The organism is Acinetobacter sp. YH12116, from assembly GCF_013418895.1.
GTDB classification, from domain to species: domain Bacteria; phylum Pseudomonadota; class Gammaproteobacteria; order Pseudomonadales; family Moraxellaceae; genus Acinetobacter; species Acinetobacter indicus.
The window spans coordinates 1-98,351 of sequence record NZ_VPBE01000010.1 but is presented as its reverse complement, the minus strand read 5'-3'; the positions used below and the strand labels follow the sequence as shown (position 1 = coordinate 98,351).

The 98,351-nt window shown below is 46.1% G+C and carries 88 protein-coding genes and 1 other RNA gene; 27 read left to right on the top strand and 62 right to left on the bottom strand.

What is annotated here, in order from left to right:
• Positions 1 to 215: 215 nt before the first annotated feature.
• From FTU54_RS08270 to FTU54_RS08250, 5 genes are all read right to left on the bottom strand, one after another.
• Positions 216 to 1,106: a LysR substrate-binding domain-containing protein gene (locus FTU54_RS08270; protein WP_368775952.1), complete on the bottom strand. Its 891-nt coding sequence runs from the start codon at positions 1,104 to 1,106 to the stop codon at positions 216 to 218.
• 53 nt (positions 1,107 to 1,159) lie between these two features.
• The gene (locus FTU54_RS08265; protein WP_180074635.1) at positions 1,160 to 2,512 is read right to left on the bottom strand and encodes an MFS transporter; all 1,353 of its coding nucleotides are present in this window, start codon (positions 2,510 to 2,512) and stop codon (positions 1,160 to 1,162) included.
• 54 nt (positions 2,513 to 2,566) lie between these two features.
• On the bottom strand, positions 2,567 to 3,856 hold the full coding sequence (gene salA / locus FTU54_RS08260) for a salicylate 1-monooxygenase (protein ID WP_180074634.1): 1,290 nt from the start codon (positions 3,854 to 3,856) through the stop codon (positions 2,567 to 2,569).
• Positions 3,857 to 4,101: 245 nt separating this feature from the next.
• The gene (locus FTU54_RS08255; RefSeq protein ID WP_104472742.1) at positions 4,102 to 5,109 is read right to left on the bottom strand and encodes a Fic family protein; all 1,008 of its coding nucleotides are present in this window, start codon (positions 5,107 to 5,109) and stop codon (positions 4,102 to 4,104) included.
• Between the two features lie 36 nt (positions 5,110 to 5,145).
• The gene (locus FTU54_RS08250; RefSeq protein ID WP_180074633.1) at positions 5,146 to 6,147 is read right to left on the bottom strand and encodes a hypothetical protein; all 1,002 of its coding nucleotides are present in this window, start codon (positions 6,145 to 6,147) and stop codon (positions 5,146 to 5,148) included.
• A gap of 103 nt (positions 6,148 to 6,250) precedes the next feature.
• Between FTU54_RS08250 and FTU54_RS08245 the strand changes: the two genes are divergently transcribed.
• Positions 6,251 to 7,135: a competence protein CoiA family protein gene (locus tag FTU54_RS08245; RefSeq protein ID WP_168399892.1), complete on the top strand. Its 885-nt coding sequence runs from the start codon at positions 6,251 to 6,253 to the stop codon at positions 7,133 to 7,135.
• Positions 7,136 to 7,307: 172 nt separating this feature from the next.
• Here the strand turns inward: FTU54_RS08245 and FTU54_RS08240 are convergent, their stop codons facing one another.
• The 5 genes from FTU54_RS08240 to FTU54_RS08220 all read right to left on the bottom strand — a co-directional run bounded on the left by FTU54_RS08240 (position 7,308) and on the right by FTU54_RS08220 (position 17,264).
• Positions 7,308 to 9,158, bottom strand: a complete 1,851-nt coding sequence (locus tag FTU54_RS08240) for a DUF262 domain-containing protein (protein WP_180074632.1) — start codon at positions 9,156 to 9,158, stop codon at positions 7,308 to 7,310.
• Between the two features lie 153 nt (positions 9,159 to 9,311).
• A complete protein-coding gene (locus FTU54_RS08235; RefSeq protein WP_180074637.1) occupies positions 9,312 to 12,557 on the bottom strand; it encodes a DEAD/DEAH box helicase family protein in 3,246 nt (1,081 codons plus the stop codon).
• Positions 12,554 to 13,603, bottom strand: coding sequence for a YhcG family protein (locus FTU54_RS08230; RefSeq protein ID WP_180074631.1), 1,050 nt, complete (start codon positions 13,601 to 13,603; stop codon positions 12,554 to 12,556). The genes FTU54_RS08235 and FTU54_RS08230 overlap by 4 nt, the downstream gene beginning before the upstream one ends.
• Positions 13,600 to 14,979 carry a restriction endonuclease subunit S gene (locus FTU54_RS08225; RefSeq protein ID WP_168414846.1) on the bottom strand — a complete coding sequence of 460 codons (1,380 nt, stop codon included), beginning with the start codon at positions 14,977 to 14,979 and terminating at the stop codon, positions 13,600 to 13,602. Before FTU54_RS08225 ends, FTU54_RS08230 begins: the two co-directional genes overlap by 4 nt.
• On the bottom strand, positions 14,979 to 17,264 hold the full coding sequence (locus FTU54_RS08220; protein WP_180074630.1) for a class I SAM-dependent DNA methyltransferase: 2,286 nt from the start codon (positions 17,262 to 17,264) through the stop codon (positions 14,979 to 14,981). The genes FTU54_RS08225 and FTU54_RS08220 overlap by 1 nt, the downstream gene beginning before the upstream one ends.
• Before the next feature lie 297 nt (positions 17,265 to 17,561).
• Between FTU54_RS08220 and FTU54_RS08215 the strand changes: the two genes are divergently transcribed.
• Both FTU54_RS08215 and FTU54_RS08210 read left to right on the top strand, forming a co-directional pair.
• Positions 17,562 to 17,732: a YhfG family protein gene (locus tag FTU54_RS08215; RefSeq protein ID WP_075168045.1), complete on the top strand. Its 171-nt coding sequence runs from the start codon at positions 17,562 to 17,564 to the stop codon at positions 17,730 to 17,732.
• A gap of 12 nt (positions 17,733 to 17,744) precedes the next feature.
• On the top strand, positions 17,745 to 18,341 hold the full coding sequence (locus FTU54_RS08210; protein ID WP_160241058.1) for a putative adenosine monophosphate-protein transferase Fic: 597 nt from the start codon (positions 17,745 to 17,747) through the stop codon (positions 18,339 to 18,341).
• A 33-nt stretch (positions 18,342 to 18,374) separates the two neighbouring features.
• Here the strand turns inward: FTU54_RS08210 and FTU54_RS08205 are convergent, their stop codons facing one another.
• The 8 genes from FTU54_RS08205 to ssrA all read right to left on the bottom strand — a co-directional run bounded on the left by FTU54_RS08205 (position 18,375) and on the right by ssrA (position 28,327).
• Positions 18,375 to 18,602 carry an AlpA family transcriptional regulator gene (locus FTU54_RS08205; RefSeq protein ID WP_075168047.1) on the bottom strand — a complete coding sequence of 76 codons (228 nt, stop codon included), beginning with the start codon at positions 18,600 to 18,602 and terminating at the stop codon, positions 18,375 to 18,377.
• Positions 18,603 to 18,696: 94 nt separating this feature from the next.
• Positions 18,697 to 19,593 (bottom strand): hydrolase or metal-binding protein, encoded by an 897-nt coding sequence (locus tag FTU54_RS08200; RefSeq protein WP_075168048.1) that lies wholly within the window; start codon positions 19,591 to 19,593, stop codon positions 18,697 to 18,699.
• A gap of 97 nt (positions 19,594 to 19,690) precedes the next feature.
• Positions 19,691 to 20,767 carry a YqaJ viral recombinase family protein gene (locus tag FTU54_RS08195; RefSeq protein ID WP_096902608.1) on the bottom strand — a complete coding sequence of 359 codons (1,077 nt, stop codon included), beginning with the start codon at positions 20,765 to 20,767 and terminating at the stop codon, positions 19,691 to 19,693.
• Positions 20,768 to 20,931: 164 nt separating this feature from the next.
• A complete protein-coding gene (locus FTU54_RS08190) occupies positions 20,932 to 21,972 on the bottom strand; it encodes a DUF932 domain-containing protein (RefSeq protein ID WP_180074629.1) in 1,041 nt (346 codons plus the stop codon).
• Positions 21,973 to 22,283: 311 nt separating this feature from the next.
• Positions 22,284 to 23,255 (bottom strand): inovirus-type Gp2 protein, encoded by a 972-nt coding sequence (locus FTU54_RS08185; RefSeq protein ID WP_096902610.1) that lies wholly within the window; start codon positions 23,253 to 23,255, stop codon positions 22,284 to 22,286.
• Between the two features lie 424 nt (positions 23,256 to 23,679).
• The gene (locus tag FTU54_RS08180) at positions 23,680 to 26,379 is read right to left on the bottom strand and encodes a hypothetical protein (RefSeq protein ID WP_180074628.1); all 2,700 of its coding nucleotides are present in this window, start codon (positions 26,377 to 26,379) and stop codon (positions 23,680 to 23,682) included.
• A gap of 265 nt (positions 26,380 to 26,644) precedes the next feature.
• The gene (locus tag FTU54_RS08175) at positions 26,645 to 27,784 is read right to left on the bottom strand and encodes a tyrosine-type recombinase/integrase (RefSeq protein ID WP_180074627.1); all 1,140 of its coding nucleotides are present in this window, start codon (positions 27,782 to 27,784) and stop codon (positions 26,645 to 26,647) included.
• Between the two features lie 183 nt (positions 27,785 to 27,967).
• Positions 27,968 to 28,327: a transfer-messenger RNA gene (gene ssrA, locus FTU54_RS08170) on the bottom strand.
• Positions 28,328 to 28,459: 132 nt separating this feature from the next.
• On the opposite strand from ssrA, the gene glpK reads away from it, so the two are divergent.
• Positions 28,460 to 29,944 carry a glycerol kinase GlpK gene (gene glpK, locus FTU54_RS08165; RefSeq protein WP_168399266.1) on the top strand — a complete coding sequence of 495 codons (1,485 nt, stop codon included), beginning with the start codon at positions 28,460 to 28,462 and terminating at the stop codon, positions 29,942 to 29,944.
• A gap of 119 nt (positions 29,945 to 30,063) precedes the next feature.
• On the opposite strand, the gene FTU54_RS08160 is transcribed toward glpK, so the two are convergent.
• Positions 30,064 to 30,561 (bottom strand): thioesterase family protein, encoded by a 498-nt coding sequence (locus FTU54_RS08160; RefSeq protein WP_034597877.1) that lies wholly within the window; start codon positions 30,559 to 30,561, stop codon positions 30,064 to 30,066.
• Positions 30,562 to 30,669: 108 nt separating this feature from the next.
• On the opposite strand from FTU54_RS08160, the gene hemB reads away from it, so the two are divergent.
• Together hemB and thiO are read left to right on the top strand one after the other, a co-directional pair.
• Positions 30,670 to 31,683: a porphobilinogen synthase gene (gene hemB, locus FTU54_RS08155; protein WP_005179750.1), complete on the top strand. Its 1,014-nt coding sequence runs from the start codon at positions 30,670 to 30,672 to the stop codon at positions 31,681 to 31,683.
• 16 nt (positions 31,684 to 31,699) lie between these two features.
• Entirely contained in the window at positions 31,700 to 32,824 is a 1,125-nt protein-coding gene (gene thiO, locus FTU54_RS08150; protein WP_180074626.1) for a glycine oxidase ThiO, read from the top strand.
• A gap of 54 nt (positions 32,825 to 32,878) precedes the next feature.
• On the opposite strand, the gene FTU54_RS08145 is transcribed toward thiO, so the two are convergent.
• A complete protein-coding gene (locus FTU54_RS08145; RefSeq protein ID WP_035363315.1) occupies positions 32,879 to 33,340 on the bottom strand; it encodes an ABZJ_00895 family protein in 462 nt (153 codons plus the stop codon).
• Between the two features lie 407 nt (positions 33,341 to 33,747).
• On the opposite strand from FTU54_RS08145, the gene FTU54_RS08140 reads away from it, so the two are divergent.
• From FTU54_RS08140 to FTU54_RS08130, 3 genes are read left to right on the top strand one after another with little or no spacing between them, the layout of a single operon-like run.
• The gene (locus FTU54_RS08140; protein WP_075175173.1) at positions 33,748 to 34,998 is read left to right on the top strand and encodes an exonuclease SbcCD subunit D C-terminal domain-containing protein; all 1,251 of its coding nucleotides are present in this window, start codon (positions 33,748 to 33,750) and stop codon (positions 34,996 to 34,998) included.
• 9 nt (positions 34,999 to 35,007) lie between these two features.
• Positions 35,008 to 38,613 (top strand): AAA family ATPase, encoded by a 3,606-nt coding sequence (locus FTU54_RS08135; protein ID WP_180074625.1) that lies wholly within the window; start codon positions 35,008 to 35,010, stop codon positions 38,611 to 38,613.
• A gap of 3 nt (positions 38,614 to 38,616) precedes the next feature.
• Positions 38,617 to 39,714 carry an acyltransferase gene (locus FTU54_RS08130; RefSeq protein ID WP_180074624.1) on the top strand — a complete coding sequence of 366 codons (1,098 nt, stop codon included), beginning with the start codon at positions 38,617 to 38,619 and terminating at the stop codon, positions 39,712 to 39,714.
• Positions 39,715 to 39,759: 45 nt separating this feature from the next.
• On the opposite strand, the gene FTU54_RS08125 is transcribed toward FTU54_RS08130, so the two are convergent.
• Positions 39,760 to 40,446, bottom strand: coding sequence for a YggS family pyridoxal phosphate-dependent enzyme (locus FTU54_RS08125; RefSeq protein WP_180074623.1), 687 nt, complete (start codon positions 40,444 to 40,446; stop codon positions 39,760 to 39,762).
• Positions 40,447 to 40,569: 123 nt separating this feature from the next.
• Here FTU54_RS08125 and FTU54_RS08120 point away from each other — a divergent pair, with 123 nt between their 5' ends.
• Together FTU54_RS08120 and FTU54_RS08115 are read left to right on the top strand one after the other, a co-directional pair.
• Positions 40,570 to 41,607, top strand: coding sequence for a type IV pilus twitching motility protein PilT (locus FTU54_RS08120; RefSeq protein ID WP_005179768.1), 1,038 nt, complete (start codon positions 40,570 to 40,572; stop codon positions 41,605 to 41,607).
• A gap of 27 nt (positions 41,608 to 41,634) precedes the next feature.
• Positions 41,635 to 42,753, top strand: coding sequence for a PilT/PilU family type 4a pilus ATPase (locus tag FTU54_RS08115; protein WP_005179770.1), 1,119 nt, complete (start codon positions 41,635 to 41,637; stop codon positions 42,751 to 42,753).
• Between the two features lie 72 nt (positions 42,754 to 42,825).
• On the opposite strand, the gene fur is transcribed toward FTU54_RS08115, so the two are convergent.
• Positions 42,826 to 43,263 carry a ferric iron uptake transcriptional regulator gene (gene fur, locus FTU54_RS08110; RefSeq protein WP_005179771.1) on the bottom strand — a complete coding sequence of 146 codons (438 nt, stop codon included), beginning with the start codon at positions 43,261 to 43,263 and terminating at the stop codon, positions 42,826 to 42,828.
• Positions 43,264 to 43,375: 112 nt separating this feature from the next.
• Between fur and FTU54_RS08105 the strand changes: the two genes are divergently transcribed.
• A complete protein-coding gene (locus FTU54_RS08105; protein ID WP_005179773.1) occupies positions 43,376 to 43,774 on the top strand; it encodes an outer membrane protein assembly factor BamE in 399 nt (132 codons plus the stop codon).
• 42 nt (positions 43,775 to 43,816) lie between these two features.
• Here the strand turns inward: FTU54_RS08105 and FTU54_RS08100 are convergent, their stop codons facing one another.
• From FTU54_RS08100 to FTU54_RS08055, 10 genes are all read right to left on the bottom strand, one after another.
• Complete coding sequence (locus FTU54_RS08100) at positions 43,817 to 44,140, bottom strand: RnfH family protein (RefSeq protein WP_005179774.1); 324 nt, start codon at positions 44,138 to 44,140, stop codon at positions 43,817 to 43,819.
• The gene (locus FTU54_RS08095) at positions 44,140 to 45,222 is read right to left on the bottom strand and encodes a hypothetical protein (RefSeq protein ID WP_127800517.1); all 1,083 of its coding nucleotides are present in this window, start codon (positions 45,220 to 45,222) and stop codon (positions 44,140 to 44,142) included. Before FTU54_RS08095 ends, FTU54_RS08100 begins: the two co-directional genes overlap by 1 nt.
• A gap of 166 nt (positions 45,223 to 45,388) precedes the next feature.
• The gene (locus FTU54_RS08090; RefSeq protein ID WP_005179777.1) at positions 45,389 to 45,844 is read right to left on the bottom strand and encodes a bacteriohemerythrin; all 456 of its coding nucleotides are present in this window, start codon (positions 45,842 to 45,844) and stop codon (positions 45,389 to 45,391) included.
• A gap of 256 nt (positions 45,845 to 46,100) precedes the next feature.
• Positions 46,101 to 46,949: a class II glutamine amidotransferase gene (locus FTU54_RS08085; RefSeq protein ID WP_075168090.1), complete on the bottom strand. Its 849-nt coding sequence runs from the start codon at positions 46,947 to 46,949 to the stop codon at positions 46,101 to 46,103.
• Between the two features lie 86 nt (positions 46,950 to 47,035).
• Positions 47,036 to 47,848: a GNAT family N-acetyltransferase gene (locus FTU54_RS08080; protein WP_180074622.1), complete on the bottom strand. Its 813-nt coding sequence runs from the start codon at positions 47,846 to 47,848 to the stop codon at positions 47,036 to 47,038.
• 114 nt (positions 47,849 to 47,962) lie between these two features.
• Positions 47,963 to 48,865, bottom strand: a complete 903-nt coding sequence (argB, locus tag FTU54_RS08075; RefSeq protein WP_016659457.1) for an acetylglutamate kinase — start codon at positions 48,863 to 48,865, stop codon at positions 47,963 to 47,965.
• Between the two features lie 10 nt (positions 48,866 to 48,875).
• Entirely contained in the window at positions 48,876 to 50,300 is a 1,425-nt protein-coding gene (locus tag FTU54_RS08070; RefSeq protein ID WP_180074621.1) for a phosphomannomutase/phosphoglucomutase, read from the bottom strand.
• 183 nt (positions 50,301 to 50,483) lie between these two features.
• Complete coding sequence (gene dut / locus FTU54_RS08065) at positions 50,484 to 50,936, bottom strand: dUTP diphosphatase (protein ID WP_104473366.1); 453 nt, start codon at positions 50,934 to 50,936, stop codon at positions 50,484 to 50,486.
• Between the two features lie 30 nt (positions 50,937 to 50,966).
• Positions 50,967 to 53,006: a UvrD-helicase domain-containing protein gene (locus FTU54_RS08060; RefSeq protein ID WP_180074620.1), complete on the bottom strand. Its 2,040-nt coding sequence runs from the start codon at positions 53,004 to 53,006 to the stop codon at positions 50,967 to 50,969.
• Between the two features lie 127 nt (positions 53,007 to 53,133).
• Positions 53,134 to 53,784 (bottom strand): OmpA family protein, encoded by a 651-nt coding sequence (locus FTU54_RS08055; protein WP_005179792.1) that lies wholly within the window; start codon positions 53,782 to 53,784, stop codon positions 53,134 to 53,136.
• 242 nt (positions 53,785 to 54,026) lie between these two features.
• Between FTU54_RS08055 and FTU54_RS08050 the strand changes: the two genes are divergently transcribed.
• The 6 genes from FTU54_RS08050 to FTU54_RS08025 all read left to right on the top strand — a co-directional run bounded on the left by FTU54_RS08050 (position 54,027) and on the right by FTU54_RS08025 (position 58,511).
• The gene (locus FTU54_RS08050) at positions 54,027 to 54,947 is read left to right on the top strand and encodes an acyltransferase (RefSeq protein WP_005179793.1); all 921 of its coding nucleotides are present in this window, start codon (positions 54,027 to 54,029) and stop codon (positions 54,945 to 54,947) included.
• A gap of 18 nt (positions 54,948 to 54,965) precedes the next feature.
• Positions 54,966 to 56,021 carry a preprotein translocase subunit SecA gene (locus FTU54_RS08045; RefSeq protein ID WP_168408722.1) on the top strand — a complete coding sequence of 352 codons (1,056 nt, stop codon included), beginning with the start codon at positions 54,966 to 54,968 and terminating at the stop codon, positions 56,019 to 56,021.
• A gap of 121 nt (positions 56,022 to 56,142) precedes the next feature.
• Positions 56,143 to 56,865: a septum site-determining protein MinC gene (gene minC / locus FTU54_RS08040; protein ID WP_005179806.1), complete on the top strand. Its 723-nt coding sequence runs from the start codon at positions 56,143 to 56,145 to the stop codon at positions 56,863 to 56,865.
• Between the two features lie 68 nt (positions 56,866 to 56,933).
• Complete coding sequence (gene minD / locus FTU54_RS08035) at positions 56,934 to 57,746, top strand: septum site-determining protein MinD (RefSeq protein ID WP_005179808.1); 813 nt, start codon at positions 56,934 to 56,936, stop codon at positions 57,744 to 57,746.
• A 2-nt stretch (positions 57,747 to 57,748) separates the two neighbouring features.
• Complete coding sequence (gene minE, locus FTU54_RS08030; RefSeq protein WP_005179812.1) at positions 57,749 to 58,021, top strand: cell division topological specificity factor MinE; 273 nt, start codon at positions 57,749 to 57,751, stop codon at positions 58,019 to 58,021.
• Between the two features lie 202 nt (positions 58,022 to 58,223).
• Positions 58,224 to 58,511 (top strand): PA4642 family protein, encoded by a 288-nt coding sequence (locus FTU54_RS08025; protein ID WP_180074619.1) that lies wholly within the window; start codon positions 58,224 to 58,226, stop codon positions 58,509 to 58,511.
• A gap of 63 nt (positions 58,512 to 58,574) precedes the next feature.
• On the opposite strand, the gene FTU54_RS08020 is transcribed toward FTU54_RS08025, so the two are convergent.
• Positions 58,575 to 61,634, bottom strand: coding sequence for a DNA translocase FtsK (locus FTU54_RS08020; RefSeq protein WP_180074618.1), 3,060 nt, complete (start codon positions 61,632 to 61,634; stop codon positions 58,575 to 58,577).
• A gap of 247 nt (positions 61,635 to 61,881) precedes the next feature.
• Here FTU54_RS08020 and trxB point away from each other — a divergent pair, with 247 nt between their 5' ends.
• From trxB to FTU54_RS08005, 3 genes are all read left to right on the top strand, one after another.
• Complete coding sequence (trxB, locus tag FTU54_RS08015) at positions 61,882 to 62,838, top strand: thioredoxin-disulfide reductase (protein ID WP_016659465.1); 957 nt, start codon at positions 61,882 to 61,884, stop codon at positions 62,836 to 62,838.
• 80 nt (positions 62,839 to 62,918) lie between these two features.
• Positions 62,919 to 63,650 carry a leucyl/phenylalanyl-tRNA--protein transferase gene (aat, locus tag FTU54_RS08010; protein WP_005179830.1) on the top strand — a complete coding sequence of 244 codons (732 nt, stop codon included), beginning with the start codon at positions 62,919 to 62,921 and terminating at the stop codon, positions 63,648 to 63,650.
• Positions 63,651 to 63,666: 16 nt separating this feature from the next.
• Positions 63,667 to 64,482, top strand: coding sequence for an arginyltransferase (locus FTU54_RS08005; protein ID WP_075168082.1), 816 nt, complete (start codon positions 63,667 to 63,669; stop codon positions 64,480 to 64,482).
• An 18-nt stretch (positions 64,483 to 64,500) separates the two neighbouring features.
• Here FTU54_RS08005 and rimI read toward each other — a convergent pair whose 3' ends face one another.
• The 7 genes from rimI to FTU54_RS07970 form a co-directional block, all read right to left on the bottom strand.
• Positions 64,501 to 64,965 (bottom strand): ribosomal protein S18-alanine N-acetyltransferase, encoded by a 465-nt coding sequence (gene rimI / locus FTU54_RS08000; protein ID WP_075168081.1) that lies wholly within the window; start codon positions 64,963 to 64,965, stop codon positions 64,501 to 64,503.
• Positions 64,966 to 65,068: 103 nt separating this feature from the next.
• Positions 65,069 to 65,950 carry a metal-dependent hydrolase gene (locus FTU54_RS07995; protein WP_180074617.1) on the bottom strand — a complete coding sequence of 294 codons (882 nt, stop codon included), beginning with the start codon at positions 65,948 to 65,950 and terminating at the stop codon, positions 65,069 to 65,071.
• A 211-nt stretch (positions 65,951 to 66,161) separates the two neighbouring features.
• The gene (gene tuf / locus FTU54_RS07990) at positions 66,162 to 67,352 is read right to left on the bottom strand and encodes an elongation factor Tu (RefSeq protein WP_160232602.1); all 1,191 of its coding nucleotides are present in this window, start codon (positions 67,350 to 67,352) and stop codon (positions 66,162 to 66,164) included.
• A 94-nt stretch (positions 67,353 to 67,446) separates the two neighbouring features.
• Positions 67,447 to 69,582 carry an elongation factor G gene (fusA, locus tag FTU54_RS07985; RefSeq protein ID WP_104470922.1) on the bottom strand — a complete coding sequence of 712 codons (2,136 nt, stop codon included), beginning with the start codon at positions 69,580 to 69,582 and terminating at the stop codon, positions 67,447 to 67,449.
• A 132-nt stretch (positions 69,583 to 69,714) separates the two neighbouring features.
• Positions 69,715 to 70,185 (bottom strand): 30S ribosomal protein S7, encoded by a 471-nt coding sequence (rpsG, locus tag FTU54_RS07980; protein WP_005179845.1) that lies wholly within the window; start codon positions 70,183 to 70,185, stop codon positions 69,715 to 69,717.
• A 179-nt stretch (positions 70,186 to 70,364) separates the two neighbouring features.
• Positions 70,365 to 70,739 carry a 30S ribosomal protein S12 gene (gene rpsL / locus FTU54_RS07975; RefSeq protein ID WP_002050319.1) on the bottom strand — a complete coding sequence of 125 codons (375 nt, stop codon included), beginning with the start codon at positions 70,737 to 70,739 and terminating at the stop codon, positions 70,365 to 70,367.
• 163 nt (positions 70,740 to 70,902) lie between these two features.
• Complete coding sequence (locus FTU54_RS07970) at positions 70,903 to 72,351, bottom strand: EcsC family protein (RefSeq protein ID WP_180074616.1); 1,449 nt, start codon at positions 72,349 to 72,351, stop codon at positions 70,903 to 70,905.
• 276 nt (positions 72,352 to 72,627) lie between these two features.
• Between FTU54_RS07970 and FTU54_RS07965 the strand changes: the two genes are divergently transcribed.
• Together FTU54_RS07965 and FTU54_RS07960 are read left to right on the top strand one after the other, a co-directional pair.
• Positions 72,628 to 73,857 (top strand): beta-ketoacyl synthase N-terminal-like domain-containing protein, encoded by a 1,230-nt coding sequence (locus FTU54_RS07965; RefSeq protein WP_005179853.1) that lies wholly within the window; start codon positions 72,628 to 72,630, stop codon positions 73,855 to 73,857.
• 19 nt (positions 73,858 to 73,876) lie between these two features.
• Positions 73,877 to 74,329, top strand: coding sequence for a CopD family protein (locus FTU54_RS07960; RefSeq protein ID WP_005179856.1), 453 nt, complete (start codon positions 73,877 to 73,879; stop codon positions 74,327 to 74,329).
• Positions 74,330 to 74,384: 55 nt separating this feature from the next.
• Here FTU54_RS07960 and FTU54_RS07955 read toward each other — a convergent pair whose 3' ends face one another.
• The 4 genes from FTU54_RS07955 to FTU54_RS07940 form a co-directional block, all read right to left on the bottom strand.
• The gene (locus FTU54_RS07955; protein ID WP_016659472.1) at positions 74,385 to 75,848 is read right to left on the bottom strand and encodes an amino acid permease; all 1,464 of its coding nucleotides are present in this window, start codon (positions 75,846 to 75,848) and stop codon (positions 74,385 to 74,387) included.
• Between the two features lie 148 nt (positions 75,849 to 75,996).
• The gene (locus tag FTU54_RS07950; protein ID WP_005179861.1) at positions 75,997 to 76,359 is read right to left on the bottom strand and encodes a RidA family protein; all 363 of its coding nucleotides are present in this window, start codon (positions 76,357 to 76,359) and stop codon (positions 75,997 to 75,999) included.
• A gap of 24 nt (positions 76,360 to 76,383) precedes the next feature.
• Positions 76,384 to 77,496, bottom strand: a complete 1,113-nt coding sequence (gene alr, locus FTU54_RS07945) for an alanine racemase (RefSeq protein WP_180074615.1) — start codon at positions 77,494 to 77,496, stop codon at positions 76,384 to 76,386.
• Positions 77,497 to 77,518: 22 nt separating this feature from the next.
• Positions 77,519 to 78,772: a D-amino acid dehydrogenase gene (locus FTU54_RS07940; RefSeq protein ID WP_075167990.1), complete on the bottom strand. Its 1,254-nt coding sequence runs from the start codon at positions 78,770 to 78,772 to the stop codon at positions 77,519 to 77,521.
• A gap of 139 nt (positions 78,773 to 78,911) precedes the next feature.
• Here FTU54_RS07940 and FTU54_RS07935 point away from each other — a divergent pair, with 139 nt between their 5' ends.
• Complete coding sequence (locus tag FTU54_RS07935; protein ID WP_005179867.1) at positions 78,912 to 79,379, top strand: Lrp/AsnC ligand binding domain-containing protein; 468 nt, start codon at positions 78,912 to 78,914, stop codon at positions 79,377 to 79,379.
• Positions 79,380 to 79,478: 99 nt separating this feature from the next.
• Here the strand turns inward: FTU54_RS07935 and FTU54_RS07930 are convergent, their stop codons facing one another.
• A complete protein-coding gene (locus tag FTU54_RS07930) occupies positions 79,479 to 80,159 on the bottom strand; it encodes an HAD-IA family hydrolase (RefSeq protein WP_045795528.1) in 681 nt (226 codons plus the stop codon).
• A gap of 92 nt (positions 80,160 to 80,251) precedes the next feature.
• On the opposite strand from FTU54_RS07930, the gene FTU54_RS07925 reads away from it, so the two are divergent.
• Complete coding sequence (locus tag FTU54_RS07925; protein ID WP_016659477.1) at positions 80,252 to 81,019, top strand: hydroxymethylpyrimidine/phosphomethylpyrimidine kinase; 768 nt, start codon at positions 80,252 to 80,254, stop codon at positions 81,017 to 81,019.
• Between the two features lie 62 nt (positions 81,020 to 81,081).
• Here FTU54_RS07925 and FTU54_RS07920 read toward each other — a convergent pair whose 3' ends face one another.
• The 8 genes from FTU54_RS07920 to rpe all read right to left on the bottom strand — a co-directional run bounded on the left by FTU54_RS07920 (position 81,082) and on the right by rpe (position 88,765).
• Complete coding sequence (locus FTU54_RS07920; protein ID WP_104989065.1) at positions 81,082 to 82,176, bottom strand: catalase family protein; 1,095 nt, start codon at positions 82,174 to 82,176, stop codon at positions 81,082 to 81,084.
• Positions 82,177 to 82,329: 153 nt separating this feature from the next.
• Complete coding sequence (locus FTU54_RS07915; protein ID WP_016659479.1) at positions 82,330 to 82,986, bottom strand: nuclease-related domain-containing protein; 657 nt, start codon at positions 82,984 to 82,986, stop codon at positions 82,330 to 82,332.
• 233 nt (positions 82,987 to 83,219) lie between these two features.
• On the bottom strand, positions 83,220 to 83,705 hold the full coding sequence (locus tag FTU54_RS07910; RefSeq protein ID WP_075175408.1) for a methylated-DNA--[protein]-cysteine S-methyltransferase: 486 nt from the start codon (positions 83,703 to 83,705) through the stop codon (positions 83,220 to 83,222).
• A gap of 33 nt (positions 83,706 to 83,738) precedes the next feature.
• A complete protein-coding gene (gene sugE, locus FTU54_RS07905; RefSeq protein ID WP_104472520.1) occupies positions 83,739 to 84,056 on the bottom strand; it encodes a quaternary ammonium compound efflux SMR transporter SugE in 318 nt (105 codons plus the stop codon).
• A 303-nt stretch (positions 84,057 to 84,359) separates the two neighbouring features.
• Positions 84,360 to 85,064 (bottom strand): copper resistance protein B, encoded by a 705-nt coding sequence (locus FTU54_RS07900; RefSeq protein ID WP_373685792.1) that lies wholly within the window; start codon positions 85,062 to 85,064, stop codon positions 84,360 to 84,362.
• Between the two features lie 283 nt (positions 85,065 to 85,347).
• Complete coding sequence (locus FTU54_RS07895; protein WP_180074613.1) at positions 85,348 to 87,162, bottom strand: copper resistance system multicopper oxidase; 1,815 nt, start codon at positions 87,160 to 87,162, stop codon at positions 85,348 to 85,350.
• A gap of 41 nt (positions 87,163 to 87,203) precedes the next feature.
• The gene (locus tag FTU54_RS07890) at positions 87,204 to 87,599 is read right to left on the bottom strand and encodes a hypothetical protein (protein ID WP_180074612.1); all 396 of its coding nucleotides are present in this window, start codon (positions 87,597 to 87,599) and stop codon (positions 87,204 to 87,206) included.
• 479 nt (positions 87,600 to 88,078) lie between these two features.
• The gene (rpe, locus tag FTU54_RS07885; protein ID WP_180074611.1) at positions 88,079 to 88,765 is read right to left on the bottom strand and encodes a ribulose-phosphate 3-epimerase; all 687 of its coding nucleotides are present in this window, start codon (positions 88,763 to 88,765) and stop codon (positions 88,079 to 88,081) included.
• Positions 88,766 to 88,943: 178 nt separating this feature from the next.
• On the opposite strand from rpe, the gene FTU54_RS07880 reads away from it, so the two are divergent.
• A complete protein-coding gene (locus FTU54_RS07880) occupies positions 88,944 to 89,228 on the top strand; it encodes a DUF2218 domain-containing protein (protein ID WP_104472524.1) in 285 nt (94 codons plus the stop codon).
• Positions 89,229 to 89,244: 16 nt separating this feature from the next.
• Here FTU54_RS07880 and FTU54_RS07875 read toward each other — a convergent pair whose 3' ends face one another.
• The 9 genes from FTU54_RS07875 to FTU54_RS07835 form a co-directional block, all read right to left on the bottom strand.
• Positions 89,245 to 90,282 carry a M48 family metallopeptidase gene (locus FTU54_RS07875; protein ID WP_180074610.1) on the bottom strand — a complete coding sequence of 346 codons (1,038 nt, stop codon included), beginning with the start codon at positions 90,280 to 90,282 and terminating at the stop codon, positions 89,245 to 89,247.
• Positions 90,283 to 90,293: 11 nt separating this feature from the next.
• Positions 90,294 to 91,397, bottom strand: a complete 1,104-nt coding sequence (locus FTU54_RS07870; RefSeq protein ID WP_180074609.1) for a YjgN family protein — start codon at positions 91,395 to 91,397, stop codon at positions 90,294 to 90,296.
• A gap of 120 nt (positions 91,398 to 91,517) precedes the next feature.
• Positions 91,518 to 92,354 (bottom strand): S-formylglutathione hydrolase, encoded by an 837-nt coding sequence (fghA, locus tag FTU54_RS07865; protein WP_180074608.1) that lies wholly within the window; start codon positions 92,352 to 92,354, stop codon positions 91,518 to 91,520.
• Positions 92,355 to 92,368: 14 nt separating this feature from the next.
• Positions 92,369 to 93,775, bottom strand: coding sequence for a C13 family peptidase (locus tag FTU54_RS07860; RefSeq protein ID WP_180074607.1), 1,407 nt, complete (start codon positions 93,773 to 93,775; stop codon positions 92,369 to 92,371).
• 113 nt (positions 93,776 to 93,888) lie between these two features.
• Complete coding sequence (locus tag FTU54_RS07855; RefSeq protein WP_180074606.1) at positions 93,889 to 94,716, bottom strand: class I SAM-dependent methyltransferase; 828 nt, start codon at positions 94,714 to 94,716, stop codon at positions 93,889 to 93,891.
• A complete protein-coding gene (locus FTU54_RS07850; RefSeq protein ID WP_180074605.1) occupies positions 94,710 to 95,534 on the bottom strand; it encodes an undecaprenyl-diphosphate phosphatase in 825 nt (274 codons plus the stop codon). The genes FTU54_RS07855 and FTU54_RS07850 overlap by 7 nt, the downstream gene beginning before the upstream one ends.
• Before the next feature lie 12 nt (positions 95,535 to 95,546).
• The gene (gene tsaB / locus FTU54_RS07845; protein ID WP_005179899.1) at positions 95,547 to 96,212 is read right to left on the bottom strand and encodes a tRNA (adenosine(37)-N6)-threonylcarbamoyltransferase complex dimerization subunit type 1 TsaB; all 666 of its coding nucleotides are present in this window, start codon (positions 96,210 to 96,212) and stop codon (positions 95,547 to 95,549) included.
• A gap of 123 nt (positions 96,213 to 96,335) precedes the next feature.
• Positions 96,336 to 96,863: a gamma carbonic anhydrase family protein gene (locus tag FTU54_RS07840; protein ID WP_168370235.1), complete on the bottom strand. Its 528-nt coding sequence runs from the start codon at positions 96,861 to 96,863 to the stop codon at positions 96,336 to 96,338.
• Between the two features lie 12 nt (positions 96,864 to 96,875).
• On the bottom strand, positions 96,876 to 97,484 hold the full coding sequence (locus tag FTU54_RS07835) for a CoA pyrophosphatase (protein WP_005179902.1): 609 nt from the start codon (positions 97,482 to 97,484) through the stop codon (positions 96,876 to 96,878).
• A gap of 122 nt (positions 97,485 to 97,606) precedes the next feature.
• Here FTU54_RS07835 and FTU54_RS07830 point away from each other — a divergent pair, with 122 nt between their 5' ends.
• Positions 97,607 to 98,155, top strand: coding sequence for an NUDIX hydrolase (locus FTU54_RS07830; protein ID WP_104470910.1), 549 nt, complete (start codon positions 97,607 to 97,609; stop codon positions 98,153 to 98,155).
• Positions 98,156 to 98,351 lie beyond the last annotated feature (196 nt).

Sequence of the window (98,351 nt, the reverse complement as noted above, 5' to 3'; positions counted from 1 at the left end):
TGTTCCATTTTAGAGATTTGTTTAAGATAAGATATAACTCATTGAGATGTGTCATAGTATTCGTCGTTAGAAAACAATTATTGTGACATTATTTCAATGAGTTATCTATTTTTGTCGTGTACAGAGAATATTTTTATATATTTATGATATCAATTTGAGTTTTATATTGATAGCTAATCTATATCATCTAACCGTAAAGTGAAAAGCTGCCCAAACTATAAAAACTGAAAAATTTTTCTTAAAGTTTGAATAAACCAGGTACGGGCTTCTAAATCATCATGATGGTTGTACCAGTTGGCACTGACATTAAAGGTTTTAACCGCAAAAGGTAATTCAAAAATATTGACGTCACTATTACGTTCATAGACGCGTGCTGCACGTGAAGGTAAGGTCACCAGTAATTCTGAATTAGTCACAACATCCTGTAATACACTGAAATGTGGCACTTCCAGCATGATATTCCGTTTCAACCCAAGTTCTTTCAGCCTTTGATCAATTTCAATATGGCCTGTAGAAGATTTAATCGCAGCATGTTTCTCGTGTAAATACTGTTCTAAACTCAATTGATCCTGAATACGTGGATGCTGTTTATGAGCAATACACATATATCGTTCTTCAAATAAATTGCGTGATTCAATCTTGGGCATCACGGTATAGCTGCTATTAAACACAGCAACATCCAAGAAACCTTCAATCAGCCATGCTTCCACTTGATTTGAATGAATTTCTTCAATTTCAACTTTTATAAAAGGTGCTTCTTTAGATAGATATTGAATCAGTGAAGGTAATAAACAGATCTCACCTAAATCGGACAGACCAAGACGGAAGGTCCGAGTTGAAGTTTTGGGATCAAACTGTTGTGTTGCTGCAATGGCAGTTTCAATTTCAGCAACTGACTGACTAAAACTCGGATATAAAATCTGGGCCAACTTGGTGGGTTTGACGCCAAATTTGTCGCGTTCAAAGAGTGGATCATTAAGAAACTTACGTAAGCGATTGAGATTGTAGGTCACAGAAGGCTGACTTAAATTAAGCCTTTCGGCTGCATGACTAATATTTTTTGTTTCGTAGATGACAATAAAAACTTTAATAAGACTCAGATCAATCAATTTTAATATTCCAATATCAATCAGGGAGGTTACCCTCCCTAAATCAATCTTTAAGCTTGTACAACCACAGGTTTTAATTTTTTCTGTTTCAGACGATAGTGAATCATTGAAACGCTAATCACTGCAATCATACATGGGATAGCCATAGCAATAAAATTATAAGTGAGCGGTAAACTCAAACTCAGCAACCAACCACATAAAATTGGACCTAAAATTGCACCTAGACGTCCTACACCCAATGCCATACCTAAACCAGTCGCGCGGATATTGGATGAGTAAAATTGTGACATATAGGCCAATAATAAAATCTGCCCGCCAATAGAAGCTGCCCCGGCAACTGCGATACAGATATAAAGAACAAAAGTCGGTAGACTGTAGCTGAGCAAGAACAAGGCAATCGCACCACTAGCAAATAAAGTGCATAGTACTTTAGCCAAATTAAAACGATCTGCGAGATATCCACCAAAAATTGCGCCTAGCATACCACCAATATTGAGTGCAAAAAGGAAGACTAAACTGGTGGATAAATCATATCCCGCCTCAACCATCAGTTTTGGTAACCAGTTGCCTAAGGCATAGACCAAAATTAAAGCCATAAATACACTGGTCCAGAACAGTAAAGTCACAGGACCACGATTCTCTGCAAATAGATCTTTCACTGGTGACTTAGATACAGCTTGATTCTCATGATGCAGGCTAATCTGTGTCTGGTTGTTATACGTGATACTGCTATCAATTTGTTTAAGGATCTGAAAAGCTTGTTCGGTTTTTTTGCGTCGTACTAAATAATCAATAGATTCAGGTAGCAAATACCAGATCACCGGTAACAGCAATAGCGGTAAACCTCCGATGATAAACATGATTTTCCAGCCAAATTGCGGCACTAACCACATTCCTAATAGTGCTGAACACATCCCACCCACTGCATAGCCACTAAACATCAGTGAAACGAGCGTGGCACGTAATTTTTTCGGTGCATATTCAGTCATCAGAGCGATCACATTCGGCATGACCCCGCCTAGACCGAGACCCGCCAGAAAGCGAAAGATACCAAAGCTCTGTGGATTAGTCGCATAGCCACATAACAAGGTAAAACCACTGAACAAGAAGATACAAAGCGCGATGAGTTTTTTACGGCTAAACCCATAGCTTTCTAACTTGTCACTCAGACTGCCAAAAATAATCGCACCAAACATCATGCCGAATAAGGCAACACTACCAAGAAAACCGGCGGTGATGGTATCTATTTGCCATTCCTTCATGAGTTTTGGCAAGGCGACACCATAAATTACCAGATCGTAGCCATCAAAAATAATAATCAGGGCACTCAGTAAAATCACACGCCAGTGAATCGCTTTCAATCGGGCATGATCTATAATCTCATTGGCATTAATACTTTGCATAACTGACCTCCCTGGTCGAAACATTGTGCAATTTTTTTATTTTAATTTATGAACTTAACCAGCCATTCTGATTTTCTGCTGTAGTTCTTTCTGCAACGATGTTGTAGCTGTTTCAATATCTTGTTCAAGTGAATGCTGCCATAACCAATCAAAGCGATGAGCTAAATGAGCGCCAATCTCCTCAAAACTCGGATATAGTGGTGAATAAAGTTCATAAATCTCACCCGATTCATGCGAGGTATGCTGAACTTTTACAGCACGCTCTAGACGTACTTCTTCATAAATTCCAGATACTAATTTGATGGTTTCACGCGTCAGCTGTGGATTAGCCAACAAATTAGCCAAGATTAATGCATCTTCCAGGCCTTGTCCGGCACCGGCACCTTGATGCGGTAACATGGCATGCGCAGCATCACCAATCACAATCACATTGTTTGTCTTATTTTTATAGGTTTCTAATGGCTGAATTTCATGCAGTGCCCACAGCGTTGGAGCTTCAATTAAATTCAATAATGCCTGACAGCTATCACTCCAGTCTGAAAAATCTTCGAGCATTTCCTGTTTGGAAACAGATTTTGTCCAAGGGGTATTTTCTGGCAAGACGGTTTGCGTACGGTCAGATTTAAATGCCACAATATTGATTTCTTCTCCCTGGCGAATTGGGAAAGTTAAGATGTGTTTGTCCTTACCCAAGAACATTTGCGGAACGTCAAATAACTCTGGATCATTAGCGAGTTCCTTGATAGCCTGCTGAAAATCCTTAAACTTAATAATGCCGCGATATGCCCATGTACCAGAAAATTGAGGTGTCACGCGTGGAAGTTGATGCGAATCTAAAACATGATTGCGTACTACTGAATGAATGCCGTCACAGCCGATCACATAATCGTATTCAACCTCTTGTCCATCCATAAAAGTAATTTTTGCCTGATCGGCAGTCGCATCAATGTGCTGTACGCGCTTATTAAAATGTACATTGGATAAAGGGACGAGAGGAATTAAAGTATCCAAAAAATCGGCACGATGTACAGAAGATTGACCTACTTTCGGTGCGACAGAAGCAGATAGATATTCATCTGTATAGCCATTCCGCCATTGGAACCAGATATCGGTATACGGTGCTTTTACTTTATCAGCAATACTTTCATATTCTTTGCCTAGACCCAATAGATGGATGGCTTTGACAGCATTTGCACCGAAAGAAATTCCTGCGCCAATTTCTGAAAATTGGGCAGCAGATTCATAAAGATGGACATCCAAGTGTTGAGCTTTTACCAATTGGGTTGTGAGTGCTAATCCTGCAATACCACCACCAATCACAGCAACTTTAATTTTTTTATTCATTTTAGTATTCCTTACTAATTTCCTTTGAATTCTTATCATTCCCCATTTTTTACTTTTAATCCAATTTATATTTTTCAACTTATACTATTTAATAATTTGATATTAATAATCAAGGCTACCAACACAAAAAATGAGCAAAATAGAAGAATTGCTGCCGTATAAGTGGGAGCTTGCCTGAGTCAAGTAGGCTTCACCGGATGCCTCCCCTTATCAGATAGTTTTGGGAATTTAGAGTTACTCCAATTTTACATTTTCTTTAATCTGTACTTTTGCTTAGGACTTTTTGGTTTATCAGGGATAGTACGCTCAATCAGCCCAGCTTCAATTGCTGGATTCAGATAGTTCTTTTGAAATGTAGCCCGATGAGACAACCCTAATAATGACATCAATTCAGCTAGCGTGTATTCATGTTTATCCATCAAAGCAACCAGGCGCTTAACTTGATCGCTGTCTTGTACGCCAACTTGATCGCTATCATGTTCGCTAGCTTGATCGGTGACTGTAGAACTTAGAATCGCATCCAAAATCATCTGCAATATAAACTCTATAAATGACGCTGAATCCGTCTGATCAGTACTGGCTTGCAAAGCATCGTAATAGGCTTTTTGATTTTGATAAATTAGGCTTTCAACAGGTATATTGGCAAAAATAGGATTCCACTGACTCAATATCAGTGTCTGCCAAAGCCTGCCCATACGGCCATTACCATCAGCAAAGGGATGAATAAATTCAAATTCATAATGAAAAACTGAGCTTTTAATCAATGGATGCTCTGGGCTTTCATCCAGCCACTGCAATAGCTCCCCGATTAAACGATTCACTTGGTTAGCTGGTGGAGCCATATGTACCACTCGATCGCCAGACATTACACCAACCCCACCATGACGGAATTGTCCAACTTCATCAATTAACCCCGTCATTAATATTTGATGGGCTTGCAATAAGTCCTGCTCACTGCTGGGTTTCCATTGTTGAAATGCCTCATAGGCTTTTATTGCATTACGGACTTCCTGAACTTCTTTGGGTGGAGCAATCACAGGTTTGCCGTTTAAGATCGCAGTAATCTGTTCTTCGCTTAATGTATTGCCTTCTATCGCAAGTGAGCCCTGAATGGTTCTAATTCGATTGGCTTTTCTTAGTTTTAATCCATCCTGAATTTGAGTCAGTACCGTCAAACGCCCTATAGACTCACTAATCTGAGCGACCAAGTGAATAATTTTTGAAGTAATCGTATAAGGCGGTTGATATTTCATGCTGTTTTCCATGCACTTACTACTGGCTGTTTGGTATTAAACCCCAAGATACTTCCCTTTCATAGCCACCCGATCAAAACTATACACATGGGCAAATGGACTCTCGACACAACGTCCAACCAATGGTGCATTTTGATATGGCTTCCCGTCTCTTAAAACAATATCTGCCGTACAAATCGGGCAAGTGGCTGTAAAGCGGGTAAATCGCGTGATTTGATTCCTCTCCTTATCTCTATACATCTCAATTTCAGCATCAAGTTCATTTAAAGATAAAAAGATCATCGGTGCTTTAATGACACGATGCTCTGGTAGGTTCCAAATCGGAATAAATTCATACTTCCACAGCAACCACGTAAAAAAAACGACTCCAAATAAAATCAGTAAATTAAATGAGGTAAAGCTTTGTCCTTCTCGAACCAGTACAAAAGCAACGACAATCAAATACAACAACCAGAAAATAACCGATGAAAAAATTACCGATATAAGAAATAGCCCTCGCAGACTTCTATTCTTCATTTCCCCATTTTTGAAAAAGACTCTATAAAACCATGAAATTTTAATAGCAGATGGCTCACTACGATGATACTCCACGAATTCAATATGACTAAATTCATCTGGCGCATCCGCTTGTTGATCTACTATTTCAAATCGTTTTTTTTCAATATCTAGCCAATACAATTTTTCGTTGCCTTTCCCACCTTTAGTTTCATTAGTTTTAACTACAGGGAAATAACCTAACTCCTGAAAAGGTTGATGCTCAGCCTGAATGATATTAGTGAGAACGATATTCAATTTTTTATCATCAATCCACTTTTGCAATTCCTTAGGGTCAATTTCATCTGCGGCTTGGGTGCTTCCTTCATATCGGGCTTTTAGCTTCCAACGGGTAAAGGTGACTTTTTCATCATGACCATTTTGCAGTGCATCTATTGAATCTGCACACATGACTTTCAAACATTCGTATGCCTTACCTGTTTGCAGAAAATCAGAGAGTTCATTTTGTAATTTTTTAAGAACTTGTAATTTATTATCAGTCACTTATACCCCCACATACCCGTATTCCACCCCTAAATACGGTGTTGGACAGATTAAAACACAAGCATAGTGAATGAGTAAATTAACTTCCTGAAGGAATTATAAAATGACCATGCTTATTGCTTTAGATGAAAATAAAAATTTGATCCATATTACTGATGCAGTTCGTGGACTTGCCTGTAACTGCACATGCTTTGAATGTGGTGAAATAGTTTTAGCCCGTAAAGGTGAAATCAAAGAACATCATTTTGCCCATGCCAGTAATAAAGATAGCTGTGCTATTCAACCTGAAAGCGTACTACATAAATATGCCAAACAAGTCATTATTGAATCTATGGGAGTACTGCTGCCTGAGGTTCCCAATTTAGACATTGAGGCAACCTGGTGGACATTCGATAAAATTATCCCTGAATTTCATCTAGGATTAATTCGCCCGGATTTGGCCTGTTATATTGATGAAGAACCGATTTTTATAGAAATTGCAGTGACCCATTTCATTGATGAAGATAAACTGAAAATCATTAAATCCATGAATGTTAAAACTGTTGAAATAGATTTGTCCGGGCTGCTCAATTCCGATTTGGTGATCCCCAGTAATGAGGCTAAAAAGCTAATTCTTGAGAGCTTGGAACATAAAACTTGGTTATTTCCAGCACTTCCAAAGCCGTGCCTAGTCGATTTAATGGGCAATAAAAATCAATCAGTTGAAGAAAAATCTGATAGCTCTACGGATTCAACTCAATTTCCCACGGCATCCACTTGGGAAGACTACCAATTCACCATTAATGGGATTTGGGTACATGCCCGTAAATTTTCTGGTGGAATGCTTTCAGTGAATTGCACTTATAACCCTGAAATTATTGCGATGTTAAAACAATGGCGTAATGAAGGTGGCGGTCGATATAATAACAAATACAAATCCTGGAATTATTGGCAGCCATTTTCAGAAACGGTATTGGAGCGATTATATCAACTGCATTCTATTGAATGAATAAAGAGCCATCTGCATTTTGATGGCTATTCAGAAGGGATCCACAGACATTTGAGGCAGCTTCACAATGAGGCTACCTCATGTCTAGGATCAGTTAAGTCAGCTGATCTTATTTGATTCTTGCAAACTGCCTGCTGCGACTCATCTCATATACCCTGACGTTAATTTTGAATTAAACTTCAACTAAGTTTTGCACTTGCGAGAAAAACTTATACTCATCTAGTCTTTGATCATTAATACGCCAAGCATCCAAAGCCAGATCTAGCAAAATTTTTTGACGTTCTACAATACTAATTTTATTCCAAGTTTCAAAAATATATTGCTTTGTATCTTTAAATTTATTGATCGCAGTATTTTTTCCAATCTCATATCGATGATCAAGCATATTGACCGTAATCAAATTCGATTTAGCATACTCATTCTGCTTTTGTTCAAACCAGTTTGTACTTAAGTCATTCATTTTACTAATAGCTTGATTTATCACACTTTCTAATAAAGTCACATTTCCCAGTTTATAAATTGTATTGTTATAATCAGCTTTATCTAGAAACTCTACGGGCAGAATATTGTCCTTAGGTGTTTGTGGAAAAATATGCTCGATTTCTAGTTTTTCAATTTGCTGTACGTTCAGTGGCATCCAATTCACCTGGGCACGCGCCTGATTTTCAATTTTTCCTAGGATAAAACGCTGACGATATTGCGGATTATAGGCATCATGACGGATATTTAAGAATCTAAACTTAAGATCATCTAATCGCTCTAAGAGGTAAGGCAACAGGGTCTTTTCTACAACTTCTTGGATTTCCTCAATCGTAGACTTCTCTCTAAAAGAGACGACCCAATTTGCAAATGAGTGTTCATTATTTTTACCCTGAATGCCTACAGTATTAGTCACAAAGTAATAACTCTCAATTTGCATTGCCAAATAGTTAATTGAATCTTTGCTCGCATTTTTTGCCAACGCCAACAATAGAACCAAATGCTGTCTAGATTTGTATTTATTTAAGAAACCAATATTGGTTACATTAGGATATTCACTACCGTCTCTTAACAGTTTGGTCGCATTCACTAAATCTGCATAGCGCTGTGCCATAAATTCAATTTCTTGTACCAATGCCACAGGGTGAGTTTCATATTTTAGTAATGCTTTACCTGCATTAGAAATAATCCATTTATAGATATCATCCTCACGCAGAATACCATCATGATAGCGTGCCATCATAAAGTAACGCAGGAATCGAAGCGGGTTTTCATCTTCTCCGCAGCGTTGTAAGGCTGCATTGATTTTTTTCCACGTTTCTTTAATCGTGACAAATTGATTTGGATTGGCTTTGCTGAACAATAGATTTTTTACCAAGTCCATAGCATTAAGTCCAACACCACGTTGGTTAATGGTTTCAAAGATTTTTAGCGCACTACTAATATCTTCAGACTCAATAATCACCAAGTCGATGTTATTAATAAAGTAACGTGTAAATTTGATTAAAGCTGCGACGCCGCGCTGTAATATACTCTCTAAATATTGATAAATTGCAGCATATGCAGCCTGCATTTTTTGAATGGATGCAGTGACCTCACCATCATATTTTTCAGCAACGATCAGCTTATTCAGGTAGTCTTTACTTTCCTCATACTGTAACTCTAAGCGTAATTCAGTTTCTTCTGTATCAGGTTCAAAGCTATAAAGGAGTTCTTCTACAATACCTAAATAGTTTTTCTGTTTTGCATCTAATTCTTGACGGGCTAATAAATCACGAATTGCACACAAGGTTAATGTGATTGTAGTCAGACGTTGCTGACCATCAATCACATCATATTTGTTCTTGTTTTTTACTACGATAATTGAGCCAATGAAGTAACTTTCTTGGTCATCAGCTTGTTCATCGTACTCATTATCGATATCTATTAGAAATTGTTCGACCTGATCATCTGCTTTCCAGACATACTCACGCTGATAATCAGGTACAAGAAAAAAATAGTCCTTTAATTTTTTAATAGATTTTACTTGTGCTTCGATTTTCATATTACCCCCGAAATTTGTTTTTAACCTTGAATTTAAATAGCTTTGTTGCAAAAACATTATGCAATATACTAATTTTAAAATTTTTCCATAAATCTCAAACAGAAAATAAATTTATCATTTTCCACCATTTTTATTAACGTAAGAAAATAAGTATCACCCGCTCAACATATCAAAAATCACCCGTGCAAATATGCTGGCCTTCGCCGGATCAGACAGTAACTGCATCATCTGTTCCTGATGTGCTGCACTGCTGCCCAGAATGGCATCATCCATAGCTTTCGGGAAATCACCCAGCATGGCCTGTTCACGGGTATTGTTGGCAATCTGCTTCATCACAATCTCATTCTCCGCCAGCTTGTCCCGTACCGTATAGGCATAGTTCAGCATGTCTTTATCAGTCAGGTTATCGGTGATAAACACATCATTCAGGCGTTCGATGATCTGTGACAGGAACTCTTCTTTCTTGTCACGTGGTTTGGCTGCACCCAGGTCATTGCCCGGCTCAAGCTGATTGTCTTCGGCATCTTCTTTCAGCTTGATGTCCTGCTGACGGATCTTGGACAGGCGGTAATGGCTCATGCTGACATTACTCAGATCCACCTCATCGTCTTTCGTTGCAGTTTCACGCAGCAATGGACGCAGGTTACGCGCATACAGGCTGAGCTTTTCCAGTTCTTTGTCATCGTAGTCCACGATTTGTGACATAAACTCGTAGAAACGGGTAAAACTGCCCAAGTCCTTTTTAAAGATTTCCAGCTTGTCTTTTTCCAGCTTGGCCTCTTTAAAGGCATTGTCGGCATTGGCAATCAGCACCGCATCATTGGTTTTCTTGCAGCGTTCCAGCATATCTCGGGTGGTGTTATAGGCTTCGATGGCTTGGCTATAGCGTTTCTGCCAACGTTCAACCGCAGGCTTGCAAATGTTACTAATCGCGGCATTGGATTTGTTCTTGGTAAAGAACGCATCGACAAACTGCTCGACTTCCGTCCACAAGAAAATCTTGCTGGCTTTCAACTTTTCAAACAAGTCAAAGATCTGATCCGGATTAGAGACATCGGCCAGTTCTGCGGTTTGATAATATGGCTGGAAGGCCGCCAGGATATCTTCAGGCTCGTTAAAGAAGTCCAAGACAAAGGTGCCAGACTCTGCCTTGCCCGGATAGGTCCGGTTCAGACGTGACAAGGTTTGTACACACTCCACCCCACCGAGTTTTTTGTCCACGTACATGGCACACAGTTTCGGCTGGTCAAAGCCGGTCTGGAACTTGTTGGCCACCAGCATCACTTGATAGTCATCGCTATCAAAGGCTTTACGCATTTCCCGTCCTTTTAGACCCGGGTTCATGTTGCGTTCGTTAAAGGTCTGCCCGACTAAGCCACTGCTGTCGGTATCCTTGTCATTAAACTCAACCTCACCGGAGAAGGCGACCATGGCCTGAATGGACTTGTAGCCTTGCTCAGACACGTATTTATCAAAGGCCAGCTTGTAACGTACTGCTTCCTTACGCGAGCTGGTCACTACCATGGCTTTGGCCTGTCCACCCAATAAGCCCATCACGTTATTTTTAAAATGCTCGACAATCACTTTCACTTTCTGGGAAATGTTGTGGTCATGCAGGCGTACCCATTGATTCAGCCTGATCTTGGCTTTCTTGGCATCGACCTGTTTATCGGCTTCTTCAATTTTTTGTTTCAGCTTATACACCACCTTATAGTTGGTGTAGTTTTTCAGCACATCCAGGATAAAGCCTTCTTCAATCGCCTGGCGCATGGAATAGACATGGAAGGCTTCCGGCTTGTTCTGCTTGGAGGGCGGTAGCTCAGGATTCGGCACGCGGCCAAACAGTTGCAGGGTTTTGTCTTTCGGCGTGGCGGTAAAGGCATAATAACTCAGATTGTTACTGCCCTTACGTGCGGCCACCACCGCATCCAGAATGTCTTCCGAAGACAGTTCGGCATCCTCTTCACGCTCTTCCAGCATCAACACTTCTTTCAGTTGTCGTGCCGTAGAGCCGCTTTGTGAAGAATGCGCTTCATCGGCAATCACCGCATAGCGTCGCTGTTTTAGGTTGGTGCTGTTTTCAATGGCACGCAACACAAACGGGAAGGTCTGAATCGTCACAATAATGATCGGCTGTGACGTTTCCAGTGCCTTGGCCAGTTTTTCTGATTTGGAGCCATCGCCTTCTTTGTTGTTGATACGTCCGACCACGCCATCGGCATGTTCAAACTGGTAGATAGTGTCCTGTAGCTGGGCATCCAGAATGGTTCGGTCAGTGACCACAATCACCGAATCAAACAGTTTCTGATTGTGCTGATCATACAAGGTAGAGAGCTGATGCGCGGTCCAGGCAATCGAGTTGGACTTGCCTGAGCCTGCACTGTGCTGAATCAGATATTTGTGTCCAGTACCTTCCTCTAAGGCGGCATTGATCAGTTTAGTCACCACATTCCACTGATGGTAACGTGGGAAGATCAGCAGTTCTTTTTTGTACTTGCGCCCTTCCCAGTCTTCTTTTTCTTCAATTTGCAGATGGACAAAACGTCCAATGATATTCAGCAAGTTGTCTGGGGTGAGCACTTCATTCCACAGATAGGCCGTAGCGTACTGATTCTGGTCTTCTGGCACATCATTGCCTGCGCCACCGTCATGCGTGCCTTTATTGAATGGCAGGAAGAAGGTATCTTCTCCGGCCAATTGGGTCGCCATATAGACTTCGTATTGACTCACGGCAAAGTGTACCAATGCGCCACGCTTAAACATTAGCAAGGGTTCAGGCTTGTTGGTTTCTGGATCTTTGGGCAAGCGGGTGCGTTTGTACTGCAACATGGCATTCTGCACCGCCTGTTTAAACTCGGACTTGAGTTCCAGAGTAGCAACAGGAAAGCCGTTAATAAACAATACCAAGTCAATACGCCATTTCTTGGCCTGTTTGCCCATGTCCTGTAACTCGGCAGCCGTAGCATACGGGCTATAGACCAACTCTGGCACAATGCGGCAGATGTTCTTTTTGTAATTGGCTAAGGTATCGGGATTTAGCGCATGTTCTGGTTTAAACTGACAGAGGAAAAAACGTGCGCTGCGGGTTTTCACTCCGTGACGCAGCACACCTAAAGTGCCATAGCTACGTGACTGTTCATCAGTGGCATTGATGTCGGCTTTCTTCAGCTGGGCAACCACGGCTTCTAGAAAATGCCGTTCGGTATCCTGTGGAAAGATGCGCTGAAACTTCTGCCAGTCTTGTGCTTGGGTATGTTGCACAAAATCCAGTACGTCCTGCTCATACAAGGCGGTTTCACGGTTGTAGCCTTGTGGCGTACCAAGTTGCCAGCCTTGAGCCAGCATCTGTTGAATAATATCGTTCTGGAAAATGCTTTCGCGGGTAGCATCCATGTTTATGATTCTCCATCGGCAAGCAAGCGTTGTTTAGCACGTTCCATAGCAAGTTGTAAGCGTTGTTCCAGGACTTCTTTGGGTGGCAAAACCGTCATGTATTCAGCCACATGAATATCCGAGCTTTCCAAGTCCAGCAATTCAATTTGCTCATGTTTTTTAGAAGTACAGAAAATAATGCCCAGCGGTGGGTTTTCACCTTCTTCCTGTTCGTATTTAGCCAGCCAGCGTAAATACAGTTCCATCTGGCTTTTATGCGAATGCCGGAATTTTTCAGTTTTCAGGTCAATCGCGACCAGTCGTTTGAGTTTGCGGTTATAAAACAACAGGTCAATGTAGAAATCATCTTCATCAATCTGAATACGCTTCTGGCGGGCAATAAAGGTAAAGCCTGAACCCAGCTCTAAAAGAAACTGCTCAATATCGCGCAAAATGGCATCTTCTAAATCTTTTTCCAAATAGCGGTCATTCAGATCGAGAAAGTCCAGAATATAAGGATCTTTGAGCAAGAGCTGCTGATGTACAACCCCTTGTTCCTTGAGCTGTTGCAATTCATGCAGAATGGTTTCGTCCGGTTTTTTGGAAATGGCGGTGCGTTCAAACAGCATTGAACCGATGCGTTCATCCAGCGTTCGTGTAGACCAGCGTTCCTGCACGGCCATGCTGAGATAAAACTCTCGTTTGATGTGGTCATCTATATACATCAGGGTTTTAAGATGCGTCCAGCTTAATTGTCCACGCACTGCATGGACAATGTTAATATCATCAAAAACTTCTGCAAATTTAACATAGTAGTTGAGCTGTGACTTTCCCCAGCCTCGGCCTAATTGCGCTGTCAGGGCTTTGGATAAATTGCCAATGATGTGTTGCCCATATTCTGCCCGCTCCCCTTTTAATATTGCCTGTCGGATACGTTGTCCCACCGACCAATACAGCAAGGTCAGTTCGGCATTGACGGCAATCGCGGCACGTTGCTTGGCAGCATGGACAAGTGAAACAATTTCTTGGGTCAGCTGTGGCAAAGCTAAGCTCGTTAAAGAATGATCACTCATGCGCTTAACTCCGTGTCTGCCTCAGCAACAATTGGCGATTGCCAGTGACGAACATCAATCTTTCCGGTGACTGCGGCTGAGATTAAGGCGGTTCGGCGTTCTTGCATGAGTTGAATTGCTGATTGCGCCTTATTTATCAAGTATTGATTTTTTATCAAGTATTGATTTAAGTATTTTGTGATAGCTATCTGTTCTGACAAAGGCGGTAAAGCAAATTCAAAATTATTCAAAAATTCTGATGGTACTCGTTTTAGTCCGCCTGCTCCTGTCATTGCACCTGTTCCCAATTCCATAAATTGGTCTTCTTGCAAACGATAGTATAAGAATTGAGTATTAACCTTATGATTCGTTCTCAACACATAAATTTCAGAAGAACCAAAACCAATTCCATTTTTTAAATCACTTGCAACGACCATATTTTTGTTCTCAAAACATGGTGTTACCTTAGCTAAAAGTAAATCACCATTTTTGAAATATGTATAACCGCCAATAACTTCAGAAATAGGTTTTTCTTCATCCTTAATTAGACTACCTAGTTTTAATTTCTCCATTGGGACGAAAGTACACAGTCGATTATCATTGCTTGATACTTCACTTTTCTTCGGTGTTAGTTCCGCAACATATTTAATTTTGGTTGTGTCCCAATGCTCCGGTACTTCCCCTAACCATGCCACACCCGAATCTTTCATCGGGACATTTGGATCAAGTCCTTTAGTCACGGCATGGCTAATCACCGCCTGACGTTTTTCTTTCAGCAGTTCAATCAGTTGTTGTTGTTTTTCAATCAGGTGATCGATTTTGGCGGTTTCATGGTCGAGGAAGTTAGCTATATTCTTTTGTTCATCACTAGATGGTAGAAAGATAGGAGAACCTTCCAACTTTTCAGCCGTATAATGAGCAATGGTCGCCTTATTACAAATGATATTAATAAAATCAGTAGATTTTAAGAATTTCATCCAATACAAAAAGTATTTTGAATTATTTACATACTTAGGACGAACACGGTTAATTGCATTCTGAATATAGCATTCTTCTAATTCACAATTCCAAATAGCTGATCTTCCTGCATCACCACCTTCACTTACTAATACGTCACTTTTTTGCAAAAGAAGTTTTTTACATTCATCAGGTGAAAACCACATTGATTCAACTTGATCAATATTTATTCCGTTAGGCTGAATATTCTGTGCTTTTAAATATAATTTAAGTTCATCTAAACTCGACTTCGGAGTGCTTTGCAGCATTTTCCCTAAAGTAACTAAATAACCATATTTAACTTGAGTAGCTAACCAATGACTTGGAATTTTCCCCAACCACTCAACCCCTGAATTCTTATATTCCGCATAGGCCTGATACTTTGCCGTTGTCTTAACCATTAAGAATGCACCTCTTGCAGAAGTGCCATAATTTCACGGCTGACCGCATCCAGATCGGCATCAATCTCGCTTAGGTCACGCGGTGGCTGGTACACGTAGAAATGACGGTTAAACGGAATTTCATAACCGACAATGCCAATCTCACCATCTTTCTCATCGCGCTTGTCAGCATTAATCCACGCATCAGGCACATGGGGCTGTACTTCACGTTTAAAGTAATCTTCAATCAGCTCTGTAGTGCTGACTTTTGGATTCAGTGCAATGTTCTCCGCATCACGCAAATCCCCATCCTGCACAAACTCCACCACTTTGCCTTTATAACTAAACTGGCCATATAATGGGTTTTCCGCCTGTTTCACGACCTTGTTAATCACTGGTTCTGCTTCAGGATTCTTCCAGGTAATGGCATCTAACAGCTGTTTCTTCTCTTTGGCATCCAGCTTGATGTCGGTTTGCTTGAGGGCTTTTTTCAGCACTTCATCAAACTGGTTAAAGTCATCAAACTGCTCAGTGCCAATCACCTCCTGTAACGCTTGCGCTTTTTCCATAAGGGCTTTCTGGAATAGCCAGATTTTGCTGTCCAGTACCTCTTTAATGTCTTTTTCTTTCAGCTCAGGGAACTCGGCTTTAATCAGGGCACGCACCTCAAGCGCCACGTCCTGCAACTGACCATAAGTTTCAGCTGTCCATGCTGTACCAAAGGCTGTGCCCAATTGCGCATCGATACTTTGCATCACGGCATTAAACGGTTTCGGGGCAAAGCGTAATGCAGCAATCGCGCTATCCGTGATCTGTGCCGATAAACGCAATGGACGTTCAATAGTCACGCGACGGTAGCCAAATTCATGGCTGTCAAAGATTTTGCTGGCAAATGGTTTTTGCTGTTCGGTTTCGCCATCCTGCGCCAAGGTATCTACCGCCACAAAGTCACCGTAATTTTGGGTAATGGTGGCAATTTCAGCTTCAGTCAGATAGTTACGTTTTGAACCCAGCGACTTACGCATTTTGGTACTGAGGTTTGAGGCATTGATCAGCTGTACCTTGCCTTTACGTTCAACGGCTTTTTTATTGCTGAGTACCCAGATATAGGTGGCAATCCCGGTGTTGTAGAACATATCGTTCGGTAAGGCAATAATGGCTTCCAGCAAGTCGGCTTCTAAAATATAGCGACGGATCTCGCTTTCACCACTGCCTGCACTACCGGTAAATAAAGGTGAACCATTCAGGATAATCCCGATGCGGCTGCCACTCTCGCTACTACTGGCATCACGCATCTTGCTGATCAGGTGCATCAGGAATAATAATGAACCATCCGATACCCGTGGCAAGCCTGCACCGAAACGGCCATTAAAGCCTTTGTGCTCATGCTCATCTTTAATGTCTTGTTCGATCTTTTTCCAGTCCACACCAAAAGGTGGGTTAGATAACATATAGTCAAATTTATCCAATGCGAGCTGGTCATTCGACAAGGTATTGCCCAGTTTGATTCGGCTTACATCCTGACCTTTAATGAGCATGTCGGCTTTACAGATGGCGTAGGATTCCGGATTGAGTTCCTGACCAAAGGCACGCATCACCGCATTCGGGTTCAGCTCATGCAGATATTCCATACCGGAAGAGAGGAAGCCACCCGTCCCCGCTGTAGGATCGTAAATGGTACGGATAATGCCATCTTTGGTCAGTACATCATCATCTTCCATAAAGACCAATGCTGTAGTCAAACGTACAATGTCACGCGGGGTAAAGTGTTCCCCGGCCGTTTCATTGGAACCTTCAGCAAAACGACGGATCAGTTCTTCAAACACCAAACCCATGTCATGGTTGGATACGCTCTTTGGACTCAGATCCGTGGTGGCAAACTTTTGCACGACTTTATACAAAAGGTTGGCATCATCGAGGAGGCCCACAAATTCGATGAAGTTAAAGTATTCAAAAATCTCACGGGCATCTTTAGAGAAACTTTGCACATAAGTGCTCAAGTTGGCCTTGATATCACTCTGCCCCATTTTGCTGAGATCCATTGGGGAGGTGTTAAAGAAGGCTAGACCATTGGTGGCACGCAGCAATAACTTTTCTTGAGCTTCTTCTGGCAGATTCAGCTTGGAGACTTTTTCATGTTCTGCCAGTACCGCAGCCTTGCTTTCTTCCAGTACACATTCCAAACGACGTAACAAGGTAAATGGCAGAATGATGCGACCGTATTGCGATTGTTTGAAGTCACCACGCAGCAGGTCGGCAACCGACCAGATGAAAGAAGCGATTTGTGAAAAGTTATTGTTGGTCATAGTGTTCTGAAAAATCCTGGTTCTTATTTGACGCAGTAGCATCAACTGAAAACTTGCTTACCTTTATCTTACTGAAATTTTGTTGAACTTTTGGAAAAAAATAGTGATTAATCACTCAATTGATTTAACTAGGCGACAAGCCTTGTCGCTATAGGCCACGTGACTTTAGTTGTATAAGCGATAGCCCTGCGACTTCTTCATTCCAGCAGCTAGGATGCCGACACGACTCCATGTGCCTTTTATAGACTCGATCTGCTAAACTCAATTTATACTCCCTTGTTTAAAGGAACTTGAACTATGCTCCTTACCCTCGAACAGAAAAAAAAATATATCCAAGCAACGCGCTTGCAAAACTATCAGGCCAGTTTAAAGCTGGAAGGCATTAACCCGTCCTCAACTGCACCGGCATTAAGTAAAGCTCAGATCCTGCAGAAATATAAGAAATTCTCACAGACCTCGGAATCGTGATCAGGTTTCCTTATGGATAAATATGGTGAAATGGGTGACAGCATTTACTGTTACCCCGACTCGGACGTACTCAAAAACAAGCTGAACATTCAGGATGCAGAAATTCTGCAACAGGCAGAACTGGAGTTGACTGAGTATGCCAGCACACGAATTGAGTATGCGGAGCCACCTTACGATCTCAAATACCTGCAATCCATTCACTTTCAGCTCTTTTCAGACCTGTATGCCTGGGCAGGTGAACTAAGACAAGTGGATATTGCCAAAGGTGATACCCGCTTTTGTACCTTCTCGCGTATTGAGATTGAAGCCAATAAGCTCTTCAAGCAACTTGAGCATCAGCACTATTTTCAAGGTTTAGCAAAACCAGTGCTTATCCAAAAAATTGCCGATTTTTATTGTGAACTCAACGTGATTCACCCATTTCGTGAAGGCAATGGACGCACCCAGCGTATCTTCTTTGAACACCTACTTGCTCACTGCGGCTATGGGGTACAGTGGAGTAAAATTAACAATAAGGAAGTCTGGATTCAGGCCAATATTGATGGATTCAACTGCCGGTTAGATGGACTGATCGCTATTTTTGAAGCCTGCATAATCACTCCTGAATAACAAAAAAATTAAGGGAGCCGAAGCTCCCATCCATTACCGGCTTTCCAACTTGGCTTCAATCCACTGATTGATTTCCCAAGCTGACCAACCAATACGGTTTTTTGTGATTTTCACTTTCTTGGGGAAAGTTTCATCGTAATAAGGTGAATTTTCATCCATCATCTCATAAATAGTTGATCGACAAACGCCAGTAAACTCTATGACTTGTTTGATATTAATGAGTTGATTCATTTGAAAAGTTTGACCGACAAATGTATTCATGACGAGTTCTCCTAAGATCATTTAAGCGAGCTGTCTTCTGCTCAAATGATCAGGACGTTCTGTAGAAATTTATTCCAAATTGATCCAAGCCAATCTAATTTACCGCACTGACACTTTGTTGCAGCCCCTGCTGAATCTCCTGTATGTAATCCATCACATCCGTCTGACCAGATTCAGGCTTAGTTTCTGTGCTGGCATAAAACTCTTCCAGCACATCTACTCCTTCCTCACTATTGACCTCAAACTTCGCATTCGCAAAACCCTGTCGTGCGATATGATCCAAAGCCTCCTGATAAAAACCTGCCTGTTTACTTTGTTCATCAATCTGTGTCGCTGTACGAATGGCTTCATGTAACTGAATCCCTTCCCTTAACGTCAGATCCACGTAATACACGGGTTGGCGATAGCTTTGCGTAGTACTCTTTCCCCTTAAAGTCAGCTGTAGGGGCAGACATGACAACAACCCTCCCGATGCCGCATGGTAGTAAGCTAAACGTGCAGCCAAGGTTCGGATGCTGTTAAAGCCAGTGGTTCTAAAGATGAAAGTGCCCAGTTCATCCGATTCATCCAAATTGACATGCAAACGCCCATAAGGCTTGCAGTGTCCACCTTGTGCCAACGAACAGAGATCTGGCGATGGACACGGATGCTGTTCGACGCCTTGACTGGTCAACCGCTGGCAGGTCTGTCCGTTACCTACACAAATCGGTCGTCCCGTCTGTCGGTCAAACATGCTGTACTCTGCTCTCAGATTCAGATCAGGGTCATTGAAGATCATTCTGACTGGAATGGAGCGCAGCTTTTGATTGGGAGCTTTGGCCCGTAGCTGCTCATCCAGTGGATGCTTGATCCAGCCGTCTTTACTCTGAATCTGACTGGTGATGGTGAACTGGTCATCTTTTTCTGGTAGGCGTTTACCATTCTTTTCGACCACCTTGCCAATACTGATACGACCAAGTACAGGCGGGGTAATTGCTAGACCTTTAATCATGTTGAATCTCCTAGAAATATTGAATAAAGAAATAAAAAATCCCATGCGCTGGGGCATGGGATCGGTATAGGCTTAGGTTAAGTTTGGTTGTTGTTGATTAACGATTGCTATAGATCTGGAAACGTCGTGTACCTGCACGGGTGAGGGGAAATTGTTCCAGCATTTCTGGGTGTAGTTTCAGCAAGGCCTTACTGTCCAAACTGACAGAGTCCTTACTTTTCTTCCAGGTCACTGAACCGTTTGCAAACGTAGCGCGTTCTGCATCTTTCATTAAGGCCTGTATTTGATGCTTTAGTTCATCAAACTGAGTTTGGTGTTGCTCAATCTGGTTCTTCTCCTCAATCAATTGATCGAATAACTGATTAGCAAATTCCAGCTGACTGAGATCTTCTACCGTTAAAGGCTGATGCTCAGGATAGAGTTGCTGTAAGGCTTGTGCTGCCGACTCACTGGCATCTGCTGCCGGTGGCATATCACGCTGTACACATTCCCAGAAGTAGCGTTCCGCATGGATGATCTGTTGGATCAACGCTTCGTTGCGGGTGACTTTAAAAATCCGGGTTTCATGTCCACACAGCAAGACGCAGATATGCGCAGCCTGTTTACCGGTTACGGCCAGTTGATGCTGTACCTGACACAGAACATAGAGTGGAACACCGTCCCGCCATAGTTTACTGCCATACTCTCCTGCGGTTTTACATTCAAGGATCTGTACCTCATCGCTACCGACCACAGCATAGTCCAGATTGGCCAGCATAAAGGCTTTATCCGGATCAGGGTGCTGCAACACAGCATTGACCCGACGCACCTTATTGTTGGTCTGCATGCTGTAGTATTCGGCGACTAAAGGTTCAAGCTGCTTGCCCCAATATAGCGGTGCATGGCCTGAGCTTTCATCTTGAATGTTTTGCTGTACCCGACCCGTCTTGATCATCCACAGTTCCAGCATCGACATATGCGGATTGAGTCCGCATGCAGTGGCTGCATCACTACTGCCAATACCCTGTTTACGTACTTCTAACCACTGTTGATGATTGAGATCTTTGGTGTTGGCTAATCGTTTGGCTGCCATACTACGGTTGTTTTTATTTGATGCTGCTGGCTGCTGTGCCAATGGTTGTAATGGCAACAGGGATGGGTGAGATAGATTTGATAATTGAGCGACGTTGTTCATGATTTATCTCCTGATCATTGAATCTACAAATTTGCGGCATAAAAAAAGCCACATCCGGGGAGATGTGGCCAAAGGGTAGTTTTGAGGTTCATGGAGAATTTAACCTTGATAGTAGATTAAGTTCTCGATCTTAAATAAAACTTAAGCCAGTAAATAAAACTGTATTAAGCAACCAATCTCAAGGCCTGTTCCAGTCCACGCTGTTTGAGTGCTGCGCCTGCACCAAACCATGCGGAATCAAGTCGGTGATCGGTAGTCATGGCTCGACGCTCATGGTCTGCAAATTCAGTGATCGAACACAGCAAACCATAGGCGGTATCTTTGGCAGAGGAAAGTTCTGCCCCTCGTCCCTGTCCGTTAAACATCTCCATGACTTTACTCATGGCCCGTCCATTTGGCTCAGTTTTATTACTTGTGGAGTTACTGGCTTGTGCTGCCACATTCCGGTAGAACTGGATAATGTTATCCTCCTGGTCTTGTACGCTCATGGTTGTGTTATTGAACACAGCATCAAAGAAGGCAGCGGCTTCACCCTGAGTGACTTTACGCTGACTGAGCTGTTTCATTTCATACATGTGCTCATCCCAGGCACGCACGGAAATACCCAATTGCTGTTTGACTTTCTCGGCATCGAACTTGGTGCTATGTGGAACTTTGACTACACCAGCACTGCTACTCTGCCCACGTAAGGCAATTGCCAAAGTGTTGTTACACACCACACGAATCGAAGTGAACTGTGCCGTGGTTGCCAAGGTGCCATCACAAGCGGTTGCCAACAGGATGTAGCCATTGCTGACATCCTTACCTTTGAGTGCAGTAGATTGCCCTGTACGTGCCAATGCCCAGAATTTCTTACCACCTTTGAGTACTCCGACGGTTTCCAGCTCAAAGCCGGATTGCTCAGTGAGATCCCGATAGAACTCCAGAATCTCTCTAGGTTGTACTTCCTGATAACGCTGGCTAACGACTGATAAGGGGGCATGGGTATCAGAACGGTAGAGTACCCGTTGTTCTTCATAAGGCAGGATGATGCTCTGTCCACGTTCATTCTGTGCCATGTAGCTGACATTAGAGGATTCAATGCGCCAGTCCATCCCTGCCTGTTGTGCCCAGATTTCAATCGGTTGATTAGGGGTCAGTTGATTACCCAAGCCATGCCAAGGGGTATCACCGACATAAGCCATTTGTTCAATTTGATGTGCCATAGTTTTAGTCCTTATAAACAAAAAAGACTGCTCAATCTCACTCCCTTTATCAGGAATGAAATCGAGCAGTCTTCTATTTGATCGATGTAATTAGAACGGACTTATCACTTGATAAATCCAATTCCTGATTGATTCATATTGATGTTATATAACTGAAATATGTTTCAATCAGTCTTAGGAAACTTAGATCTTATGATGCTAGTAGCATAGCTTTCATCTCGCGGTAGTCGCATGATGCGTTTAAAACCACTTTTGCGGTTTATTCAAGATGGCTTTTTTGAGTAATAATGTATAAATCAAAAGTGCTGTGTTCAGCCTTTTTTGATCCCTCGTCTGCTGTCTATTTCAAATTTTCCATGCCCAAAAGTTTGCATACCCTTAGTAGTCTTTACCCTCAACCTTTGGCTTTCTTTGGTTTCCTTTGTGAGATACAAGCCAACTGTGAGTAATTTCTCCAAATCGCCTTCCACCTCCCGTGACAGTGTGCCAATGCCTATCTCATTACCCTGCATTATCAATTGGTTGATATATGCTCTATTATGCAGATTGTAATAAGTCCCTTGTTGGTTAGTCAGTTCAATCCACTTCTCACCAACTTGCTGTGCCAGATATGAACCTTTACGATGTTTATCCGCACTATAGATCAATAGCAAATGTACGTGATAACCACCATTTTCTGTTCCTTGCTCCATTGCCCAAGCGTAACCATGTAGATTTTCAAAACAGGTATCTTGATTTGATATGCGATTTCGCATCTTCTCAAAATGCTGATAAAACTGTTTAATATTGATGTCTGTCTGAGCTTCTTTTGTATATTTCAAATCCACCCGTACCACTAGTATCCGTGAATAATGCTTAAAAAGCTTCGTGAGATATTCCGCAAGACTTTTTGCATTATCAACTTCCTGTAAATGAAACTGCTGAATATCTGTATAGATACTGCTCTTACAAAGCTGAGCCTGTTGCAGTAGTTCCTGTAATTGTTCAGGTGTCAGTGAAAGTACAAAGTCATAGTTATCAGCTGTTTGATCATCTGATCCTATAGGTTGAAAAGGACTATAGCGTATCCCATCTAGTATTAATTTCAGCTTGATGAATGCTTGTAGGTAATCGCAGTAAAACAAATCTATATCATAGATAAGATCAAATTGCTCCAAAAGGTATTTGAAGTACGTCAATTGTTCAGAATAAAGTCCACAACTAATAATTTCTTGTGTGAATTTTTCAATATCCAATAGAATTTGGCTTTCTGAAAGTGGTTGATTTTGTCGTTGAGATGTCATTGTGTGAATTTCCTTTAGTTGGTTCATCTCATCAGTCACTTATGTATTTTTTTATTTTGAAAGCTATCTTATCTTGTTGTACCAATATTCAGTCAGGTATTGAATTCACTTACTTTTATGAGTTTGGGTTGAAGGCTTGAATAAATCTATGATTGCTCCGATTACGTATAGATGAATATGTGTTCACTATCATTAGTTGATGCAATTGAAATCGTATAGTTTATTGAAATCACGGTATCATCAGATAAATGTGTTTTATTCTTTCTGTGAGTTATTGATAATCCTAAGCTTTATTTGTTTATATTATAAACTACCGAATAAGACATACTAGAAAGACACCTCAATAGTTCCTAGTGGCAAGGGCGGTGTTTCTTAAATACCCCCATATTACGGGCTATATGGGGGTGGTTGAGTTAAGCTAAAGTTAAGTCACTGATTCGTCAATTGTTAAGCTTAGTTTTGTTGTATGTTCTTCCAGTTTCAATGGCATTTTTTTAACTGTGGATCTTAAAGCTTTCTTACTCACAGACTCTTTTTTAACAAACAAGTTTGTTAAATATTGACTCATGCTGAGTTTGTATCTTTGATTGGACGAGACATCCTGTAAAAAAATAGCCTGCGAAATAAAAAATGGAATAAGATCAGAAATGACTAATTTGTCATTAGCCATCTTACTATTTTTGATAAATAGATATTTCACTGCCAATTGTTCATGTTTTGGAATCAAGCTAATACTATGTGCTAAATCTTCAAGCTGACCAAAATTCATTTGGTTTCCTCGCTTTTTCATTTCAGCTTCTACAGTTTTTGTCCATAATTCTACAACATGCTCACTGAGCTTATTTTGATTTTCCGCTAATTCAGCACTATCAAAAATCAATACAACATCCAAAGAAACACTTTGATGCTTCTTACATTCCAATAGAATATGTTGAACATCCTTAAAGTGACGTTCTTTACCTGATAACCTCGTTTTAAATTTATTAAAAAGTGACATTAATCCTTCTTTTACATTGGAGTCACTTGGCAGATTAAATTGCCAACGCATAAGAATGCGTTCTTGATCAAAAGCCTTTTGCCACAACTTTGCATTTGCATACTTTAGATATGTTAAAGGTTGCTTCATTTTCTTTTGATACTCTGCGACCAATACTCGCGCCTTTTTCATCAAGTCATTAAGCTTTTGAACTTGCTGGTGATGCATCTTCAATTGTGAAAGATCGGACTGATATTCTTCATTAGGACGAGATTCAAACATCTTAGTAACCAAAATCCAATAACCTGATTGAATACTCAGCTCATTTAACTTATTTTCAATATCTTGTGTATGAAAGTCATAAAGTAAAGAAAGATACTGCCCCCCAACAACAGACATTTCTTCAGGATTACATTCTCGTTTTGGTACTACTGCAAAATAGGGATTTGAAGCACTTAGTAAATTATCGATAAAATGTTCAAACCTGACCAGAAAACTTAGAAGTTCTGCATCAAGAATCTCATTTTTAAATAATATTTCAGCCCAAGTGACACGTTGCTTATTTTTAATTTCAGTTTTCCATATGCCATTTTTCTCATCCAAGACGTAATCAATAAAGTCTTTCAAAATGGGGATTTTTGATGGATTTATTAGATCTTCATCTTTAGGTGCACCAACATGAAGCTTTTCTATTTTGAAAATAGGTTTACTTTGAAATTTTGGTCTAGGTTTTGATTCAACAATGTCAGCCAAAGGTAAATTATTGGTAATATCAAATTTTTCACTGTAGAAAGAAGTTTGGTTAACCTCAGTCCTTCTTTGATATGTTACAGGCCCTTCATTCACTTGAGATTTTTTTCTTCCTGACTGATTTGAATTTTCTGTCTTCTGTTCACCCCTACAGCGACTATATTTTTCCTGTTTTTCAGGTGTTGCTAATTTAGTCTGAATTTTTTTAGGGTAGGTTGATGATCGATAAACAAAGCTTACTATAGATGGATGTAAATCCTCATGATGTTTCTGGAAATATAGATACTTACTAGAAATAAATAAGTATTTAATCCCCCAATACTCTAATTTTTGCCTGTCTTCATTACTAAAAGAATCATCTATTCCAAACTTTAATTCAGGTTGAAGCTTTCTTAATTGCTCATTCCAATTGATAATTTTAAAAATAATATCGTGCTGATAGTCTTGAAAAGTGGAATGGATACTTTGCTCAATCTTATCCAAATCTTCTTTGGAATAACATAATTCATTTAAATCCCTATGATTACGCCATTCGTTTATTTTTTTTGTGTAAAGTGGATTCAACCACTCATTTAACAACACTTTATCAGACAATCTATGTTGCAATTTTTCATTAAATTCTGCTAGCCACGATGATTCAGTCAAAGTCAAAGATTGCAAAAAAATGACTACATGGAATCGAAAGCCATATATCCCATCATCTTCAAACTTCACATAAAATCGTAAAGTATCCGACTGTTGTTTCAGAATATCATTCAGCGCATTCTCTAATAGAGGTTTTAACAAAACAGCATTTTCTCGCCAATTTTCAATCGCATCCCCTTTGAACTGATCCGCTTCAATTTCAATATCAAATGCTAAAAAGTATGCACTCTGGGTATTTTTTAAAAATAGCTGTACGTCTTCAAATTGATATTGATATTCTAAATCTACATCAAATCGCGCTTCATTTTTGGCTAATAATTTTAGCTGTTCTCGTACGGGGTACACTTCCTTTAACCAATGGGTCAGTTCATTGTCATCATATTTTTTTAGTACCAAATTTCGATATTCACGTAACCTCAAATCAGAGTATAGCTTCCTACAATCTTGTGAGTATTCTGTTATTCCAAAATTTCCAAGCACTTCATCTTTGACTATTAACTTATCTGATTCTGTTTGAAAGGACGCAAAATCATTTACAGAAGGAGGCGTAGCTTCGACGGACAATTGGTAAAAATAATCTTCACAATTACGATACCATCGAATCAACTCTAAGGAATTTGAAACTGGTGATGAGATGATATTAAAACAACCATCCTTATCAAAAATAGAATGTGAATAGCGGAGTTCCATAATCTTAAATAAATCACTGCTCCGCACGAAGGAAGAATTGCTCAAATAAGTAGTATTAGACACGCTGAAATACCCTAAGTTATTGTTTTATTATTCTATAATGAATCATTTACTCTTTTTTTACTACAGCAAACTCAGGTTTTTATCGCAGCAATTTTTTACAGATACAACAGCAAATTTTATAACTTACAATAATCATTGCACTCAATTACAACATGCTAGACAAGTATTTCCACCAACCAATATTTCTATCAGACATAAAAAATCCCCCTTGAACCAATATGCTTCAAGGGGGATTTCAGTTTATTTAGTCTTGTATAAATTAATATCAATATTCTATCCATATTTTAACCTGCTCTCCATACCACTCCATCAATCTCACCCGCTCATCCCAATATTGCGCTCGGTTATATGCCGAGCGAATTCTATTCTGGGGCACATGTGCAAGCTGGCGTTCAATGGCATCTGGATTAAACAGATTCGATTCGTTTATAACTGTACTGAATAGCGATCTAAAACCATGTGTGGTCATTCGTCCCGCATAGCCTGAACGTTTGATCACAGCCAAAATAGACTCGCTACGCATAGGTTCTTTGTTATTTAAACGATGTGGAAATAGCAGTTCCTGATTATGGGTAAGCCTCAAAGCCTTTAGCTCAGCAATCATCATGTCCGTCAACGGTACACGATGCGGAAGACGGTTCTTCATCCGCTCTTCAGGGATATCCCACTTACGCCCTTCCAGATCAAATTCTTCCCAGCATGCTTGTAGCAATTCACTAACCCGAACACCTGTCAGCATAATCAGAATAATCGCATGATGTGTCTGAGCATCACTTGGGTATGCTCTTATCTTTCTTAAAAATTCAGGCATTTCAGAGGCAGTAAGCGAAGCCAGGTTTTTGACTCTTTTATTCTTGAGAGCATAAACCAGATCACCTGCCGGATTATCATAACGATAGCCATGCGCAATTGCATATTTCATGACCATACCGCAACGAGATAAAGTACGTTTTGCAATTTCAAGCGAGCCTCTTGCCTCAATCTTCTTAATGATTTGCAAAATCTCCGGAGCCTGAATCTGATTAATACGCTTATTAGCAAGAGTAATATAAAGCTCATCCAAGGAAGCTCGAACATTACTAATATGTTTGGATGACCAAGTTTCTTTTTGATTATTAAACCAATCCTCTGCGACTTCCTTAAAATAAGGCTGCTCCTGCTCAACCTCAGTTGTATTTTTGAGTTTATATCTCAGATCAAGCGCGATCTCCCTTGCACGCTTTAAACTTAGCTCAGGATAGATACCTAATGCTTTAGACTTCCTTTGTCCATTTTCCGTGTATCTGATAGACCAATATTTTTTGCCATTCGGATCGATTCGTAAAGACAGACCATTAATATCAGAAAGGCGGTACTGTTTTTCCTGCGGTAGTGCTTTTTTACATTGCACATCAGTAAGTGACATATCTTTGTCCCACATAATTAAACTTATTTAGTGGGTCAAATTGTCCCAATTTTGACCCCCATAAAGCAAAAATAGGGTCAAACAGCTTAGGATAGGGTCGGACAATACAGCCAATAAAAAAGCCTTTAAACACTGAGTTTAAAGGCTTTTTTAGATTCCGATGGATTACTTCGGAAAGAATTTTGGTGGAGGTGGCGGGAGTTGAACCCGCGTCCGCCAACACTACGCTCGAGAATACTACATGCTTAGATATCGTCTATTGTTTTAACACTTTAAGACCCGACGAACAGGGTTCAAAGTGCGATCCTCTAAGTTTGGTATAAAGCCCCGAGGCTTGGCTCTATACGGACTTGTGTGCGTTCGCTTCGGTCGGGTTCACTGACCACAAGTATTCAGTGAAGCGGACAAGCGGCCCTTAGGCAGCTAGAGCGTAAGTTTCGTCGTTTGCGACTATTTAAATGCAAATTTGATTTACGAGAGAAAATGCGCTCTCGGCATGCATCTATGAGTTTCATCATCAGCGTCGAAGCCAATAACACCCCCAGACTACAGCGCCATCATAGCATAAAAGTTGAAAATTACGAGATCATTTCACAACTATTCACCGCAAGATCTGCGCTTAATAACATAATTGCGCTAATATTTTAAATTTCAAGTCAGATAACAGTATAAATTATGACTTATTTACTCGCCCTGGATCAGGGCACGACCTCAAGTCGCGCGATTATTTTTAATGAACATGGGCAGGTTCAGGCCAGCGCGCAACGCGAAACCCAAATCAACACCCCGCAATCCGGCTGGGTGGAACAGGATGCCCAGGAAATCTGGAGCAGCCAGATGGCTGTGGTGCAACAGGCGCTGGCGTCCGCACGGATTCTGGCCAAAGATATTCAGGCCATTGGCCTCACCAACCAGCGGGAAACCACTATCGTCTGGGACAAACGCAATGGTCAGCCCTTGGCGCCGGCCATCATCTGGCAAGACCGGCGCGCAGCCGACTGGTGTAATCAGCTGCTGCAACAGGGACTGCAACAAAAAATACAGCAGACCACCGGATTATTAATTGACCCTTATTTTAGTGCCGGCAAGCTGGTCTGGTTGCTTAAGCATATTCCCGGTCTGGCCGAACTGGCAGCGCAAGGTCATGTTGCCTTTGGTACCGTCGATAGCTGGCTAATCTGGAATCTGACCCAAGGCGCCGAGCATGTAATTGAAGTCAGCAATGCCTCACGCACCATGCTCATGAATTTACAGACCCAAAGCTGGGATGAAGAATTGCTGCAACTTTTTCAGATTCCCGCTTCGGTCTTACCAAAAATCATCAGTTCCGACCATTATGTGGCCGATACCGCTGCCGGCTTACTCGGCGCCCGACTTCCAATCAGCGGCATTCTGGGCGATCAGCAATCTGCCCTGTTCGGCCAGTCCTGCTTTGAGCCGGGCATGGCCAAAAACACCTATGGCACCGGTTGCTTTATGCTGTTTAATACCGGTTCGACACTGCAATACAGCCAGAATAAGCTGCTCAGTACCCTGGCCTGGCAATGCCAGAACCAGACCCATTATGCGCTTGAAGGCAGTGTGTTTATGGCTGGCGCGATTGTGCAATGGCTGCGCGATGGTTTGAGCATCATTCAACAGAGTGCCGAGGTCGAACAGCTGGCCAGTCAGGTCCGCGATACCGATGGCGTGGTGCTGGTGCCGGCTTTTACCGGTCTAGGTGCGCCGCATTGGGACAGTGATGCACGTGCCCTGCTCTGCGGTATGTCGCGTGGCACTCACAAAGCCCATATCGCCCGGGCAGCGCTTGAAGCAATTGCCTTTCAGGTGGCCGATGTTCTCAGCGCGATGCAGTCAGATATTCAGCAACCGCTCAAAGAATTACGGGTCGATGGCGGCGCCAGCTGTAATGATATGCTAATGCAGTTTCAGGCCGATCTGCTCAATGTGCCAGTGTTAAGGCCGCAAATGCGAGAATCCACCGCCTGGGGCGCAGCGGCAATGGCCGGGCTTAAATCCGGGGTGTTTAACAGCTTAAGTGATATTGCCGATAACTGGCAGCTGGAACGTGCATTTGAACCCGGTATGGGAGAAGATCAGCGTCAGGCACATTTGCAAAAATGGCAACAGGCGCTAAAACGTGCCCGTTCCGATCTTTAAACGGCGAATACCCGCGAAATCGCTCAAGCTTGATTTTTACGCTATTCACCGCGACTGATCCAAATAAAAAACAGGCCCGATTGAGCCTGTTTTTTTATCTGCCAATCAATCCATTTGGATTAATAAGCATAAGACGCAATTGCGGTGGCAATAGCTTTATGTTCATCATTGACCAGAGTCATGCGCATGGTACAGCCTTTACGGCCCAAACGCAGGGTTTCAGCACGGGCCGTAAAATATTTGCCTCGCCCCGGCGCCAGATAATCCACCCGCATATCCACCGTGGCCAATCGGGTCACTTTCTTGATGGTATCAGGTAACTGCTCCGGCTCGGTGCGCTTATACAGCTCGCCCATCGCCACAATCCCGCCCACACTGTCCAGAATTGTCGCAGCAACCCCGCCATGTAAAATCTGGAAAGCCACATTGCCAATCAGCTGCGGCTGCATCTCGATATAGGCTTCAATCTGCTGATCCACCACCCGCATCTGCATGCCGTTATGCTTGAAAAATGGTGAACTGTTAAAGGCCTGACACAATTGCTGTAAGACGACATCAATATCTACTTTCGAACCCAAATGAATGCCTCCGGTCCACTTTTTTGCCATATCGCTCATAAATTGGCCAATTACCTTAAATTGAGAAAAAACGCATGTATTTTGCCCCACAATCCTGTTTATGGGTCTACAATATTGCCTAGTTTAATACTGATCAGTGAGATTGTTATGACTTATACGTTCAATCGTCCCGCATTTCCTGCCACTCGTATGCGTCGTATCCGTAAAAATGACCAGCTACGTGCCATGGTGCGAGAAACCCAGCTCACGGTTGATCATCTCATTTATCCAGTATTTGTTTTACCCGGTCAAAACCAGACCCAAGATATTCCAAGCATGCCCAACATTCAGCGCCTGTCGGCCGATCTGCTGCTGAAAAAAGCCGAACGCCTGCTGGAACTGGGCGTGTCTAAACTGGCGCTGTTTCCGGTCACCCCACAAGAAGATAAAAGCCTGACCGCCGAAGCCGCCTGGCGCGAAGATGGCCTGGTACAAAGCACGGTCCGTTTACTGAAAAAAGAACTCCCGGAGATGGTGTTGATTACCGACGGCGCCCTCGATCCGTACACCACCCATGGTCAGGATGGCATTATTGATGACAGTGGTTATGTGCTGAATGATGAAACCGTAGCAGCCTTAATCAAGCAATGCTTAAGCCATGCCGAAGCCGGTGCCGATGTGGTTGCGCCAAGCGACATGATGGATGGCCGTATTGGTGCTATCCGTCAGGCACTGGAAGCACAAGGTCATATCTATACCAATATTATGGCTTACTCGGCCAAATATGCTTCCAGCTTTTATGGCCCGTTCCGTGACGCCGTCGGCTCGGCCAGCAATTTAAAAGGCGGCAATAAATACAATTACCAGATGGATATTGGCAACCGTGCAGAAGCGCTGCATGAAATCGCGCTGGATATTCAGGAAGGCGCCGACATGGTGATTGTCAAACCGGGTATGCCGTATCTGGATATTGTCCGTGAAGTCAAAGATACCTTCGCTGTGCCGACTTTTGTCTATCAGGTCAGTGGCGAATACGCGATGCTGGCTGCTGCCATTCAAAATGGCTGGTTATCCGACAGCGTGATCATTGAATCGCTGATGAGCTGCCGCCGTGCCGGTGCCGATGGCATTTGGACCTACTTTGCAGAAGAAGCCGCACTCAAACTCAAAGACATGAAATAAGGATATTGCCACTGCAATGAAGCACATTGCCATGATTGGCGCCGGCATTAGTGGACTGATGTCGGCGCTGGAGCTATTGGAACAGGGCTGCTCGGTCAGTATTTTTGATCAGCAGCAATCCGGTCAGGCAGCCTCCTGGGCCGGTGGTGGTATTCTCTCTCCAATGTATCCGTGGCGTTATCCGGCAGCGGTGAATGTGCTGGCGCAATCGGCCAAAACTGAATATCTGCGCTGGAATGCCAAACTTCAGCCTGACACCGGCATTGATTTTCAGATCCATGAAACCGGTATGCTGATTTTTGATGAAAGCGATTTTGATATCGGTCTGAATTTTGCCGAGCAGTTTCAGCAACCGATGCAGCAGGCAGAGCATCTGCACAGCACCAAACTGCATCAACTGAATCCACATATTTCCGCCCAGTTCCAGCAGGCCATCTATTTCCCGCAGCTGGCCAATGTGCGTAATCCGCGTTTATTACAGTCAATTCTGTGCTATTTAAAGCAGCATCCACGGGTGCAGCTGTTTGAACACTGCCCGATTGAACGCCTAGAACTGCACGGTCAGCAGGTATGCGCTATTGTCGATCAGGCCGGACAGCGTTATCAGGCCGATGACTATGTCTTGACCACCGGGGCCTGGTCAGCGCGCTGGGCTGAGCAGCTTGATGTACAGATTCCGGTACGTCCGGTGCATGGACAGATGGTGCTATTCAAAACTCCAGAAAACTGGCTGCCCACCATGTGCATGAATCAAGTCATGTATCTGATTCCGCGTCAGGACGGCCATATTGTCTGTGGTTCCAGTATGGCAGAACAGGGCTTTGATACCCGTTTGAATGCCGATACCACGGCCCATATTCTGGAGGCCAGTTATGCCATGGTGCCGGCCTTAAAAGACCTGCCTATTATCAAGCAATGGGCCGGTTTACGCCCGGGCTCACCAGACGGCGGTATTCCCTATATTGGCTTGATGCCAGCGTTTGACAATCTATGGGCCAATTTTGGCCATTTCCGTAATGGTCTATGTATGGCACCAGCCTCTGCGCGTTTGCTGCGTCAACTGCTATTGGGCCAGCCCCCAGATGTATCTCCGGAGGCTTATAGTCCGGCCCGTTTACAGCGCGCTGCCCTGGCCAGTTAAGATCGGATCGATTCCCCTACCCGAGATGAGGCGAAGGGAAATACACCAGATGATTTAGCCCTGATGCTGTGAACCAAACATTTTGGCCGCCATCCGCTGCGCCTGTTTACCATAAAACCAGTACGTCAGCAGATACAGCGGAATGGCAATTAATAACCACATAATCACCACCACGCTTAAAAATTGTGGCTGCTGTAAATACAGCAGAAAATCCTGCCAGATGGTTGGATTCTGACGGGAAAAAATCCAGATGCCGAGTAATAAAAAGGCCAGATTATAGCCCCAGAAAATCAGGCTAAAACCCAAGGTCAGCTTTTTACGCTCGGCCTGAGACGGTGCGCGCTGCTGCTGTTTTAAAAATTTAAACAGCACCCAGATCATGGCAACCAAGTAAGGCACTGCGGTTAAAATGCCGCCCACACCTGCCGGTAACAATGCAGCCAGTACCCCGCAGATACAGGTAAAGATCAGACAGAAAAATAAAAACCAGAGAAAATAACGTGTTAGAGAAATCATTAAACTGTCTACCTGAGCCATAAGCAACTAGTATAAAAAAAATTGATTTTTTTTGCATGATCCTGTCAACCGTTGTGCCCGAACAGGCGTTATATAGGGCACAAGCTTCATCTCCGGCGAATTTGTAACGGCATCCACAAATTTTTCGGGAAGCTTTGCTAAAGCAATAAGCGAATGTGAATCAAGTTTTTGTATAGCAGCCAAATGCTTTGTTCATCGCACTTTTTATTTGGCCGACGATTTATCATCACTCGAATCGTCGGCTTTTATTTGTCTGGCCTTTGCTGGTGAGCAGCACTCATCTTCAGGACAATAAAGATTAAACCTTAGCGTTTTATACCGGTACAGAATTTTAAATTTCGCCCTCAGCTATAGTATGCTTGCCTAAAGCAAAACAGGTTGATGACATGGCAGTGCATTTTTTTCATACGTCAGATTGGCATTTGGGGCAATTTTTCCATAACCACGATCGTGAATATGAACATGCACAGTTTTTAGACTGGTTATTAGAACAAATCCAGGAAAAACAGCCGAATGCCCTGTTTATTGCCGGGGATATTTTTGATGTGATTAACCCGGCCTCCAGCGCGCAGCGCCAGCTGTACCAGTTTCTGGCCGATGCTCATGCCATTGCACCGCACATGCAGACCCTGATGATTGCCGGCAACCATGACTCCGGCTACCGCATTGAACAGGTGGAACCGTTGCTGGCCAAGTTTAAGGCCAAGGCGGTTGGGGTGATTCAGCGCAATGCCGACAACCAGCTGGATCTCGACCGTTTACTGGTACCAATTTATGATGCCGAAAATACGATTATTGCCTGGTGTCTGACCCTGCCGTTTTTGCGCACTGCGGAAATTACCGGACTGAATGAGCAGACCCAGAACGCCCAGAATGCGATTGCCTATTTACATCAGCAGTTGATTGCCGAAGCCAAACGCCGTAAAACGGAAGATCAGGCACTAATCCTGATGTCACATGCGCATATGCAAGGTGGCGAAACCTCAGATTCAGAACGGCCGATCATTATTGGTCATGAAGAAGCACTTTCCACTGCCCTATTTGATGATGTGATTGACTATGTCGCGCTGGGGCATCTGCATAAACCGCAAAAAGTCCAGCATCCACATATCCGCTATAGCGGCTCTCCAATTCCGCTGTCTTTTAGTGAAATCCAGTACAAGCATCAGGTGCTCGAGGTCAAGATTGACCCGCAGGCTGCGCCCGAACAGCGCCTGCAACTGGGCTCACTGCTGATTCCGCGCAGTGTACAGCTGCACCGTATTCGCGGCAGTCTGGATGAAGTGTTTCAGCAACTGAAAGCCCTCCCGCAAGGTACGGTGGAACGCATCTGCCAGCGTGATTATCTGGAAATTGAATACAGCACCGATGTACCACCACCGGTCGATTTACGCCAGCAGATTGAACAGACCTTACCGGAACAGCGCTATCGCCTGTTACGCATTTGCCGGGTCTATAGCCCGCAGGAAGATCAGACCGCAGATCAGTCCAAAATTGATCTGGCACCGCCCACACCAGACAGCTTATTCAAACAGCTATGGAGCAAAATGGGCTATCAGCCGGATGCTTCGGTCGAGCGAGATTTTATGCAGCTGCTGATTGAAGCGCAGCACAGCCTTGAACAAGAACAGCCATAAGGATCAGACATGAAAATTTTACGTTTAAGTCTGAACAATCTGGCTTCTATTGCCGGCACCCAAGACATCAACTTTGAAAGCGCACCTTTGGCACATGCTGGCCTGATTGCGATTACCGGAAAAACCGGGGCCGGTAAATCGACCCTGCTCGATGCCATGTGTCTGGCGCTGTATGACCAGATTCCGCGCTTAAACGGCGCTGCCGGGGCGCTTAAAGATGCCAGCGGTCAGGGCATCTCGATTAAAGATTCTAAAAATATTCTGCGCCGCGGCTGTACCCAAGGCTTTGCCGAACTGGAATTTATTGCGCTGGATCAAAAGCGTTATCTGGCGCGCTGGGAAGTGCGCCGCGCCCGTAACAAGGTCGATGGCAATTTAAAAGTCGAACGCGCGATTACTGCTGTGGAAGATCAGCGCGTGCTGACCCAGAAAATTTCGGAATGCACCCCGACCGTTGAAAAGCTGATTGGCCTGAGTTTTGAGCAGTTTACCCGCGCCGTCTTGCTGGCCCAGTCTGAAGTGGGTGCGTTTTTAAAGGCTAAAGATCAGGACCGCGCCGACTTGCTGGAATATCTGACCAATTCCCATATTTTCAGTCTGGTCAGTCAGAAAGCCTTTGAAAAAATCCGCCAGATTCGCAGCGAAAAAGAACAGTTACAACAACTGATGGGGCATATTGAGTTGCTTAGTGATGAGCAGCTACAAGCCCTGCAACAGCAGCATGCCCAGAGCAAACTGAGTCTGCATGAGAAACTGCAAAGCGAAAAACTGCTGTTGAATGATTTAAGCTGGTACAAGCAGCAACATCGTCTGCACAGTGAAATTCAGGCCAAAAAAGAATTTTATCTGGTGCAGGTCGATGCCAACCAGAAAATGCAGCCGCAGCGTGACCTGCTGGCGCAGCTGGACCAATTTCAGGAAATCCGTGAACAGTATCTGCAGCAGCGCCAGCAACAGTTGCAACAGCAACAGCTGGCGCAGCAACTTGAGCAATTCCAGCCGGAATTTCAACACTGTGAACAGCAGCATCAGCAGGCACAGCAGCAGCTGGAACAATTGCAGCACAGCGCGCAACAACAGCAGAAAGAACAGCTACAGTTACAACCCGTGTTAGAACAGGCACTACAGCTGGATGGCCAGATTGAGCATCTGATTCAGCGCTATAAAGAAGCCGATGCCCAGCTGAAACAGATTCAACATGAAAAAATTACGCCACTAACCACCCAGCAGCACGGCCAGCAACAGCACTTACAGCAGTTGCATACGCATTTAGAACATCTGGAACAGCAATCGGCCCAGCATGCCTTTCTGGCAGTATTTGACCGTGAGCCACACAGTATTCTGCAACGCTTGCAGCAATTCCAGAAACTGCAACAACAGCTACAGCAGCAGGCGCCGGTACATGCACACAGTTCACTGGCTCAACTGCAACAGCAGCTAGATGATGTAAAACAGCAACAGGCCGATGCGCTCCAGCAGGCCGGCTCAATGGCTGAACTGGAACAGCAAGCAACAGAACTGGAACAGCAGCAGGTACAGCACCAGCAACACAGCCAGCAGCTGGAACAAGCCCTGTTCCTGTTACAACACATGCTGAACGAGCAGCAGGAACAGCAGCAATTACAGCAGCACATGACCCAGCTTCAGGCCGAGCTAAGCAGCTTGCAACAGGCGCAAACTGAAGCACAGCAGCACTACCAGAATGCCCAGACGGCACGTGAACAGCTGGAACAGATTTTTGCCCAGCAGCGTTTATTGCAGGCACAAAGTGTGCAGGAGTTGCGTCAGCAGCTGCAAGCAGAACAGCCGTGTATGGTCTGCGGTAGCACTGAGCATCCATTTGTCAGTCATCAGGATTTGCTGGAATCTGCACTGCAGTCGGTGCAGGACACCCAGTTACAACAGGCCCAGCAGCAGGAACAGCAGTGCCAGCAGCAGCTCCAGCAATTACAATTGCAACATTCCAAACAGCAAACCCTGCTGGAACAGAAACAGCTACGCTCTAGCCAGCTTCAAGACAGTGTGCAACAGAAACTGCAGCAGGTTCAAAAGCTCAGCCCAAGCACACAGCTGGATGATACAGCACACGATCTGACCGCCTTGCAGACCACACTGCAACACAAGCTAAATCAGCAGCAACAGCAGTTACAGCAGCTAAAAACTCGCCAGCAACAGCTGAAAAGCCAGACCCAGCAGCTGCAACATTTGCAGCAACAGATTCAGTCCCTGCAGTTACTCTGTCAGCAATTCCAGCAGCTGGAACAACTGATTGAACCGGTTACCCAGGCACTGGAACCGGCCCAGCAAGCGCAATGGGCGAACCAGGCCGAGATGTGTCAGACTCTTATTGCCCTGCTGAGCAGCCGGACTCAATACCTGCAACAGCGCGAGCAATGCCTGCAACAGCAGCAGGAATTACAGCGCCAGATCAAAGACGGCGAACAGCAACTACAGTTCTATCAGCAGCAACAGCAACAGCTGAGCAATGACCTTACCCATGCACAAACTCAAGGCAGCCAGTTGCGCCAGCAGGTACGTGATCTCAGCCAGCAACATGCTGGACAGGTGCTGGATACCGGCAAAGCCTGGCAGCAGCTGTTACGAGAGCAGCAGCAACAACTCCAGCAGCAGGTAGAACAGCAACACCTGCACTGCCGTCAGCTGGAACAGCAATTCCAGCAGGCGCAGCTGAAACAGCAAGACCTGCATACACGCCAGCAGCAGCTTCTGGAAAGTGTACAGCAGCTACAGCACAACATTCAGCAGTGGCAAAGCCAGCATCCACAGTTCACTGCCGAGAAGATTGAGCAGTGTCTGGGTATTGATCTGGCCAGCTGGCAGGCCATGCGTCAGGCCATCCAGCAACAGCAGCAAGCCATGCTCAGTGCACAAAGTGCGCTGGATGTATTGCAGGAGCAATTCCAGCAGCATCAGGCCCAGCAACCAACTGCCAGCTATGATGAGGTGACCACCCAACTGGAACAGCTGGAACAAGAAAAAAACAGCTTGCAGGAGCAGTTTAACCAGCTGGAAACCCAGTTACGCATGCAGCAACAGGCGCAGGCACAACTGTCCAAATTCCAGAGCCAGATTGAAAAAACTCAGGCTGAAGAATATCGCTGGGGCCGGATTGCCGATTTAATTGGCAGCAAGGAAGGCACCAAATTCCAGAAAATTGCCCAGGAACATCATCTGGATATTCTGGTGGAACATGCCAACCAGCAACTGCAGCCACTGGCGCCGCGTTATCAGCTACAACGTATTCCCAACAGTCTGGGCCTCGCGATTCTGGATCATGACATGAATGGCGAAATCCGGCCGGTACTGTCTTTATCGGGGGGTGAAACCTTCCTGGTATCACTGGCGCTGGCACTGGCCATTGCCAATATGGCCTCCGGCTCCATGAAACTGGAATCGCTGTTTATTGATGAAGGCTTTGGGACGCTCGATCCGGCCTCGCTACATATGGTCATGAATGCGCTCGACCGGCTGCAAAGCCAGGGCCGTAAAGTGGTGCTGATTTCCCATATTCAGGAAATTCACGAACGGATTCCGGTCCAAATTCAGGTCAAACCAATTGGTGCTGGGGCCAGTACCCTGCAGATCGTAGGCTAGACCATGTTCTGGCACTATCGTCCGCTCTCGCCGCAGCTCAGCCTGCAGCTGGAAAGCCTGCGCGGATGGAGTGCCATTCTGGTGCTGTTCAGCCACTGTTTTCAGGCCTTTATTGGTCCGCTGGATCAAACCCTCTATTCGGGTGTGCGTCTGCTCGGACAAGCCGCAGTGATGATGTTCTTTGTTCTAAGCGGCTATCTGATTGGACATTCCATCCGTCACAATATCCATCGCCATCGACAGTTTTCAGGCTTGGCCTATAGCCGGCAACGCTGCCAGCGTATTCTGGGACCATTTTTATTTGCCATGCTGCTGACCTTGTTATTGTATGCACTGGCGCCCTATTTCTTTGCATCCGGCTCCCATAACATTGAGGCGAGCCAAAGCTTTATGATCCGGCACAGCTATGACATTAGTGCAGCCAATTTTCTCGGTTCACTGTTTTTCGTCAATGGTTTTGTAACGCCGACCGTATCGGCCAATGCTGCCCTCTGGAGCCTGAGTTATGAAGTCTGGTTTTATGTTCTGGCCGGTTGTCTGGTGACATTCAGACCTGGGAGCATCCTGCTGTTTTTAACCCTGCTGCTTGGCTTAAGCCTGCTCAATATCCAGTTCCTGATTTATTTTCTGGTCTGGTTGTTGGCTTTTGCTTTTGCTAGTCCGGCATGGAGCAAACAGATTCCAGCCGCCCAACTGCACTATTTTAAATCCGGTTTTCTGCTCTTGGCGGTGCTGATTGCCCTGTTTGATGCCTACCAGTTTCACTCCATTTATCTGGCGCAGTACTATACTGGCGAAAATTTCAGGCTGTTTAACCTGTGTATCGGGATTGCAGCGGCCTGCTGGCTGCTACAACTGGCGCGTGGTGAACGGCAGATTCAGGTGATCTGGCCGGCTTCCGCGCAGTTTTCCTATACCCTGTATATCACCCATTTCCCGTTGCTGATTTTTATCCTGGGCTGTTTTCCGTTTACGCTGCAGCACGGTTTAGGAGTAGCTCTGCTCAGCCTGATTATCACAATGGCGGTGCTGATTGGTTTTGCCTGGCTGGTGGCGCAAAAACTGGAGCCACCACGCCGGATTGAACGACACTTGTCCTAAGCGGACTGTGATGTCAAACAATAAGCTGAATATTGTGATGCAGCGTTATTGCGAATAATCACGCGCACCAAATAATGCCGTACCAATCCGCACCATGGTCGAACCTGCGGCAATTGCTGCATTTAAATCACCGGACATGCCCATACTTAACGTATCCCAATCTGCAGGCTGTGCATGTTGCGCCTTGACCGTATCAAACAGTTGTTTGGCATCCTGAAAGGCGGCAGTGTTATTTGGTGCCGGAATCACCATCAGGCCACGTAAACGTAAATTCGGCAACCGACTGATCTGCTCGACCAGCGCCGGTACTTCGGCAGGGCTACAGCCATCTTTGCTATCCTGTCCATCAATATTGACCTGCAGGCAGATATTCAGTGGCGCCTGCTGATCGCTGCGCTGATTGGACAAGCGCTCAGCAATAATCAGCCGGTCTACCCCATGCACCCAGGCAAATTTTTCAGCCAGATGTTTGGTTTTGTTGCGCTGCACATGGCCAATAAAATGCCACTCAATCTCTAAATCCTGCAGCGCCTCAATTTTTTCCAGCGCTTCCTGTAAATAGTTTTCGCCAAAGGCTCGCTGTCCGGTCTGGTACATTTCCTGCAACACAGCACTCGGATGGGTTTTGGAAACCGCCAGCAGCTGGACCTCTGCCGGGTCACGCTGCGCCTGCTGACAGGCATGCTGAATTTGTTCTAACACATGTTGACGCGATTTTTGCAGGCTATTCATTGATGCGGTTCTCATTTTCATTCATCTTTTTTACTTTGCCCTCGTGCTAGGTGTTGGTTAAGCTGAGGGAAAGCCGTATTATTCTAACAAAATAATTAAGATTTATATGATCTCGGGGAACTTATGGATATTACAGAACTATTGGCCTTTTCGGCAAAAAATGGGGCATCGGATTTACACCTGTCGGCAGGCATGCCGCCACTGATTCGTGTGGATGGTGAAGTACGCCGCATCAATTTGCCCGCCTTGGAACATAAAGAAGTTCACAAGCTGGTCTATGACATCATGAACGACAAACAGCGCCGTGATTATGAAGATAACCTGGAAACCGACTTCTCGTTTGAAGTCCCGGGCGTGGCACGTTTCCGTGTTAACGCATTTAACCAGAACCGCGGTGCGGGCGCGGTGTTTCGTACCATTCCCTCTAAAGTGCTGACCATTGAAGATTTGGGAATGGGTCAAATCTTTAGAGATATCTGTGACTATCCACGTGGCCTGGTGCTGGTCACGGGGCCGACCGGTTCGGGTAAATCGACCACCCTGGCGGCGATGATTGACTATATCAATGACAATCGCTATGACCACATCCTGACCGTGGAAGACCCGATTGAATTTGTGCATCAGTCTAAAAAATGTCTGGTCAACCAGCGTGAAGTGCATCGTGATACTCATGGCTTTAACGAAGCGCTACGTTCAGCACTGCGTGAAGACCCGGATATTATTCTGGTCGGTGAGATGCGTGACCTGGAAACCATCCGTTTAGCACTTACTGCGGCAGAAACCGGTCACTTGGTCTTTGGTACCCTGCATACCACCTCGGCGGCAAAAACCATTGACCGTGTGATTGACGTCTTTCCGGCCGAAGAAAAAGATATGGTGCGTGCCATGCTGTCTGAATCGTTACAGGCGGTCATTTCCCAAACCCTGCTCAAGAAAAATGGCGGTGGCCGTGTGGCGGCGCATGAAATCATGATCGGGATTCCGGCCATCCGTAACCTGATTCGTGAAAACAAGGTTGCGCAGATGTACTCAGCCATTCAAACCGGTGCCAACTACGGTATGAGTACGCTGGACCAGAGCCTGAAAGCCCTGGTCAGCCGTGGCGTGATCAGTCCACAGACCGCGCGTACTGTGGCGAAACAGCCAGAATCGTTCCTCTAATCGTGTGCAGGAAGCCAGGACAGCGCTATGGACTTTAATGATTTATTGAATTTAATGATTCAGCAAAAAGCATCGGACCTGTTTATTACGGCCGATGTTGAGCCTTCCATGAAAATTAACGGCCAGATTGTGCCAGTGGCCAAATCCAAACTGACCGGGGAAATTGTCGGCCAGCTGCTCAACTCGATTATGACCGACAAGCAGCGCAAGGAATTTGCCGATACCCGTGAATGTAACTTTGCCATCACCAACCGTGATAAAAGCGCACGTTTCCGTGTCAGCGCTTTTCAGCAGCGTGATGAACCGGGCATGGTGCTGCGTCGGATTGAAACCAAAATTCCGACCATGGAAGAACTGAAACTGCCACCGATTTTAAAAGATCTGGCCATGACCAAACGTGGCATCATCATCTTTGTCGGGGCAACCGGTACCGGTAAATCGACCTCTTTGGCGTCAATTATTGGTTATCGTAACCAGAATTCCAAAGGTCATATCATCACCATTGAAGACCCGATTGAGTTTGTGCACGAACACGCCGGCTGTATTATTACCCAGCGTGAAGTAGGCATTGATACCGATTCGTTTGAAGTGGCACTGAAAAACACCTTGCGTCAGGCCCCAGATGTGATCCTGATTGGTGAGATCCGTTCACGTGAAACCATGGATTATGCAATTGCCTTTGCCGAAACCGGTCACCTGGTATTTGCCACCCTGCACGCCAACAACGCCAACCAAGCCATTGACCGGATTATCCACTTCTTTGAGGCTGACCGTCATGGCCAGCTGTTTATGGATTTATCACTGAACCTGAAAGCCATTGTGGCACAGCAGCTGATTCCTACTATTGATGGCAACTCACGTCGTGCCGCGATTGAACTGCTGATTAACTCGCCACTGGTGTCCGATTTAATCCGTAAAGGCGATGTGCACGAAATTAAAGACCTGATGAAGCGTTCACGTGAGTTGGGTATGCAAACCTTTGACCAGGCCCTGTATGACCTGTATAAAGCCAAGCAGATCAGCTACAAAGATGCCCTGAAACATGCCGACTCGCCAAACGATTTGCGTCTGCAAATCAAGCTGTCGGAAGAAGGCGGCGAGCGTTTAATGCATGCCACTTCGAATATTACCTTCGACGGGCAATAATTTTAGGCAAAAAAAACAGGCTGATCTTCAGCCTGTTTTTATGGGTTGATTTATTGATGGGCAGTTTTGCGCTTATTTTTTACGGAACGCTTCGCGGCATTCAGGCGCATCGCAGTAGCCATATAAATTCAGTGAGTGACCGGTCAGTTCAAAACCAAACTTTTTCGCCACTTCATGCTGTTCGTGTTCAATCACGTCGTTGGTAAATTCCACCACTTTATTACAGTTCTGGCATACCAGGTGGTCGTGGTGATCTTCCTGCATAATTTCAAAAACCGAATGATTATTTTCAAAATTATGACGCTCGATAATCCCCGCGGCTTCAAACTGTGTTAACACGCGATACACAGTTGCTAAACCCACATCTTCACCCTGTTCGAGTAAAGTCTTGTAAATATCTTCCGCGCTTAAGTGATGTTGTCTTGAATTTTCTAATAATTCCAATATTTTAATTCGTGGAAGTGTAACTTTAAGGCCAGCTTTGCGTAGATCTTGATTTGAAATAGGCATGAAAAAAGGTCTCTCAACAAAATTAAAGTTGGAATATGCAACAAAGTTAAGATGCAGTATGATCTATGCTTGGATCGAATGCATCAATAATTAATTGGGATAGTGTAGCAAAATGCAAAAAGTCATGTTGACGTTATTCGTCACTTCATTGCTCATGGGTTGTTCGACCTTGGGCGTTTATAAAGTAGATATTCCTCAAGGCACCCCCTTAACCCAAGCACAAGCTGCAAAAATTCAGGTCGGCATGAGCCACCAACAGGTCCGCTTTTTGCTGGGTAGCCCAACCATTTCAGATCCAATGAATCCTTTACGTTGGGACTATATTTACCATTATATCCCAGGAACCTATGCTAAAAAAGCCAAGATTCCCGCTGCACAAGGTCAACACTTAAAAATCTACTTCGATCAAACCGGTATTGTGCAGAAAATTGAAGGTTTAGAAACCATTCCTGAACAGCAACCAGGCTTACCGGGTTCAAAAGAAGCAATTTTAACCGCGCCCCCACTATAGCCCCTTTCAGATAAAAAGAAACCCCTCAGTGAGGGGTTTTTCTTATGAACTCAATTGCTTAAAGCGATTGCCTTTGGCATAGCGGCCCACCGGGTTTTTCGCTGCTCGTTTGCGGCGGATATCTTTCGGATTAATGGTCAGCGGCCGGTAAATCTCGACCCGGTCACCCGGTTGCAGTGGCTGCTGCGCATCGGTTAAACGGCTACCAAAAATTCCCAGTTGCAGCGGTTCAGGCAAACTGACCTGTTCGCTAATCCCGCTCTGCTGAATCGCATCCAGCGCAGTCATGCCATTTTGATACGGCACTGCCAGATGAAACTGCTGTTCGGCTGAGGCAAAAGCCACCCAGACATACTGCGCAGTCATCAGAACATTTGTCCAATCACGGCCAGCAGCGCAGCAATAATTGCCAGTGGCAAGACAATACGGATGGCAATACGCCACAGGTTATAAAAGGCTTCACTGCTGAAGTTCATGGATTTACGCAAATGACTGATTTTCATGATCCAACCGGCGAAAATCGCATAAATCAGACAAATCACCAGGCCCCAGATCATCAGCAGCGGATTTAACACACTGGCCAGACCTGGAATGGCCCAGATCAACGTGGCTGCCAGCAGAATGATCCATTGAATTGCCACTGCAATCTGACGCTGTGCCAACTGTTCACGTGCCAGTTGCAGGATGAGCGCAGCAGCCATCACCACAGCAAAAGCCAGCGCAAAAGCGGGTAGCTGAGCAGTCGCGGCAAAGAAAGCAAAGGCAATCACGGCCAGTAATTGCGCCAGCCAGATCGGGAACACGGTTTTGGTCGCCACCTGTTGCTGTTGTACCGCCGGCAAACTGGTTTGCCAGTACAGACCCAGACCTAGGCCACTAGCCACCAACGCCAGTACTGTGGCATTGCCCCACTCGCCAAACTCAAGCGCGGTCATTTGCCATTCAGCAACCGGAGCACCCATCACTTGCGCCAGAATAAAGGCAGCAATCACACCGACCGCAGTCAGGCCAAGCAGCAGCAGACGCGAAATAAAAGACAATGCCAGGGCAACCAGTGCCAAGCCAATAAAAATCCACAACGGTAGAATCGTTGGCAGTGCCAGCTGGGTCAGCATTTGGCTGACATTAAACAGCATCGCGCCTGCTAAAAATGGAATAAACACCGCGGCCAGCCAGCCCACCAGACGCCACTGTGCAGAGGCATCGGCATCACGGGTCAAACTGGATAGAGCCTGCAAGGCTGTAGTTTTTGAGCGCTTGGCCAGCGCAATTTCCATATAGGTCAATGGCAAGGCCAGCACCAGCATGGTACCCAACCACAGCAGCCAGAAGTCCAGTTGACGTTCCAGCTGAATGCCAGTGACCGGTGCCAGTGTGGCAATCAGAATAAATGATAAACAAAATGCCATCAGCGGCGATAACCATCGTGACATAGCATTGTCCTGCATGATGCTTTCCTAATAAAAATCTATCGCTATTTTGCCCTTGTCACCCGGGAAAATCAAAAACTAAAAAAGAAAAAGCAAACCATTGCCATCAATGGTTTGCTGCGCTAGTTTTTAGTCCAATATTGTTGTTCTCTGGTTTTATTAATTGTGCAGTAATTTATTCTGTTTATGAGAAGAAACGGGCAAACCAGTTTTTACCTTTTTTCTTTTCTTTTTCCTGAATAATACCCATCATATTTTCTTTTACAGCGCCAACATAATCTGCATCATCATGCTGAATATGGTTAATTAACCATTTTGACAACACTTCGTGCAGTTCTCCTTCAATGGAATGCCCCATTTCAAAGCGTTCACGATACGACTCGATTTTTTTAATAAATAAGTCATGTACGCGTTTATGTGGTACGCGGTATTTATAACCGGCTTCTTCTTGTAAAGATTCTTCAAAGGTAAAATGAGACTGGGTATAGTCAATAATATTATCGAGAATCTGTTTAATACGGGCACGATCGGTATTTTCACCAATCTCGACAATTTCGTTAATATAATCAAGAATACGTTTATGTTGGTCATCAATCACATCGATGCCAGTATTATATTCTGGAATCCACTTCATTTTCATACGACCACCCCTGAATCAAATGATTTATAAGCTTTGAGCATAGTAGCCATATTTAATTTAAAATAAAAATGAAGTGATTTACTTGGGATTCCTGTTTCTGCCAACAAATTCACACAAACCCTTGTTTTATAATGTTTATATTATTTTAACCTGAGCAAAAGAGTCAGTTATTATTTAACCGTTTTATTATTTTCTGCCGTATTTTTAGACTTAAATAAAATACGGCACTATTTAAAATAAAATATACAACAGTAGATTAATATTGATCGGCGCGGGTAATCCGTTTTAATTCCGGATTCAGACGTTCTTTTTCCAAACGTTCAATATAAGTCAGCTGTTTTCTGATCGGCTGTCCCTGCTGGAATAAAATCATTTCGCCGGGGCTAAAAGCCTGCCAAGTTTCATTTTGAGTCAACGGTTCAGTGGTAATCACCGCCACCCGATCTTCCGGTGTGGTAACCTGGCTAAAATCGACCTCGACATCAATATCAATTAATTGTGCCGGTTTAAACGGGTATTCACGCACCAGCCAGTGCAGTTTGGTGGTGGCATAGCTAAACAGCGCCTGACCATTAGACAGACAGAAGTTAAAGGTGCCATGCTCGGCAATTTTCGGGGAAATTTCGGTCAGCAGTTCAAAGAGCTGCTCTAAAGACGGTTCCACAAAACCGAATTTCAGTACCATCTGATCGAGCAAATAACAGAATGCCCGCTCGCTATCGGTATTGCCCACCGGGGTAAAATGACCGCTTAAGGCCGGATCAAAATGGTGTAAATCGCCATTATGGGCAAAAATCCAGTGGCGTCCCCACAGCTCCCGAATAAAGGGATGGGAATTTTCCAGGGTAATTTTGCCTTGCGTGGCTTTGCGAATATGCGCAATCACATTGCGTGATTTAATCGGATAGTTGCGTACCAGCTCGGCAATGGGCGATTCCACTGCCGACTGGTTATCGACAAATAAGCGGCAGGCCTTGTCTTCAAAAAAGGCGATGCCAAAACCATCACTATGGTCGGAAGTTATGCCAGCACGTTGTGAAAAACCACGAAATGAAAAGGTAATATCAGTAGGTGTTGCACAATTCATTCCGAGTAACTGGCACATACAGGACTTCAACATCTGATTAAAACTGCATTTATTGTGCATGACTCTGTCAGGCCATGCAAATCACAATCACTGCAAAGTTTTATTTATTCCACAATGTGACGGGTATTTTTCTTGAGTACCATCTTTTTTAGCACCTGGTTCATTTCGACAAAGACAAAATAATCCAGACAGTTAAACTCCTGATCATAATAGGCTTCGGTGGACAGTTTGCCCTGCATTTTCAGGTAAATATCAAACAGCTTGGGAATCCGGCCCTGTTTCAGCGAAGTCATTTCAGAGGCCTGTGAAATATACACCTGTTTCGAGGCAATGTTACAGCGCTGCTGTTCGCTTAACTGCTGGATATACTGATGGGTATGATAGGCACGCGCTTCATTGCCTTCTAAACGCACACTGACACAGCCAATCAAATAACGGGCTTTCATGCTCCAGAGTACTTTCGGCACCAGATTCAGCCATAAAATGGATAGAGCTTTACCGGCCCGATGCCGTGGATGCACGCAGGTACGGCCAATTTCCACAATATTGTTGAGATGCTTTAATTGCTCTTCAATGGCAAATTCGCTGGCACTATAACTTTGCGCCAGCTCATGCCCCTGAAACAGTTTTAATCGGGTATAGGCCACAATTTCCCCACTGGCCTTATCCCTTAATACGGCATGTTCGCAGCCAAAATCGTAAACATCCTGATCCAGTCCATGCTCAAACTGCAAACCGAACTGGTTGGCAAACTGCTCGGCACGAAATTGCTGTACTTCTTTTAACTGTTTTAAATTTTCAACCCATTCAAAGCTGTATTCTGTTTTTGTTGTGGTTTTAAAATCATATTTGGTATGATTTTTTTTGCTTAAAGGAAAACTCAAATTTTGTCGATATTGATTGAGTTTGGCTAACATCGATCAGCACTCCTAATGTTCTGCCTATACACTAGGCGATGCAGATGACAATTCAATGACCAAAAATCAGCCATAAAAAAAGGCCTCCTTAGAGACCTTGAGTTGTTTTAACTCTTAGTGTTTGGCGGCACGGTTGGTAATTAAAGTGCCCACTCCATGGTCAGTAAAGACTTCCAGCAAAGAGGCATGTGGCACACGGCCATCGACAATATGCGCACTGACCACGCCATTTTTGACGGCATCCAGCGCACAGCCTACTTTCGGAATCATACCGCCATAAATTACGCCGGTTTCAATTAACTGATCGACTTCCTGAGTGGTTAAACCGGTCAGCAGATTCTTGTTGGCATCCAGTACACCCGTAATGTTGGTCAACAGAATCAGTTTTTCTGCGCCCAAAGCTTCAGCCACCTTACCAGCGACCAGATCGGCATTAATATTATAGGTATTACCGTCTTCGTCGACGCCTAACGGCGCAATCACCGGAATAAAATCGCTTTGGGTAAACATTTCCAGTACGTCGGTTTTCACGCCGACCACTTCGCCGACCAAGCCTAAGTCAATTTTCTGTACTGAACCATCTTCTGCGGTTTTTTCCATCAGCAGTTTTTTGGCCCGAATCAGGTTGCCATCTTTACCGGTCAAACCAATGGCACGGCCGCCATGCTGGTTAATTAAATTGACGATAGATTTATTCACGCTACCGCCAAGCACCATTTCTACCACTTCCATGGTCGCCGGATCAGTCACGCGCATGCCATCAATACGGTCAGATTCGCGGCCCAGCTGTTTCAGGAAGGAATCGACCTGTGGACCACCGCCATGCACCACAATCGGGTTTAAACCGACCGTTTTAAGCAGCACAATGTCACGTGCAAATGAACTTTCCAGCTCAGGATCGGTCATGGCATTGCCACCATATTTCACGACCAGCGTTTTACCCATAAAACGTTGAATATACGGCAAAGCTTCTGTCAGAATCTGTGCTTTGTCGATGCCAGTCTGTTGCTGTGGCATGCGCCTCTCCTTATTGAGCATCTAAAATGTCTTGAGCAATCTGCGGATAACGGTTGCTCAGCATGGAAACAAAGGTATGACGAATATCCGCTAATCGTGCCGGATTATCGGCATCAAAACGTACTGTAAAATATTCGCCCGTATTCGATGCTCGAATAATGCCAAAACCATCTTCAAAATCAAGTCGAACGCCATCAATTTTACTTAATTGTGCGGCCAATGGCTGACTTAAGGTTTCAAGCTCATGTAAAACATGCGCTGAAGCAATGTTGTGGGTGCTGATATAAGTATCTTCAGTACAGCAGCGTTCAGGATATTTGGCCAGCAGTTCAGACAGGCTTCGCTCCGGGCGCTGGCTTAAATATTCCATTACCCGCAGCGCGGCATACAGGCCATCATCATAGCCAAAGCCGCGCCCGTCATTAAAGACATAATGCCCGGCATATTCACCACCAAACACTGCGTGTCCCTTTGATTGCGCCAGATACTGACGCAGGAAGGTGCTGCCGGTACGAATCATTACCGGATGGCCACCCAGCGCGCGTACCGTGTTACGCACCATGGTCGAACACTTCACATCAAACACCACTTCATGCTGTGGATGTTGCTGTAAACACATTTCGGCAAACAATGCCAGCAAACGGTCTGCACCAATCACTTTGGCCTGTTCATCGACCAGAACCAGACGGTCGCCATCGCCATCCAGTGCAATGCCTAAATCTGCCTGATGCTGCTGTACCGCCTGTTTCAGCTTGCTTAAATGTTTTTCCTGAGAGGGATCTGGGGCATGATCGGGGAAATGCCCATTGGCCTCACAGCGGATTGTGATCAGCTCGCAGCCCAGTTTTTGCAAGACCAGCGCAGCGCAGCGACCCGCTGAACCATGCAGACCATCGAGCACCACCTTAAAACGGCGCTGTAATTGAATATCATCGAGTAGCGCCTGCTGATACTGCAGGCAAAATTCCGGATAAATCTGATGCGGCTGTTCAGCCACAGGCTGCTGTCGATGTGCCAGAAAATAGTTGCTGGCATGGGCCGCCACCTGCTGGATCTTGTCTGGCGTCGGGGGTTCTCCACCCAGAATCCATTTAATACCATTGTCAGATTTGGTATTGTGACTGGCCGTAACCATAATGCCATTGCCATCAAACTGGCGGGCAATGTAATACAGCATCGGACTGGAACAACAGCCTATTAAGGTCGGGCTTAAGCCCTGCTGCTGGAGCACCTGCATGATCAGATCGGCATAGGCCGGACTGCTGAGTCGAGCATCATAACCAATCACTACGCGTGTGCTGCCCGTGTTTTTAATTTGTACGGCCAAACCCAACGCCACCGCTTGCACCAGTTCAGGCGTCAGCAAAGTCACCTTGCCACGAATGTCGTAAGCACGGAAAACCTGAAAAGGGAAACTGGACTGTTGAATATCCATGGCAGAACTACTTTATATATGAATAGGGAGAATGATTGTTTTAGGCTTTTTAATATAAGAACTGATTCTATGCGGCCGAAAACAGAATTCACGCTACAAAATGTAATTTTAAGTGTTTGTTGCGTTACTTTCTAGCGTGTTGTGATAAAGCCTGATGTTTAGGCTTTATCATTCAAGCAGATTTTAAGCTTTACCGGTATGGCCAAAACCGCCAGCACCACGTTCGGTGGCTTCAAATTCATCGACCAGATCAAACTGGGCTTGTACCACCGGCACCAGCACATATTGCGCCAGACGCTCACCTGGTTCCAGGCTAAATGCAGTTTGACCACGGTTCCAGACCGACACCATCAGTTCGCCCTGATAGTCAGAATCAATCAGGCCAACCAGGTTGCCGAGCACAATACCATGTTTATGGCCCAGACCCGAACGTGGCAGGATTAAACCGGCAAAATGCGGATCTTCAATATAAATCGCCAGACCAGTTTTGACCAATACGGTTTGACCCGGCTCAATGACAGTGGTCTCATGCACGCAGGCACGCAAATCCAAACCTGCCGAACCAGAGGTAGCATAGGTTGGCATTGGCCATTCTTGGCCCAAACGTGCATCAAGCACTTTTACCTGAACTTTCATCAGTTATTCCTGTTTATATCAATGAATGGTTTAGCGTTTAATTAACGCACGTAAATTTTCCAGATAATGCTGGGCCTGCAGTTTCGGATCGATATCGCCAGCCAGCTTTTTCTTGCGACCCAGCCATTCCAGCTCATCTTGTGGCATTTCATCTAGGAAGCGGCTTGGGGTCATCTGTTTCATCTGCCCGCCAGCCTTACGCTGCTCGGCCAGGGTAATGGTGAGGCCTTGACGCGCACGGGTAATGCCCACGTACATCAAACGGCGTTCTTCTTCGACCGTTTCAGCCACAATCGAGTTTTTATGCGGCAGAATTTCCTCTTCCAGTCCAATTAAATAGACATACGGAAATTCCAGACCTTTGGAGGCATGCAAGGTTAATAAGTTGACCTTGTCAGTGTCTTCTTCCTCCTGTTGCTGCTCAAGCATATCCAGCAGCACCATTTTACGGATCACGCTTTCAATATTTTTTTCGTCCACATCTTCAGCGCGGTTAATCAGGCTTTGAATACTGCTGTACAGCACTTCAATATTGTCCAGCTTGGTTTTTTCCTGCGCAGGCGTGGCGGCGCTTTCTTTGACGTAGTCGATATAACCAGCTTCGTTCATCATCTGGCGGATGATTGGCACCGGTTCATCATCTTCCAGCAATTCACGGGTAAAGTTCTGGATAAAGTCGGCAAACTCGGCCAGCTGAGTCGTGGCTTTTTTCGGAATGGCCATGGTCAAACGCTGATCACCTGCTGCCGCCAGCAAGGACAGATGGTTTTCCTGTGCAAATAAGCCCAGTTTTTCTAAGGTCACCGGGCCGATGGCACGTTTTGGCGTGTTGATAATGCGCAGGAAAGCACTGTCATCTTCCGGGTTAATAATCAGCCGTAAATAGCTCATCACATCTTTAATTTCTGCCCGGGCGAAGAAAGACTGACCTCCTGACAGCTTGTACGGAATCTGCATCTGGCGCAGCTGGGTTTCCAGAATACGCGCCTGGAAGTTACCGCGATACAAAATCGCATAATCTTTCCAGTTTTTACCGTTCATCAGTTTATGCGTGATCAGGTCTTTGACCACGCGCTCTGCTTCATCATCATCATTGCGGCAGGTAATCACCCGGATGACTTCACCATGGCCTTTGTCCGACCAGAGTTTTTTGTCAAAAATATGCGGGTTATTGCCAATTACAGTATTGGCCGCTTTTAGAATCCGGCTGGTGGAGCGGTAGTTCTGCTCCAGCTTGATCACTTTTAAATTTGGGAAATCTTCTTTTAAGAGCGCCATATTTTCCGGTTTGGCGCCGCGCCAGGCGTAAATGGACTGGTCATCATCCCCTACGGCGGTGAACTGTCCCATTACCCCGACCAGAAGTTTGACCAGAATATACTGCGCGGTGTTGGTGTCCTGATACTCATCGACGAGCAAATAACGCACCCGGTTTTGCCATTTATCGCGGACTTCAGCATTTTCCTGCAATAACCGGGTTGGCATCACAATCAGGTCATCAAAATCGACTGCGTTATAGGCACGTAAATTACGCTCATACAGCTGATATAAATGCGCCATCTGGATATCTTCTGGCGTTTCACAGGTGGTATGTGCCTGCTCCGGTGGAATCAGGTCATTTTTCCAGTCCGAAATCATTTTCATGGCCCGCGCAATCAGCTCTTTGCTTTCTGCACCCGATAAATTGTCGCGATGCATCAGATCCATCAGAATGCGTTTGCAGTCGTCGGCATCCAGAATCGAAAAGTTGGCTTTAAGCGAGGTATGTTTCAGCTCTAAACGCAGTAAATTTAAACCGAACGTATGGAAGGTCGAGACCGAAAGACCTTTGGCTTCTTCACGCGACAGCAACTTACCAACCCGCTCTTTCATTTCACGCGCAGCCTTGTTGGTAAAGGTCATGGCGGTAATCCGGTGCGCCGGAATACGGCATTGCTGCACCAGATAGGCAATTTTCCGGGTAATCACCGAGGTTTTACCTGAACCTGCACCTGCAAGCACTAACAAGGGTCCTTGAGTATATTTCATGGCTTCAAGTTGCTTGTCATTGAGTTGACTTGCCAGTGACATAGTGTTTCCTCTATTTCGGTTCGAGCTCGATTATAGTCATCTCCACCACAGTTGCCTAATCTAAAATGCTGCTTTTCTGGTCATAAAAAAAACCACCCGAAGGTGGTTTTTTGAATTCTGGACCGAATTACTGGATCGCGTAAATGCTGATCTCAACACGACGGTTTTGTTCACGGCCTTCTGCAGTTGCGTTAGACGCGATCGGGTTTGATGAACCGTGACCTTGGGCATTAATACGTGCAGTTGATACACCACGAGATGCCAGGTAGCTCGCTACAGATTGCGCACGCGCCTGAGATAACGGGATGTTGATAGAGTCATTACCAGTGCTGTCAGTATAACCTGTCACCAAGATACCGCTCTTGTTATCTTCAGTCAGAACTTGCGCCACTTTATCTAGAGTTGCATAGAAGTTTGGCTTGATGTTTGACTTGTTGGTATCAAAAGTAATGTTACCTGGCATGATCAGGCCAACAGAACCATCTGGGTTACGGTTAACATCTACACCGGTACCAGCCATTTGTTGACGTAATTTTTTCTCTTTATTGTCCAAGTAGATACCTGCAGCCCCACCGAGTACCGCACCAATTGCTGCTGCACGGTTGTTTTGTGCGCTGGTATTGGCATTCCCTTTAGAAACACCATAACCTGCTGCCGCACCAATAATGGTTCCTAATGCGGTTTTGTCATATTCTACGCCGCCCAGGTTATTACCAGTGGTTTGACAACCTGTTAATACCATTGCCCCGACTACTGCTGAAATTGCTAGTGCACGCATCGCATGCCTCCTTACTTGTGTTTTTCGTATATGGGAAAGTTTGGATGAAATAAAGTGCTTAGACCATTGATTTTTTGTTAATAAATAAACTTTTATTTACAATTTGCAATAATCTCATGTTGTTCTACGCATAAGTTCACCATAATTCCTACACAGTTTCACTTCAACACTTTTTTATTTTAAAAACAACAATTATATTGGGCGGAACTTCGTATAAGTTGTTTTTATATTCAGGACTGTTTATGTCATCTAAAACCAATAAGCAACCGCTCTTAAAAAAAATCACAAAAGGGCTTACGGTCAGCTCAGTGATCACCGGCAGCACTTTTTTACATGGACCGCCGGTACTGGCTTTGGGCCTGACCAAATTGTTCAAGAAATCGGCCAAGGTCGACCAGACCAATATCCAGATTACCAACAGCTGGCTCAGTGTCAACAACTGGCTGATTGACCATGTATTACCCAATACCCACTGGGACATCAGTATTGAAGATGGTCTGGAACTGAGCATGCAGGGCCGTTATTTAATGACCTGTAACCACCAGAGCTGGGTCGATACCACCGTCAACCAGTATTTCGGTTTAACCCGCATGCCGCTGACCCGTTTCTTTACCAAATGGGAACTGATCTTCATTCCTTTTGTCGGACAGGCCTTTAAAATTCTGGGTTTTCCAATGATGAAACGGCACACCAAAGAACAGATTGCCAAAAATCCGGCGCTAAAAGACCGCGATATGCTGGAAGCGCGTAAATCTTGCGAGCAACTGCTCAGCCAGCCATTTACCCTGCTCAACTATCTGGAAGGCACGCGCTTTACCCAGGAAAAGCATGATCAGCAACAATCACCGTATCAGCATCTGCTGAAACCCAAAGCTGGCGGTCTGGCGCTGGCGCTGAATATTCTCGGCAATGAAATTGATGCGCTGGTAGATATGACCATTGTGTATCCGGACGGCGCACCGGGTTATGGTGAATTCTGGCTAGGTGAAGTGCCACGTATTGCGGTCAATCTGCGAAAAATTGACATTCCAGACTGGGTCTTGGGTGGTGACTATGAAGAAGATGCCGCATATCGGGAACGTTTTCAGGACTGGGTGCATCAACTCTGGACAGAGAAAGATCAGCTCATTCATGAAATGAAACAGAAATTTGCTGAGCAGTAAGCGAGTACCAAAAGCATTATGAAGAAACGCGAAGAGCCGGTGATCAAATCTTCCTTTCACTTTGTCAGAAAGGACTCATGGAGCTGGAAAGTAGTGCTGGTATACGACATCTTTATGATGGCGTTAATTCTCATCAACCTGTTCTGCCTGAGTGCCAATGCCATTTTGATGAGTGATTTTGGTGACTGGCTTTTCAACTTTATTCAATTGCCGGAGGTACTGCAATTTTATCGCACAGAACTGCGTCCCTGGGTCATTATTACCGAAGGCTGGTTTACCACCTTCCTGATTATCGAATTGCTGGTACGTTGGGGCCTGGCGATTATTTTCCGGCATCATGCCCGCTGGTGGTTCTTCCCCTTCGTACACTGGTATGAAGTGCTGTCGATTCTGCCACAGCTGCGTTTTCTGCGTTTATTACGTGCCGTGGCAATTGGCTACAACCTATATAGTCATGGCTACAAGGTCATCCCGGACAGCATCTTCCGACGTGCCAACTTTTATTACAACCTGGTGATGGAAGAACTGTCGAGCCGGATTGTGCTGACCATTGTCAATAACCTGCAACGTGAACTGAGCAGCAGCACTGGTCATCGCCAGTTTATTGATGATCTGGTCGAGCAGCACCGCAAACTGCTGGCCGCAGCACTGGCCGACATCTTGCAGCAATCTTTGGGTAAAGAATTGCAGAGCCAGCGTCAGAGCATTGCCGAAAATGTCGGTCAGGTGGTGAGTCAGGCCATTGAAGATACCCCGGAGCTGACCCAGTTACTGCGCCTGCTGCCAATTGTCGGCGGACGTATGGAACGGCAGATTCAAAGCATTGGCCAACGCCTGGGCGAAAATATTACCCAAGGGCTGATTCAGCCTTTTGCCCATCATGACACCCTGCCAGATAATGTGGCCTATGCGCATATTGCCAACAAAGTCAGCCAGATCGAGATTGAACATAATCCGCATATTGATGCGTTGGTGGAATCTGCGGTATTTGAAACCCTGGAAGCCATTCGCAAACAGGTGAAAGTTAAAAAGTGGCAACAGATCCTGAATGAGCAGGAAACTGACAAAGAATAGCCAGCAATAAAAATATTTAAACCTTCGGCTAGAGTATTCGGCCGAATTGTTCTAGGATTTGCTCTATTTACAACATTTACTTCGACAACAATGAACAGGTCAGAAGTCTTAAGGAATCATTATGGCTGACATACGGATAAAAGGCAGAATGGTCAATGCGATTCGCATTAGCTTAGATACAGATGATCATGATGCGATCCGCCAGCAATTGAGCCCAATGTTACAAAAAGGGTTTCCACCCCAAATTCCGGCGGTGATTGAAAGTTCGGTAGATCAGGAATTAATTGCCCTGATTCAACTGCTGATTGATCTGAATGTACAGCCACTGGCCGTGGTTGAAGGCATTCTGTCGGAACAGGCGCGTGCCATCCAGTTCCCGGTAATTCCGCAGGATCGTCAGTTACAGCAGATCAAAGCCACCCAGGAACAAGTCATTGAAACTCCGGCAGAACCTGAAGCACCTGCCGCAGAAGCCGCGGTGGTAGAAGCTGCAGCGGCACGAATTTCGCATGTGACCTCTTATCACGATGAAATTCTGCGTACCGGTCAATGTCTGGTCCAGAACCAGGGCGATATTATCTTGAAAGCTGGTATTAACAGCGGTTCGGAAGTGATTGCTTCAGGAAATATACATATTTATGGTAGCGTTCGTGGTAGAGTCATTGCCGGCGCAGGTGGGAACAGTTCAGCACGAATTTTCTGTCATTCCCTAGAAGCAGAATTGGTATCTATTGCAGGCACTTACTGTGTGGCGGACGATATTCCCCCGCACGTAACGAAAAAACCGGTACATATTTACCTAAATGACAACCAAGAGCTTGTATTTGAAGCTCTGGAATTTTAATGTATAAATAAACACCAAAAAACCCCATACACAAAAGGGGGATTTAAACCATAACAGGAGTGGATTCGGTGGCGAAAATTGTTGTCGTAACATCAGGCAAAGGTGGCGTAGGTAAAACTACAACGAGTGCATCTTTTGCAACAGGTTTAGCCCTACGTGGCCACAAAACTGTTGTTATCGATTTTGACGTGGGTTTGCGTAACCTGGACTTGATCATGGGTTGTGAACGTCGCGTTGTTTATGATTTTGTGAATGTTTTAAATAATGAAGCGCGTTTACAACAAGCATTAATTCGCGATAAAGATATTGAAAACCTTTATATTTTACCTGCTTCTCAAACTCGTGATAAAGATGCCCTGACCGATGAAGGTGTGGCACGTGTCATGGATGAGCTTGCTCAAGAGTTTGATTACATTATCTGTGACTCACCAGCAGGGATTGAGCGTGGCGCCATTTTAGCCATGTACCATGCCGATGAAGCGATTATTGTGACCAACCCTGAAATTTCTTCAGTACGTGACTCGGATCGTATTATTGGCATGCTCGACAGCAAAACCAAAAAAGTAGAACAAAACGAAGGACGTATCCGTAAGCATTTATGTATCACACGTTTCAATCCGGAACGTGCCGATAAACAGGAAATGCTCACCATTGACGATATTTCAAAAGATATTTTACGTGTACCAACTTTAGGTGTAATTCCAGAATGTAAAAGCGTTCTGCAAGCATCTAACGAAGGTAAGCCAGTCATTCTGTATAGCGAAACTGAAGCGGGTCAGGCGTATGATGACCTGGTGGCACGTTTCTTGGGTGAAGAGCGTCCATACCGTCACATTACTGCTAAACCTAAAGGCTGGTTAGCACGATTATTTGGAGCGTAATTATGGCAGGATTCTGGAGTAAATTATTTAGCAGCGAAGAAAAAGCATCAAGTGCTCAAACCGCCAAGGATCGTTTAAAAGTCATTGTTGCTTCTGAAAATGGTTTAGGCCGCCGCCTGAGCCAGGACAAAATTGACCAGATGAAAAAAGAAATCATGCAGGTCGTGAACCGCTATGTCCGCGGTGTCGATGAACAGCACATTCAAATGTCGGTACGTTCTGAAGCCAACATTGAAATGCTTGAAATGAATATCAATTTGCCTGAAGAGCGATAATCTGATTTTTGATTAGTCAAGCAAATTGAATCAAGGCAGAATATGAGGCTGGAGTAGCAAACTTAAAGCATTGCTTTAAGGATTTGCCCAGCCGCAAGACGAGAAGCTGTGCTTCAAGATAAAGTGCACAAAGACACTTTGCCTCTTGCGAACTCATATTTTGCCTTTTTTTCATTTCGAAAAACTATTCCAGGAGATTGCGATGGCATTGTCTCAACCAGCAACATTCAATGAAGAATGGTCAGATGAGCGTGTATTTGCCTACCTGAATCAGCTTCCTCCGAATGGTGTGAATGCTGATTTCCATGTGCTTTACCATGCATTTAAACATATGCGCCCAGCAGACTATGAGCGTTTACTGACCCAGTTTGTTGCCGATGGCCGTGATGTAAATGCCGCCAATCCGGAAGGACAGCGCATTCATGACGTGATTGCTGAATTCCCGCGTCAAAGCGCAGAATTCTTGGCAGTACTGGCAAAATTTGCTTAAGTCACACTGTCCATAAAAAAGCCCACCTCTTGGTGGGCTTTGTTTATAAAGATCGAGAACAGCTTAAACCAGAATTTCACGCTTGCCGTTCGGACCCTGTTCACTGACAATACCCTGCTCCTGCATCTGATCGACAATACGCGCCGCACGGTTATAACCGAGGCTAAACTTACGCTGTAAAGACGATACCGATACTTTACGGGTTTCCAGCACAAAGGCCACACACTGGTCATACAGCGCATCACGGTCGGAGCCGCCATCACCACCATCTTCAAAACCACGTGACGCTGGTTCTTCATCAAATGGAGTCAGAATTTCATCGACATAATCCGGTGAACCCCGTTCACGCCAGGCATCACAAATCCGGTTGACTTCATCATCGGAAATAAAGGCACCATGCACACGTTCCGGTTCAATTTTACCTGGTCCGAGGAACAGCATGTCACCATGACCAAGCAGGTCTTCTGCGCCGCCAGCATCTAAAATGGTCCGTGAGTCAATTTTCGAGTTCACACGCAAGGCAACGCGAGTCGGGATATTGGCCTTGATCAGACCGGTAATGACATCCACCGATGGACGCTGGGTAGCCAGCAATAAGTGAATCCCCGCCGCACGTGATTTCTGTGCCAGACGGGTAATCATTTCTTCGGCTTTTTTACCCACCTGCATAATCATGTCGGCAAACTCATCCGCCACAATCACAATTGATGGTAACGGCGTCAAGCGCGGTGCGCGTTCCTGGGTTGCTGAATCGCCCGGTTTCCAGGTCGGATCAATCAGGTCTTCGCCATTGGCCAGGGCTTCTTCGACTTTGCGGTTATAGTCGCTGAGTTTACGGATTTTCAGGAATGACATCAGCTTATAACGGCGTTCCATTTCATTGACACACCAGTTCAGGGCGCTGACGGCATCTTTCATATCCGTCACCACTGGCGTTAACAAATGTGGAATATCGTTATAGTTGGCCAGTTCCAACTGTTTCGGGTCAATCAGAATTAAACGCAGTTGATCTGGCTTGTATTTAAGCAGCATCGACAGAATCATCGAGTTGACCGCTACCGATTTACCGGAACCGGTGGTCCCCGCAACCAGCATATGCGGCGCTTTGCCCAGTTCGGTAATGACCGGATTACCAGAAATGTCTTTACCCATCGCCATCGACAGGATGCCATCCTGATCTTCAAATTTTGGGGTTTGCACCAGCTCAATCAGACGCACCATTTCACGGGTACTGTTTGGCACCTCAATACCGATATACGGTTTGCCCGGAATCACCTCGACCACACGCACCGAAGCCATCGACATGGAACGGGCCAGGTCACGGGAAATATTGGTGACTTTCGAGGCTTTTACCCCCGGCGCCAGATCCAGCTCAAAACGTGTAACTACCGGTCCCGGCTGTGCTTCCACCACTTTGGCTTTGACATTAAATTCCTGCAGCTTGATTTCCAGCAGTCCAGATAAACGCTCCAGCTGCTCTGCGGTGAAGTTGACCTTTTTATTTGGATCGACCTTATCCAGTAGCTCCAGACCCGGCAATGGTGATAAATCACGACGTTTCTCTGCGACCTGCATGGCACGCGACATTGGACGGCCCATGGCATCGGTTAATGGCGCATCAAAGTCAAATTCATCTTCTTCTTGCGGTTTGCCTGCAGTTTCATGCCACGCCTCAATGAATTCTTCTTTCGATAGGGCTTCTTTCACCGCGTCATTGACCACTGGTGCAGCCGCTGTGGCACTTACCGCAGCCTGATGCTGAATAGGCGCCTGTACAAAAGCCGAAGACTGCGCATAACTGCTGGTAGTTCTTGGGGCAGGTGCTTCTGGCTTCAGATCATCAATCAGCAGATCATCCAGCCCTTCAAATTCTTCATCACTCAGACGGTTTTTCGGGCTTGCATACTGCGCTGTGGCAGCCGATGGCATTTCAACCGCTTGTACGTCTGGCACCGGCTGGATGTGCGGTGCAGGTTCAGGCTGCGACTGACTATTAAATGGACTATGCAGATCCTGAGCAGCTTTCCCATTCGGTACAGCAGCCAGCAATTCGTCAAAGATTTCGTCATCATCCCAGTCAATATTAGACTGCGGCGTATTCGATGCAGGCGGTGCATCATGCACGGGCTGGACCACTGCATTAAAATGATCTTTCGGTGCGTGCGGAATCTGATCCTGAGAAGCACGTAACAGCTCATGAATATCCTGACTGTGCTTCTGGCCAGCATCATCATTCAGCGCACGCCAAACTTCACCGGTTGCCACCACACGCTGACTGTCCTGGGTCAGGCGATGGGCTTTTTCAACCGTCTGTTCAAAGGCCTGCTCTTCTTCATCCAGCAGATCCTGCTCTGCAGAACGCTGCTGTTCACGCTCGACCATATCATCAAACAGACGCTCGGCCACCTGTTCATGACGGGACACCGCTGGTGCCACCGGAGCTTCTTCGACTTCACGATGTTCTGGTGCCGGTGTAACCACTTCGGCTGCGGCTGGCGCAGCAGCCACCACTGTTTTTTTAACGACCGGTGCCGGTTGATCAGCTTTAGGCACATCACGGTAAAACAGGTCTTGTAAATAAGCTGGCGTGGCTTTTAAAGTCACCCAGGTCCGGTTCCATTTAATCCCAAAGGCCAGTGTAAACAGGACACCCCAGAACACCAGCAGGAAAAAGGCCGCGCCATAAATAGTGAGCAGCTGCGACAGGCTCTGCCCCAGTTCATAACCAATAATCCCGCCAGAAGCATTGTCCAGTGTATCGGCCGGTACTTGCCAGAACAGGTACAACAGACTGGCAGTGGCCAGCAAAATAAAGAACTGCGCCGCATAACGGAAAGGACGGTTCAGGAAACTGCGCGGCCACCACACCTGAATGGCTTCAATAAACAGGTACAGCGGAATCAGCAGACTGGCCCAGCCCAAAAAGCCGAACAACAGGTCGGCAATCCATGCGCCGGCGACCCCGCTGGCATTGGACACCTGCTGGGTATCACTAGACAAATGCATCCAGCCCGGATCAAAAGGGGTATAGGTGACTGTCGCAAGGAACAAATAAATCCCGAATGAGACCAAAAATAATGTCATTATTAAGCGCTGTGCATAAGCACCCGACACCGCAGTCATATACTGTCCTGTAACCAATTTTTCATAAATGTTCTTGTGCAACCCGCCAGTTTGGCATGGCCATAAAATAGATATTATGCACCTGTTGCAGCAAAAAAGATGCAAGATTATTGAAGTCAGTTGTTAACTTTTTCTATATAGCTTAAATCGATTTCTATGATCAATAATATCCACTGAATCTCACACAACTGTTATACAGTTTCACGTATAATTCCATAAATTGCTCAATAATAAAAGGATGCTACAGATGGGTGCTCGTCATTCACGTTTGATTATTTTAGGTTCAGGACCTGCAGGTTATAGTGCTGCTGTTTATGCTGCACGTGCCAATTTAAAACCGACCTTAATTGCAGGTTTACAACTCGGTGGTCAACTTACGACGACAACAGAAGTAGATAACTGGCCGGGTGATCCGGAAGGTCTGACAGGACCAGCGCTCATGGAACGTATGCAGGCCCATGCGGAACGTTTCGGCACCGAAATTGTCTATGACCATATCAATGAAGTCGATTTAAGCGTGCGTCCATTCGTCCTTAAAGGCGATATGGAAGAGTTCACCTGTGATGCCTTAATTATTGCCACCGGTGCTACGGCTCAATACCTCGGTCTGGAATCTGAAGCCAAATTCATGGGCCAAGGCGTTAGTGCCTGTGCCACCTGTGATGGTTTCTTCTACAAAAACCAGAACGTGATGGTAGTCGGTGGTGGTAATACCGCAGTTGAAGAAGCGCTGTATCTTTCCAATATCGCCTCTCACGTGACCCTGGTACACCGCCGTGACAGCCTGCGTTCAGAGAAAATTCTGCAAGATCATATTTTTGCCAAAGAAAAAGAAGGCAAAATCAGCATTCTCTGGAACAACCAGGTCGATGAAGTCCTGGGTGATGCACAATCTGGTGTGACTGCCGTACGTTTGAAATCTACTGTCGATGGTTCAACCCAGAATGTAGATGTATCTGGTATGTTCGTGGCGATTGGTCACAAGCCAAATACGGGCATGTTCGAAGGCCAGTTAAACCTGCGTGATGGTTATATTCAGGTTCAAAGTGGTACTGCCGGTAACGCAACCCAAACCTCTGTACCGGGCGTATTCGCAGCCGGTGACGTGGCAGACAGCGTCTATCGTCAAGCGATTACATCAGCTGGTTCAGGCTGTATGGCAGCCCTAGATGCTGAAAAATATCTGGATGCCCTAGGTGAATAATTTTGCCTAAAGCACGAGCCGCCCAATCCGGGCGGCTTTTTTATGTATGATAGAGATCTGTTTCGATTCAGAGTAGCTGTATGACCGCACTTGCACCCTCACAATTTATTTTCCCCCATCCTGATGAAGCTGATCCACAGGGTGAAGGACTGATTTGTATTGGTGCAGACCTGTCCCCCTCGACCCTGTTTGAAGCTTATACCCACGGCCTGTTTCCGTGGTTTTCCGACGGTGATCCGATTTGCTGGTGGAGTCCCGAGCCGCGCTGCATTATCCGCCCTCAGGATTATCATCCAAGCAAGTCACTGCTGCGTAACATGAAAAAAGGTGATTACCGGATTAGCATCAATCAGGCCTTTGAACGGGTGATTCGCTGTTGTTCGCTGCCACGGGCTTATGCCAATGACACCTGGATTTCCGAAGACATCATTCAGGGCTATATTGACCTGTTTGAGGCCGGTTATGGCTATAGTGTCGAAGTCTGGGAGCAGGATGCGCTGGTCGGTGGTTTGTATGGCGTCACCATTGGCCGCGGCTGCTTTGGCGAGTCAATGTTTAGCCAGCGCACAGATGTCTCTAAAATGGCGTTTTATACCTTAATGCTGATTGGCCGCGACAACGCCCTGCCCTGGATTGACTGCCAGCTGGTCAATGACCATCTATTAAGTCTGGGCGCCTGTACAATAACTCGCCAAGCATACTTAAAATCGTTACAAGATGTTGTAAAACAGCCGGCGATAGATTGGAAAAAATACCAGGAGGGTGTATTTTCAAGTAAAACAATAGCGCAAAACGACTCACTGGATGAATAAATAAAGAGGGATTGCCATGAATTCATATCAACCGAAATCCCTGCTCAACGAATTACAATATTATATTACGCCGCCGCATAACTGCAGTTATCTGGATGATAAATCTGCTCGCATGGTGTTTTTAGATCCGGCGCACCGGATTGATGTGGTGACCCTGTCTGAACTGTCACGCATGGGCTTTCGTCGTAGCGGTGACTTTGTCTATCGGCCGGAATGTCATTTATGCCGTCAATGCCTGTCTTCGCGCGTGCCGGTACACGAATTTCAGATGAACAGCACCCAGAAAAAAGCCTGGAAACGCAATCAGGACCTACACGTCACCATCCGCTCTACCCAGGAAGCCAATGAACAGCATTATGCGCTGTATGAGCGTTATATTAATGAACGCCATGCCGATGGCGATATGTATCCGCCAAGTCAGGATCAGTTTGAAAAATTTCTGGTGCACAGCTGCACCGACAGTTTCTTTTTAGAACTCTGGCACGAAGACCGGCTGATTGCGGTCTCGACCTGCGACCTGCTCGATGATGGCCTGTCTGCGGTGTATACCTTCTTTGATCCGGATGAAAACCGCCGCTCCTTGGGCGTGTTTGCGATTTTAAAACAGATTGAACACACTCAAAAACTGGGACTACCTTATGTTTACTTAGGCTATTGGGTGCCACATTCCAATAAAATGAATTATAAATCGCAGTATGTACCGCTGGAATTGCTGATTGATGGCCAATGGCGCCGGCTCAACCGCAGCTTAAGCAGCGAAGAAATCCGTCAATTGGGAAACTCTCTCATGACCACCCTGCCGAGTGGTTGGAATAATTCGATTATCAAATAAAACCTGATCAATTAAAAATTAAGGTGATGAAAAGAGCGCGGCAAAATCATCACTACAGGCTTTAACCATGATAACCGCATGTTCACGTGTGCCATCCGGATTTGGATAATAATTTTTGCGTACATCAATTTGATGAAAGTCAGCTTTTTCATACAGCCGGATGGCCGCAGTATTACTTTCACGCACTTCCAGAAAAATCTGTACTGGCTGATTCGGCAACTGCTCAATCGAATGCTCCAGCAGCTGATAACCCAACCCCTTCCCCTGCTGTTCAGGCGCAACCGCCATCAGCAACAGGTTAGCTTCATCCAGCACCGGTTGCAAAATACAGAACCCGACCAGCTGTCCTTGCTGCTCGATTACAGTACATTGATAGCTGTCTACCGCTTCAGCAAACTGTTTCAAGCTCCAGGGATGGCTTTGTACCTGTTGCTCAATTTTAAATACACTATGAATATCAGCGTGTTGCATTAAACGAATCATCTTCGTTCATCATCGGTCAAAACAAAGTTCGCATTATAAGAGCTCTGGATAAAAAATCGAGCAAAAAAAAGGGCAATTTTCATTGCCCCAAGAGTCAACACCGTTAGAAGCCCAATTTGGCTTTCCATGTGTCCAGCAGACTGACGGTATCTAAATCGTTCGGGTGAAAGCCCGGGCGGAAATATGCCAGCATCTCACGGCCCATACCGGTAATAATGCCCTTAGACGGGCTATAGGCATAGGTATAAATGGCCTTCAACGCTTCCAGATTTAGCTGTTTGTCTTCTTTTAACAGACGGAACAGGAAATAGTTTTGCACCACAAATAAGGTCAGCATGGCGGCAACCAGTGAGCTGGTGCGCAGTAAATAGGCTTTGGTGCCTTGACCGAATACCCCCTCAAACACATCATAAGCCACCGCTTTATGCTCGTTTTCTTCAATCGCGTGCCACAGCCACATGGTTTTCATGGTGTCATCGCTCATCAGTTCCTGAATATGCGAATTACGTAGCAACTGGGTGGCAATAGTCGCGGTAAAATGTTCCAGTGCGGTGGTTGCGGTCAAATCAACCATTTCCTGAGTGATGCCAAAGGGCTTACCAACACCGGCAAATACCTTACGCGCGCCTTGAATCACTTTATCGGTATAACGGTCTAAACGTTCTACATCATGGCCATATTTTTGTGCCGAGGCATTAAAGCCAACATGCTCCTGGGTATGCATGGCTTCCTGGCCAATAAAGGCTGAAATTTCTTTTTGCAGTTCCTGATTATCTTTAATCGCCGGGTGATAACGCACCGCACGTACACTATCAATAAAGAATTTTTCACCGGCTGGAAACAAGGCGGATAAAGCAGTCATAAAATGTGTCAGGCCAGCCGAACCTTGCACCCAATATTCTGGAACCTGATCAAACTCAAACGCCATACGACGTACCGGGAAACTGGCACCTGCGCGGTTGGTAATATTTACTTTAGCATTCATGACCTCAACTCCTTTCAAGTGAAGCGTCTCACCTGAAACTTTTATTTATTTTCTTCAGCTTTATCTTACGTGGTTCTGATATGAGGATAAGTGCAGTTAAGGTCAGGCGAATATCAGTTTAGGACAGCTTGCAGTTAAATTGTCTGACAATTTAATCTGCAGAGATAAAAAAAGCGTCCCAAAGGGACGCTTTTTCACACTATAGAAGTGATTATGCAGTTACTTTAGAAACTACACCAGCACCTACAGTACGACCACCTTCACGGATCGCGAAGCGTAAGCCAGCGTCCATTGCGATTGGGTGGATTAATTCTACTGACATTTCAACGTTGTCACCTGGCATAACCATTTCAACGCCTTCTTTCAGCTGGATCGCACCAGTTACGTCCGTAGTACGGAAGTAGAACTGTGGACGGTAACCATTTAAGAATGGAGTGTGACGGCCACCTTCGTCTTTAGAAAGTACGTATACTTCTGCGTCGAATTTAGTGTGCGGCTTGATTGAACCTGGTTTAGCAAGTACTTGACCACGTTGAACTTCTTCACGCTTAGTACCACGTAGAAGAACACCACAGTTCTCGCCAGCACGACCTTCGTCAAGAAGCTTACGGAACATTTCAACGCCAGTAACAGTTGTTTTCGCTGTATCTTTGATACCCACGATTTCAACTTCTTCACCTACTTTAACGATACCAGTTTCTACACGGCCAGTTACAACTGTACCACGACCAGAAATAGAGAACACGTCTTCGATTGGCATTAAGAATGCTTGGTCGATTGCACGTACTGGCTCTGGAATGTAAGAGTCAAGCGCTTCAACAAGAGCAACAACAGCGTCTTCGCCATATTGACCTGATTCACCGTTAAGTGCTGCAAGAGCAGAACCACGGATTACTGGAGTGTCGTCGCCTGGGAAGTCGTAAGTAGAAAGAAGTTCACGAACTTCCATTTCAACTAATTCGATTAACTCTTCGTCGTCTACGATATCGCATTTGTTTAAGAATACGATGATGTAAGGTACACCTACCTGACGAGAAAGAAGGATGTGTTCACGAGTTTGTGGCATTGGACCATCAGTCGCTGAACAAACAAGGATCGCACCGTCCATCTGAGCAGCACCAGTGATCATGTTTTTAACATAGTCGGCGTGGCCTGGGCAGTCAACGTGAGCGTAGTGACGAGTTGGAGAATCGTATTCTACGTGAGAAGTGTTAATTGTAATACCACGTGCTTTTTCTTCTGGAGCAGAGTCGATTGCAGCGTAATCTTTCGCTTCACCACCGAATTTCTTCGCGCATACAGTTGCAATTGCAGCTGTTAAAGTTGTTTTACCATGGTCAACGTGACCGATTGTGCCCACGTTAACGTGTGGCTTATTACGTTCAAACTTAGCCTTAGCCATGTTCATCTTCCTTTGTAGATTACTCATGCAGGATCACTGCATGAGCATTAGATTTTAACTATAAAATTAGTTAGGCAATATAGTAATCGAAAGATTACTCGTCGTCACCTTTTTTACCGCCAGCTTGGAATTTAGCGATGATGCCTTCCGCCACGTTACGTGGAGTTTCAGCGTATTTAGCAAATTCCATAGAGTAAGTCGCACGACCTTGAGACATAGAACGCATTTGAGTCGCGTAACCGAACATCTCAGCCAGTGGAACTTCAGCACGGATTGCTTTAGTACCGCCAGGTAAATCGTCCATACCTTGAACCATACCACGACGACGGTTTAAGTCACCCATGATATCGCCCATGTAGTCTTCTGGAGTTTCTACTTCAACTTTCATGATAGGTTCAAGAAGAACAGGATCTGCTTTCATGAAACCGTCACGGAATGCGTAAGAACCCGCCATTTTGAACGACAATTCGTCAGAGTCGACATCGTGGTAAGAACCGTCGAACAATGTTGCTTTGATGCCAACAACTGGGTAACCAGCAAGGACACCATTCTTCATACGTTCTTGGATACCTTTGTCAACCGCACCGAAGAATTCTTTAGGTACTACACCACCAACAACTTCTTCAGCGAACTCGTAGTCTTTACCAGTTTCAGGATCAAGCGGTTCTAAACGTACGTATACGTGACCGAATTTACCTTTACCACCAGTTTGACGAACGAATTTACCTTCTTGTTCGATTGATTTCTTGATCGTTTCACGGTAAGCAACCATTGGTTTACCAATGTTCGCTTCAACGTTGAATTCACGCTTCATACGGTCAACGATGATGTCAAGGTGAAGCTCACCCATACCAGCGATGATAGTCTGACCAGATTCTTCGTCTGTGAATACGCGGAACGATGGATCTTCTTTCGCTAAACGGCCAAGCGCAACTGACATTTTTTCTTGGTCAGCTTTGGTCTTAGGTTCAACAGCCAATTGAATTACTGGCTCTGGGAATTCCATACGCTCAAGTGTGATTACGTTGTTTTCGTCACACAGTGTATCACCCGTAGTCGTGTCTTTAAGACCTACACACGCCGCGATGTCACCCGCACGAATTTCTTCGATGTCGTGACGGTCGTTTGCGTGCATCTGTACGATACGGCCAATACGTTCACGTTTCATTTTCACTGGGTTGTAAACAGGACTACCTGCTTTCAGAACACCTGAGTAAACACGTACGAACGTTAAGTTACCTACGAATTTGTCGTTCATGATTTTGAACGCAAGCGCAGAGAACGGAGCATCGTCAGACGCTTCACGAGAACCTTCGGTTTCGTCTTTGTCGTCTAGGATACCTTTGATCGCTTCTACGTCTGTAGGCGCTGGAAGGAATTCAATCACTGCGTCCAACATACGTTGAACACCTTTGTTTTTGAATGCAGAACCACACATTGCAGGTTGAATTTCACCCGCTAATGTACGTTGACGTAAACCAGCTACGATTTCTTCTTTAGAAAGGTCGCCTTCTTCCAGGTATTTGTCCATGAGTTCTTCTGATGCTTCAGCAGCAGCTTCAACCATGTTTGTACGCCATTCTTCAGCTGTATCTTGCAGATCAGCAGGAATGTCGCCGTATTCAAACTTCATACCTTGAGAAGCTTCGTCCCAGATGATTGACTTCATTTCGATTAAGTCAACAACACCTGTGAATGTGTCTTCTGCGCCCACTGGAACAACGATAGGCACTGGGTTAGCACCCAAACGTGTCTTCATTTGTTCAACTACGCGGAAGAAGTTTGCACCAGTACGGTCCATTTTGTTAACGAACGCTAAACGAGGTACTTTATATTTGTTTGCTTGACGCCATACAGTTTCAGACTGAGGTTGTACACCACCTACAGCACAGTAAACCATACATGCACCGTCAAGAACACGCATAGAACGCTCAACTTCAATTGTGAAGTCAACGTGTCCTGGGGTGTCAATTACGTTAATACGGTGTTGGTCAAATTGGTTAGCCATACCTTTCCAGAAGCATGTTACAGCTGCTGAAGTAATGGTAATACCACGTTCCTGCTCTTGTTCCATCCAGTCAGTTGTTGCTGAACCTTCGTGAGTTTCACCTAGTTTGTGGCTCTCACCTGTGTAGAACAAAATACGTTCAGAAGTGGTTGTTTTACCTGCGTCAATGTGCGCAGAGATACCAATGTTACGGTAACGAGAAATTGGGGTTTGACGTGCCATGATTTCTAGCATTCCTAAATTTTGTTGTTTAAAACAGGACGCTTTAAGCTGCATAGCAACTTAAAGCGCTTTGATGACAAACTAGTGACAACTAAATTCATCACCCTCCTGATTAGGTCCTGTTTTATCCGCTTAGAAACGGTAGTGAGAGAAGGCTTTGTTGGCTTCAGCCATACGGTGCACATCTTCACGTTTTTTAACCGCTGCGCCTTTACCTTCAGCTGCATCAAGCAACTCACCAGCAAGACGTAAAGCCATAGTTTTTTCAGAACGCTTAGCAGCAGCATCTACTAACCAACGCATCGCTAGAGCAGTACGACGGGATGGGCGTACTTCCATAGGAACTTGATAAGTAGCACCACCAACACGGCGTGCTTTTACTTCAACCATAGGACGAACTTTTTCAAGCGTAGCTTCAAAAAATTCAACTGGGTCTACTTTGTTTTTTTCTTGAACGCGGTCTAAAGCACCGTAAACGATACTTTCAGCAATAGATTTTTTACCATCTTGCATTACGTGGTTCATGAATTTAGCGATTGTTTGGCTGCTGAACTTAGGATCCGGAAGGATTTCACGAGCAGCGACTACGCGACGTCTTGGCATTTTAAAACTACCTATAAATATGACACTTCAGGTTAATCCAGCAGTAGCATAAAGTGTCGTATGCATTCGCTGGCCTTACTATACGTCGCTTGAATATTCACAAAATAAATGCAGAAATCAGACAAGCGAGACGATAAAGGATTGCAGTTCTAGCGAACTAAGAGCTTAATCTTGAAAGATTATTTCTTAGGACGTTTAGTACCGTATTTAGAACGTGACTGGTTACGATCTTTCACGCCAGCACAGTCTAAAGAACCACGAACGGTATGGTAACGTACACCTGGTAAGTCTTTAACACGACCACCACGGATCAGAACAACACTGTGCTCTTGCAGGTTATGGCCTTCACCACCGATATAGCTAGAAACTTCGAAACCTGAAGTTAAGCGAACACGGCAAACTTTACGCATTGCTGAGTTAGGTTTTTTAGGTGTAGTTGTGTAAACACGTGTACAAACACCACGACGTTGTGGACAAGCCTTCAACGCAGGAACTTTAGATTTTTCAACTAAAGTCGTACGACCCTTACGGATCAACTGATTTGTTGTTGCCATGTGGCAATTCTCCCGTTAATAAAAAGCCCCAAAAACATACTACTTTTTGAGGGCATGCAATTGTAAGTCAAGATACTAAAATGGTCAATATTCGACAGACCTGCAAATATTGACCATTCCCGCATTAAAGGCTGATTTTACTGCTTTTTAAGGTATTAGCACCTTATTGCGCTTTTTGCTTTTTTGTAACCTTCTTCGCTACCGGTTTCTCAGCGTCTGCTTTTTGCGGTTCAGCCTCCGTTTCTGGTGGCTCCTCCACTGCCGGTGGCGTGTCGTCAAACTCGTCATCATCTGCAGGTTCCGGCTCAATCGATTCCGGTGGAATTGCCGGTTTTTGTGGCTCGACTGCAGCATTCGGTTCAACCATTTTATCGGCCAGCTGCTCTAGGCCCTGCTGGATATCCTGATCGATCTGTTCCGGCTCCGGTTTTTCCTCTGCTGATTTTTTCTGGATTTTCACCTTAGAGATGGTGCTGTTTTGCTGCAGCTCAATATCCTGATCCAGCTTTAGCTCATCGACGGCCGGTGTAGCCGCAGCTGGCTGTTCCAGTAATTTCGGTGCAGCTTGTGCCAGTAAGGCTGCGGCTTTTTCATAGGCATCGACCGGGGATAGCTGACTGCCCTTATGCTGGATGAGATATTCACGGGCATGCGAGAACACTTCCTGCGCTTTCTGGTGCACATGTTCGACCAGCTTCCAGCTATAGGCGGCGCTGACCGAGGCTGTCGCCACCGGGGTTAATTTGCTTAACAGCGAGAACTTCGGCATCGAGTTCATCCACTGCCACTTCATTTCGCCCTGCTCATTGACCAGATATTTACGTAGCGCTTCCATATCATTACTGGAACCGACCAGCTGCTGTAACTGATGCACATCATGGGTTTGCAGCATGTTCAGCACGCTTTTAATACCCAGCAAGACCGCCTGCTTTTCGGCAATCAGGCCCAGATCAACCTGTTTGAAAATATATTGCACAATGGCCTGGCCTTCTTCTTTATTCAGCTCAAAGCCATACGAACGCCCAACCTGATAGATGGTACGTAACGACATGATCATCGAAACCGGCACATCTACCGCGGTTCCAATCACGCCGGTAGCCCCGGTGATCGCGCCCTGAATCGAGGCCAGCCATTTATTCTGCTCTGCCAGCGCCTGGCTGATGCGTTTGGAACGGTTCACATCCTGGGTCAGTTCCTCTAAGTCACGTACTCCGGCTTCATCTAAAACTGCATCGACCGAACTGATATTGGAGGTAAAGGTATTTAGCTGGTGAAAGAAGTAATCCGACACCTTATCGGAAAACTGAGGCGCCACAAAATGGGCAAGATTATTGACCTTATTATAATGACGACCTAGCAATTGACGTGAGACCTGCGGCAAATGTGCCTTCAGTACCTGCTGCGGATTGTCATAACGCGATGAATGGCGGCCGAATACCGGGCTGGCACTGCCTTCCACCACCCGCCCCTGACTGCTACCCGCCTCTTCTTTACTGGTCGAACCGGGCGCCACATGCTGAACCAGGTCAATGCCGGTATGACTGAGCTTTTTAGCCACTCCAAACGCACTCGAGAGGAATCCGCCTGATTGCTTATTATTAGAATCTGTCATTCTTGCTCCTCATTTTCTTTCTTAAGATTTATTGCTAAATACTAGGTATAGTCTGCGTTTATCTCAACCTTATTGTGTTTCTTTTGGTTATGTTCACGTAGTCTGCTCCCCAAATCTGGTCATTCCCAAAGAGGCATAGGATTTGCCATAAGAATTCAAAATTCTTTCTGTTATTATGAATCCAATTGAAAAACTTGGGAAATGCACTGGACACCGGCATTTGCGCCGACAGTCTCCAGGGTTGGACCCGATAATATCACCATAAGGGAACTGTAGATGAAACGTGTTGTAATCACTGGCATGGGCATTAATTCGTGCATTGGTAATACATTAGAAGATGTAACCCACTCTTTGCAAAATGGTATTTCAGGCACACGTTTTAACCAGACTTATGCTGAACTGAATTTTAAGAGCCATGTCAGTGCAGCTGCAGAACAGAATTTTGACAATATCGACCGTCGTTTAAAACGCTTCATGGGCGTGTGTGCAATGTATGCCTATAACGCAGCGGCAGCAGCCATTGAACATGCCGGCCTGAAAGTTGAAGATTTAGCTGGTAACCCGCGTTACGGTATTGCCGGTGGTTCAGGCGGCAACTCGACTGCATCTGTGGTTGAAATGGTGGAATTACTGGAAGAAAAAGGCGCGCGTAAAATTGGCCCATTCTTTGTACCACGTAACATGTCAAACACCATTACGGCCAACCTGGGCGTTGCCTTTAAACTGCAAGGCGTTGCGCACTCGATTACCAGCGCATGTGCAACTTCTGCCGATGCGATTGGTTATGCCTACAACCTGATTCAACTGGGTAAACAGGATCTTATGCTGGCTGGCGGTGGTGAAGAAGATCACTGGTCACAAAGCCTGCTGTTTGATGCGATGGGTGCGCTGTGTGCCAAATACAATGACACCCCAGAAACTGCTTCTCGTCCATATTCAGCAGACCGTGATGGTTTCGTGATTGCCGGCGGCGGTGGCTTCCTGGTACTGGAATCGCTGGAACATGCACAAGCACGTGGTGCCAACATTCTGGCAGAAGTGGTCGCGTATGCAGCCAACTCGGATGGTGCTGACATGGTTGCGCCAAGCGGTGAAGGTGCAACACGCTGTATCCTGATGGCGCTGGATGAAGCCAAACAGCATGGTGTTGAATCGATTGACTATGTGAACACACACGGTACATCTACCCCTGCAGGTGACGTGACTGAACTGAAAGCCATGGAACGTGCCTTTGGTGAAGGCCAGGTACCAGCCCTGAGCTCGACCAAATCTATGACCGGTCACAGCCTGGGTGCTGCCGGTGTACAGGAAGCGATCTACTCTGTCCTGATGATGCAAAACGACTTTATTGCGCCAAACATCAACGTGACCGAGCTGGATGAAGGCGCGAAAGGCTTTGATATCGTACTTGAAAAACGTGACGCAAAATTGAATACTGTGATGAGTAACAGTTTTGGTTTTGGCGGCGTAAACGCTTGTCTGATTTTCAAGAAATGGGATGCATAATCCCTAAATAGGATTTTCGATGGATGCACCTTCTGATGCTTTTTTATGGGTAAAAGCATTACATATTATTGCCGTGGTGTGCTGGTTCGCTGCACTGTTCTATCTGCCACGGTTATATGTTTACCATGCCATGAGTGAAGATGCGGTCAGTCATCAGCGTTTTGAAGTCATGGAACGCAAGTTGTACCGCGGAATTATGTGGCCTTCCATGATTGCCACCCTAATTACCGCCCACTTTCTGGTAGATTGGGGTGATGCCACCCGGAACTACCACGATGCCTTGTGGTTTTACCTGAAAGTGGCACTGGTCGGATTATTGGTGATTTACCATCTGGTTTGCGGTTATTACCGTCTGAAACTGATTGGCAATGCCCATTACAAGTCACACAAGTTCTGGCGCTTTTTCAATGAAATGCCGACAGTGCTGTTATTTGCAATTGTGATTCTGGTGGTGGTGAAACCTGTGTTCTAGCTCCATCGAAGAACAGATAAAAAAAGCCTCGTTTGATACGAGGCTTTTTTGTGGGCTAGCGAAGGGTTTCTGACTTGGCATATTGCTCGGTCTGGGCATATTGCTGGTATTTACGCAGCCGCGGTTTATATAGACCATAGTAAGTCACGGTTAAAATCACCAGCCACAACGGACTGACCAGCAGTGCTTTCAGCGTATCCGGCTCCAGACTGAGAATCACCAGTGCAAACAGCAGGAAGGCCAACACCACATAGCTCATCAGCACCCCGCCCGGCATTTTAAAGCGTGAAGCAGCGTGTAACTGCGGCTGCAGTTTACGATAGCGCAGGTAACACACCATAATAATGCCCCAGATGCTAATAAACAGAATCACGCACAGCGAGCTGGCCAAGGTAAAGGCTTCAACGGTATTCGGCACAAAATACTGCAAGGCTGCACCGGCCATAATAAACAGACAGGAGAACAGCAGACCTTTGGCCGGTACTGCCCGTTTTGACAAGGTCGCCAACGCCTGTGGCGCCTGCCGGCCACGCGCTAGGCCAAACAGCATGCGGCTGGTCGAAAACACACCGCTGTTCATGGAAGACATCACCGAAGATAACACCACCAGATTCATAATAATCGCAGAGGTGGGAATACCGGCATGTAAAAACAACGACACAAACGGACTACGGTCTGCCGGAATCTGGTTCCACGGCGTCACCGACATCACCACAAATAAAGACAGCACATAAAACAGGATAATCCGGGTCGGAATTGCATTGACTGCTTTGGGTAAATTCTTTTCCGGATCTTTGGTTTCAGCCGCCATGGTGCCCAGCAGCTCCACCCCGACAAAGGCAAACAGCGCAATCTGGAAACCGGCCAGAAAACCGTTACCGCCTTGTGGAAACATACCACCATGTGACCAGACATGCTGAAAACTGGCAGTGGTGCCATCTGGCGCGGCAAACTGGTTAAAGACCATATAGCCACCAATACCAATCAGGCCTAAGATGGCCAGAATCTTGATCAGGGCAAACCAGAACTCGATTTCACCAAACAGCTTGACCGTCAGTAAATTCAGTCCCAGTACAAACAGCACACAACCAACACTGATCAGCGCCTGCCCCATGGGAGTAAACGTGGTATCTGGTGGCAGCCAGAAACCGAGATAATTGATGATGGCTGCCAGATCGGCAATTCCAACCAGAATCCAGCCCAGCCAGTAGGACCAGCCAATATAGTAGCCCGCACCCGGCCCGATCAGCTCATGCGCCATATCAATAAAGGATTTATAGTGCAGATTGGACAGCAGGATTTCACCCAATGCGCGCATCAGGAAGAAAAACATCAGGCCAATAATCATATAAATAAACAGGATGGACGGGCCAGCCAAGGCAATGGTTTTGCCGGAGCCCATAAACAGTCCGGTGCCAATAGCGCCGCCAATGGCAATTAACTGCAGATGCCGGTTGGAGAGTTTGCGTTGTAATTCATGTGGCGACGAATGAACGTCATCGTGACGAGAGGAAGTCATGTTCAATATCCTTATTGTGCCCTGACCCTGCCATCAGCGCAGGCTGTGCATACGTCATCCTGCAATGATGGTCCTGTACATCCCAACAAATCCTATCTTGGGCTGTACGCAGCGTCAGTGGCTGGGAGAGAAAACCAAACCAGACGGCTTATTTCTGTGCAGCGGTCACTGCAATTTCAATCAGCCAGTCCGGGTTGACCAGTTCCGCCTGAATGGTGGCGCGTGCCGGTGTGGCATGGCCCTGCAACCATTCAATCCAGAGCGCATTCACGGTCTGGAAATCGGACAGATTCTTTAAAAAGAGTTGCGCAGATAAAATCCGGCTTTTATCGCTATTGGTTTCGGCCAGCAGCGTATCAATGGTCTGCAGCACTTCTTGCGTTTGCGCAGTGATGTCCTGCCCGGCAGTGGTTTTCGGAATCTGACCCGACAGATAGACCACCTGATTAAATACCGTTGCCGCACTCATCACTTCAGTGCTGTGAATACGTTGAATATCTTGAGAACTCATGTTGTGATCCTGTTGAATAAAATTTTATGCCTGCACCACAAACGGCACCCGGGCGGTGATGGCGCACATCAGCTCATAGCCAACGGTACCGGCTGCCTGACTGACCTCATCGACCGGCAAGATGGCACCACTGCTGGAATAGCCCCATAGCACCACTTCAGCGCCAATATCGGCGTCAGGAAGATGACTGAGATCGACCGCCAGCATATCCATACTGACCCGACCCAGCGTCTGGCTGCGCTGCGAATTGACCAGTACCGGTGTACCGCTTGGAGAAATTCGCTGATAACCATCGGCATAGCCACAGGCCACTACGCCAATCCGCATGGCTTGTTCAGCAACAAAGCTGGAGCCATAGCCAATACTTTCTCCAGCCTTCAGCTGCTGGACAGCAATAATTTCACTGCGCAGGCTCATGCTCGGTTTCAGGTTCCAGTCCTGAATCGTATGCTGTGGAAAATCGGGGGAACTGCCGTACAGCATGATGCCGCTACGCATCACATCACTGTGCAGGGCCGGCGCATGACGTAGCAGCGCCGCGCTATTACAGAGCGAACGCTTGCCAGGCAGGCCGGCAATGGTCTGTTCAAAACACTGCTGCTGATAGTCAATGCCCGGCGCGCCAAAACGTTCGCCGTCGGCATCGGAGAAATGCATCATGTGGGTAATAGAGGCGATAATTTCCAATGCCTGTAACTGGGCGAAGGCGTCCCGGTAAGTGGCGGGTGCAAAACCCAGACGGTTCATGCCACTGTTCATTTTCAGATAGACATGAAAACGTGCTTCCGGATGCTGGCGCTGGAACTGCTGTAACCAGTCAATTTGATGGGCGCTGTGAATGCTAAAGCTCAAGCAATGTTGCTGACAGACAAATAAATCTTCCAGACAGAAAATACCTTCCAGCAACAGAATATCGCCCTGCCAGCCCAGCTGGCGTAATCTCAGCGCCTCGGCCAGATCCAGCAAGGCAAAGCCATCGGCGGACTGAAAAGCCGGATAGACCCGCTCGATGCCATGACCATAGGCATTGGCCTTGACCACGGCATAAACTTGGCTATCCCCGGCATACTGCCGAGCAATCTGCAGGTTATGGCGCAGTGCATCGAGATGCACCACTGCCTGAATTGGTCTAGACATCGTTCTTCCTTGAATCAATACCTTAAGCAGCGTAACGTTGTAACGACAAGCCTTCAGTGCTAATTTCCGGTTGCTGCTGCATCACCAGATCACTGATTAACTTGCCCGAACCACAGGCCATGGTCCAGCCTAAAGTCCCATGACCGGTATTCAGGAACAGATTTTTATAGCGGGTGCCGCCAATAATTGGGGTGCTGTCTGGCGTCATTGGACGTAAACCGGTCCAGAAGCTGGCCTGCGGTAAATCACCACCCGGGAATAAATCTTTGGTGACCATTTCTAAAGTGGCACGACGATCCTGATTCAGACCGAGGTTAAAGCCGCTTAATTCAGCCATACCACCGACACGAATCCGCTGGTCAAAACGGGTAATGGCAATCTTGTAAGTTTCATCCAGAACTGTTGATTGTGGCGCCATGGCCGGATCGACAATTGGCACAGTCAGCGAATAACCTTTCACCGGATAGACCGGCAGGTCCAGATGCAGCGGTTTCAGGAATTCACGTGAATAACTGCCAAAGGCCAGCACATAACGGTCTGCGGTCAGCACTTTGCCATTGACCAGCACGCCTTTAATCTCGTCGCCTTCAACCAGCAGTTTTTCTACATTCTGGTTAAACTGGAAATCGACACCCATCTCCTGTGCCAGTTTGGCCAGCGCATTGGTAAACAGATAGCAATCACCGGTTTCATCATTAGGCAAGTGCAAGCCACCAACCAGTTTATCTTTGGCCGCAGCCAAAGCCGGTTCAACCCGGGCCAGACCATCACGGTCTAACAGCTCATATTCCACACCGCTTTCTTTTAATACTTCAATGTCACGCTGTACGGCATCGAGCTGGGCATCTTTACGGAACAGCTGCAGCGTGCCTTTAGAGCGGTTTTCATAGCTGATTCCGGTGTCTTGGCGTAACTGTCTCAGGCAATCGCGGCTATATTCGGCTACCCGCACCATCCGCTCTTTATTAATAGCATAGTGCTGCGCATTACAGTTTTTCAGCATTTGCGCCATCCACTGTAACTGCCACATACTGCCATCCAAATTCACGGCCAAAGGTGCATGATGCTGGAACATCCACTTCACGGCTTTAAATGGAATCCCCGGCGCTGCCCACGGCGTTGAATAGCCCGGTGAAACCTGTCCGGCATTCCCGAAGCTGGTTTCTTCCGCCGGCCCGGTTTGACGATCCAGCACCGTCACACTTGCACCCTGCTGCGCCAGATAATATGCGCTGGTCACCCCAATGACACCGCTTCCCAACACAATTACACGCATAGACTTGACCTCAAATACATTCCAGTTTATTTAACTAGTATATTTTCGGATCAATAGTGAATTTTGCTATTTTTAGTGGGTATTTTCAGATAATCCGCCCATTTTTTCAGGATATTTTTTGGAATAAAGGAATTTTTAGATGCGTAAATTAGACCGGATTGATCGCATGATTTTGGACATCCTGCAAAACAATGGCCGGATTGCGATTAGTGAGCTGGCGGCCAAGGTCAATTTATCCACCACGCCCTGCTCGGAACGGGTTAAACGGCTGGAACGCGATGGCATTATTATGGGCTATTATGCCCGCCTGAATCCTGAACTGGTGGACAAGAAACTGCTGGTATTTCTGGAGATTAAACTGTCGGCCAAATCGGGCGATGTGTTTGATCAGGTGGCGCGAGATCTGGTGGATATTCCGGAAGTGCTCGAGTGTCATCTGATTTCCGGCGAGTTTGATTATCTGGTTAAAGCACGGCTCAAAGAAATGAGCGCCTACCGGCGTTTACTTGGCGATTTACTGAAAAAATTGCCGGCCTCAGCCTCTTCACACAGTTATGTGGTAATGGAAGAAGTTAAAGAAAGTCTGTATTTAAATATTGAAGGCTGATGTTTTCGTGAATTACCCGAACCCGTCTATGTGATCAGACACATGGGAAATTCATCCACCGGCTGATGAATACAGCATCAGCCGAATGGATTTTTTATATTAAGCCTGACAGGATGCCAATGCACTATTTAAGTCAGCCACCACATTCGGCAACTGGGAAAACTGCTGAATACGGGCTTTTGGTGCAGCATGATCCAGCTCTTGCATCGTGCCATAACCATATTCGACCGCGACCGCTTCAATCCCGTTATGTCGCGCCCCCAGCACATCATATTCCCGGTCGCCGACCATAAGACATTGGCTGGCCTGCAGCTGTTCCTGCTCCAGAATATAGGCAATTAATTCATCTTTATGGGTCCGATCACCATTCAGCTCGCTGCCATAAATGCCAGTAAAATACTGTTCCAGCTCAAAATGCTCCAGAATCTGCCGTGCATAAATGGTCGGCTTGGCCGTGGCTAAAAACAGCTGATAGCCCTGAAGTTTCAAGGTTTGCAAGGTTTCTGCCACAGTCGGATAAACCTTATTTTCATATAAACCGGTCACGGCAAAACGCTCGCGATAACCCATCAGTGCCTGTTCCGCCAGCACATCATTCGGTTCAACCTGTAAAATTTTTGCCAGTGAAGCTTTCAGTGGCGGACCAATAATCCAGTCAATATTTTCAGATTCTGGTAGTGGATGACCAATTTTTGCCAGTCCATAACGCGCCGAGGTGGTAATACCCACTTTTGGATCGGTCAGGGTGCCATCCAAATCAATCAGCAGATGTTTAATCATGAATTTTTCTCCCCCTTCGACCGTGAAATACACTCGAGACTTGATTCAAAGTTGCCTATACTAACGTAAATTCATGATTGAAGGATATGGATGTGCGTCCAACGGTACTTTGCTTTTCTGGTTTAGATCCCTCTGGGGGCGCGGGCTTACAGGCTGATATTGAAGCGATTGGCCAAAGTGGCGCACATGCGGCCATTGCCTGTACCGCCCTCACGGTGCAAAACTCGCAGCAGGTGTTTGGCTTTGAAGCCACCTCCAAAGCATTGCTGCTGGCGCAGGCCAATGCCGTGGTGAACGATCTGCCAATTCGCTGTGTTAAATCGGGGATGCTCGGTACCACCGACAATATTGCAGCGCTGGCAGATTTCTTGAGAGAACATCCGGACTATTACTATGTGCTGGACCCGGTTCTGGTCGCCAATAGCGGTGGCTCTCTGGGTGATCAGGCGACTTTGGTCAAGGCCTTTGTCGAGCTGATTCCACTGGCAACCTTACTGACCCCGAATACGGTAGAACTGCGTGCCCTGACCGGTGAAGATGATCTAGAACTGGCCACCCAGAAACTGTTTGCGATGGGCGCCAAAGCTGTACTGGTTAAAGGCGGCCATGAAGATACGCCGGATCACATCCGCAATGCTTTATATATAGATGGTGAACTGATTTCAGAAACCCGTTGCCCGCGTTTAGAAGGCGAATACCACGGTTCGGGCTGCTCGCTGGCCAGCTTTATTGCCGGCCGTTTAGCACTAGGTGATGAACTGCAAGCCGCTGTGAATTATGCTGAAACCTGGCTGTTTGGGGTACTAAAACAGGCAGAAAGTCCGGTACCGAATGGTCAGAAGATTCCAAAACGCTTTTAATCCTTAATATAAAAAATACCTGCCCCATGGCAGGTATTTTTTCGACCTGAATCTGAAGCCCTTTAATCCGGCATATCATCCAGCTGCTGCGGTTCGGCTCGCGGCTGGGTATTCATCCGGTGCCGGAACGAGGCGGAACGTTCATAAGCCTGTTTACGTACCCGCATAATTGAACCCAAAGGTTGATGCGCCTGCACGCCATGCCACGGGTTAAACGACAACACATCATCGGCATAAACCCGCCGCTCCGGACTATAGCTGTCCTGTTTGGGAAAATGCAAAGTGCCAATGGTCTGATGCGCAGATTCTTCTTCCGGCCATAACACCGAGGCATCTTCAATGGGCATACGCTCCAGACTGGTACATAATTGCGCACGCAATACATAATCGGCGCTATGGTGCTTAAAGAAATCCCGGACCAGATCCCGGATGCTGGAGTCATGGCTAATCTGCATTGGAATATTGGTCAGCTGACGTACCGAGGTCGATTCCGGCGCCACACTGATTTTTGCCATATAGTCGCCATAACGCAGTGCAGCCATGGTGTGATAGGTTTCACCGAGAATATGGTTCTGACTGCGCGCCCAGCCTTTTAAAGTTACCGGTACTTCTAAACCGGCTTTATCCACCAGTGTATTTAAACTGCGCGCCATACTGCGCATGCCTTTTAACATCGGATCGGGCGCCTGTTCCGCGCGTGTCACCAGAGGCAGCATCTGCTGGTATTTACGCAGCGTGCCAAAGGCCAGCACCGGAATATTCACCATCAGAATATCCTGGTTTTTACCATCACTCGGATCATCGGCCAGTAAGCGTGCGCCCGGCACATTCAGGATTTTTAAGGCAAAGCCATGCGGTACTGGCACCTGGTCACTGCGTAAATCTCCCGGCGCAGCCGATAAACGCACCATCACATCATAATGTCCTGGCTCGGCAAAAATTCCCTGCGCCAAATGCGGCGGCAACACCGGCACGGTCAAAATACCTTTCAGAAATGCATGTGATTTGGCATGCGCATCGCGGACTGCATGGCGATGCTTGTCAAACACCTGTTGTCGGGCTTGGGCCATATGCTCGATAATATCTTCAATCAAGCGGCTTTCATTCGGCTGTTCCTGTTCAACCTGCGGGGTATACAGTAGATACGGCTCTGACATCGTGAACGCTCCTGTTCCGGCCTGAACATCTGGCAAAAATTGGCTAGTATCCACCAATCTAGCAAGCTCAGAGCCAGAAAAATATAGTGCTTATTCAACAGTTCAGGAGAGTTTGGTAAGCGTAGACGACTCAACTCAACACGACACTTGGGTTCAGTCTTGATGATGTCTGGATTTAAGCTGCGCCACATGCGCGCGCCGGGTTTGCCAGGACGGGTCCAGTACTTCTTTTTCCAGTCGTAATTGCAAACGTTTTAAGCGCATGGCGGAGATGACTTCGGTCTGGAACTCCTGTACGTAATTTACCCAGCCTGTCCCTTGAAATACCTGCTTTGGCATCTCTGTTTTAAATTCGCAGCCCGGCATAAATACCACTATTGAATGTAAATGTTCCGGCTCCAACAGATCAGCCAGCAGATGACTCAACACCTGAGTATGTTTGTAATTCTGATGCAAGGGATTCTGGAATTTATAACTCTTTTTATAAATTTTCTGGGTCCACATTTTTTGCCGCGCACTGCCAAAAATCCAGCCCTTATAGTTTTTGCTTTCTATCACAAAGACGCCAAAAGGACTTAATAGCACATGATCAATTTGTGTGGTGCCACCATCCTGATCGGGCAAGGTCAAATCATTAAGTAAAATATAACGCTCATCCAGATGTTGCTTGGCCTGTCGCTGAACAGCCCACTCCCCGATTTTGCCTTTTAAGTCCGGCAGGAACACCCGCAGCAGGCTCAAGCCCAGCAGAACCAGCAACAGCCACCACAGCTGTGAAATCAACATACTCAAAATATTTACATCATGCATTTCGGTTTTATTTTAATGGTGATGATCTTGACCCGACTCTAGCATAAAACGGTGTTTCATTCAGGAATGATAATGCTGGTTTAATCTTCATTATCAGGTGGATACAGAAAGATTCTATCTACCTGAAGATGCTCAATCTGGATAGTGATCTATTTTTTAATCAACGGATGCTTACTGATTCAAGCTGTTTATTGGCCTACTGTGGGCAATGCAACACCACAAAGCATCCGTGGCTATTTTTGCTGTTGTTCTAACTTTAATAGAATCTCTTTATTGTCTAATCCGCCAGCAAAACCAACCAGTTTACCGCTGCTGCCAATCACCCGATGACAGGGTGCAATAATTGAAATTGGATTTTGGCCATTGGCCGCACCGACAGCCCGTACCGCTTTGGGACTGCCGACCTGCTCAGCAATTTGCCGATAACTGCGGGTTTCGCCAAAAGGAATATTCAGCAGTGCCTGCCAAACTTTTTTCTGAAATTCTGTGCCTTCAAAATCTAAAGGCAGTTCAAAAGTCTGACGCTGGCCCTGAAAATATTCATTCAGCTGTTGTTGCGCATCCAGCAAAATCGGATGATCCAGCTGCTCTACCAGCTCGGCCTGCCGGACCCGTTTGGGATTTTCATTGTCCCAGATCACAGCGACCAGCGCGCTGTCTGTAGCCACCAGTTTTAAACGCCCGACCGGAGAAGGCATATACATAAATGCAAGTTTCATCTCCTTCTCCTGTTCAGTTTTAGTCTAGCTTGATTATGCCGATGAAAGTTTCATCAGCACAAGGCCGGAAATAATTAACACTGCCGCCAGCATACGCATGGCCGATGCCGGCTCGCCCAGTACCAAAATACCCACCAGAAAAGAACCGACCGCGCCAATCCCGGTCCAGATGGTATAGGCCGTGCCCAGTGGCAGACTGCGCATGGCATAGGCCAGCAGGCCAAAACTGAGCACCATAAAGAAAATGGTCAGAATGCTTGGGGTAAGTTTGGTAAAACCATCTGAAAGCTTCATAAAATAAGCCCAGACAATTTCAAAAATACCGGCAAAAATTAATACGATCCAGGCCATCACGCCCTCCTCCATTATTCAGATAGAGTCAGGCCGTCCTGACGATTTTTCTTAAAGACAACGTCTTTAAGGGAGGTCGTTCCTCCAGAATTACGGTATCAGTATAGCAAAAATCCACCGCCTGCCAGTAGAACACCGTTGGAGGGGAATAAGCTTCAGCTCAAGAGGGACTGAAAATCACAACCCAGATAAGGCGATTCAAACTTATTCACTTGAGTGAATAAACTGCTTACTGGAGCATAGGTCGTTTCTCCAGCAAGCAAAAGGATGAACCAAAGCCCATCCAGTGTATGGATAAATGCTTTAAAACTTCAACCGTAATCCGACACCATATTGCCAGCCCTGTTCCGATTCTGTCGCATCCTGCTCAGCTGTCTGGGCCAGCCCTTTGTGATAGCCATAGGCCACATCTACAAACGGCATGACTTTTTTGCTGATTTCATAACGCATCTGTAGCCCGGTCTGCAGCTGGTTTAAACCAGTTTTCTGCGCCTGCGCCGATTCATCTGAAAGTACCAGCTTGGCCTGCAAATAAGGTGCCAGAATCAGTTTCTGGGTCAGCAAAAAATCCCGCTCAGTATCCAGACTCAGCTGCACCTGCTGATCTTCGGCAAGCGACAAATAGGCCTCAGATTCAAAGAAATACGGCGCCAGCCCATGCAGGCCAACCACACCACGCCATTGCTGTGCCGAAGTCTGATCCTCCTGCTGATAGGCTACACCAGCCTGGATATCCCAAAAATCAGAAATCATCCGGCTATATAAAACCTGTGCCTCATATTCAGCTTGTTGCGACTCGGCCTGCTCGGTATGCAGTTTGAAAAACAGCTTGTTCTCATCAGTTCCGATCCGGCTTTCCAGCTCGGACTGCCATACTCCGCGTCCACCCGCATGCTGCATCCATTTCGATTCCAGCATACTGGACTGATACCACTGCCCGCCATGCTCCTGCCGGTGATCATGCGTTGTTGCCGTTGCAGCCTTCTCCACCAGATGAGGCATGCTCATGAGCTGATGTTGCTGATGTTGCTGATGTTGCTGATGTTGCTGATGTTGCTGATGTTGCTGATGTTGCTGATGTTGCTGATGTTGCTGATGTTGCTGATGTTGCTGATGTTGCTGATGTTCAGCCTGCATCATCTGCTTGTGTTGTGCATGTTTATCGACAGATTTTACTGACGTCTGCGGTACAACTTCATGTTCTGTAACATGGGAAGATGGGTGCTGTGTCTGCGCCGATAACATCGGTGTCGCAAACAGCATGGCTCCCAGCAGATTGAAACGGGCAAAATTAGTGATGTGCATGTGCATCTCCCGAAGACTGAACAGCAGCTGGCAGCGCAGATGGAGCTGCGGATAATGAAGCCGTCTGCTCTGGCATCACCTGTGCCACCACCAGCTTATTCATCATGCCCGAACTCATGTGATACAGCAGATGACAATGGATTGCCCATTCCCCCAGCTCATCGGCAGTCAATAACGCGCTCACGGTTTTTCCAGGCGGTACAATCAGGGTATGTTTATTTGGCAGGTCGGCAGCAGCCTGACCATTTTCCAGCTGCATAAACATGCCATGCAAATGCATCGGATGCGCCATCATGCTGTCATTAATAAATTTCAGCCGAATCCGTTCGCCATAGGCCACCTGCAACGGTTCAGCCTCGCTAAATTTCTTGCCATTGATGGTCCAGATATAACGTTCCATCGTGCCGCCCAAACGAATCACCAGCTCTTGCACCGGCGCGCGCGTATCCGGCTGCGGCTTTAAGGCTTTTAAGTCCGCATAGCGAAGTGCTTTATGTCCGGCGGGTGTTGAGGCATTGGCCCAACCTTGAGGGACCGAACTGGCCGAAGATTTTGACTGCGCCTGCGTTGCATGCGATGAATGCACTGCAGGATGATCTTCGGCTACCGTTAAAGATTCAGTCTCTTTAATGGCAACATGCGTCATCGATGGATGCTGCAGGGTCGAAGATGTGGATGACGCACTATGTACCGCATGTGGCGCAGTACTTTCTGCACCATGAGCAGCATGTCCCATATCTTCCATGGTCAATACCGCACGTGGTCGTGCGGTTGGCATGTGCAGTGGCGGTGGTTGCATGCCCTGTTGCAATAAACTACCAATGGCAAAGCCTGAACGGTCAATTGATTCTGCTTCAATCTGGTAATGACCGGCTTTTGGTTCCACCAGTACATCATAGGTTTCAGCCGTCCCGATTCGGAACTCATCTACAGGCACCGGCTGGACCGGCTGGCCATCAGCGCTGATGACGGTCATTTTGAGCTGCGGAATGCGCACATCAAAAAACGACATGGCCGAGGCATTAATAAAACGTAAACGTACTTTTTCATTTGGTCGAAACAGTCCGGTCCAGGCCTGTTCCGGCGTTTTGCCATTGATTAAAAACTGATAACCGGTGACATCCGACAAATCGGTTCTGAGCATACGCATCTGGTTCCACATGGAACGTTGCTGCCAGGTCTGTTTCAGGCCCTGCTGTTTCACCTGCTGCACCACATCGGCCAGGGTTTCACGCTGGTTCTGATAATACTCGGCCGATTTTTTCAGATTATTTAAAATCGTGTCGCTAGAAGATGCGTGAAAATCGGACAGCATCACCACATAATCCCGCTCAGCCTGTTCATGCGCAGCCACAGGCTGTTTGCCTTTGGGATAAATAACTAGCGGGCCATACAGCCCATCCTGTTCCTGACCTTTGGAATGCGCGTGATACCAGTAGGTGCCCTGCTGCCGTAGCTGAAAGCGATAAGTAAAATGTCCCTTCGGCGCAATGCCCTGAAAACCGTTAAAGCCCGGCACGCCATCCATTAAACCTGGTAATAACAGACCATGCCAGTGAATGGAAGAATCACGATTTAGAAGCTGGTTATGCACATGAATCACCGCTTCATCACCTTCCTCAAATTCAAGCAAGGGAGCCGTGAATTGGCCATTCACACTTATTTTTTTGACAGTTTTTCCGGTCAGCTTGACCGGCTGCTCATCAATATACAGATGATATTCCCGGACTGCGGCCATCGCCCAGGACGATACGCACAGACATAAGCCAAGCACGATGGCCTGACGCAATTGAATTGACATGATTTATCCTTAAAACAATAAAAAAAGAAAAGTTTTTAAAGTCAGGATAAGGTTTTCGGTGGACGCAGGATTTCCTGCCAGTAACCGGGTAAATGCTGGGCATGATAGAGATGAAAGCGCGGCTCAGGCTCAAAGGTCGGGCTTGCCTGTTCCAGCACAGGGAGCGCAATCTTGAGATAGCTCAGACCCGGCTGGCAATGCAGTGGCGGACAATCCTGACAGTTTAAATGCTGCTCTGGATGATGCCCCGGCTCGCAGTCGGATAACTGTGCAGATGGACTGTCGCCGTGATGGCTTGGGTGATGCTGCTCTACAGGAGAATCTGCCTTTTCAGCATGACAAGGAGCAGGTGATGAAAGGGTTGATTTCACACTGGTGATCATGGCAGAGTTGGACAGTTGCATGGCCGCATGTGCTGGTTGTACAACCGCTAGCACAAGACTGCTCCATCCCATGACAAATGCCATCAGATAGCTGAACCACACCGGTTGTCTGCGCTGTGTATGCAACAGGATTTCCTCACCCCATAAGACCAAACCCCAGCGTTGAAGCTGCTTAAAACAGCTGAACGCCTGTGCAAACCAGCATAGAGAAATTTACAGTTATACACAATACTTTAAATTTTAAATTGCTGCTGCCGGGAAGATTGTTTTGCATATCAATAAAATAATAAAGTTATTTATTGTGCAGTATAACTCTTAAGCAGAGCTGAATAAAAAAGCAGGAATTTTAGGGCTTTTGCTCAAATAAAAAGGACTCATTTGAGTCCTTTTTATACATTTTATGTCTAATTGGTAAACGATTGATGTACAACTGTTTATAAATTAATCCGGTTATCCATACTGTTATCAACATAGATATCCATAGAGTTAATCACAAAGTTATCCACAGGGTGCCGATAACTTATCCAGTTTTATTAGGTATTCACGGCACCGACTTTGGCCAGTTCGGCACGCATCTCATCAATCACAGCTTTATAATCCGGTTTGCCAAAAATCGCTGAACCAGCCACAAACATATCGGCACCGGCTTCGGCAATTTCACGGATATTGGCCGGGCCAACACCACCATCAACCTCAAGGCGAATATCACGGCCTGAGGCATCAATGATCTGACGCGCCTGACGTAATTTTTCCGGGGTCATAGGAATAAATTTCTGGCCACCAAAGCCCGGGTTCACACTCATCAATAAAATCTGGTCGACTTTATCCAGCACATAATCCAGATAATGCAGCGGCGTTGCCGGGTTAAAAACCAGACCCGCCTTGGCACCGCCCGATTTGATCAGTTGCAGCGAACGGTCAATATGGTCCGAAGCTTCCGGGTGGAAGGTAATAATATCGGCACCGGCTTCCAAGAAGTCGCCAATCATGCGATCCACCGGAGAGACCATTAAATGCACATCAATTGGCGCCTGAATCCCATAATTTTTCAGGGCCTTACATACGCCTGCACCAAAGGTGAGGTTGGGTACATAGTGATTGTCCATGACATCAAAGTGGACAACATCAGCACCGGCTTCAAGCACTTTTTCTACCTCTTCCCCTAAACGGGCAAAGTCTGCAGAAAGAATAGAAGGCGCAATTAAATATGGCTTGGACATGGGAGACCCTGGCTAAGTATTTGAGTGACTGCGCCATTATAACAAATTGTCCCCGGCTCTGGGGCGGCAGATGGCCACCTGCGGCAAGATTGCAAATCTACAACGCTGTGTTGCAACACGCGGCTTTGTCTGGGCGCTCTTTTCTCTTAGGCTTAAGGCTTACTGAACAGGATTTTTCATGAAACGTTATAGTCATATTGCCACCACACAAGCGGCCCGTCTGGCCAAACGCCTGGGTAACCACTGGAAACACAAATTTGAAGTACAGGAAACAGCACAGGAACTGCGTATTTTGATGCCAAGCGCGACCATTGTGTTACAGCCACAATCTGATGCGCTCTATACCGAAATTATTGCTTTAGATGAACACACCGACCTGAACCGGCTGGAACAGGTGGTGCTGGATCATCTGCAACGCATGGGACAGGAACAGTTAAGTGCTGACTGGCAGCAGGCCGATTAAACCTACTTAGATCTGCTCATTTTACTTCGGCAGATTGCTTGGCTTCAAAGGCCTTGACTGCTTCAATACGCTCCTGCGTGGCCGGATGGCTTTGCAGAAAATCCCAGACCGACTTACCCTGCTCGCTTTCGCCGCTTTCATCTGCCAGCCGTTGTAACAGGTTGGCATAATGGATGGTTGGCACCTGCTTGTGCTGCATGGTGGTTAAGGCATAATGATCGGCTTCGGCTTCAAAATTACGCGAATAACTGGCACCCACCAAAGCCAGAGGCAGGCTGGTCATTAAATCGGAGCCATCACCGGTAATCGCAATCAGAATTACCCCAAAACCTAAACTGGCCAGCGCCTGTTGCAGACTATGCCGCTCGACCAGATGACCCTGCTCATGTGCCAGCACCCCCAGAATTTCCCGGTCATCCTGTGCCAGCTCAACCAGTTCATCGGTCAGAATAATAGTATTGTTGGGAATCGCCACCGCATTGGCACCCAACCGATTCCCTTCTCGAAACAGCAGTTTCGCCGGCCGGTCTTCTGCCACCAATGCCTGATACTGCTGTAAAATTGCCTGCTGGCGCGCCGCACTTAAACGGCTTGGACCCGTCATCTCCAGCACATAGTGCTCTGCTTCATTGCCGACACTGTTCAGGGTGGTTTCCGGTAACTGATTGGCCACCACATGCGAGGCCCACGGAATGCCCCACTTCACCGTGGCAAAGGCCAGCGCCACAATAAAAATGGTGCTAAACAGAATCAGGCTGGGGGTACGCTCCAGCTTCCAGATCGACTGATAGATATTCTTTTGCTGCAGCTGAAACCACTCCGGTAAAGGCTGCTGAAACTCCAGACGTGCATCATCCTGGAGTTCAATCACCGGCTGGATACGGCCCAATGCACCTATCAGCAGCATGTCCTGATAACGATAACGGCGCTGCAAGGCAAAGTTTTCACCATACTGGACCCAGATACTGTCTGCATCGGCTGCCAATACCTGAGCAGTATAAGGCTTGGCACTCTGACCATCATAAAACACGGCTTCAACCCTCATCTGTTGCATCAGTGCTTTCCTTATAAAGACACATCAATATCAAAGATATCGCTAATTTCTTCCGCAATCGCGCTTGGATCACCCTGTAACTGGTTCATCAGCAGGTCCGGATCATTGTTTAAATGCAGGCTTAAAGACTCCACCTGATAGCGATATAAACGGATTGCCGCCCACGGCGTCATAAGGCCGAGGGTTAAAATTTTCACCATCCAGTTGCTGAGCACAATCCAGGCATAGCGCCACTGGTTGCAACTGGTCTGAAACTGGCTGCGACTGAGGGTGGTATTGTTCCAGCTGGTCATAAAAATCCGCGCCAGCATTAATGGCCAGATGAATAAAGCCGCCAGCAGATAGATGCCCATAAAAATCCAGACATACTGCACCGCACTCAGACTGGAAAAATCGGCCAGCAAGGCCAGTACCAGCGCTGCCGCTCCCAGCAAGCCGATAAACAGAAACAGCGGCACATACATGGCGCGCATATAGGCCGGCCAGTCGGCCTGTAATTTAAACTGTAGCTGTCCCGCATAAAGATGATCGAGGCAATAACGCTTATACAGCCAGATCAGCACCGGGAAAAATATGCCCAGGGTCAAGATATACACCAGAATCCCTTTTAAAAATTCGATATAGGCTTTTTTGCTGGTGCCAGAAAAGAAAAAGCGGCTGTTACCAAATTTACTGTTACGTGCATTAAAGCGGATGGTAGCCCGAATCAGCCAGGGTACCGCCAGATACAGAATCAGCACCCCAATCAAGGTAGCGCGTACCGAATAGTTGGATAACAGCGAAATGGCCAGATACAGACCAATCGCAATCAGCCGGCCGATTAAAATCTTGCTCGGCACACCGGTAAAGTCAAAACGGCGCTGGATAAATTCGGTATTGCCATAAAAATAGCGCAAGCGGCGCACTTTGGCCCATGGCGCATACAGTCCCAGCGTGACAATAATCAACAGAATATTGACAATCCAGATGCCAAAATATTCCATGGCAGTGCCATAAAAATGAAAGGGATGGCGCTGTCCAAGCAGCTGCGGTTCAGGTGAATCAAGCACAAGCGCCGGCGGCAGCTGGGTCTGTTCCTCTGCGGTAAAAGTCGGATGTATATCTTGGTTTTGCATATCAGGCCTTATAATTATTTTTTAAAATAAAGACACGGTTAAAAATTAAAAAAGCAAAAATTCACAGACCGCTTTCACCCTGCAACAGGTCGAAAGCGGTGTTCTGCGCGATGGATTATATTAGGATTGTAATTGGACTGCATGAAATTGCAGATGATCATCGATAAAACTTTGAATAAAGTAATAACCATGATCATAGCCGGCATGTTCACGTAAGCTCAGCGGCTGTCCGGCCTGCGCACAAGCGGCCTGGAACAGCGCTGGATTCAACTGGCTATAGAACTGATCCTGTAGGCCCTGATCAATTAGAATATCGGCAAATTGCTTGCCTTTTTGCTGGACCAGTGCAGTGGCATCATGCGCTTGCCAGCCTTGACGATCCTCACCTAAATAGGCACTAAAGGCTTTCTCGCCCCACGGGCACTGGCTTGGCGCACAAATTGGTGCAAAGGCAGAAACTGATTTAAATTTTTCCGGATATTTAAAGGCTAGCGTTAACGCACCATGGCCGCCCATACTGTGGCCGAAAATACCAATGCTGTCGGTTTGCACCGCAAACTGTTCACACACCAGCGCATACAGCTCTTCTGCAACAAACTGTTCCATCTGGTAATGCGCTGCCCAGGGTGCCTGGGTTGCATTAATATAAAAACCTGCACCCTGCCCGATATCCCAGTGATCGCCCTGTGCCACCTGCTCACCGCGAGGTGAAGTGTCCGGGCTAATCAGAATAAAGCCTAATTGTGCCGCCAGACGCTGGGCATGCGCTTTAATTGCAAAAGTTTCTTCGGTACAGGTTAAACCCGCCAGGTAAAAGAGCGCCGGACAGTCCTGATCCGCCAAGGCTTGTGCCGGCAGAAAAATACCAAAACGGCTTTCCCCATTTAAGCTGCTGGAGTTAAAACGGTAAATTCGCTGTTCGCCATCAAAGCATCGATTGTTCTGTATTAATTCCATCGTCTTATCCTGTTTTAAGGGCTGCCTAAAGTTAAAGGCATTTCATTTGGCTGCGCCACCACGGCTTGTGGGAATAAACGCTGCTCCAGTTGTGGCAACATCAGCTGCATGTTCTTGCCCATCGACCATTGCGGTTCAGACGGTTCAAAACCTTGTGCCTGCTCCCATTTTGCCACGGTCAGCTTGGCCTGTGCAAAAGCCTCGGCAAAGCTGTTATTTTCACGCATGGCCTGATCAAAGAAAGCCCGGCCAAAATAGGTATAATCGGCTTCGTTGGAACAGCCGAATGAAGCGCGATCTGCGGCCGATGCGGTAATTACCAAAGTATTGTCATTTTGCAGGGCCGAAACAAAACTGCCCGAATAACAGGCCGAGATCACAATTACGCGCCAGCGGATACCGGATTTATCCAGCGCATCGCGCAGCCATTTTGGATCAACCTGTTGCAGTTCCAGCGGGGCATTTTCCATTTCAAACTGGTTCGGCAAGCCATGCGAGGTCATGTATAAAAACAGCACATCGCTTTCCGGATTCATCTGCTTACCTATACGGCGCAGTGCCAGTTCCATACTGGTGCGTGAGGCAATCGGGGTGACATTACGCGTCATCGGGTTATTTACCAGAATCATCGAGCGGCCAAAAGTGCCAAAGCGGGTATCGAACTGTTCCCGAATCCGCTCGACTTCGGACATAAACACATCCTGATAACTGGCTCCGGCCACGCCCAGAAAATACCAGTGTGATTGTGCAAATTCACCATACTGAATCTTCTCCAGCGCCTGATTCAGTATCTTGCTTTGTGCATAAAAGGCTTCTTCGCTAAACGTCGGCGGGACCTCTTCCACCTTCCAGATTGGCTGGCTCTTGACCGACATCTGCCACACCACCAGGGTAAACAGCGTGGCCAGAACAATCAGCGCACGTTCCCACCACGGCCATTTCAGTTCACGGGAAAATACCCAGACCACGGCCAGACTCTGCCAGACAAACAGCACCATGAAAATCAGCGGCAGATAGTCATAGAACACATAGGGCAGCACATCAATCATGCCCAGATATTGAATCAGGCTTTGCAATAAGGCGATGTGAGTATCTAACACCAGCCACAGTAAAGCCGGCACCAGCATGAGGCGTGGATTATTGACGCGCTGGGACAGGAAAATCCCGACAATTAAGGCAATAAACGGCCACAAGGCATAACTGACCAGACCTTGCGGGTTAAAATCACCGGTTTCACCGGCGCTGAGCCAGCTAAATAAAGTGTTGGCCAGACCGCCTAAAATGCCCCAGAAAATCAGTTGCAGAATGGAAGGACGGACAATCTGTAAAGATCGGCGCGAACCAAAAAATAACCACATCCCCGCTGTTTGGTTGCTTTTAAAATCATGCCAAAAATTGATGGAGGGTTTAAAGTCGATCATAAGATTATCGTTAGCAGTGGCTCGCTTTGTGCAGACTTAGTTTATGCCTGATGTCATAATTATCAATGCTCTTTTTTAACTATATAACAAATCTTTGCCCAGTTTTGAAGCGATTACCCGTTTACTTTGGTCGCGTCCTGCTGGAAGTAGGCATCGAAGCGGCAGGCATCTCCGGTCCATTGATGATCCGGTGTTTGCCCGGCCAGATATACCGCCAGACGTGGTCGCTTAACCACCACACGTTTGGCGATTTTTTGCGCCAGCGGTAGCAAGGCATCGCCCAAATCCATTTCACCATGTTCCGGCAATAACAAATGCAGCAGCTGCATCTGCTTTTTGACTTGTGCCTGTTTTTTTACCGCCTGCTGGTTCTGGTCACGCTGTGGAAACATCGGATCCAGATACACTACATCAACAGCCTGCCCTGCTTCTGCCTGCGCTTTTAAGTAATCAGCCGAATCGGAAAAAACCAGCTGGATGCGTGCGGCAACCTTGCTTAAAAACGGGTCCTGTAGGGCGCGCTGGTAGCTATCTTCCAATAAACTAAACAAAATTGGATGCCGTTCCACCAGCGTCACCTCAGCACCAAGATGTGCCATTAGCAAGCTGTCATGGCCCAGACCTGCAGTTGCATCAATCAGCTGCGGTTTTTCCGCCAGGTTACAGGCACGGGCCAGCATTTCTGACTTTAATGACGCGCGTTTTAAACGCGGAATTTCAGCCTGCCAGTCTGGCTGCATTTTCATGCCCAGCGCACATAGCCACAGGCCATCGGCATCAACGCACAGCGCCATCTCCGGATGCAGTCTTAAAAAACGTGCATTCAGTTTGTCGATGACATCAATTTGAAGGGTAACCTCACGTGAAGAAAGCACAGCCTGATAGTGCTGTGCTTTCTCAAAAAATGCGGGTTCGGTATAGCAGCGAAGTTCGCTTACCATAAGGTCCAGCCTGTATATGCAAAGAGTAAAATCAGAAGGCCTGACACAATACGATACCAGGCAAAAATCATAAAGTCGCGTTTGGCCACATAGGCCACCAGCGCACGAATTAAGAGTAATGCAGAGATAAAAGAAACAATAATCCCGACACTCAGTACGGTCCAGTCCTGGGTGGTCTGGAAGACATCATAACTTTGATATAAATCCAGCAAGCCGGCGCCAATAATCACCGGAATCCCCAGAAAGAACGAGAATTCCGTCGCTGCTTTACGCGATACGCCCAAGAACATCGCCCCAATAATGGTCGCGCCCGAACGGGAAGTGCCCGGAATTAAAGACAGTACCTGAATCAGACCAATCCAGATCACATCTTTATAGGTCAGGTCTTCAACTTCCTGCGCCCGTACTTGAGGTGGATGTTTCTCAATCCAGATAATGATCAGACCACCAATAATCAGGCCAATGGCCACGGCGATATCATTAAACAACATCGCTTTCACGGTTTGCCCGAAAGTCAAACCAATCAGCATAATCGGCAGTGAGGCCAGAATCAGGCCAAAGCCCAGACGGCGTCCGGTTTCTTCGCCGGTGAACATGCCGGTGGCTGCGCCCCAAAGCCGGGTCCAGTATTCATAAATCACTGCTGCAATTGCCCCCATTTGAATGGCAATTACAAAAACATCACTTTTTTCTTTGGTCCAGAAGTTCATCAGTTCTGAAGCCAAAATTAAATGGCCGGTACTGGAAATTGGTAAGAATTCTGTGATTCCTTCAACAATTCCCATAATTGCCGCTTTCAGCAGCAGTAAAAAATCCATAGAAAATCCTAGTTATGATTTGCCTTGTTCTGGAATTTTTTTCCAAGCATTATCCCGCAAATACACCGGTAATGCGTATTCCGCACTGACCCATGCTTCACGTTGGGCCAATACGCGTGCAATGGTAGCAATATCTTGCGCCGTTGCACTTAAGTCTTTGTATTGTGTTTGTTCTTGTTGCAATAAGGTTGAACCTGAGCCTACTAATGGGGACTGCGCTACGGCCGCCGCATCACTATAGCCCAATAACTGTTCTTCGCTCACCGGCTGCATAATGCCTTCTGCATCTAACTGGAAACTGGCGATATAGACTTCATTCATCCGCGCATCCAGCACTGCTGTTACCGCGCTTAAACCTGCTAGCCGATAAGCCGCTTGTGCCAGTGCCTGCAAGGTCGATACCGGAATGACCGGCAGATCATGTGACCAGGCCAGTGCCTGTGCCACCGCGGCATTAATCCGCACGCCACTGAACGAGCCCGGGCCACGGCTAAAGGCCACTGCGGTTAAATCGGCAGTGGCCGTTTCGGTCTGAGCAAAACCTTGCTCAATCATCGGGAGAATGGTTTGGGTTTGTGCCTTGGCGCGCTCATCCAACTGAAAAAACAGTTCCTGCGTGTCATTTACAATCGAAACGGAACACTGCTCATTGGCAGTTTCCAATGCCAGTAACTTCATGCACAACCTTAAAATTAAATTTTAAAAACTGGCCGCTATCATACTCCACTCCTAGACACTAGGCGAGAACTTCACCGGCTTTCACACAGAAAAAAGCCAGTTTCAAACTGGCTTTTAGGTATCTTAAAGTTCGACTTTTTCCAGCTGCTGGAAATGCTGAAAGTGCTCGGCATAATGTAAGGCGCTCAGTTTCAGACGGGCCGCTCCTGCTTCATCCAGGGTTTTTACAATCTTGCCGGGAGAACCCATCACCACCGAATTATCCGGGATGACTTTGCCTTCCGGAATCAGCGCATTGGCGCCAATAATACAGTTTTTCCCAATCACGGCATGATTCAGCACCACCGCGTTAATACCAATCAGGCTGTTATCGCCGATGGTACAGCCATGCAACATGGCCTGATGACCGATAGTGACATAGTTACCAATCTGCATCTCAATACCCGCATCGGTATGCAGCACCGCATTTTCCTGGACATTACTAAAATCTCCAAGACGAATCAGGCTGTTATCGCCACGCACTACCGCGCCAAACCAGATACTCACCTGCCGGCCCAGCTCCACCTGACCAATGACCGTTGCGGTTTCGGCGACCCAACCATCCCATGGTTGATGTAATGCTTTTGGGGCAATGCCCTGAAATTTATACAACATTAAAATTCCCTATTTAGATGATTTAAATCGAAACGTCGGTGAATTCAGTAAAAATGGCCATTCTTTTTGATAATCCAGCCCATACTGAAATAAAGCCACCAGCATCCGTGCAGTTAATCCCCAGACAATCTCATTTTCAACGCGCATGCTGGGAAAATATAAGGACTGATGGGCATAGCGCACCTCATATGGCACCGGCGGCGCTTCCATCAGATTTTTTAAAGAGGCGAAAAAAATACGGTCAATTTCGGTCGGTTGCGCTGACAGCTGCACCTCGGGTGGAATCAGGCCGACAATGGGTTTGACCAGCATGCCATTACGCGATTTTTGCATTGGCAAATCGCCAATCAGTTCCACATCAAAAGGATTCAGCGCGGTTTCTTCCTGTGCTTCGCGCAGTGCCACCACAATATTACTGGTATCCTGTGGATCGCGCTTGCCGCCCGGGAAAGACACCTCACCGGCATGGCTGTTTAAATAGGCCGAGCGGCGGGTCAGCAGGACTTTCGGCTGAGCTTCATCGGTAATTGCAATCAACACGGCCGCATGCGCCTCACGCATACTTCGCGAGAAGCGTAAGCGCTGTTGCAATTCCTGTGTCAATGAATGCTCTACCATCTTTTATTATCCTGATTGCCTGACTTTCATCATAGCTGAAATTCTGGGCAAAAGGATAGAAATGATGCCAAAGTTCATTTTTTCAGTTATGCTGATCAGCAACTTTATCGTTGATGCTGAATATGAACTTTTGCGGAACGTGTGGACATAAAACAACGGAAAAAATTCCTTTAGGCGATCATCAGTTACGCCGTGTTTGCAGCCATTGTGGCAGTATTCATTATGTGAATCCGAAAGTGATTTGCGGTGCTTTGGTGCTGTGGGAAGATCAGGTGTTATTATGCCGCCGTGCCATTGAACCGCGTTATGGACTCTGGACCCTACCTGCCGGTTATATGGAACTGTTTGAAACCATGGAACAAGGCGCGGCACGTGAAACCCGTGAAGAAGCAGAAGCGGAAATCGAGATTGAGCAGCTGTACTGCATGTACAACATTCCACGGATTGGCCAGATTTATGTGCTGTTTAAAGCGCAGCTGATTGAAGGTCAATTTGGGGCGGGTGAAGAAACTATTGAATCGCGTCTGTTTAGCGAAGATGAAATTCCATGGGCAGAACTAGCCTTCCCAAGCGTGGAACATACCTTAAGACATTATTTTGAAGACCGCAAAAACCAGCATTTCCCGACTCATCTGGAAACCTTGGGTACGCGTTTGGATCATACTGGTTAACAATAAATATCTCCGCCAAGAAAAAGCCCATCCGTAGATGTAATGCCAGTCAGTTAAGCAAATATTAGAAAAATGTAGTAAAAATGAGTGTATGTAAATACGCTCATTTTTTTATGTCTTTATCTGAACATTTAGAATCCACTCTTGAACATGCTCTCCCATCACTTAGCCATTTTTGTGAACTTATTGACTTAAA

Bases quoted from the DNA above. Each gene is read 5' to 3' on its own strand.
- FTU54_RS08265 (WP_180074635.1), bottom strand. From the start codon at position 2,512: ATGCAAAGTATTAATGCCAATGAGATTATAGATCATGCCCGATTGAAA.
- salA (WP_180074634.1), bottom strand. From the start codon at position 3,856: ATGAATAAAAAAATTAAAGTTGCTGTGATTGGTGGTGGTATTGCAGGA.
- FTU54_RS08255 (WP_104472742.1), bottom strand. From the start codon at position 5,109: ATGAAATATCAACCGCCTTATACGATTACTTCAAAAATTATTCACTTG.
- FTU54_RS08245 (WP_168399892.1), top strand. From the start codon at position 6,251: ATGACCATGCTTATTGCTTTAGATGAAAATAAAAATTTGATCCATATT.
- FTU54_RS08240 (WP_180074632.1), bottom strand. From the start codon at position 9,158: ATGAAAATCGAAGCACAAGTAAAATCTATTAAAAAATTAAAGGACTAT.
- FTU54_RS08230 (WP_180074631.1), bottom strand. From the start codon at position 13,603: ATGAGTGATCATTCTTTAACGAGCTTAGCTTTGCCACAGCTGACCCAA.
- FTU54_RS08225 (WP_168414846.1), bottom strand. From the start codon at position 14,979: ATGGTTAAGACAACGGCAAAGTATCAGGCCTATGCGGAATATAAGAAT.
- FTU54_RS08220 (WP_180074630.1), bottom strand. From the start codon at position 17,264: ATGACCAACAATAACTTTTCACAAATCGCTTCTTTCATCTGGTCGGTT.
- FTU54_RS08215 (WP_075168045.1), top strand. From the start codon at position 17,562: ATGCTCCTTACCCTCGAACAGAAAAAAAAATATATCCAAGCAACGCGC.
- FTU54_RS08210 (WP_160241058.1), top strand. From the start codon at position 17,745: ATGGATAAATATGGTGAAATGGGTGACAGCATTTACTGTTACCCCGAC.
- FTU54_RS08205 (WP_075168047.1), bottom strand. From the start codon at position 18,602: ATGAATACATTTGTCGGTCAAACTTTTCAAATGAATCAACTCATTAAT.
- FTU54_RS08200 (WP_075168048.1), bottom strand. From the start codon at position 19,593: ATGATTAAAGGTCTAGCAATTACCCCGCCTGTACTTGGTCGTATCAGT.
- FTU54_RS08195 (WP_096902608.1), bottom strand. From the start codon at position 20,767: ATGAACAACGTCGCTCAATTATCAAATCTATCTCACCCATCCCTGTTG.
- FTU54_RS08190 (WP_180074629.1), bottom strand. From the start codon at position 21,972: ATGGCACATCAAATTGAACAAATGGCTTATGTCGGTGATACCCCTTGG.
- FTU54_RS08185 (WP_096902610.1), bottom strand. From the start codon at position 23,255: ATGACATCTCAACGACAAAATCAACCACTTTCAGAAAGCCAAATTCTA.
- FTU54_RS08175 (WP_180074627.1), bottom strand. From the start codon at position 27,784: ATGTCACTTACTGATGTGCAATGTAAAAAAGCACTACCGCAGGAAAAA.
- glpK (WP_168399266.1), top strand. From the start codon at position 28,460: ATGACTTATTTACTCGCCCTGGATCAGGGCACGACCTCAAGTCGCGCG.
- FTU54_RS08160 (WP_034597877.1), bottom strand. From the start codon at position 30,561: ATGAGCGATATGGCAAAAAAGTGGACCGGAGGCATTCATTTGGGTTCG.
- hemB (WP_005179750.1), top strand. From the start codon at position 30,670: ATGACTTATACGTTCAATCGTCCCGCATTTCCTGCCACTCGTATGCGT.
- thiO (WP_180074626.1), top strand. From the start codon at position 31,700: ATGAAGCACATTGCCATGATTGGCGCCGGCATTAGTGGACTGATGTCG.
- FTU54_RS08145 (WP_035363315.1), bottom strand. From the start codon at position 33,340: ATGATTTCTCTAACACGTTATTTTCTCTGGTTTTTATTTTTCTGTCTG.
- FTU54_RS08140 (WP_075175173.1), top strand. From the start codon at position 33,748: ATGGCAGTGCATTTTTTTCATACGTCAGATTGGCATTTGGGGCAATTT.
- FTU54_RS08135 (WP_180074625.1), top strand. From the start codon at position 35,008: ATGAAAATTTTACGTTTAAGTCTGAACAATCTGGCTTCTATTGCCGGC.
- FTU54_RS08130 (WP_180074624.1), top strand. From the start codon at position 38,617: ATGTTCTGGCACTATCGTCCGCTCTCGCCGCAGCTCAGCCTGCAGCTG.
- FTU54_RS08125 (WP_180074623.1), bottom strand. From the start codon at position 40,446: ATGAATAGCCTGCAAAAATCGCGTCAACATGTGTTAGAACAAATTCAG.
- FTU54_RS08120 (WP_005179768.1), top strand. From the start codon at position 40,570: ATGGATATTACAGAACTATTGGCCTTTTCGGCAAAAAATGGGGCATCG.
- FTU54_RS08115 (WP_005179770.1), top strand. From the start codon at position 41,635: ATGGACTTTAATGATTTATTGAATTTAATGATTCAGCAAAAAGCATCG.
- fur (WP_005179771.1), bottom strand. From the start codon at position 43,263: ATGCCTATTTCAAATCAAGATCTACGCAAAGCTGGCCTTAAAGTTACA.
- FTU54_RS08105 (WP_005179773.1), top strand. From the start codon at position 43,376: ATGCAAAAAGTCATGTTGACGTTATTCGTCACTTCATTGCTCATGGGT.
- FTU54_RS08100 (WP_005179774.1), bottom strand. From the start codon at position 44,140: ATGACTGCGCAGTATGTCTGGGTGGCTTTTGCCTCAGCCGAACAGCAG.
- FTU54_RS08095 (WP_127800517.1), bottom strand. From the start codon at position 45,222: ATGCAGGACAATGCTATGTCACGATGGTTATCGCCGCTGATGGCATTT.
- FTU54_RS08090 (WP_005179777.1), bottom strand. From the start codon at position 45,844: ATGAAAATGAAGTGGATTCCAGAATATAATACTGGCATCGATGTGATT.
- FTU54_RS08085 (WP_075168090.1), bottom strand. From the start codon at position 46,949: ATGTGCCAGTTACTCGGAATGAATTGTGCAACACCTACTGATATTACC.
- FTU54_RS08080 (WP_180074622.1), bottom strand. From the start codon at position 47,848: ATGTTAGCCAAACTCAATCAATATCGACAAAATTTGAGTTTTCCTTTA.
- argB (WP_016659457.1), bottom strand. From the start codon at position 48,865: ATGCCACAGCAACAGACTGGCATCGACAAAGCACAGATTCTGACAGAA.
- FTU54_RS08070 (WP_180074621.1), bottom strand. From the start codon at position 50,300: ATGGATATTCAACAGTCCAGTTTCCCTTTTCAGGTTTTCCGTGCTTAC.
- dut (WP_104473366.1), bottom strand. From the start codon at position 50,936: ATGAAAGTTCAGGTAAAAGTGCTTGATGCACGTTTGGGCCAAGAATGG.
- FTU54_RS08060 (WP_180074620.1), bottom strand. From the start codon at position 53,006: ATGTCACTGGCAAGTCAACTCAATGACAAGCAACTTGAAGCCATGAAA.
- FTU54_RS08055 (WP_005179792.1), bottom strand. From the start codon at position 53,784: ATGCGTGCACTAGCAATTTCAGCAGTAGTCGGGGCAATGGTATTAACA.
- FTU54_RS08050 (WP_005179793.1), top strand. From the start codon at position 54,027: ATGTCATCTAAAACCAATAAGCAACCGCTCTTAAAAAAAATCACAAAA.
- FTU54_RS08045 (WP_168408722.1), top strand. From the start codon at position 54,966: ATGAAGAAACGCGAAGAGCCGGTGATCAAATCTTCCTTTCACTTTGTC.
- minC (WP_005179806.1), top strand. From the start codon at position 56,143: ATGGCTGACATACGGATAAAAGGCAGAATGGTCAATGCGATTCGCATT.
- minE (WP_005179812.1), top strand. From the start codon at position 57,749: ATGGCAGGATTCTGGAGTAAATTATTTAGCAGCGAAGAAAAAGCATCA.
- FTU54_RS08025 (WP_180074619.1), top strand. From the start codon at position 58,224: ATGGCATTGTCTCAACCAGCAACATTCAATGAAGAATGGTCAGATGAG.
- FTU54_RS08020 (WP_180074618.1), bottom strand. From the start codon at position 61,634: ATGACTGCGGTGTCGGGTGCTTATGCACAGCGCTTAATAATGACATTA.
- trxB (WP_016659465.1), top strand. From the start codon at position 61,882: ATGGGTGCTCGTCATTCACGTTTGATTATTTTAGGTTCAGGACCTGCA.
- aat (WP_005179830.1), top strand. From the start codon at position 62,919: ATGACCGCACTTGCACCCTCACAATTTATTTTCCCCCATCCTGATGAA.
- FTU54_RS08005 (WP_075168082.1), top strand. From the start codon at position 63,667: ATGAATTCATATCAACCGAAATCCCTGCTCAACGAATTACAATATTAT.
- rimI (WP_075168081.1), bottom strand. From the start codon at position 64,965: ATGATTCGTTTAATGCAACACGCTGATATTCATAGTGTATTTAAAATT.
- FTU54_RS07995 (WP_180074617.1), bottom strand. From the start codon at position 65,950: ATGAATGCTAAAGTAAATATTACCAACCGCGCAGGTGCCAGTTTCCCG.
- tuf (WP_160232602.1), bottom strand. From the start codon at position 67,352: ATGGCTAAGGCTAAGTTTGAACGTAATAAGCCACACGTTAACGTGGGC.
- fusA (WP_104470922.1), bottom strand. From the start codon at position 69,582: ATGGCACGTCAAACCCCAATTTCTCGTTACCGTAACATTGGTATCTCT.
- rpsG (WP_005179845.1), bottom strand. From the start codon at position 70,185: ATGCCAAGACGTCGCGTAGTCGCTGCTCGTGAAATCCTTCCGGATCCT.
- rpsL (WP_002050319.1), bottom strand. From the start codon at position 70,739: ATGGCAACAACAAATCAGTTGATCCGTAAGGGTCGTACGACTTTAGTT.
- FTU54_RS07970 (WP_180074616.1), bottom strand. From the start codon at position 72,351: ATGACAGATTCTAATAATAAGCAATCAGGCGGATTCCTCTCGAGTGCG.
- FTU54_RS07965 (WP_005179853.1), top strand. From the start codon at position 72,628: ATGAAACGTGTTGTAATCACTGGCATGGGCATTAATTCGTGCATTGGT.
- FTU54_RS07960 (WP_005179856.1), top strand. From the start codon at position 73,877: ATGGATGCACCTTCTGATGCTTTTTTATGGGTAAAAGCATTACATATT.
- FTU54_RS07955 (WP_016659472.1), bottom strand. From the start codon at position 75,848: ATGACTTCCTCTCGTCACGATGACGTTCATTCGTCGCCACATGAATTA.
- FTU54_RS07950 (WP_005179861.1), bottom strand. From the start codon at position 76,359: ATGAGTTCTCAAGATATTCAACGTATTCACAGCACTGAAGTGATGAGT.
- alr (WP_180074615.1), bottom strand. From the start codon at position 77,496: ATGTCTAGACCAATTCAGGCAGTGGTGCATCTCGATGCACTGCGCCAT.
- FTU54_RS07940 (WP_075167990.1), bottom strand. From the start codon at position 78,772: ATGCGTGTAATTGTGTTGGGAAGCGGTGTCATTGGGGTGACCAGCGCA.
- FTU54_RS07935 (WP_005179867.1), top strand. From the start codon at position 78,912: ATGCGTAAATTAGACCGGATTGATCGCATGATTTTGGACATCCTGCAA.
- FTU54_RS07930 (WP_045795528.1), bottom strand. From the start codon at position 80,159: ATGATTAAACATCTGCTGATTGATTTGGATGGCACCCTGACCGATCCA.
- FTU54_RS07920 (WP_104989065.1), bottom strand. From the start codon at position 82,176: ATGTCAGAGCCGTATCTACTGTATACCCCGCAGGTTGAACAGGAACAG.
- FTU54_RS07915 (WP_016659479.1), bottom strand. From the start codon at position 82,986: ATGCATGATGTAAATATTTTGAGTATGTTGATTTCACAGCTGTGGTGG.
- FTU54_RS07910 (WP_075175408.1), bottom strand. From the start codon at position 83,705: ATGAAACTTGCATTTATGTATATGCCTTCTCCGGTCGGGCGTTTAAAA.
- sugE (WP_104472520.1), bottom strand. From the start codon at position 84,056: ATGGCCTGGATCGTATTAATTTTTGCCGGTATTTTTGAAATTGTCTGG.
- FTU54_RS07900 (WP_373685792.1), bottom strand. From the start codon at position 85,064: ATGAGCATGCCTCATCTGGTGGAGAAGGCTGCAACGGCAACAACGCAT.
- FTU54_RS07895 (WP_180074613.1), bottom strand. From the start codon at position 87,162: ATGTCAATTCAATTGCGTCAGGCCATCGTGCTTGGCTTATGTCTGTGC.
- rpe (WP_180074611.1), bottom strand. From the start codon at position 88,765: ATGTCCAAGCCATATTTAATTGCGCCTTCTATTCTTTCTGCAGACTTT.
- FTU54_RS07880 (WP_104472524.1), top strand. From the start codon at position 88,944: ATGAAACGTTATAGTCATATTGCCACCACACAAGCGGCCCGTCTGGCC.
- FTU54_RS07875 (WP_180074610.1), bottom strand. From the start codon at position 90,282: ATGCAACAGATGAGGGTTGAAGCCGTGTTTTATGATGGTCAGAGTGCC.
- FTU54_RS07870 (WP_180074609.1), bottom strand. From the start codon at position 91,397: ATGCAAAACCAAGATATACATCCGACTTTTACCGCAGAGGAACAGACC.
- fghA (WP_180074608.1), bottom strand. From the start codon at position 92,354: ATGGAATTAATACAGAACAATCGATGCTTTGATGGCGAACAGCGAATT.
- FTU54_RS07860 (WP_180074607.1), bottom strand. From the start codon at position 93,775: ATGATCGACTTTAAACCCTCCATCAATTTTTGGCATGATTTTAAAAGC.
- FTU54_RS07855 (WP_180074606.1), bottom strand. From the start codon at position 94,716: ATGGTAAGCGAACTTCGCTGCTATACCGAACCCGCATTTTTTGAGAAA.
- FTU54_RS07850 (WP_180074605.1), bottom strand. From the start codon at position 95,534: ATGGATTTTTTACTGCTGCTGAAAGCGGCAATTATGGGAATTGTTGAA.
- tsaB (WP_005179899.1), bottom strand. From the start codon at position 96,212: ATGAAGTTACTGGCATTGGAAACTGCCAATGAGCAGTGTTCCGTTTCG.
- FTU54_RS07835 (WP_005179902.1), bottom strand. From the start codon at position 97,484: ATGGTAGAGCATTCATTGACACAGGAATTGCAACAGCGCTTACGCTTC.
- FTU54_RS07830 (WP_104470910.1), top strand. From the start codon at position 97,607: ATGAACTTTTGCGGAACGTGTGGACATAAAACAACGGAAAAAATTCCT.